The sequence below is a fragment of the Sagittula sp. SSi028 genome, assembly GCF_048553715.1.
GTDB lineage: Bacteria > Pseudomonadota > Alphaproteobacteria > Rhodobacterales > Rhodobacteraceae > Sagittula.
Genome location: NZ_JBLZNC010000004.1, coordinates 56135 through 167827 on the forward strand (window position 1 = coordinate 56135; position 111693 = coordinate 167827).

Annotated in this window: 110 protein-coding genes and 2 tRNA genes (2 of these 112 only partly in view); 56 read left to right on the top strand and 56 right to left on the bottom strand. The window is 62.3% G+C overall.

Features of this window, described 5'->3' with window-relative positions; genetic code table 11:
- The 4 genes in view from ACN5AZ_RS08880 to ACN5AZ_RS08895 are tightly spaced (at most 39 nt apart) and all read left to right on the top strand, a layout consistent with a single transcriptional unit that may run on beyond the window.
- Positions 1-590, top strand: partial view of a ComF family protein gene (locus tag ACN5AZ_RS08880; RefSeq protein WP_419428517.1) — the 3' portion only. The gene continues 154 nt to the left of window position 1, outside the view; the window shows 590 of its 744 coding nt (coding positions 155-744); its start codon lies off the left edge, out of view; the stop codon is at positions 588-590.
- A 39-nt stretch (positions 591-629) separates the two neighbouring features.
- Positions 630-887: a glutaredoxin 3 gene (grxC, locus tag ACN5AZ_RS08885; RefSeq protein WP_419428518.1), complete on the top strand. Its 258-nt coding sequence runs from the start codon at positions 630-632 to the stop codon at positions 885-887.
- 3 nt (positions 888-890) lie between these two features.
- Positions 891-1727 carry a carbon-nitrogen hydrolase family protein gene (locus tag ACN5AZ_RS08890; protein WP_419428519.1) on the top strand — a complete coding sequence of 279 codons (837 nt, stop codon included), beginning with the start codon at positions 891-893 and terminating at the stop codon, positions 1725-1727.
- Positions 1724-2158 carry a MarR family winged helix-turn-helix transcriptional regulator gene (locus tag ACN5AZ_RS08895; protein WP_419428520.1) on the top strand — a complete coding sequence of 145 codons (435 nt, stop codon included), beginning with the start codon at positions 1724-1726 and terminating at the stop codon, positions 2156-2158. Before ACN5AZ_RS08890 ends, ACN5AZ_RS08895 begins: the two co-directional genes overlap by 4 nt.
- A gap of 69 nt (positions 2159-2227) precedes the next feature.
- Here ACN5AZ_RS08895 and ACN5AZ_RS08900 read toward each other — a convergent pair whose 3' ends face one another.
- Both ACN5AZ_RS08900 and ubiG read right to left on the bottom strand, forming a co-directional pair.
- On the bottom strand, positions 2228-2548 hold the full coding sequence (locus ACN5AZ_RS08900; RefSeq protein ID WP_419428521.1) for a YciI family protein: 321 nt from the start codon (positions 2546-2548) through the stop codon (positions 2228-2230).
- Positions 2541-3290: a bifunctional 2-polyprenyl-6-hydroxyphenol methylase/3-demethylubiquinol 3-O-methyltransferase UbiG gene (gene ubiG, locus ACN5AZ_RS08905; RefSeq protein WP_419428522.1), complete on the bottom strand. Its 750-nt coding sequence runs from the start codon at positions 3288-3290 to the stop codon at positions 2541-2543. Before ubiG ends, ACN5AZ_RS08900 begins: the two co-directional genes overlap by 8 nt.
- A gap of 35 nt (positions 3291-3325) precedes the next feature.
- Between ubiG and pip the strand changes: the two genes are divergently transcribed.
- From pip to ACN5AZ_RS08930, 5 genes are all read left to right on the top strand, one after another.
- Positions 3326-4324, top strand: coding sequence for a prolyl aminopeptidase (gene pip / locus ACN5AZ_RS08910; RefSeq protein WP_419428523.1), 999 nt, complete (start codon positions 3326-3328; stop codon positions 4322-4324).
- 43 nt (positions 4325-4367) lie between these two features.
- Entirely contained in the window at positions 4368-5357 is a 990-nt protein-coding gene (locus ACN5AZ_RS08915; protein WP_419428524.1) for an ABC transporter permease, read from the top strand.
- The gene (locus ACN5AZ_RS08920; protein ID WP_419428525.1) at positions 5354-6550 is read left to right on the top strand and encodes an ABC transporter permease; all 1197 of its coding nucleotides are present in this window, start codon (positions 5354-5356) and stop codon (positions 6548-6550) included. The genes ACN5AZ_RS08915 and ACN5AZ_RS08920 overlap by 4 nt, the downstream gene beginning before the upstream one ends.
- On the top strand, positions 6547-8196 hold the full coding sequence (locus ACN5AZ_RS08925; protein WP_419428526.1) for an ABC transporter ATP-binding protein: 1650 nt from the start codon (positions 6547-6549) through the stop codon (positions 8194-8196). The genes ACN5AZ_RS08920 and ACN5AZ_RS08925 overlap by 4 nt, the downstream gene beginning before the upstream one ends.
- A gap of 65 nt (positions 8197-8261) precedes the next feature.
- Positions 8262-9815: an ABC transporter substrate-binding protein gene (locus ACN5AZ_RS08930; protein WP_419428527.1), complete on the top strand. Its 1554-nt coding sequence runs from the start codon at positions 8262-8264 to the stop codon at positions 9813-9815.
- A 160-nt stretch (positions 9816-9975) separates the two neighbouring features.
- On the opposite strand, the gene hslU is transcribed toward ACN5AZ_RS08930, so the two are convergent.
- Entirely contained in the window at positions 9976-11286 is a 1311-nt protein-coding gene (gene hslU, locus ACN5AZ_RS08935) for an ATP-dependent protease ATPase subunit HslU (protein WP_419428528.1), read from the bottom strand.
- Between the two features lie 125 nt (positions 11287-11411).
- Between hslU and ACN5AZ_RS08940 the strand changes: the two genes are divergently transcribed.
- Positions 11412-12377, top strand: a complete 966-nt coding sequence (locus tag ACN5AZ_RS08940) for a diacylglycerol/lipid kinase family protein (RefSeq protein ID WP_419428529.1) — start codon at positions 11412-11414, stop codon at positions 12375-12377.
- Positions 12374-13156, top strand: coding sequence for a metallophosphoesterase family protein (locus ACN5AZ_RS08945; RefSeq protein WP_419428530.1), 783 nt, complete (start codon positions 12374-12376; stop codon positions 13154-13156). Before ACN5AZ_RS08940 ends, ACN5AZ_RS08945 begins: the two co-directional genes overlap by 4 nt.
- 19 nt (positions 13157-13175) lie before the next feature.
- Here the strand turns inward: ACN5AZ_RS08945 and hslV are convergent, their stop codons facing one another.
- The 9 genes from hslV to regB all read right to left on the bottom strand — a co-directional run bounded on the left by hslV (position 13176) and on the right by regB (position 27298).
- Positions 13176-13724, bottom strand: coding sequence for an ATP-dependent protease subunit HslV (gene hslV, locus ACN5AZ_RS08950; protein WP_419428531.1), 549 nt, complete (start codon positions 13722-13724; stop codon positions 13176-13178).
- A gap of 57 nt (positions 13725-13781) precedes the next feature.
- The gene (locus ACN5AZ_RS08955; protein ID WP_419428532.1) at positions 13782-14924 is read right to left on the bottom strand and encodes a DUF2235 domain-containing protein; all 1143 of its coding nucleotides are present in this window, start codon (positions 14922-14924) and stop codon (positions 13782-13784) included.
- Between the two features lie 357 nt (positions 14925-15281).
- Positions 15282-15602, bottom strand: coding sequence for a thioredoxin (gene trxA / locus ACN5AZ_RS08960; protein WP_419428533.1), 321 nt, complete (start codon positions 15600-15602; stop codon positions 15282-15284).
- Between the two features lie 92 nt (positions 15603-15694).
- On the bottom strand, positions 15695-19054 hold the full coding sequence (addA, locus tag ACN5AZ_RS08965) for a double-strand break repair helicase AddA (RefSeq protein WP_419428534.1): 3360 nt from the start codon (positions 19052-19054) through the stop codon (positions 15695-15697).
- Positions 19051-21993 (bottom strand): double-strand break repair protein AddB, encoded by a 2943-nt coding sequence (gene addB, locus ACN5AZ_RS08970; RefSeq protein WP_419428535.1) that lies wholly within the window; start codon positions 21991-21993, stop codon positions 19051-19053. The genes addA and addB overlap by 4 nt, the downstream gene beginning before the upstream one ends.
- 113 nt (positions 21994-22106) lie before the next feature.
- A complete protein-coding gene (locus ACN5AZ_RS08975; RefSeq protein ID WP_419428536.1) occupies positions 22107-22793 on the bottom strand; it encodes a nucleotidyltransferase family protein in 687 nt (228 codons plus the stop codon).
- Positions 22778-24235 (bottom strand): tRNA (adenosine(37)-N6)-threonylcarbamoyltransferase complex ATPase subunit type 1 TsaE, encoded by a 1458-nt coding sequence (gene tsaE / locus ACN5AZ_RS08980; RefSeq protein ID WP_419428537.1) that lies wholly within the window; start codon positions 24233-24235, stop codon positions 22778-22780. The genes ACN5AZ_RS08975 and tsaE overlap by 16 nt, the downstream gene beginning before the upstream one ends.
- A 45-nt stretch (positions 24236-24280) precedes the next feature.
- Positions 24281-25786 carry a PAS-domain containing protein gene (locus tag ACN5AZ_RS08985; RefSeq protein WP_419428538.1) on the bottom strand — a complete coding sequence of 502 codons (1506 nt, stop codon included), beginning with the start codon at positions 25784-25786 and terminating at the stop codon, positions 24281-24283.
- Positions 25787-25894: 108 nt separating this feature from the next.
- On the bottom strand, positions 25895-27298 hold the full coding sequence (gene regB / locus ACN5AZ_RS08990; RefSeq protein ID WP_419428539.1) for a sensor histidine kinase RegB: 1404 nt from the start codon (positions 27296-27298) through the stop codon (positions 25895-25897).
- A gap of 101 nt (positions 27299-27399) precedes the next feature.
- On the opposite strand from regB, the gene ACN5AZ_RS08995 reads away from it, so the two are divergent.
- Both ACN5AZ_RS08995 and ACN5AZ_RS09000 read left to right on the top strand, forming a co-directional pair.
- Complete coding sequence (locus tag ACN5AZ_RS08995) at positions 27400-28032, top strand: SCO family protein (RefSeq protein ID WP_419428540.1); 633 nt, start codon at positions 27400-27402, stop codon at positions 28030-28032.
- 82 nt (positions 28033-28114) lie between these two features.
- Positions 28115-28669, top strand: a complete 555-nt coding sequence (locus ACN5AZ_RS09000) for an ActR/PrrA/RegA family redox response regulator transcription factor (RefSeq protein ID WP_419428541.1) — start codon at positions 28115-28117, stop codon at positions 28667-28669.
- On the opposite strand, the gene ACN5AZ_RS09005 is transcribed toward ACN5AZ_RS09000, so the two are convergent.
- From ACN5AZ_RS09005 to ACN5AZ_RS09015, 3 genes are all read right to left on the bottom strand, one after another.
- Positions 28670-29380, bottom strand: a complete 711-nt coding sequence (locus ACN5AZ_RS09005; protein WP_419428542.1) for a hypothetical protein — start codon at positions 29378-29380, stop codon at positions 28670-28672.
- Positions 29381-29512: 132 nt separating this feature from the next.
- The gene (locus ACN5AZ_RS09010) at positions 29513-30106 is read right to left on the bottom strand and encodes a hypothetical protein (protein WP_419428543.1); all 594 of its coding nucleotides are present in this window, start codon (positions 30104-30106) and stop codon (positions 29513-29515) included.
- Positions 30107-30116: 10 nt separating this feature from the next.
- On the bottom strand, positions 30117-30806 hold the full coding sequence (locus ACN5AZ_RS09015) for an FkbM family methyltransferase (RefSeq protein ID WP_419428544.1): 690 nt from the start codon (positions 30804-30806) through the stop codon (positions 30117-30119).
- 106 nt (positions 30807-30912) lie between these two features.
- On the opposite strand from ACN5AZ_RS09015, the gene ahcY reads away from it, so the two are divergent.
- Positions 30913-32301, top strand: a complete 1389-nt coding sequence (ahcY, locus tag ACN5AZ_RS09020) for an adenosylhomocysteinase (protein ID WP_419428545.1) — start codon at positions 30913-30915, stop codon at positions 32299-32301.
- Between the two features lie 54 nt (positions 32302-32355).
- Here the strand turns inward: ahcY and ACN5AZ_RS09025 are convergent, their stop codons facing one another.
- Complete coding sequence (locus ACN5AZ_RS09025; protein ID WP_419428546.1) at positions 32356-33063, bottom strand: response regulator; 708 nt, start codon at positions 33061-33063, stop codon at positions 32356-32358.
- A 289-nt stretch (positions 33064-33352) separates the two neighbouring features.
- Between ACN5AZ_RS09025 and ACN5AZ_RS09030 the strand changes: the two genes are divergently transcribed.
- Positions 33353-33694, top strand: a complete 342-nt coding sequence (locus ACN5AZ_RS09030; RefSeq protein ID WP_419428547.1) for a DUF2853 family protein — start codon at positions 33353-33355, stop codon at positions 33692-33694.
- A 237-nt stretch (positions 33695-33931) separates the two neighbouring features.
- Here ACN5AZ_RS09030 and ACN5AZ_RS09035 read toward each other — a convergent pair whose 3' ends face one another.
- From ACN5AZ_RS09035 to tsaD, 4 genes are read right to left on the bottom strand one after another with little or no spacing between them, the layout of a single operon-like run.
- A complete protein-coding gene (locus ACN5AZ_RS09035) occupies positions 33932-34345 on the bottom strand; it encodes an EVE domain-containing protein (RefSeq protein ID WP_419428548.1) in 414 nt (137 codons plus the stop codon).
- On the bottom strand, positions 34345-34614 hold the full coding sequence (locus ACN5AZ_RS09040; RefSeq protein WP_419428549.1) for a YciI family protein: 270 nt from the start codon (positions 34612-34614) through the stop codon (positions 34345-34347). The genes ACN5AZ_RS09035 and ACN5AZ_RS09040 overlap by 1 nt, the downstream gene beginning before the upstream one ends.
- Before the next feature lie 3 nt (positions 34615-34617).
- Complete coding sequence (locus ACN5AZ_RS09045) at positions 34618-35580, bottom strand: NAD(P)H-dependent glycerol-3-phosphate dehydrogenase (protein WP_419428550.1); 963 nt, start codon at positions 35578-35580, stop codon at positions 34618-34620.
- The gene (gene tsaD, locus ACN5AZ_RS09050) at positions 35577-36656 is read right to left on the bottom strand and encodes a tRNA (adenosine(37)-N6)-threonylcarbamoyltransferase complex transferase subunit TsaD (RefSeq protein WP_419428863.1); all 1080 of its coding nucleotides are present in this window, start codon (positions 36654-36656) and stop codon (positions 35577-35579) included. The genes ACN5AZ_RS09045 and tsaD overlap by 4 nt, the downstream gene beginning before the upstream one ends.
- Positions 36657-36751: 95 nt before the next feature.
- On the opposite strand from tsaD, the gene ACN5AZ_RS09055 reads away from it, so the two are divergent.
- From ACN5AZ_RS09055 to ACN5AZ_RS09070, 4 genes are all read left to right on the top strand, one after another.
- Positions 36752-37537: a uroporphyrinogen-III synthase gene (locus tag ACN5AZ_RS09055; RefSeq protein WP_419428551.1), complete on the top strand. Its 786-nt coding sequence runs from the start codon at positions 36752-36754 to the stop codon at positions 37535-37537.
- A gap of 6 nt (positions 37538-37543) precedes the next feature.
- The gene (locus ACN5AZ_RS09060) at positions 37544-38953 is read left to right on the top strand and encodes a mitofilin family membrane protein (RefSeq protein ID WP_419428552.1); all 1410 of its coding nucleotides are present in this window, start codon (positions 37544-37546) and stop codon (positions 38951-38953) included.
- 13 nt (positions 38954-38966) lie between these two features.
- A complete protein-coding gene (locus ACN5AZ_RS09065) occupies positions 38967-40520 on the top strand; it encodes a heme biosynthesis protein HemY (protein WP_419428553.1) in 1554 nt (517 codons plus the stop codon).
- Positions 40521-40566: 46 nt separating this feature from the next.
- Positions 40567-40642, top strand: a tRNA-Thr gene (locus ACN5AZ_RS09070).
- Positions 40643-40772: 130 nt separating this feature from the next.
- On the opposite strand, the gene ACN5AZ_RS09075 is transcribed toward ACN5AZ_RS09070, so the two are convergent.
- Positions 40773-42977 carry an NADP-dependent isocitrate dehydrogenase gene (locus tag ACN5AZ_RS09075; RefSeq protein WP_419428554.1) on the bottom strand — a complete coding sequence of 735 codons (2205 nt, stop codon included), beginning with the start codon at positions 42975-42977 and terminating at the stop codon, positions 40773-40775.
- A gap of 322 nt (positions 42978-43299) precedes the next feature.
- On the opposite strand from ACN5AZ_RS09075, the gene ACN5AZ_RS09080 reads away from it, so the two are divergent.
- The 6 genes from ACN5AZ_RS09080 (at position 43300) to yaaA (ending at position 50932) form a co-directional block, all read left to right on the top strand.
- On the top strand, positions 43300-44709 hold the full coding sequence (locus tag ACN5AZ_RS09080) for a polysaccharide biosynthesis/export family protein (RefSeq protein WP_419428555.1): 1410 nt from the start codon (positions 43300-43302) through the stop codon (positions 44707-44709).
- Between the two features lie 78 nt (positions 44710-44787).
- Positions 44788-45579: a metallophosphoesterase family protein gene (locus tag ACN5AZ_RS09085; protein ID WP_419428556.1), complete on the top strand. Its 792-nt coding sequence runs from the start codon at positions 44788-44790 to the stop codon at positions 45577-45579.
- Positions 45580-45700: 121 nt separating this feature from the next.
- On the top strand, positions 45701-46735 hold the full coding sequence (locus ACN5AZ_RS09090) for a lipid A-modifier LpxR family protein (protein WP_419428557.1): 1035 nt from the start codon (positions 45701-45703) through the stop codon (positions 46733-46735).
- Positions 46736-46892: 157 nt separating this feature from the next.
- Positions 46893-47957 (top strand): Hint domain-containing protein, encoded by a 1065-nt coding sequence (locus tag ACN5AZ_RS09095; protein ID WP_419428558.1) that lies wholly within the window; start codon positions 46893-46895, stop codon positions 47955-47957.
- A gap of 126 nt (positions 47958-48083) precedes the next feature.
- Positions 48084-50138: a DNA helicase RecQ gene (gene recQ, locus ACN5AZ_RS09100; RefSeq protein WP_419428559.1), complete on the top strand. Its 2055-nt coding sequence runs from the start codon at positions 48084-48086 to the stop codon at positions 50136-50138.
- 29 nt (positions 50139-50167) lie between these two features.
- Positions 50168-50932: a peroxide stress protein YaaA gene (yaaA, locus tag ACN5AZ_RS09105; protein ID WP_419428560.1), complete on the top strand. Its 765-nt coding sequence runs from the start codon at positions 50168-50170 to the stop codon at positions 50930-50932.
- 5 nt (positions 50933-50937) lie between these two features.
- Here yaaA and ACN5AZ_RS09110 read toward each other — a convergent pair whose 3' ends face one another.
- The 3 genes from ACN5AZ_RS09110 to ACN5AZ_RS09120 form a co-directional block, all read right to left on the bottom strand.
- A complete protein-coding gene (locus ACN5AZ_RS09110) occupies positions 50938-53457 on the bottom strand; it encodes a response regulator (RefSeq protein ID WP_419428561.1) in 2520 nt (839 codons plus the stop codon).
- 183 nt (positions 53458-53640) lie between these two features.
- Positions 53641-54114 carry a YqhA family protein gene (locus ACN5AZ_RS09115; protein ID WP_419428562.1) on the bottom strand — a complete coding sequence of 158 codons (474 nt, stop codon included), beginning with the start codon at positions 54112-54114 and terminating at the stop codon, positions 53641-53643.
- A gap of 54 nt (positions 54115-54168) precedes the next feature.
- Positions 54169-55347, bottom strand: coding sequence for an acetyl-CoA C-acyltransferase family protein (locus ACN5AZ_RS09120; protein WP_419428563.1), 1179 nt, complete (start codon positions 55345-55347; stop codon positions 54169-54171).
- A 440-nt stretch (positions 55348-55787) separates the two neighbouring features.
- On the opposite strand from ACN5AZ_RS09120, the gene ACN5AZ_RS09125 reads away from it, so the two are divergent.
- The 5 genes from ACN5AZ_RS09125 to ACN5AZ_RS09145 all read left to right on the top strand — a co-directional run bounded on the left by ACN5AZ_RS09125 (position 55788) and on the right by ACN5AZ_RS09145 (position 60113).
- On the top strand, positions 55788-55880 hold the full coding sequence (locus ACN5AZ_RS09125; RefSeq protein WP_419428564.1) for an isopropylmalate isomerase: 93 nt from the start codon (positions 55788-55790) through the stop codon (positions 55878-55880).
- A gap of 104 nt (positions 55881-55984) precedes the next feature.
- A complete protein-coding gene (leuC, locus tag ACN5AZ_RS09130; RefSeq protein WP_419428565.1) occupies positions 55985-57403 on the top strand; it encodes a 3-isopropylmalate dehydratase large subunit in 1419 nt (472 codons plus the stop codon).
- 13 nt (positions 57404-57416) lie between these two features.
- Positions 57417-58022 (top strand): 3-isopropylmalate dehydratase small subunit, encoded by a 606-nt coding sequence (leuD, locus tag ACN5AZ_RS09135; RefSeq protein ID WP_419428566.1) that lies wholly within the window; start codon positions 57417-57419, stop codon positions 58020-58022.
- A gap of 328 nt (positions 58023-58350) precedes the next feature.
- Positions 58351-59112, top strand: a complete 762-nt coding sequence (locus ACN5AZ_RS09140) for a hypothetical protein (protein WP_419428567.1) — start codon at positions 58351-58353, stop codon at positions 59110-59112.
- A gap of 17 nt (positions 59113-59129) precedes the next feature.
- Complete coding sequence (locus ACN5AZ_RS09145; protein ID WP_419428568.1) at positions 59130-60113, top strand: endonuclease/exonuclease/phosphatase family protein; 984 nt, start codon at positions 59130-59132, stop codon at positions 60111-60113.
- On the opposite strand, the gene ACN5AZ_RS09150 is transcribed toward ACN5AZ_RS09145, so the two are convergent.
- A complete protein-coding gene (locus ACN5AZ_RS09150) occupies positions 60107-60691 on the bottom strand; it encodes a peroxiredoxin-like family protein (RefSeq protein ID WP_419428569.1) in 585 nt (194 codons plus the stop codon). The two genes, ACN5AZ_RS09145 and ACN5AZ_RS09150, sit on opposite strands and share 7 nt — an antisense overlap.
- A gap of 86 nt (positions 60692-60777) precedes the next feature.
- Here ACN5AZ_RS09150 and leuB point away from each other — a divergent pair, with 86 nt between their 5' ends.
- The 3 genes from leuB to ACN5AZ_RS09165 all read left to right on the top strand — a co-directional run bounded on the left by leuB (position 60778) and on the right by ACN5AZ_RS09165 (position 63183).
- Positions 60778-61881, top strand: a complete 1104-nt coding sequence (gene leuB, locus ACN5AZ_RS09155) for a 3-isopropylmalate dehydrogenase (protein ID WP_419428570.1) — start codon at positions 60778-60780, stop codon at positions 61879-61881.
- Positions 61882-62055: 174 nt separating this feature from the next.
- Entirely contained in the window at positions 62056-63030 is a 975-nt protein-coding gene (locus ACN5AZ_RS09160) for a DMT family transporter (RefSeq protein ID WP_419428571.1), read from the top strand.
- 76 nt (positions 63031-63106) lie between these two features.
- Positions 63107-63183: transfer RNA gene (locus tag ACN5AZ_RS09165), tRNA-Pro, on the top strand.
- 265 nt (positions 63184-63448) lie between these two features.
- On the opposite strand, the gene ACN5AZ_RS09170 is transcribed toward ACN5AZ_RS09165, so the two are convergent.
- On the bottom strand, positions 63449-63667 hold the full coding sequence (locus tag ACN5AZ_RS09170) for a hypothetical protein (protein ID WP_419428572.1): 219 nt from the start codon (positions 63665-63667) through the stop codon (positions 63449-63451).
- Between the two features lie 523 nt (positions 63668-64190).
- Between ACN5AZ_RS09170 and ACN5AZ_RS09175 the strand changes: the two genes are divergently transcribed.
- The gene (locus tag ACN5AZ_RS09175; RefSeq protein ID WP_419428573.1) at positions 64191-65888 is read left to right on the top strand and encodes an ATP-binding protein; all 1698 of its coding nucleotides are present in this window, start codon (positions 64191-64193) and stop codon (positions 65886-65888) included.
- A 101-nt stretch (positions 65889-65989) separates the two neighbouring features.
- On the opposite strand, the gene ACN5AZ_RS09180 is transcribed toward ACN5AZ_RS09175, so the two are convergent.
- The 8 genes from ACN5AZ_RS09180 to ACN5AZ_RS09215 form a co-directional block, all read right to left on the bottom strand.
- Positions 65990-66187, bottom strand: coding sequence for a CsbD family protein (locus tag ACN5AZ_RS09180; RefSeq protein WP_419428574.1), 198 nt, complete (start codon positions 66185-66187; stop codon positions 65990-65992).
- Positions 66188-66225: 38 nt separating this feature from the next.
- Positions 66226-66471, bottom strand: a complete 246-nt coding sequence (locus ACN5AZ_RS09185) for a hypothetical protein (protein WP_419428575.1) — start codon at positions 66469-66471, stop codon at positions 66226-66228.
- A gap of 105 nt (positions 66472-66576) precedes the next feature.
- Positions 66577-66735 (bottom strand): YqaE/Pmp3 family membrane protein, encoded by a 159-nt coding sequence (locus ACN5AZ_RS09190; protein ID WP_419428576.1) that lies wholly within the window; start codon positions 66733-66735, stop codon positions 66577-66579.
- A gap of 43 nt (positions 66736-66778) precedes the next feature.
- Positions 66779-67729, bottom strand: coding sequence for a YihY/virulence factor BrkB family protein (locus ACN5AZ_RS09195; protein ID WP_419428577.1), 951 nt, complete (start codon positions 67727-67729; stop codon positions 66779-66781).
- Between the two features lie 13 nt (positions 67730-67742).
- Positions 67743-69218: a phospholipase D family protein gene (locus ACN5AZ_RS09200; protein ID WP_419428578.1), complete on the bottom strand. Its 1476-nt coding sequence runs from the start codon at positions 69216-69218 to the stop codon at positions 67743-67745.
- Positions 69208-70884, bottom strand: coding sequence for a sensor histidine kinase (locus ACN5AZ_RS09205; protein ID WP_419428579.1), 1677 nt, complete (start codon positions 70882-70884; stop codon positions 69208-69210). Before ACN5AZ_RS09205 ends, ACN5AZ_RS09200 begins: the two co-directional genes overlap by 11 nt.
- Positions 70885-70957: 73 nt before the next feature.
- A complete protein-coding gene (locus ACN5AZ_RS09210) occupies positions 70958-71512 on the bottom strand; it encodes an RNA polymerase sigma factor (RefSeq protein WP_419428580.1) in 555 nt (184 codons plus the stop codon).
- Positions 71499-71678, bottom strand: a complete 180-nt coding sequence (locus ACN5AZ_RS09215; protein ID WP_419428581.1) for a NepR family anti-sigma factor — start codon at positions 71676-71678, stop codon at positions 71499-71501. The genes ACN5AZ_RS09210 and ACN5AZ_RS09215 overlap by 14 nt, the downstream gene beginning before the upstream one ends.
- 219 nt (positions 71679-71897) lie before the next feature.
- Here ACN5AZ_RS09215 and ACN5AZ_RS09220 point away from each other — a divergent pair, with 219 nt between their 5' ends.
- Positions 71898-72707, top strand: coding sequence for a response regulator (locus ACN5AZ_RS09220; RefSeq protein ID WP_419428582.1), 810 nt, complete (start codon positions 71898-71900; stop codon positions 72705-72707).
- Between the two features lie 69 nt (positions 72708-72776).
- On the opposite strand, the gene ACN5AZ_RS09225 is transcribed toward ACN5AZ_RS09220, so the two are convergent.
- Positions 72777-73937, bottom strand: coding sequence for a GAF domain-containing protein (locus ACN5AZ_RS09225; protein WP_419428583.1), 1161 nt, complete (start codon positions 73935-73937; stop codon positions 72777-72779).
- Positions 73938-74079: 142 nt separating this feature from the next.
- A complete protein-coding gene (locus tag ACN5AZ_RS09230; protein ID WP_419428584.1) occupies positions 74080-74250 on the bottom strand; it encodes a DUF1328 domain-containing protein in 171 nt (56 codons plus the stop codon).
- Between the two features lie 138 nt (positions 74251-74388).
- On the opposite strand from ACN5AZ_RS09230, the gene ACN5AZ_RS09235 reads away from it, so the two are divergent.
- The 8 genes from ACN5AZ_RS09235 (at position 74389) to ACN5AZ_RS09270 (ending at position 82286) form a co-directional block, all read left to right on the top strand.
- Positions 74389-74703 carry a hypothetical protein gene (locus tag ACN5AZ_RS09235; protein ID WP_419428585.1) on the top strand — a complete coding sequence of 105 codons (315 nt, stop codon included), beginning with the start codon at positions 74389-74391 and terminating at the stop codon, positions 74701-74703.
- A gap of 47 nt (positions 74704-74750) precedes the next feature.
- The gene (locus ACN5AZ_RS09240; RefSeq protein ID WP_419428586.1) at positions 74751-75152 is read left to right on the top strand and encodes a phage holin family protein; all 402 of its coding nucleotides are present in this window, start codon (positions 74751-74753) and stop codon (positions 75150-75152) included.
- Complete coding sequence (locus ACN5AZ_RS09245; protein ID WP_419428587.1) at positions 75145-75783, top strand: hypothetical protein; 639 nt, start codon at positions 75145-75147, stop codon at positions 75781-75783. Before ACN5AZ_RS09240 ends, ACN5AZ_RS09245 begins: the two co-directional genes overlap by 8 nt.
- A 2-nt stretch (positions 75784-75785) precedes the next feature.
- The gene (locus ACN5AZ_RS09250) at positions 75786-76802 is read left to right on the top strand and encodes an AI-2E family transporter (RefSeq protein WP_419428588.1); all 1017 of its coding nucleotides are present in this window, start codon (positions 75786-75788) and stop codon (positions 76800-76802) included.
- A 55-nt stretch (positions 76803-76857) separates the two neighbouring features.
- Positions 76858-77820, top strand: coding sequence for an amidoligase family protein (locus tag ACN5AZ_RS09255; RefSeq protein ID WP_419428589.1), 963 nt, complete (start codon positions 76858-76860; stop codon positions 77818-77820).
- Positions 77817-78548, top strand: a complete 732-nt coding sequence (locus ACN5AZ_RS09260) for a gamma-glutamyl-gamma-aminobutyrate hydrolase family protein (RefSeq protein ID WP_419428590.1) — start codon at positions 77817-77819, stop codon at positions 78546-78548. The genes ACN5AZ_RS09255 and ACN5AZ_RS09260 overlap by 4 nt, the downstream gene beginning before the upstream one ends.
- 69 nt (positions 78549-78617) lie before the next feature.
- Positions 78618-79805 carry a 23S rRNA (adenine(2503)-C(2))-methyltransferase RlmN gene (gene rlmN, locus ACN5AZ_RS09265; RefSeq protein WP_419428591.1) on the top strand — a complete coding sequence of 396 codons (1188 nt, stop codon included), beginning with the start codon at positions 78618-78620 and terminating at the stop codon, positions 79803-79805.
- Between the two features lie 60 nt (positions 79806-79865).
- The gene (locus ACN5AZ_RS09270) at positions 79866-82286 is read left to right on the top strand and encodes a heavy metal translocating P-type ATPase (protein ID WP_419428592.1); all 2421 of its coding nucleotides are present in this window, start codon (positions 79866-79868) and stop codon (positions 82284-82286) included.
- Here the strand turns inward: ACN5AZ_RS09270 and ACN5AZ_RS09275 are convergent.
- The 4 genes from ACN5AZ_RS09275 to ACN5AZ_RS09290 all read right to left on the bottom strand — a co-directional run bounded on the left by ACN5AZ_RS09275 (position 82283) and on the right by ACN5AZ_RS09290 (position 85679).
- A complete protein-coding gene (locus ACN5AZ_RS09275; RefSeq protein ID WP_419428593.1) occupies positions 82283-82969 on the bottom strand; it encodes a GntR family transcriptional regulator in 687 nt (228 codons plus the stop codon). The two genes, ACN5AZ_RS09270 and ACN5AZ_RS09275, sit on opposite strands and share 4 nt — an antisense overlap.
- A 51-nt stretch (positions 82970-83020) precedes the next feature.
- Complete coding sequence (locus ACN5AZ_RS09280) at positions 83021-84289, bottom strand: ABC transporter permease (protein WP_419428594.1); 1269 nt, start codon at positions 84287-84289, stop codon at positions 83021-83023.
- On the bottom strand, positions 84286-84963 hold the full coding sequence (locus tag ACN5AZ_RS09285; RefSeq protein ID WP_419428595.1) for an ABC transporter ATP-binding protein: 678 nt from the start codon (positions 84961-84963) through the stop codon (positions 84286-84288). The genes ACN5AZ_RS09280 and ACN5AZ_RS09285 overlap by 4 nt, the downstream gene beginning before the upstream one ends.
- Positions 84964-85151: 188 nt before the next feature.
- Entirely contained in the window at positions 85152-85679 is a 528-nt protein-coding gene (locus tag ACN5AZ_RS09290; RefSeq protein ID WP_419428596.1) for an invasion associated locus B family protein, read from the bottom strand.
- 217 nt (positions 85680-85896) lie between these two features.
- Between ACN5AZ_RS09290 and ACN5AZ_RS09295 the strand changes: the two genes are divergently transcribed.
- On the top strand, positions 85897-86892 hold the full coding sequence (locus ACN5AZ_RS09295; protein WP_419428597.1) for an asparaginase: 996 nt from the start codon (positions 85897-85899) through the stop codon (positions 86890-86892).
- A gap of 66 nt (positions 86893-86958) precedes the next feature.
- Here the strand turns inward: ACN5AZ_RS09295 and serB are convergent, their stop codons facing one another.
- From serB to ACN5AZ_RS09320, 5 genes are all read right to left on the bottom strand, one after another.
- A complete protein-coding gene (gene serB / locus ACN5AZ_RS09300) occupies positions 86959-87813 on the bottom strand; it encodes a phosphoserine phosphatase SerB (protein WP_419428598.1) in 855 nt (284 codons plus the stop codon).
- Between the two features lie 57 nt (positions 87814-87870).
- Positions 87871-88572 (bottom strand): NYN domain-containing protein, encoded by a 702-nt coding sequence (locus ACN5AZ_RS09305; RefSeq protein ID WP_419428599.1) that lies wholly within the window; start codon positions 88570-88572, stop codon positions 87871-87873.
- A gap of 16 nt (positions 88573-88588) precedes the next feature.
- The gene (locus tag ACN5AZ_RS09310) at positions 88589-89068 is read right to left on the bottom strand and encodes an N-acetyltransferase family protein (RefSeq protein ID WP_419428600.1); all 480 of its coding nucleotides are present in this window, start codon (positions 89066-89068) and stop codon (positions 88589-88591) included.
- Complete coding sequence (locus ACN5AZ_RS09315) at positions 89065-89826, bottom strand: potassium channel family protein (protein WP_419428601.1); 762 nt, start codon at positions 89824-89826, stop codon at positions 89065-89067. The genes ACN5AZ_RS09310 and ACN5AZ_RS09315 overlap by 4 nt, the downstream gene beginning before the upstream one ends.
- Positions 89827-89947: 121 nt before the next feature.
- Positions 89948-91075: an S-(hydroxymethyl)glutathione dehydrogenase/class III alcohol dehydrogenase gene (locus ACN5AZ_RS09320; protein ID WP_419428602.1), complete on the bottom strand. Its 1128-nt coding sequence runs from the start codon at positions 91073-91075 to the stop codon at positions 89948-89950.
- Between the two features lie 176 nt (positions 91076-91251).
- Between ACN5AZ_RS09320 and ACN5AZ_RS09325 the strand changes: the two genes are divergently transcribed.
- Entirely contained in the window at positions 91252-91695 is a 444-nt protein-coding gene (locus ACN5AZ_RS09325; RefSeq protein ID WP_419428603.1) for a hypothetical protein, read from the top strand.
- A gap of 6 nt (positions 91696-91701) precedes the next feature.
- Here the strand turns inward: ACN5AZ_RS09325 and ACN5AZ_RS09330 are convergent, their stop codons facing one another.
- Entirely contained in the window at positions 91702-92010 is a 309-nt protein-coding gene (locus ACN5AZ_RS09330) for an I78 family peptidase inhibitor (RefSeq protein ID WP_419428604.1), read from the bottom strand.
- Between the two features lie 155 nt (positions 92011-92165).
- Here ACN5AZ_RS09330 and ACN5AZ_RS09335 point away from each other — a divergent pair, with 155 nt between their 5' ends.
- A complete protein-coding gene (locus ACN5AZ_RS09335) occupies positions 92166-93821 on the top strand; it encodes a DNA polymerase Y family protein (protein WP_419428605.1) in 1656 nt (551 codons plus the stop codon).
- Here ACN5AZ_RS09335 and ACN5AZ_RS09340 read toward each other — a convergent pair.
- A complete protein-coding gene (locus tag ACN5AZ_RS09340; RefSeq protein WP_419428606.1) occupies positions 93818-94753 on the bottom strand; it encodes an AEC family transporter in 936 nt (311 codons plus the stop codon). The genes ACN5AZ_RS09335 and ACN5AZ_RS09340 overlap by 4 nt on opposite strands.
- A gap of 146 nt (positions 94754-94899) precedes the next feature.
- Here ACN5AZ_RS09340 and ACN5AZ_RS09345 point away from each other — a divergent pair, with 146 nt between their 5' ends.
- The 5 genes from ACN5AZ_RS09345 to ACN5AZ_RS09365 all read left to right on the top strand — a co-directional run bounded on the left by ACN5AZ_RS09345 (position 94900) and on the right by ACN5AZ_RS09365 (position 99427).
- A complete protein-coding gene (locus tag ACN5AZ_RS09345; RefSeq protein WP_419428607.1) occupies positions 94900-95796 on the top strand; it encodes a CPBP family intramembrane glutamic endopeptidase in 897 nt (298 codons plus the stop codon).
- A gap of 92 nt (positions 95797-95888) precedes the next feature.
- Positions 95889-96818, top strand: a complete 930-nt coding sequence (accD, locus tag ACN5AZ_RS09350) for an acetyl-CoA carboxylase, carboxyltransferase subunit beta (protein ID WP_419428608.1) — start codon at positions 95889-95891, stop codon at positions 96816-96818.
- A 27-nt stretch (positions 96819-96845) separates the two neighbouring features.
- Positions 96846-98120: a bifunctional folylpolyglutamate synthase/dihydrofolate synthase gene (locus tag ACN5AZ_RS09355; protein ID WP_419428864.1), complete on the top strand. Its 1275-nt coding sequence runs from the start codon at positions 96846-96848 to the stop codon at positions 98118-98120.
- A gap of 132 nt (positions 98121-98252) precedes the next feature.
- Positions 98253-98825, top strand: a complete 573-nt coding sequence (locus tag ACN5AZ_RS09360; RefSeq protein ID WP_419428609.1) for a rhodanese-like domain-containing protein — start codon at positions 98253-98255, stop codon at positions 98823-98825.
- Between the two features lie 17 nt (positions 98826-98842).
- Positions 98843-99427, top strand: a complete 585-nt coding sequence (locus tag ACN5AZ_RS09365) for a LysM peptidoglycan-binding domain-containing protein (RefSeq protein WP_419428610.1) — start codon at positions 98843-98845, stop codon at positions 99425-99427.
- A 290-nt stretch (positions 99428-99717) separates the two neighbouring features.
- On the opposite strand, the gene zapE is transcribed toward ACN5AZ_RS09365, so the two are convergent.
- On the bottom strand, positions 99718-100773 hold the full coding sequence (gene zapE / locus ACN5AZ_RS09370; protein WP_419428611.1) for a cell division protein ZapE: 1056 nt from the start codon (positions 100771-100773) through the stop codon (positions 99718-99720).
- A gap of 145 nt (positions 100774-100918) precedes the next feature.
- On the opposite strand from zapE, the gene ACN5AZ_RS09375 reads away from it, so the two are divergent.
- Positions 100919-102175 carry an MFS transporter gene (locus tag ACN5AZ_RS09375; protein ID WP_419428612.1) on the top strand — a complete coding sequence of 419 codons (1257 nt, stop codon included), beginning with the start codon at positions 100919-100921 and terminating at the stop codon, positions 102173-102175.
- Positions 102176-102182: 7 nt separating this feature from the next.
- On the opposite strand, the gene ACN5AZ_RS09380 is transcribed toward ACN5AZ_RS09375, so the two are convergent.
- The 4 genes from ACN5AZ_RS09380 to ACN5AZ_RS09395 form a co-directional block, all read right to left on the bottom strand.
- Positions 102183-102638 (bottom strand): YaiI/YqxD family protein, encoded by a 456-nt coding sequence (locus ACN5AZ_RS09380; protein WP_419428613.1) that lies wholly within the window; start codon positions 102636-102638, stop codon positions 102183-102185.
- On the bottom strand, positions 102638-103468 hold the full coding sequence (gene fghA / locus ACN5AZ_RS09385; protein ID WP_419428614.1) for an S-formylglutathione hydrolase: 831 nt from the start codon (positions 103466-103468) through the stop codon (positions 102638-102640). Before fghA ends, ACN5AZ_RS09380 begins: the two co-directional genes overlap by 1 nt.
- 42 nt (positions 103469-103510) lie before the next feature.
- Positions 103511-104161: a TetR/AcrR family transcriptional regulator gene (locus ACN5AZ_RS09390; RefSeq protein WP_419428615.1), complete on the bottom strand. Its 651-nt coding sequence runs from the start codon at positions 104159-104161 to the stop codon at positions 103511-103513.
- 104 nt (positions 104162-104265) lie between these two features.
- Entirely contained in the window at positions 104266-104409 is a 144-nt protein-coding gene (locus tag ACN5AZ_RS09395; RefSeq protein WP_419428616.1) for a hypothetical protein, read from the bottom strand.
- A gap of 368 nt (positions 104410-104777) precedes the next feature.
- Between ACN5AZ_RS09395 and ACN5AZ_RS09400 the strand changes: the two genes are divergently transcribed.
- From ACN5AZ_RS09400 to ACN5AZ_RS09415, 4 genes are all read left to right on the top strand, one after another.
- Entirely contained in the window at positions 104778-105503 is a 726-nt protein-coding gene (locus tag ACN5AZ_RS09400; RefSeq protein ID WP_419428617.1) for a dihydroxy-acid dehydratase, read from the top strand.
- Between the two features lie 87 nt (positions 105504-105590).
- Positions 105591-106367: a DUF6478 family protein gene (locus ACN5AZ_RS09405; protein WP_419428618.1), complete on the top strand. Its 777-nt coding sequence runs from the start codon at positions 105591-105593 to the stop codon at positions 106365-106367.
- Between the two features lie 25 nt (positions 106368-106392).
- Positions 106393-106782: a hypothetical protein gene (locus ACN5AZ_RS09410; RefSeq protein WP_419428619.1), complete on the top strand. Its 390-nt coding sequence runs from the start codon at positions 106393-106395 to the stop codon at positions 106780-106782.
- 109 nt (positions 106783-106891) lie between these two features.
- Positions 106892-107806 carry a DMT family transporter gene (locus ACN5AZ_RS09415; protein ID WP_419428620.1) on the top strand — a complete coding sequence of 305 codons (915 nt, stop codon included), beginning with the start codon at positions 106892-106894 and terminating at the stop codon, positions 107804-107806.
- 2 nt (positions 107807-107808) lie between these two features.
- Here the strand turns inward: ACN5AZ_RS09415 and ACN5AZ_RS09420 are convergent, their stop codons facing one another.
- The 4 genes from ACN5AZ_RS09420 to ACN5AZ_RS09435 form a co-directional block, all read right to left on the bottom strand.
- On the bottom strand, positions 107809-109119 hold the full coding sequence (locus tag ACN5AZ_RS09420) for an NAD(P)/FAD-dependent oxidoreductase (RefSeq protein ID WP_419428621.1): 1311 nt from the start codon (positions 109117-109119) through the stop codon (positions 107809-107811).
- Positions 109116-109934 carry an ABC transporter permease gene (locus ACN5AZ_RS09425; protein WP_419428622.1) on the bottom strand — a complete coding sequence of 273 codons (819 nt, stop codon included), beginning with the start codon at positions 109932-109934 and terminating at the stop codon, positions 109116-109118. Before ACN5AZ_RS09425 ends, ACN5AZ_RS09420 begins: the two co-directional genes overlap by 4 nt.
- A 37-nt stretch (positions 109935-109971) precedes the next feature.
- Positions 109972-110859 carry an ABC transporter permease subunit gene (locus ACN5AZ_RS09430; RefSeq protein ID WP_419428865.1) on the bottom strand — a complete coding sequence of 296 codons (888 nt, stop codon included), beginning with the start codon at positions 110857-110859 and terminating at the stop codon, positions 109972-109974.
- Positions 110860-111095: 236 nt separating this feature from the next.
- Positions 111096-111693, bottom strand: partial view of an ATP-binding cassette domain-containing protein gene (locus ACN5AZ_RS09435; protein WP_419428623.1) — the 3' portion only. 803 nt of this gene lie beyond the right edge of the window; only the last 598 of its 1401 coding nucleotides appear in the window; its start codon lies beyond the right edge, outside the window; it ends in the stop codon at positions 111096-111098.

Genomic DNA, 111693 nt, shown 5'->3' on the forward strand with positions numbered 1-111693 from the left:
GCGATCTGTGCGGCACTCCGCTGCCCGGCCAATCGGGCGAGTCCGAGCTATGTGACGACTGTCTCGCAACCCCGCGACCATGGCAGCAGGGGCGGGCGGCTCTGGTCTATTCCGGTGTGGGGCGGCGGCTGGTGCTGTCGCTGAAGCATGGCGACCGCGAAGACATCGCCCAGCCAGCCGCGCAGTGGATGGCGCGGGTGACACGGTCCATCGTGACGCCCGACACGCTGGTCATTCCGGTGCCACTGCACCTGCACCGCCATCTGGCGCGCCGCTACAACCAATCCGCCCTTCTGGCCCGCTGTCTGGCAAAGCAGCTGGGCTGCGACTGGTGCCCTGATGCGCTGCACCGTCACCGCGCGACCCCGTCGCTGGATGGCAAAAGCCGGGCAGAGCGTTTTGAAACCCTCGCAGGCCGGATATCGGTGTCCAGCCTGCGCGCCGATCTGCTGCAGGACCGTCCGGTTTTGATCGTTGATGACGTCATGACCACCGGGGCCACCCTGACTGCCTGCGCCGAAGCCTGTCTTGCAGCGGGCGCAAGGTCGGTTTGCACTTCAGTGCTGGCACGCGTTGCACAGGATGCCTAACTACCCTTAACTGGCCACAAACGCCGAAAGGGACCAAACATGCCGCAGATCGACATCTACACCTCGCCGCTATGTGGCTTTTGCCATGCTGCCAAACGCTTGCTGAATTCAAAGGGCGTGGATTTTAACGAAATCGACGTGCTGCAACAGCCCGACCGCAAAGCAGAGATGATGGACCGCGCCGCAGGCCGCCATACGGTGCCGCAGATCTTCATCGGGGACACCCATGTGGGCGGCTGTGACGATCTGTACGACCTGGAGCGTGCAGGCAAACTCGACCCGATGCTGCAGGCCTGACCCATGCGCATTTCCCTGCTGCAAATGACGTCGTCCGACGTGCCAGAGGACAACCTCGACACGCTGCGGCAGATGTTGCAGCAGGCCAAATCCGAAGGCGCCGAACTGGCGCTCACCCCCGAGGTCACCAATTGCGTGTCCATGGACCGCGCGCATCAGCAGGCGGTCCTCCATCCCGAAGCCACCGATCCCACGCTGGCCGGGACAGCAGCACTTGCGCGTGATCTCGACATCTGGGTCTTGCTCGGCTCGCTTGCGCTGAAATCCGCGCCGCCGGAAACCCGCTTTGCCAACCGCTCGCTTCTGATCGCGCCCGACGGACAAATCACCGCCCGCTATGACAAGCTGCATATGTTTGACGTGCAGGTGACCCAGACCGAAACCTTCCGCGAATCCGAGGGGTTCGCATCGGGCGACCACGCGGTCATAGCGCGTGCAGCCGGGGCGGTTTTGGGGCTCACCATTTGCTACGACCTGCGTTTTGCCTATCTGCATCGCGCGCTCGCCCAGGCAGGTGCACAAATCCTGACCGTGCCTGCCGCCTTCTCTATCGGTACAGGCCCCGCACATTGGCAGCCGCTGCTCCAAGCCCGTGCCATCGAAACCGGCTGCTTTGTGCTGGCACCGGCGCAATGCGGCACCCACAGCGCCCGCTCTGGCCGTCCACGCCAAACCCACGGCCATTCGCTGGTCATTTCCCCATGGGGCGAGGTGCTTTTGGACGCAGGCACAGACCCCGGCGTCTACACGCTCGATATTGACCTGAATGAGGTCGCCAAAGCACGCCACAAGGTCCCCGCCCTGACCCACGACCGCCGCTTCACGGGACCCACGGCATGAGCGACAGCAGCGCCCTCGCCATCTCGCTGTTCTCGGAACTGCTGGTCGCCGATCAGCTTCTGCGCGCCCGCCTGACCAAGGAACTGCCCAACAAGATGGAGATCTCGCATTTCTCCGTCCTGAACCAACTGGCGCGTGGCGGCGAAAAAAGCCCCGCCCAACTGGCCCGAAGCTTCCACGTCACACGGGGGGCCATGACCAACACGCTATCGAAACTCGAAATCGCGGGCTACGTCCACATCCGGCCCGACTGGGACGATGCAAGACGCAAAATGGTGTCGATCTCTCCGGCAGGGCGCACCGCGCGCGACGCAGCCCTCGCCGCGATCACACCGATGATCGATGCGGTCATGGCAGATCTCGGAGAGGAGAAGCTCCGCGCCGCCATCCCTGTCCTGCGCGAATTGCGTGGCCGGCTGGAGACGCCCTGACCCCCGGCTTTTTCTTGGGCAAAATACCTCGGGGGAGTCCCCGTCAGGGGACGGGGGCAGCGCCCCCTCTTACTGTGACAGACCAGCCAGCACGGGATGCTGCGTACCGGGGGTGAACTCGGTCACCTCCAACGCGATAACTCCTTCGCGGACAAAGGGGTCTTGCGCCATACGCTCCGTGACGGCGGCGCGGTCCGGTGCGACCGCAATGATCATCCCGCCTGTGCGGGGCACTTTGGGACCGGACACCAGAATGAACCCCTCCGCCAGACATTCCGCAATGAATGCCATATGGGATTCGCGCAGCGGCTCGATCCTGTCGGGACCGGCGGTGTAGCGAATGTCGATCACAAACAGGTTGTGCCCTTCGGGGATCAGCTGTTCAGCCATCTTTCAGCGCCGCAGTCACATAGTTCACGGACAAATCCCGGTCAGAGATTGACCATTTCCATGACACCGGATTGAACACATACCCTTTGCGGTCCACGGGCCGCAGACCGGCGCGCGTCATCAGATCGTACAGCTCGTCGGGGGTGATGAATTTTGACCATTCATGCGTGCCCTTCGGCAGCCAGCGCATGACATATTCCGCCCCCAGAATGGCCACAGCAAAGCTTTTGGGGTTGCGGTTGATGGTCGAGCACAGGTGCAGCCCGCCGAGCTTAAGAAGCTGGCGGCAAGCGGTCAGATAGGCCAGCGGATCGGCCACATGTTCGACCACCTCCATGTTCAGCACCACGTCGAATTGCTCGCCTGCGGCGGCCATGGCTTCGGCGGTGGTGTGACGGTAGTCGATTTCCAGATCCGATTGCCGCGCATGCGCTTCGGCCACGGGGATGTTGCGCTCGGCGGCGTCGACGCCGACAATCTCGGCCCCCAGCCGCGCCATAGGTTCACACAAAAGCCCGCCACCGCAGCCGATGTCCAATATCCGCAGCCCGTCAAAGGGGCTCTGGGCGGACAGGTCGCGGTCAAACTCCCCTGCGATTTGTGTTGTGATGTAATCCAGCCGCACGGGATTCATCATGTGCAGCGGCTTGAATTTGCCGTGGGGGTCCCACCATTCTGCGGCCATGGCCTCGAACTTGGCGATTTCGTTTGCGTCGACGGTGGTTGTCATTGCCTTCCCCATGGTCTTAGGTCGCTGCAACGCAATATAGGTAGGACATGGATAAAATCCCCGGTCAAATGCGCGCAGTTCAGTACCTTTACCCTCCGATCGACCCCTTCGACCAGAGGATGTTGGACGTTGGCGACGGACATCAGGTCTATGTCGAACAATGCGGCAATCCCGATGGCTGGCCGGTGATCGTCCTGCATGGCGGGCCGGGGGGCGGCTGCAGCCCGGCGATGCGGCGCTATTTCGACCCGAAAGCCTTCCGTGTGATCCTGTTTGATCAGCGCGGTTGTGGCCGGTCGCGGCCCCATGCCAGCGTGGAACACAACACGACGTGGGATCTTGTCGCCGATATCGAGCTGATCCGCGAGACCTTGGGCATCGAAAAGGCCGTGGTCTTCGGGGGCAGCTGGGGGGCAACCCTGTCGCTGATCTATGCCATCTCGCACCCCGAACGGGTCAGCCATCTGGTGTTGCGGGGGGTGTTCCTGATGACGCAGACCGAACTGGACTGGTTTTACGGGGGCGGCGCGGGGCAATTCTGGCCCGAACCCTGGGCGCGATTCACCGCTTTGGTGCCCGAGGACGAACGAAACGACCTGATTGCGGCATATCACAAACGTTTGTTCGGACCCGATCTGCGGGTGCAGACCCGCTTTGCCCAAGCATGGTCGGCGTGGGAAAACGCCTTGGCGTCGGTCTATTCCAACGGCCACGGTGGCGAGGCCCCCGGCGAATACGCCCGTGCCTTTGCCAGATTGGAAAATCACTACTTTACCAATCGCGGTTTCCTGTCCGAGGACGGTTGGATCCTCAATAACGCTGATAAATTGAGCAAAATTCCCGGCGTCATTGTTCAGGGACGTTACGACATGATCTGCCCGCCTCAGCGCGCGTGGGAGCTGTCTCAGGCGTGGCCGAACAGTGATTTGCGTATGATACGCAATGCTGGCCACGCCTTGTCAGAGCCCGGGATCAGTGCCGAACTGGTGCGCGCCATGGATGACATCGCTCGGCGAGAGGGTTTACATCTGTCCTCAGCCCGTTAACCTGTTGCGCAAACAATGAACAACAGGGAAGACCCGAGCTATCGTGCATCCGGTCCTTAGAATTGTCTTGCAGCGTCTCTCACTGGGTGTGCTGACGCTCTTCATCGTCTCCTTTGTCATCTTCACAGCGGTTAACATGCTGCCGGGGGATTTCGCGGAGGCCATCCTTGGTCAGGGCGCCACGCCCGAGGCCATCGCATCCATCCGCCGCGATCTCGGGCTCGATCAGCCTTTTATCACCCGCTATTTCATTTGGCTGGGCGATATGCTGCGCGGCGATCTGGGCGTCAGCTATGCCCAGTTGAATTTCCAAAGCAACATGGGCGCGACGGAGCTGAAAACCGTTGTGCAGCAGATCGCGCCACGGTTTGACAACACCATGTTCCTTGCCGGTGTGGCCGCATTGATCGCGGTGCCCTTTGCCGTGGGGTTGGGCATTCTGGCGGCGCTTTATCGCAACTCGGTGTTCGACAAGGTGGTGAACGTCGGCACTCTGACGTCGATCTCCTCGCCCGAGTTCTTCCTCGCCTACATTCTTGTGCTGTTCCTTGCGGTGCTCAATCCGGTGCTGCCGTCGATTTCCAACATCTATCAGGGCATCGGCTTTGCCGACCGGCTGACGGCCACGCTGCTGCCGGCGCTGACCCTGACCTTGGTGGTCACCGCGCATATGATGCGGATGACACGGGCGGCGATCATCAACCTGCTCGCCTCGCCCTATATCGAAATGGCCCGTCTGAAAGGCACCAAGCCGCTGCGTATCATCGTCAAACATGCGCTGCCGAACGCTTGGGCGCCGATCATCAACGTGATCGCGCTGAACCTTGCCTATCTGATCACCGGTGTGGTCGTGGTCGAGGTGGTGTTCAACTATCCCGGCATCGGCCAGCTGTTCGTGGACGCGGTGAAAAACCGTGACATCCCCGTGGTGCAGGCCTGCTGCCTGATCTTTGCAGGGGCCTACATCCTGCTGAACCTTGCCGCCGACATCTTGTCGATCCTGAGCAACCCGCGTCTGAGGCATCCCAAATGAGCATCTGGCTGCAACTTGTGATCGCGTTGGCCGCAGTGGCCGCGCTGGGTTGGCTGTTCCGTTTCGCGGGGCAGAAAGTAACCGGCAACCGCCCGTGGTTTCGTGACATGTCCTTTGCCGTGGCCTTTGGCTTTGCGCTGGCGGCGGCTTTGGTTGTGGGCGGGATCTGGCTGTATTTCCAACCCGACGGGTCCGAGGCAGGCGCACCGCGCGCCTCTGTCATCTTCTGGCGCTGGGCGGTGCATTTCGTCGCTGTCTCGGCGGTCGCCGCTTTTGTGTTCCGCCTGATCGGGCGCTACGTCGGCACCGAAGGCACGCGCAAGGCGTTCCGCCAGATGCCCCTGACGGCGGCCTTCGGGCTGTTGGTGATCTTGCTCTATGCCATCGCCGCGATATTCGCGGGCATCATCGCCCCGCATGGTCAGGAAGAGGTCTTTGCCGCGGCCAACGTCGTTCCGGGTGGCAATCCGGCGATGGGGGGCAACCCCGACTTTCCGCTGGGCACCGACCAGATCGGCCGCGATATCCTGTCCCGCCTGATCTATGGCGCGCAAAACACCGTTGGCATCGCCTTTGCCACCACGGTTCTGGCCTTCTTGCTGGGGGGCACGCTGGGCTTTCTTGCGGCGACCTTGCAGGGCTGGACGGACCAGTTGCTCAGCCGTGCGGTCGATGTGCTGATGGCGATCCCTTCGCTGATCTTTTCGCTGCTGCTGATCACCGTGGCCTCGGCCTGGGTGTCGGGCGCGGGTCTGACGGCGGCCATGGTCGTGATCATCGCGGTGATCGATTCGACCCGCGTGTTCCGCCTAAGCCGCGCGGTCGGCATGAACATCGTGGTCATGGATTACATCGAGGCGGCAAAGCTGCGTGGTGAGGGGCTGGGCTATCTCATCTTCCGCGAGATCCTGCCCAATGCGACGGCACCGCTGCTGGCGGAATTCGGGCTGCGATTCTGCTTTGTCTTCCTGACAATCTCGGCGCTGTCTTTCCTTGGCCTTGGTATCCAGCCGCCGCTGGCCGACTGGGGCACCATGGTCAAAGACCTGTCCGGCTTTATCAACTACGCGGTCTTTGCGCCGCAGGTGGCCACCGCGCCGCTGCTGGCGGCGGGCGCAATCGCCCTGCTGACCGTCGCGGTGAACTTTGTCGTGGACTGGATGCTGCACAGAAGCTCGGGGCTCAAAGAATGACCGATTTCCTTGTAGAAATGCGCGACGTCAAGATCGAAGGCCGGTCTGACGAGACATGGATGCCGATCATCAAAGGCGTCGATCTGACCCTGAAAAAAGGCGAGGTTCTGGGCCTGATCGGGGAATCCGGTGCGGGCAAATCCACGCTGGGTCTGGCGGCGATGGGCTTTACCCGCGATGGTGTGCGGATCTCTGGCGGGTCTGTCCAGTTTGACGGAATCGATCTGCTCAGCGCCTCGGCTGAACAAAAACGCCAGCTTCTGGGCAAGCGCATCGCCTATGTGGCGCAATCTGCTGCGGCCTCGTTCAACCCGGCGCATAAGCTGATCGACCAGCACACGGAGGCCCCCGTTCAACATGGCGTGGCGTCGAAATCCGACAGCGCCGAGGACGGGATCGAACTGTACCGCAAGCTGCGTCTGCCCAACCCTGACGAAATCGGCTTTCGCTATCCGCATCAGGTGTCCGGCGGCCAGTTGCAGCGTGCCATGACCGCGATGGCCATGTCCTGCCGTCCCGATCTGATCATCTTTGACGAGCCAACTACCGCGCTGGATGTCACCACCCAGATCGAGGTGCTGGCCGCGATCCGCAACATCGTCGAGGAATTCGACACCGCTGCCATCTACATCACCCATGATCTGGCCGTTGTGGCGCAGATGGCCGACCGGATCAAAGTGCTGCTGAAGGGCGATGAGGTCGAAGAGGCCGAAACCCGCGAGATGCTCAGCCATCCCAAGCAGGACTACACCAAAAGCCTGTGGGCCGTGCGTGAATTCATGCGCCCCGCGAAACCCGCACCGGCGGTGGATGCCACGCCGGTTGTCAGCGTTCAGAATATCACCGCCGCCTACGGGCGTGTGCCGGTTCTGCATGATGTCAGCTTTGACATTCATGCGGGGCGCACCGTGGCTGTCGTTGGCGAATCCGGCTCGGGCAAATCCACCACCGCGCGTGTGATCACCGGTCTGTTGCCACAGTCCCAAGGCGTGGTGGAACTGGACGGCGTGGCCTTGCCCGCCAACTACCGCCAGCGGACCAAGGACCAGCTGCGTCAGGTGCAGATGATCTATCAAATGGCGGACACCGCCCTGAACCCGCGCAAAACCATTGGCGAACTCATTGGCCGCCCCGTGGAATTCTACGGCGGTCTGAAGGGCCGGGCCAAACGCGACCGCGTGGCCGAGCTGATGGAACAGATCGAACTGCCCGCCAAACAATACGCCGACCGCCTGCCATCCGAGCTGTCGGGCGGGCAAAAACAGCGGATCGGCATTGCCCGTGCATTGGCCGCCGAGCCGAAATTCATCATCTGTGACGAGGTCACCAGCGCGTTGGACCAACTGGTGGCCGAAGGAATCCTGCGCCTGTTGGCCCGCCTGCAGGACGATCTCAACCTCAGCTATATGTTCATCACGCATGATCTGGCCACCGTGCGGTCCATCGCCGACGAGGTGGTTGTGATGAAAAACGGTGCCGTGGTGGAACAGGGGCCAAAGCTCGATATGTTCCAGCCGCCGCATCACCCCTATACGGATCTTTTGCTGTCATCGGTGCCTGAAATGGACCCCGACTGGCTGACGAATCTGCTGCAGGAACGTGGCGTCGACAACATTGGCGATGCGGCAGTTGATAACATGCGCTGACAGCCGCTAGGCTGTGGCCACAAACAAAACCGCAGAAGCGGAAAAACCAATCAGGGAGACGACAAATGACACGGATTAGCAGACGCGGACTTTTGACAACCGGCGCCGCCGCCGGTGTTCTGGCCGCAAGCGGCCTGCCGCTGCGCGCGCAGGCCAAAAAGGGCGGTCGCCTGCGTGCGGGCCTTGGCGGGGCGAACACCTCGGACAGCTGGGACGCACGGACCCACTCCGACCTGTTCATGATCGCTGCGGCACAGGGCGCGGTCTTTGACAGCCTCACAGAGGTCAAGGCAGACGGCACGCTGACCGGCGAGCTGGCCGAAAGCTGGGAAGCCTCGGCAGACGCCAAGACATGGACCTTCAACCTGCGCTCGGGCGTGACCTTCCACAACGGCAAGGCGTTCGGTGCGGATGATGTGATCGAATCGCTGCAGATGCACGTGGCCGAAGGCGCGAAATCCGCCGCCAAGCCCATCGTCGAAGCGATCACCGAGATGAAAAAGCTCGGCGACCTGCAGGTGCAGTTCACGCTCAACAGTGGCAATGCGGACTTCCCCTACCTGCTGTCCGATTACCACATCCTGATCTACCCCGCAGGCCAGATCGAAGAAGCCATCGCCAACGGCATCGGCACGGGCCTCTATCAGGTCCAGTCGTTTGAGCCGGGCGTGCGCATGGTCGCCACCCGCTACGCCGACCACTACAAAGGTGACAGCGCGGGCCACTTCGACGAGATCGAATACATCGCGATCAACGACAACACCGCGCGAATGAACGCGCTGATGACCGGTCAGGTGGATGCGATCAACCGCATCGACTTCAAAACCGAAGCCCTGCTGAAAGCGAACCCGATGGTCCGCATTCAGGAAGTGACCGGCAACCAGCAGTACACTTTCCCGATGCTGACCAACAACGCACCGTTCAACGATGTGAACGTGCGCAAGGCGCTGAAATACGGCATCAATCGTCAGGAAATGGTCGACAAGATCCTGCTGGGCCATGGCCGCGTCGGCAACGACAGCCCCATCGGCCCCGCAAACCAGTACTTTGCCGATGATATGGAACAGCTCGCCTACGATCCCGACAAGGCGAAATTCTACCTCAAAGAGGCGGGTCTGGATTCCATCGATCTCGACCTCTCGGCCTCCAACGCAGCCTTCGAAGGTGCGGTGGACGCAGCCCAGCTGTTCCAGGCCTCTGCCAAGGCAGGCGGCGTGAACATCAACGTCGTTCAGGAACCCGCAGACGGCTACTGGTCCAACGTCTGGCTGAAAAAGGACTTCTGCGCCTGCTACTGGTCCGGCCGCGCGACCGAGGACTGGATGTTCTCCACCGCCTACGAGGCCGGCGTGCCGTGGAACGACAGCCAGTGGGACGAGGGCGACAGCGCCCGCTTCCAGGAGCTCCTGCTGACCGCGCGTGCGGAACTCGACAGCGCCAAGCGCCGCGAGCAATACGCCGAAATGCAGATGATCCTGCGCGACGAAGGCGGCGTTATTATCCCGATGTTCGCCAACTACGTGCAGGCCGTCAGCAACAAGGTCGCCAATCCCGAAACGGTCGGCAACCTCTGGCAGATGGACAACGCCCGTATGGCGGAACGCTGGTGGATGGCCTGATCGGCCCCAACCCCAGCCAAAACAAAAGGGCGGCCCACGGGTCGCCCTTTCTCGTTCCATCTATCTCCCGCCCCTGCTTTTCCTTGGCCAAATACCTGCAAGGGGGCCGGGGGACGGCACGTCCCCCGCGGATCGCCCGCCGCAAGGCGGGGGAAACCTGTTACAGCACGTAGCGCGACAGATCGGTGGACCGTGTCAGATCGCCAAGCTGCGCCTCGACGAACGCTTCATCCACGGTGATTTCCTCGCCGCCCTTGTCCGGCGCGTGAAAGCTCAGCTCCTCGAACACCCGCTCCATCACGGTGTACAGCCGCCGTGCGCCGATGTTCTCGACCGATCCGTTAACCTCTGCGGCGATGCGGGCCAGTGCGTGAATGCCCCCTTCGGTAAAGGTCACGGTGACCTCCTCGGTGGCCATCAGCGCCGTATACTGGCGGGTCAGCGCATTGTCGGTTTCCGTCAGGATGCGGACAAAATCATCCTCGGTCAGGGCGCGCAGGTTTACACGGATCGGCAGACGCCCCTGCAATTCCGGCAGCAGGTCCGACGGCTTGGCGATATGGAACGCGCCGCTGGCGATGAACAGGATGTGGTCGGTCTTGACCGTTCCGTGTTTGGTCGACACGGTTGTGCCCTCGATCAGGGGCAGCAGATCCCGCTGCACCCCCTCGCGTGAGACGTCACCGCCCCGGGCATCCTGACGGGCGCACACCTTGTCGATCTCGTCCAGAAACACGATCCCGTTCTGTTCAACCGCGTCCAACGCCGCCTGTTTGACGGTCTCGTCATCCAGCAGCTTGTCGGCCTCTTCGTTGATCAGCAGGTCATAGCTTTGCGCGACCGTCATCGATTTGCGCGTGGTGCGCCCGGCAAAGGCTTTGCCAAAGATATCGCCCAGATTCATCATCCCCATCTGGCCGCCGCCGGGCTGACCGGGAATGTCCATCATCGGAAAGGGATTGGCGGTCTCGGCCACATCCAGTTCGATGACCGTATCGTCCAGCTCGCCGGCCTTCAGCTTGCGGCGGAACATCTCGCGCGTCTGGTCACGTGCATCCGATCCGGCGATGGCCTCAATAACACGGTCCTCTGCTGCCTGATGGGCGCGGGCCTTCACGTCCTCGCGCATCCATTCGCGGGTGTCGACAATGGCCGTGTCCACCAGATCGCGGATGATCTGTTCCACGTCGCGCCCGACATAGCCCACCTCGGTGAACTTGGTGGCCTCGACCTTGATGAACGGCGCGCGGGCCAGTTTTGCCAGACGGCGGCTGATTTCGGTTTTGCCGACGCCGGTGGGGCCGATCATCAGGATGTTTTTGGGATAGACCTCGTCGCGCAGGTCATCGCCCAACTGTTTGCGGCGCCAGCGATTGCGCAGGGCGACGGCGGTGGCACGCTTGGCCTCGGCTTGGCCGATGATGAAACGGTCGAGTTCCGAGACGATTTCGCGGGGCGTGAGGTCAGTCATGGGTGTCCTTTTCAACGGTTGGCTTTGAGATAACCAATGCTGCGGAAATTCCAAGCCCTGCGGCGGATCTTGACGGAACCTGCCCGCGCCCCGACGTGTTCACCCACAGGATTGGAGATCTCTGAATGCCTGACACCGGCACCTTACCCGCTGCCGCAGCCTCTGTCACACAGACGGGGCCTGTGGTGATCATCACCAACCGCAAGTCCGGGCGCAATTCGCGCGACCGGGCCGCAGTCGAGGCCGCCGCCCGCGCCCTTGGCGGCGAGATCGTATCGTTCAGCGGTGGCAAGGGGCTGATGCGGGCGATTGCCCAGACCCGCGCGCGCCGCCCGTCGCTGGTGGTCGCCGCAGGCGGTGATGGCACCGCCATGGCCGTGGCCAATGCCTTTCTCGGCAGTGATGTGGGGTTTGCCGTTCTACCCTTGGGCACGTTCAACTATTTCGCGCGCGGGCTCGGCCTGTCCGAGGACCCGCAAGAGGCTGCAGAACAGCTATCGCGCGGGCGCATCATCGATCTGCGGGTTGCGCAGGTGAACGGTCAGGTGTTTCTGAACAACGCCTCGGTGGGCATCTACCCGTCGATCCTGAAAGTGCGCGAGACGATCTATCAGAAATGGGGCCGACGCCGCATCATGGCCCATTGGTCGGTGGTCAAAACCTTCCTGCGGTTTCGCAAACCCATGCGGGTGCGGATCACGATGGATGGCGACGGTGGGCGCTACCGCACAGCATTGGTGTTTGTGGCGCGCTCGGCCTTTCAACTGGACCGCTTCGGGCTGGAGGGGACGGATGTTGTCCGCGACGGTGGATTTGCCGTGCTGCTGGTGAATGCCCGCACCCGGCTGGAGCTGTTCCGGCGCGTGTTCAAGCTGGCGCTTGGCACTGTTGAGGAAGGCGTCGACTATGACCTGTTCGCAGCCAATACGCTCGACATAGATATCGAAGGGCGCAACCGCGTTCTGCTGGCCTATGACGGCGAGAAAAAGCGCACCAGCGCGCCCTTGCGCTTTGCCATGTCGGATCAGGTTCTGCGCGTTCTGGTGCCCGCAGGCGACGCCCCCGATGCCACTGAAAAGGAAGCGTCATGAAACGTGTTCTGCATCTGTCGGATCTGCACTACGGCAAGGATCGTGCTGATCTTGAAGAGCCGCTGCTGGACACGATCCACCAGTTGCAGCCCGATCTTGTGGCGATCTCAGGTGATTTCACACAACGCGCCCGCAGGCGGCAGTTCGCCCGTGCCCGCGCCTTTCTGGACCGGCTGCAGGTGCCGTGGCTGGCCGTTCCCGGCAATCACGATACGCCGCTGGATAACCTGTGGGTGCGGTTGACGAAGCCTTGGCAACGCTACCGTCAGGCCATCCACGAAGAGCTGGAGCCGGTCTATCAGGACGAGGGCATGGTTGTGGTCGGCATCAACACAGTCAACCGCTTTGCATGGCAGCGCGGGCGGCTGTCGGACCGGCGGGTGACGCGCGCCTGCCGCGCCTTTCTGGACGATGATCCCCGCGCGCGGCTTGTGATGCTGCACCATCCGCTGCAACACGGCCCCGAGGTCGAGAAACGCCTGATGCGCGGCGCGGACGAGGCCTTGCAGGCACTGGCAGGCTGTGGCGCGCAGATTGTGCTGTCAGGGCATCTGCACAACACCATCATCGCGCCGTTCCGGGCATGGCCAGAGCTGCTGTTTGTTCAGGCGGGCACCTGCCTGTCCAGCCGCGTGCGCGGCGAGACCAACATGTTCAACCTGCTGGATCTGTGGGGGGATCAGGTGCGGGTCCAAAGCTGGGGCGCAATCGACGGTGTCTTTGACGCACGCGAGACATGGAGCTACCGGCTGGACGGGGGCCATTGGCAGCGGGTGTGACGCCGCCACCGGCCAAAAATCAGATCGCTTCGACCGTCAGCCGACCGTTGGTGTAGACACAGATGTCTGCGGCGATGGCCATTGCCTCGCGCGCGACGGTCTCGGCGTCTTTGTCCGTGTCCATCATGCCGCGCGCTGCGGCCAGCGCAAAGTTGCCGCCCGAACCGATGGCGGCCACGTCATGTTCCGGTTCCAGAACATCGCCCGCGCCGGTGATGACCAGCAGTTCGGTGCCATCGGTCACGATCAGCATGGCCTCCAGCTTGGACAGGTATTTGTCGGTGCGCCAGTCCTTGGCCAGCTCGACACTGGCGCGCTGCAGTTGCCCCGGCGTGGCCTCCAGCTTGGTTTCCAGCCGCTCCAGAAGCGTGAAGGCATCGGCGGTCGATCCGGCAAAGCCCACGATCACGTCATGCCCGCCCGGTGACAGGCGGCGCACCTTGCGCGCGGTGCCCTTGATGACGGTCTGCCCCAAAGAGACCTGACCGTCTCCGGCGATCACGACTTTGCCGCCCTTGCGGACGCCGATGATGGTGGTGCCATGCCAGCCGGGAAATTCGTTGCTCATGTCGTCTCCTTTGCTTGGGGGAGATATGGCAACGCAGCCGCCGCAGGGCAAGGGTGGCTAGACCTGCGGGGCCTCCCACGGTTCGATCTGATGGTCGGCAGGGACATGGGCGGGCAGGGGGCCGGCCTGTTCGACAGAGCCATGGATCAATGCCCCCTCCGGCACGGCGCGGGGTTCGGACATAGGGATAACATAGCCGCCAAAGCCTGCGCGCCGTGAACCTGCGGGTTTGCGGCGCGGCAAATATTCCATCATGCGCCACCCCACGGTCATGGAGTTATGCTCCTTCGCCGTGGCATCCGGCGGGGTGTAGCGTTTCTCGTCAGGGATGATCTTGCCCAGTACGATGTGGTCGACGGTGTCATCATCATAGGCCAACCCCAACTGGCGGCTTTCGCGGATCATCCAGTACAGCGGGATCTTGGCGAGGGCGGATTCCGCCTCGGGGTAGCCGCCTCCCACATCGCCATGCGCCCCGCGAAACCAGACTTCACGCAGGTCCTGCGGATGGTCCTTATGCTGCTGTCCGGCGGGCCAAAGCTGTGGGCGGTACATTGTGCGCCGTTCTGACAGGGCCACCGCGTGGCGCACCGCCTGCACCGACGGGTTGAGCCGGACATGGGCGTGGCTGCGCAAGCGGGGCAGCACCCGCCCGCTTTCGATGACAGAGGCGACCGTGTCGAACAGGCCCAGAAAGCGGATCGACACCGGCATCGGGTCTATGATGCGGCAAAACAGGCGGATTTCCTCGACATCGGCGGCGTCTTCGGTGTCTGAAATCCGTTTGTAGGCGCGATAGGTATAGTCGAGCAGGTTCAGGTTGCGCGCCTGCATCAGGCCGAAACTGTGCAGAAATCCGGCCAGCACCCGCGCCGTGTAAGCCCCGCGCGAAAAGCCGAACAGCCAGATGCGGTCCTGTTCGCCGTGTTCATCCACCTGCACCGTATCGACGAGAAAGCGGTAGGCTTCTTTGACATTCCGGTCGAGCCCCCAGCCCGTGGCCATGCCCCAGACCTCTTGCGCCTTGCGCGGTATCTGGGACCACGAATCCTCGGACCCGAAGGTGCCGACACCGGGATCGTACCAGACGATCTGGTCAGGGGTTTTCTGAAGCGTGCCGTACAAACGTAAAATATTCGTCCGGTCGGCGGAAATTTCGTTCGACGTGCCGTCGAGCAGCAAAACAATGTCTCTGGCCATAATTATATCCTGAATCAATCAATTCAGGGTAGTTTAGCGCCGAGACATCCGCCGGTCACCCTGTCACAGGGCATTGGCGCTGGGATTGGGGGGCAGTGTGGTGTCAGGCACAACCGCGCAGGCGGTCAGAGCGAACAAAAGCAGCAAAGATGACGTGAGAAAACGGGGCATAGGAACAATCCGGCGATGGTGAAATACCCTCATAGGGTGTGCCGAAAAAATGGCAGGATTGTGCACGTAATGCGGGTATCACGGGGCTTTTGGTTAACGGCTGGTTAATCCACTCGGCCACACCGACCATACGCCCACGAAAAAGGGCCCCGCGATGGGGCCCTTGGTCCGGTAAAACACCGTGATTTAGATGGATTCGTCGATCCAGGATTTCAGCGCTGCCTTAGGGCGTGCACCGGCAAGGTTGGCAACCGGTGCGCCGTCCTTGAACACGAACAGCGCGGGGATGCCACGCACGCCCATAGCAGCGGCGGAGTTGGGGTTGCTGTCCACGTCGACCTTGGCGATCTTTACGGCGTCGCCGTATTCTGCGGACAGCTCTTCAAGCGCGGGGCCGATCTGCTTGCAGGGGCCGCACCATTCCGCCCAGAAGTCGACGACGACCGGAACGGAGGAGTTTTTGACTTCGGCGTCGAAGGTAGCGTCGGTTACGGCAACAGTGGCCATGATGTCTCTCCTGGCGATTGGGATCTGGGTATCGGGTCAGCGAGCAGCGGGCCCGTTCAGGTTCTGAAAACTATGTGCCGCCCGCTCAGCCGTCAAGGGATGGTGGCCCTTTGCAAGGCCTGCCTCACAATGTCGTGCGGCAAAGGCATATAACGCGACTGCGCCGTCCACAGCAGTCCGGTTTCAATCTCGCGATCCGGATACAGCTGTCCCAGCGCGGCGGCATAGGCCCCCATCTGGCGCAGCAGCCCCTCTGGCGTCTGGTCAGCGGTCTGCGGCACGACTCGGTTGGTCTTGAAGTCAACGGCGGTGACTTTGGTGTCGCTCACCAACAGGACGTCGATGATGCCGTGCATCCGACCAAGGCCCGGCAGATCAGCGGTGACGGGCACCTCGACCAAGGCATCCGGCCCGAACAGAAAGCCCAGTTCCGGCACGGACAGCACGGTCTGCACCTCTGACAGGATATGGGGCAGTTGATCGGCGATGAGGTCCGCGTTCTCTCCCTGTGTTAACTCGTCAAGCAAGCTAGGCGCCACCTGTTCGCGCAACGCGGGCGTCAGCGGGGCAAGGGTTTCCAGCATCAGATGCAGGGCGGTGCCGCGTGCCATGGCCACGTCTTCGCTGTCGCCATCGGCACCGGCCAGCGCCTTGGCCCCGCCCAGACCTGAGGGGCTGACGGTTTTCGCCACCGGGGCGGGCAGGGGCACAGGGGCGTCCAGCGTCGCGGGGTATTCCGGCGCGACCAGCGGTGCGGCGGGGGCGCTTTGGGCCACGGGCAAATCCCAATCGCCATGGGTGATGCGCTGCCCCTCGCCCGCGCCCAGATCGCCAAAGTCGAAACTGTGGTTCACTGCGCCGGATCGTTCCATCCCTGCAGCCACCTGATCGTACCACGCCTCGCCCTTGGTCCCCAGTTCACCGGCGGCGGTAACGATCAGCCATTTTTCCGCGCGGGTCATGGCGACGTAAAGCAGCCGGTCACGTTCCTGCGCCTCGCGGGTTTTGGCAGCCTCGATCGCGTCGGACTGGCGGGGCGGCTGCTGGCCTGCGGACTGTTTCCACATCACGCCGTCCGGGTCTGACAGGATATCGGCCTTGATATCGGTGCGCGGTTGGGCGCAATCGGGCAGGATCACGATGGGCGCCTCCAGCCCCTTGGAGCCATGCACCGTCATGACGCGCAGAGTGGCGCCTTTGCTGTCGGGTGCGCGTTTGATTTCCAGATTGTCGGCCTGCGCCCATTCCAGAAAGCCGGTCAGCGTGGGCACGGCGCTTTGCTCGTAGGACAGCGCCTGTTGCAGCAGCGCATTGATGCCGTCCTCTGCCTCGGACCCCAGACGGCCAATCAGCAGGCGGCGGCCTTTGTGGTGGGTCAGAATGCGGTCGATCAGATCGTAGGGGCGCAGGAAATCGGTGTTCCTCAGCAGATCCTTCAACACGGCGACATAGGGCGTATCGGTGTCACGGATCGCCTCCCACAGGTATTTGCGGGGCCGGTTGTGGGCCAGCGTGAACAGCTCTTGTTCCGACAAGCCAAACAGCGGCGACCGCAGGGCCGTCGCCAAAGACAGCGAATCCTCGGGGGTTTCAAGGAAGGACAGCACTGCGATAATGTCGCGCACCGCCAGTTCGGCCATGACCTTCAGCCGGTCGGCACCGGCGATGGGCAGACCTTCTTGTTTGCAGGCGCGGATGATCTCTTTGAACAGGACACCCCGCCGCCGCACGAGGATCAGGAAATCCCCCGCATGCACCGGCCGCGCGGTGTAAGTGTCGGTAAAACCCTCCTCCATCGGCATCGGGTGGCCCGCGTCGATGGTCTGTTTGATGAACCGGGCGATCCGCTGCGCAAGGATCACCGTGTGATGGGTCGATGCGGCGCGGTCCAACGGTTCGTGCCACGGACTGTCGCCGTCGTCCTTGACGCTTTCGACCACGGGCCACAGGTCAACACGGCCCGGCATGTTGGATTTGAACGCCCGGTGCAGCGCCCCGTCAAAGCCGCTGTCGCCCGCATGGACAAAGGTATTGTCCACAACCCGCAGGATCGGTTCCGCCGAGCGAAAGGAATAGGCCAGTTCAGAATCCACCAGCGGCGCATCGGTCATCCGCAACCGTTCGCGGAAATCCTCGCGCATGCGGTCGAATTCGCGCGGGTCGGCGCCCTGAAAACTGTAGATCGACTGCTTTTTGTCCCCCACGACAAAGATCGTGCGCCGCGTGTCCGTGCGCGCGCCTTCGCCGGATGTGAATTCATGCGCCAGCCGTTCGATCACCTGCCACTGCACGGGGCTGGTGTCCTGTGCCTCGTCCACGAGGATGTGGTCGATGCCCCCGTCCAGCTTGTAAAGCACCCAATCCGCAACCTTTTCGTTGGACAACAGATCGCGGGCGCGGGTGATGAGGTCGTCGAAATCCAGCCAGCCGCGCAGCAGTTTCGTCTGTTCATAGGCGGGTACAAAGCGCGCGCCAAAGGCGATCAGGGCAATGTCGCGGTTGGCGGCGTGAATCGCCTTTTCGATGTCCAGCGCGTCCTCGATCCGGGCGGCCAGTTGGTCGAGCTGGTCGAAACTGTCCCCATGGGCGTTGCGCACGCCTTTGGTCCCGAGGCGCTTTTTGATCGTGCCCTCTTTGGTCAGCAAAGCCGCCTTCCAGCCCGCCAGATCCCGTTCGCCGATGCGTGACAGCAGCGCGCCCAGATCCTTGTCGGTCTTGCCGCCCGTCATCAGTGCGGCGCTGAGCGACTGCGCCAGCACGGTTTCCGACCCCAGAAACACCCGGTCCAGCAAACCGTCCAGATCGTCACTGTCGCTCAGCCCATAGTGGGCGCGGATCGTGTCGGGCGTGGGCGGGTCAAGGAAGATGTCGCGTTGCGCGCACATGCTGCGCAAAAGGCCCTCCATATCGTCAATCGTCAGATAGGGGGCGATGGTTTCCAGCAGGCCACTGTCCGGCCCGTCGGCGATCTCTTCCAGCAGCTCTGCCCGCAGCAGTTCGGCGGCGCGGTCTTCCATCTCTTTGAACTGGGGCGAGACCTGCGCCTCCAGCGGGAAGCGCCGCAGCAAGGAGGCGCAGAACGAATGGATCGTCTGGATGCGCAGGCCGCCGGGGGTTTCGATGGCGCGGGCAAACAGGGTACGGGCCTCACGCAGGAAGTCCTGAGTGGGCTGTTGGTCGACGCCAAGCTGGTCCAGCTCGTCGCGCAGCGCAGGTTCCGCTAGCATCGCCCAGCCGCCGAGACGCTTGAACAGGCGGTTCTGCATCTCTGTTGCGGCGGCCTTTGTGTAGGTCAGGCACAGGATGTGGCTGGGATCGACCCCTTCGAGCAGCAACCGCGCCACGCGGTCGGTCAGCACGCGGGTCTTGCCCGAACCGGCATTGGCCGCAAGCCAGGTGGAATGGGTCGGCGCGGCGGCGCGCACCTGCGCTTCGGTTGCGTCATCTCTCATGTCAGCGGCTCCAGCTGCGCGTCGTCGGTCACGTCCCATTCGCCAAAGCGCGACAGGTGGTCATAATCGGCGCGGTCGGTGTCTTTCATCAGTGCGCGGCGGGCGGTGTAGCCCTTGTCCGGCTGCATATAGGCTGCGATCAGCGCGGTGAATTCGGACCATGTCTGGTCTGGCGGGCAGTCGTCCAGCGGGGCTTCGACCTCGCGCGGGTCACCGGGTTTAAGCTGGATATAGGTGGCCGAGGCGATATGGCGCGGTGCCATATCCGGGAAGGCCCCGCGCATCAGCATGGCCGCTTCCAGCAGCAGTTGTTTTTCGAAGGTCTTTTGTTGCGCAGGGCTTGGGGCGCTGCCGGTTTTGTAGTCGTAGACATGCGCGCCGGCAGTGTCGTCCATATCGATCCGGTCTGCCGTCCCCACAAGGGTAAAGCCCAGCTCGGCGATTTCGGCGCGGCCGGTGATCTCGAAGTTGGCGGCTTTGGGCAGGGCACGATCACGCCGCGCCGCCTCGGACGAGACAAACCACGGCGCAAAGCGATCCACCCGCGCCTGCCACAGCGTGCGCATGGTGGGAAAGGGGATCTCCGACAGTTCCTGCGCCGCAATCTCTTGCAGCCTGTCTGGGGTCAGATGGCTGGGGTCGTCGACGGTTTCGCGGATGAAATCCTCGATCACCTTATGGGTCAGGATGCCCCGCATCAGCGCGTCGGGGGCCTGCATCAACGGGTCCAGCGCGCGCAGGCCCAGCACCTTTTGCGCGTAGATCGCATAAGGATCACGGACGAGGCGCCGGATCGCGGTGACCGACAGCTCTGTGGGGCGGGCCGCGACCGGCGGCGCGGGCGAGGGGCGCGTGGCGGGCGGGGCGGTGATCGGCGCCTCTGACGCGCGTGCCATGTCCAGCCATTCGCGGCTGCGATCGCGCATCTGGTCCAGCGCCGCCTTGCCGTTGCGATCGGGCAGGCCGGTCATCAGGTTCACCAGACGGTTGACCCAGCGGCTCGGGACGGTTTCGGCCTCGTCGGATTTGAGCGAACGGGTCAGCCAGACCTCGGGCGCGCCGATGGCCTGTTGAAAGTCATGGGCCGACAGACCGATGCGCCGTTCCGGCAGCAAAAGCCCTGCATCCGCGCGCATCCGGCGGTTCAGCCACGGATCGGCCGAGGGGACCTCGGGCCATGACCCTTCGTTCAGGCCGGACAGGATCAGCAAACGCGGGCCACCGACGCGGGCCTCCAGCGTGCCCCAGATGCGGATCAGAGGGTGGGGCGTATCGGGGTTGCGGACCTCTTCGCGCGACAGCAGGGCGTTGAACAGATCGGCATAGTCGCGCGCGCCCATGTCGGTGCCGTTGCCCGCCTCGGCCAGCAGGTTTGTCGTGATCTGACGCAGGCGGCGGCCCGCCACCTCGTCCCACAGGGGCGCGGGCGTGCTGTCATCGCTGCTGCCGCACACAAGCGTCTCGGCCAGATCAAGATGGTCGGTGACCCAGTCCAGCAGCGGCGTGGTGCCGGTGCGATGCACCTGACACAGCCGCGCGACCCATGCAGCCCAGACGGGACGCTCTGCTTTTTCCGCCCATTGCGTCAGGGTGTCGGGCGTCGGGTAGGGCATGCCATTGCGGCGGATGTACAGTTCCAGATCGCGGGTGTTCAGCAAGTGCTGCCCCCGGTCCTTGCCCGCGTGGCACAGCGGATGTTTCAGGATCGACAGCAGCAGATCGGCGGCCAGCGGTTTGCTGAACAGTTCGGCCACCAGCCGCAGGAAACGGCCCGGCGGTGTGAGCTGCGCGGGAATGCCTGCGGAATCGTCCGGCGTGATCCCCCAGTGTTGCAGCGCCGAGGTCACCTGACGCGTCAGCATCCGGTCGGGTGTGATCAGGGCCGCTTCGGTGCCGTCAATCGCCGCTTGACGCAGGCGCAGCGCGATGGCGAGCGCCTCTTCGCGCAAGGACGGTGCCTCCAGCAGGGTCACGCCCTGCATGGCCTCTGGCAGGTCGGGCAAATGCGGCCCCTCGGACAGCCATTGGTGGGTGACAGGGGCGGGGCGCAGCGCCAGCGACACCACGCGGTTGCGCGCAGGCGCGGGGGCGGGCGCGTCCGTCCAACCGGAAACCGAACGGGGGCGCAGGTCCAGCTCGCGCAGCAGCTTGGCAAAGCGGTACTGCGGGTGATCCTCGCCGGTGAGCGGATCGTTGAGCATATCCCAGACCGTATCGGGCATGTCTGGATCGAAACCGGGCAGGATCACCGCACCCTGTGGCAGATGAGAGACCGCTTTCATAAAGGCGTGGGTGGTGCCCCGCGATCCGGTGGAGCCTGCGATGATGATGGGATGCTGCGGCGGTGTTTCCTGCCACGCGGCCAGACGCATCTCCATCGCGCGACGGGCAAAGCCTTGCGCATCGGGCAGGCTGTCGTCCTCGAAATACCTTTGCACAATCCCAAAGAAGGTCAGCGCCCGCTGCCAGTGGCCGGATTGGTCGCTGACATCCAGATTGGCCACATCATCGGGGGCGACACCTTCGCCGTGCATTTCCTCCATCAGCGTGGCGAGACTGTCAGACAGATCGAACAGCGCCGCACGGGGGGCCAGTTCGGGCGAGGTCCGCAGCAAGGCCGACACCAGTCCGGTCAGTTCCAGCCTGCGGCGCAGCGGTGGCACCGGCGCGGGAAGCTGGGCGCGGGTGACGGGGTCGGCCAGATCGGTGACCAGCCGGATGCGGGGCAGCAGAGATGCCGGCCCCTGATCGAACAGGCTGCGCAACCGGCGGCGCATGCGGTCGGTGTTCACATATAGTTCGACCTGGGCAATTGCCTCGGGCGGGTGGTTTTGCAGGCGGGCGCGCAATCCGTCGACCAAAGCGGCGGGAAAATCAACGCCGGAGGGCAGGCCGAACAGGCGCGGGCCGGACTCGGAAAACAGTTTTGGTGCAGGCATTTGGTCCTCGTGACCCTGAATATGGGCCGGAATGGTCAGGGCTAGAATGGACCGGCTGCGCGGTCAGGGCAACCATGGCCAGCGCAGGGGGTGACAGCTTTTGTCGCGCTGGTTCAGCGCTGGGCGGCCAGCATGTCCTCGGCCAGTGTGATGCCCTCGGGGTGGCCCACATCGCACCATGTTCCGCTGTAGGGGAGGCCGCAGAACCGCCCCGATTGCTCTGCCTGTTTCCACAGAACATGCAGGGAGAAGGCGTCGTCCGTGATGCCATCCAGCAGCTCGGTCTTGATGATCTGGGCACCGGTGTAGACCATATCACCGCCCCAGATCAGTTGGTCGTCTTGCAGCGTGAAATCGCCCCCGCCCTTGCGGCCCACGGCCCGATCAAGCGGGACGCACAGCAGCAGCGCATCCATGCGATCGGGCTGCCACGCGGCGCGCAGGGCCTCCAGCGGGTTTGGTCCGGCCCAGACCGCATCGGTGTTCAATGTGAAGACCGGACCCTCTCCAAGATAGGGCCGCGCCTGTTTCAACCCGCCACCGGTGTCGAGGATACGGTCCTGTTCGACGCTCACGTGAATGTCGGTGCCGCGCAGATGATCCACGATCTGGTCCGCATGATAATGCGCGTTCACCACACGGGTGGGGATTTGCGTGGTCAGCGCCAGCGCATGATCCAGCAGCGGCTTGCCCGCCACCGGCACCAAGGGTTTGGGCCGGTCCGCCGTCAGCGCGCCCATGCGCGTGCCAAAGCCCGCGGCAAACAGCATCACGGCATCCGGTGTCAGTCGGTCGGACATTGCGCGCGCAGCTCCTGTAGGAAGGTCGCATCGGGGGCGGGCAACTGGTCAAGGACCGGTCGCATCGGGGCCAGTGCCGGATGCTGCATCTGGGAGCGGATATGCGCCCAAGTGCGCGGCATAAAATCAAGGTAACGGGTCTTGCCCTGCGTCATGGCCAGACGCGCGAACACACCCAAGATGCGCAGATTGCGTTGCACCCCGAGACAGGCATAGGCCGCACGAAAGGCGTCATCCTCCACCCCGGTTGTGGCAATATAGGCGGCGATGCAGGCGTCCTCGGTCTCCGGCGTGATGTCGCGGCGCACATCACGGCACAAAGACACCAGATCATAGGCGCGATGCCCGATCAGCGCATCCTGAAAATCCAACAGGCCGATGGCTGCAGGCCCCTTGCGTTCGGGAAGCAGCAGCAGGTTCTCGGCGTGGAAATCCCGCAGCACCGTCACCCCGTCGGGGCGGGCGTGTTGATCCAGAATGCGTGTAAAGGTGTGTGTCGCCTCGGCGATCAGATCAGGCATCCGCGCGTAATGGGTAAAGGCCAGATCGGTGGCCTGCGCCAGATGATCGGGGGTGGCGGTGGCCAGCCCTTCGGGCGGGGCGTGGCGGTGCAACTCGGCCAGCGTTTCGGTCACTTGAAGATACAGGCGACGCTCGCTTTGTGGGTCGGTGGCGCATCGCGCCAACAGATCGTCGCCCAGATCCTCGATCAGCAGCATGCCTTGGGTCTCGGACAGGATCAGCGGTGCGGACAGGCCCAGACCTGTCAGGTAGCGCGACAAGCGTGCGAACAAGGCCGTGTCACCATCTGGGTCCTGCATCAAAATGGCAGTGTCATCACCACGCCACAGTCGGGAATACATCCGCGACGAGGCATCCCCCGCAAGCACCGTTGTCTCGGCATCCTGCCAGCCGGCGGATTTCAGAAACGCGGTGACATGGCTGTCCTGTGGGGGCACCGGCGCGGCCAAGAGGGCGATTTCCAGCAGCCCAGCCCAGCGCGCATCGCTCCATTCTATGGTGACACTGCGGTGGTCAGGCTCCTCCATCGTGGCAAAGCTCAGGCGCAGCGGGTTCGCGGGTGTCAGCTCTCCCAGACGGTCGGGCCATTCCACCAAGCAGATCGCCTCCTGAAAGGCATCGAGCAGGCCAAGTTCCTCGATCTCGTCCGGTCCGCCAAGGCGATACAGATCGCTGTGCCACAGGGGGCCGGATCGGGTGTCGTATTCCTGCACCAGCGTAAAGGTGGGCGAAGGGACATCTTCGGGTTCGATCAACAGGGTCTGGATCAGGGAACGGGCGAAATGGGTCTTGCCCGCGCCGATCCCGCCAGACATCAGCAGCACGTCCCCGGGCTGTAGATGTTCCGCCAGCGCACGGGCAAAATCCGCCGTCGCATCGGCAGAGGTCAGTGTCAGTGTCAGCGGAGTGCTCAGGGTCATGGGCGCATAGATACCAGTGCCGCACGGGGCTGCAAGAGCGCAGAGCTAGGGGGCGCCAGAGGCAGCGGCGCCTGTGTCACGGCAAGCATCGCTGGCATGGCGTCTGCGCGCGAACCGCACCATCGTTGCCCCCGCAGCGACAGGTTCCACAGTGCAGGTTATGTGCTGGCCCGTGTGTAACGTCAGCTCCGCGTCCCACGTGGCCCGTTCCCGCAGGGTCAGCACGAATTCGCGGATGTCGGCCCAGATCGGGCTCGGGGTGCAGGCGTCGGACCAATCCCGCGTTGCATCGACGATGTTCACCTCGGCAAAACTGTTGTCTGGCGCGGCGTTCCACAAGTCGCGGTAGGCCGCGTTGCAAAAGGTCAGAACCCCCAGCCGCGAAAACACCACCACCGCATCATCGAGACAGTCCAGCACCGACTGCGACAATTCTAGCTCGGACCGGAAGCGGCGGGTCAGGCTGATTTCTGCAGAGATGTCTTCGAGCAGAAAGGCCACGGCCCCGTCGGGGTGCGGGCGACCGGTGATCTTGTAGGTCAGGCCGGAGGACAGGTTCCACGTCTCCGCATAACGGTCCTCGCGCGCGGCCGACACCACGTCATAGAGCTTGTCGCGCCAGTTGGCGTAGTTCTTTGGCTCGGGCATCATGCGGTTTTCGCGCATGTGATCGAAGAAGGACAACAGGTTCGGCTTGGAGCTGAGGAAATCGACCGGCAGATGGGTCAGGTCCACCAAGGCGGGGTTGAACAGGACAAGCTGGCGGGATTTGTCAAAAACGGCCAGCCCGATAGGCAGATGGGCAAAGGTTTTGGTCAGGGTCTGGACAAAGTTGCGCTGCGCCATTTCCGCATTCACCAACCCGTCGATGGAGGACGCGAAATGCATCCAGCCACCGGGTGTGGGAAACGAGGTGACCTCGAACCACTTGGCGGGGCTGTTTGCGGTTTCAAGACTGACGCGGTTGATCTGGCGCGCCCGCATGACGGGCTCGGGCAGGTCAAAAACCGGCGGGCTGTCGACCTCTGCGCCCGGTGGCATCAACCGGCTGTAGGCGTGGTTGCACCACAGCAACGTATTGTCGTCGGAAGTCTGCCATGCGGGATCGGGCGCGAGTTCCGAGATCGTGTGGAATTGGTCCAGCGTCTGTTCGGCGGTGATCGCGCGGTAGATCTCTGCCGGCGTGGTCGACGGGGTTTCCAGCGAGATCCGCAGCGACGCGCCTTTTGCGTCGGCCCGCAGCACGGCATTCTCGACCACTGGGCTGGCCCATCGCGTGGACGTGGTGGGCATGGCTTCGGGCATGTCGGGAAAGCCGGTCAGCAGGCTGGCGCGCAGCTCTGCCCATGTCAGGTCGTGCACATCGCGGCGATTGAACAGATGGGCCACGTCGGGGGTGTGGTCGATGACATGACCGTCGCGCATCAAAAGAATGGTCTCAGAGGGGGCGCGTTGTCTTGGGTCGACGCGCAGGTCGCGCCGTTGGCGGGTCGTGACCAACAGGTAGAGGATGCCCAGAAGCGCAAGCCCCAACACGGCACCAATCGCCATCACCATCCCGTCGTGCAATACTTGTCCCCCGCCACCAAATCCCAGCGAAACGCACCCTGTTTTTGGTTAACGTCAATAAGGTTAACACGCTGTTAACTTAGTTGAGAATCATTCGATAAAGCGCTGATTGTCTCCCAATGGCTGCCCTTGAGGCGTGTTTGGCGTAATTTTAGACAGGGGCCAGACCACTTCGACGATGGCGCCACCGGGATTGCCCGGCGCGGTCATCGGGGCATACGGGTCGGACCCGTTGGCAAAGCTCAGCTCGGCACCGCTGCGTTCCAGCAGTGTCTTGGCGATGAACAGGCCCAGCCCCATGCCCTCGTATTCGGGGCGGGCGCGCCGGTCCGTTTCGCTGCGACGTCGGCGCACAAACGGGTCCCCGATGCGGCCCAGAAGCTGCGGCGGAAAACCCCGCCCGTCATCAAGAATGCGGATCGACACCACATCGGCGGTCCACATCGCTTCGATCCAGACAGTGCCGCGTGCGAAATCCACAGCGTTCTGCACCAGATTGCGCAGGCCGTGGATGATCTCGGGGCGGCGCAGCACATGAGGCTGTGCAGGACTGCCGCCAGGGCCGGGGCCGTCCTCGATCAGGATGTCCTTGCCGCGGTCCTGATGTGGCTCCGCGGCTTCGCGGATCACCTCGATCAGGGGGGCCTGCCGCATGTGCAGGTCATCTTTGCCCGCACGGCCCATGGACCGCATGATATCGCGGCATCGGTCCGCCTGTTCGCGGATCAACAGGGCGTCTTCCTTTAACTCCGCCAGCTCCGGATGGTCGTCCAGCTCGTCCGCAAGCTCGGACGAGGTCAGTTTGATCGTCGCCAAAGGCGTGCCCAGCTCATGCGCCGCCGCTGCGACCACACCGCCCAGATCATTGAGCTTTTGCGCGCGGGCCAAGGCCATCTGCGTGGCGGCCAGCGCGTCGGACATCGAATTCATCTCGCGTGCGATGCGCCGTGAATAGGCCGACAAAAAGCCCAGCGCGATCAGGATTGCGGTCCATTGGCCGTACACGAAAATGTCAGGAATCCTGAGAACGACCCCCTCGTCCGTGCGCAAGGGAAAGTGGTAAAAGACCATCGCGGTCACCAGCACCATCGCCGTCGCGCCCAGCGTCACGGTCGACCGCAGCGACAGCACAGAGGCCGAGATTGTCACCGGCCCGATCACCAACAGCGAAAACGGGTTGTTCAGACCGCCCGTGAGAAACAGCAGGAAACACAGTTGCAGCAGGTCGAACATCATCATCATGAAGTTCTCTGCCTCGGACAGGCGTTTGTTTTCGGGGAAAATAAAGGTCGCGACCAGATTGCCCACGACAGAGGTGCCCACCGCAAGGTAGCACAGCCCCAGTTCGATCTGCAGATCATACATGCGCTGGGCGGCGGTAATCGCCGCCACCTGTCCGATGATCGCGACCCAGCGCAGAAGGATCATCGTCCGCAGGCGGATCCAGTTGCTGCGCTGCTCTTCGCCAAGAAGGCCGAATTCCGTGGTGCTCATGCGACGTTTTTGTGCGGTTGCGCCGCACATGGCAAGTGGTACCAACGCGCCGAACAGGCATTATCTAGTCGCCGGGACGCTCTGGCATGAAGGAGAAACAGATGTTGAAGACCTACGCAAAGGCTGCGGGGGTGGCGGTTGTCGCTCTTTTGGGCGGGACCTATGCGGCGTCGGCGGGATGGCTGGACGGGTTGTTCGGCGGCGCGCAAGATGCCTTTGAACAGTGCCGCGAGGGGGCTGTGGCCGGTGACATCGGCGGCCCGTTCGAGCTGGTCAACGGCGCGGGCGAGACCGTGACCGATGCGGATGTGATCACCGAACCCACGCTGATCTACTTCGGCTACACCTTCTGCCCGGACATCTGTCCCTTTGATGTGGCCCGCAACGTCGAGGCGGTGGATCTGCTCGAAGAGCAGGGACAATCTGTCACGCCGGTGTTTATCACCATCGACCCCAAACGCGACACGCCCGAAGTGGTCGGAGATTTCGCCGAGAACTTCCACGAGCGCATGATTGGTCTGACAGGGTCTGACGAACAGGTCCGCGCCGCGTCTCGGGCCTATCGCACCTACTATCAGGCGCAGGATGCCGAGGATGACTATTACCTCGTGGACCATTCGACCTTTACCTATCTGGTGATGCCAGAGGTCGGGTTTGTCGACTATTTCCGCCGCGAGGTGACGCCCGAGAAGATGGCCGAACGGGTCGGCTGTTTTGTCGACGCGACATCCTGAGTGATCCGCCAAGGGCGTTTGACCGTATCCCCTGCGATGGTTAAGAGTTTTTCACATCTCATCGCAACGGGAGGCGGAGCCTTTGGCAGACCCTGACATTCATGAATTGGGCGAAGACCGGTCGCTGCTTCTGGTGGATGATGACGAACCGTTCCTGAAACGGTTGGCCAAGGCCATGGAAAAGCGTGGTTTTGCCGTCGAGACATCCGAATCCGTGGCCGGTGGCACCGCCATCGCCAAGGCGCGCCCGCCCGCCTACGCGGTTGTCGACCTCCGCCTTGAGGATGGCAACGGTCTGGACGTGGTCGAGGTGCTGCGCGAGAAACGCCCCGACAGCCGGATCGTTGTTCTGACCGGCTATGGCGCGATTGCGACGGCGGTCGCTGCGGTCAAGATCGGCGCCACCGACTATCTGTCGAAACCGGCGGATGCGACCGACATCACAAACGCGCTGCTGTCCAAGGGAGACGAGCTGCCCCCGCCGCCGGAAAACCCCATGAGCGCGGATCGCGTACGTTGGGAGCATATCCAGCGGGTCTACGAGCTGTGTGATCGTAACGTGTCTGAAACGGCGCGGCGTTTGAACATGCACCGCCGCACGCTGCAACGGATTTTGGCCAAACGCTCGCCGCGCTGATTACAGAAGCGAGATCCGCGAGCGGGCCGAGACGGCCTCATCCTCGAGGGTTTCCGCCGACATGATGTGCCAGTCCAGCCCGGTCTGGCCCTGTGCCCCGGCTTGCTGAAGCGCTGTTTTTGCGATGCGCGCCTGTTCGGCCGACAGCGACAGCGACTGCGCCAGATCGGCGCGCAGCAGGCGGACGTGATCCACGCGGGCATCGTAATCCTCGGACGCGACCATGCCACTGTCGCGCAATTCACGCATGGTGGCGAGCTCTTGGTCCTGCTGGTCCAGATAGTCGGACAGCCCGTCGTTCATCTGCGCCATTTCCTTTTGCGCATCCGCGATGGCGGGGGTGACCTGTGACAGTTTTACGATCTCGACCCGATTGGCGACTTGGTCGCGCCCCATGGCATTGCCGACCATGGCACCCAGCCCACCGCCCAGAACGGCGCCCGCGATGCATTGTCCACCATCGGCCACAAGCGCAAGCCCGCATCCGGCAGCGGCCCCTGTCACCGCGCCTTTGACGGTCGCGCGGCGCACCAGTTCCGCTGTCATATCATTCAGCGCATGCGCCTGCGACAGAATGGTCTGGTCAGGGTTTGCGACATCACCGGCGGCAAACGCCATACCGGTGTCGTTGCGGCTGACGGCATTCAAACCGCCGCAGCCTGCCGTGGTTAAAAAGCACAGCGACATAAGAATAATTTTTGCACGTAACATAATCCGCTCCAATATCCCCAGATTCGACGGTCTGCGCCGTCCGTGGTGGCGGTGTGCCGAGGAAATGGGGGCAATTTGGGGCGAATGTTTCCAAATATCGGGTAATTTCGCGTCGCGTTGCGGGATTAACTCTTAAATCTGCGACAAAAGCGCATTGTGCCGGTCGGTATAATCTTTCCGGCACGCCACGGGCGGGCGCAGATGGATCTGTAATCCGTCAATCACCGATTTGTCCGGTCGGCCAAAGAACTTGTTCGCTTCTGTCTCGGTAAAGCCCGCGATTTGCACCGCTTCCATCCATGCACTGATGTTGTCGGCTTTCTTGATCTTCTGTTTCAAACGCAGCGGTGTGACCGCTGGCAGGCCAAAGCGGATGTGAATGGCGGCGGTCAGCCGTTTGTCCAGCTCGCCATAGCCCGGACCAACGGCGGCCTTCACCGGGCTGATCATATCGCCGATGACATATTCCGGCGCGTCATGCAGCAAGGCTGTCAGGCGATCCGCAGCCGAGGCCCGCGGGTTCATCCGCGTGAACAGATCCTCGACCAGCAGGGAATGTTCCGCGACAGAATAGGCATAATCCCCCTGCGTTTGGCCGTTCCACCGCGCCACAAAGGCAAGCCCGTGCGCGATGTCTTCGATTTCGATGTCCACGGGGGTCGGGTCCAACAGGTCAAGCCTGCGACCGGACAGCATGCGCTGCCACGCACGGGGAGGTTTTGCCATGTTTGATGTCTCAGATAGTTATGCCCGCGCCCTGTACGGCGAAAACGGTGTTGCCGTGCAGTTTTCCGATCCGTTCATAGCCAAGACCCCGGAACTGGCGGGTGAGCCACGACATTTTTTCAAAATATTCCAAGATCAGGATCGGTTTACAGCGGTGGATTGTGTGAAAGGATCCAAGCAGAGCCTGAACCTCATGCCCCTCTACATCAAACTGTATGATGGAAACATGACGCTCGCGCGGGACGGCGTAATCGATCATTGCAGATTGGACCGCTTCGACCCCGGGTCCGTGTTCGGTCACAAAGTGGCTAAGCCCCCCAAGCGAGCGCCCTTGGTCATTTTTGGTTTTGAACAGGATTTCGCCGGGCTGATTTGAGACGCCGGCATTTGTCAGTTCAACATTCGATAGGTTGTTGAGCTGGATGGTTTGGCAAGCGGCCGCGAAATTGTCAGGGTTCGGCTCGAATGCCCAGACTTTTGCGTCGCGGGCCATCCCTTTTGACAGCCCTGGGAGGAAGTCACCAAAGAACGTTCCGGCGTGGACGATATCGCCCTGCCCGCAGTTTTGCCGCATAAACCGAATGGTATCGGGCTCATAGGGTCGGCCGGACAACACGGCCTTTGCCGCAGGACGCTGTTCCAGCCCTTCTGGAATGCAATAGCGGCCGTATTCGTTCTCCGGGTAGGTTTTGGTTGTCATCTGCGCCCCCTGTTTATGCTTTTTATACCGTAATTCTGATGCGCATTGTCGCGATGGGCAAGGAATGATATTTGCCCGCACAACACAAATGAATGGAGGCAGCCTCATGGCCGCAGATTACGTCGTCAAGGACATCGCGCTTGCGGACTTTGGCCGCAAGGAACTCGATATCGCCGAAACCGAAATGCCGGGCCTGATGGCGCTGCGCGAGGAATACGGTGAATCCAAGCCGCTGAAAGGCGCGCGCATCGTCGGCTCGCTGCACATGACGATCCAGACCGCCGTTCTGATCGAAACGCTGGTGGCTTTGGGCGCGGATGTGCGTTGGGCGTCGTGCAACATCTTCTCGACGCAGGATCACGCGGCGGCGGCGATCGCGGCGGGCGGCACTCCGGTTTTCGCGATCAAGGGCCAGTCTCTGGAAGAGCATTGGGATTACCTCGACCGCTCGTTCCAGTTCCCTGACGGCGCGAACATGATCCTCGACGATGGTGGCGACGCGACGCTGTACGTCCTGCTGGGCGCACGCGCCGAGGCGGGCGAAGACATCATTCCCGTCCCGCAGTCCGAAGAAGAGGCGGTGATCAAGGCGCAGATCAAGAAGCGCATGGAAGCCTCGCCGGGTTGGTTCACCAAGACCCGCGATGCCATTCAGGGCGTGTCCGAGGAAACCACCACCGGCGTTCACCGCCTGTACGATCTGCACAAGAACGGCCAGCTGCCCTTCCCCGCGATCAACGTCAACGATTCCGTCACCAAGTCGAAGTTCGACAACAAATACGGCTGTAAGGAATCGCTGGTCGACGGTATCCGTCGCGCCACCGATGTGATGCTGGCAGGCAAGGTCGCCGTGGTCTGCGGTTATGGCGATGTGGGCAAAGGCTCGGCAGCGTCGCTGGCCGGTGCGGGCGCGCGCGTCAAAGTTACCGAAGCAGACCCGATCTGCGCCCTTCAGGCCGCCATGGACGGCTTCGAGGTGGTTCTGCTGGAGGACGTGGTCGACAGCGCGGATGTGTTCATCACCACCACCGGCAACAAGGACGTGATCCGCATCGAGCATATGCGCGAGATGAAGGATATGGCCATCGTCGGCAACATCGGCCACTTCGACAATGAGATTCAGGTGGCCAGCCTGAAGAACCACAAGTGGACCAACATCAAGGAACAGGTCGACATGATCGAGATGCCTTCGGGCTCGCGCATCATCTTGCTGTCCGAGGGCCGTCTGCTGAACCTTGGCAACGCCACGGGCCACCCGTCCTTTGTGATGTCTGCCTCCTTTACCAATCAGGTGCTGGCCCAGATCGAGCTGTGGAAGAACGGCGACGCCTACCAGCCCGGCGTCTTCATCCTGCCCAAGCATCTGGATGAAAAGGTCGCGCGCCTGCATCTGGGACGTATCGGCGTGAAGCTGACCCAGCTTTCGCCCGAGCAGGCCGCCTATATCGGTGTCACGCCCGAAGGGCCGTTCAAGCCGGAACACTACCGCTACTAAGCGGGGATTGGTTGACCAACGGGGCGGTGGCGCAGGCCGCCGCCCTTTTTTGTTCTACGCTGATTGTTGGTGCGTGCGGTGGCCGGTCCAGCGGGTCAGGGCGTCAATCAATTGTGCGCGGTTCACCGGTTTGGAGAGGACGTCGGACATGCCCGCCTGTAGGCAGGCGGCGCGATCTTCTGTCGCGGCATTTCCGGTGAGGGCGATAATCGGCACGTGGGGCCGCGCGCCGCGCGCCTCGATCTGACGGATGGCGCGCGCGGCTTGTAGCCCGCTCATGACCGGCATAGCCACGTCCATCAGCACTAAATCAAACGTTTGGCGTTCATATCGGTCGATCGCCTGCTGCCCATCGAGGGCCTGAACCAGTGTGACGCCGGTGGGCCCCAGCAGCTTTGCCACCACCATCTGGATGGTGGCGTTATCCTCGGCCACGAGAACGAGCAAACCACTGAAACGGTCGGGGCAGGGCAGGCACTGGCTGTGCCAGATGTCCAACTGCCCGCGCGTGACGTGAAGCGTTACACCCGCCTCTCCGCGCAAAAGCGTGATCACGGTCGGTGCAGGCTCCGTCAACTGGATGGCATGTTCCAGAACAGCGAACAGTTCGTCCTGAAGCCGCGCCTCTGTTCCAAGAACCCGCAGCGGTCCATCCCCGACCTGATCCCGTCGAAGCTGCACCGTGGTTTGCAGATGCGCCGGGGCCAATACGCCGAGAATATCGTCGATCAACGCATTCAGATCGAATTCAGTCTCCGGCATCAGGTCGGGCGTCCTTGCTGAGGGGTGGTGGGCGAAGCTGCGTTGCCTTCACGGCGCACAGTCAATTCATACCGCGGGACCATTAACCCACCTTAAACAGTCCGAAGGTCCGCATGGTATGTCGCAATTTGGTGCCAGTCGGCCCCGGTCGGGGGCACCGGGGGAAATTGCCGGTGCTATTTTCCTTGCGTGATTCGGGTGTCTCGTTAACTTTGGTGCGCAAGGTCGCAAAGGCCGCAACACAAAGGGGCCGCTATGTTCTGCGGCTCGGTACGAGGGAGTGACTGTCATGGGAAAACGTGACGAATTGATTGAAAAATACGCCGACGATCTGCGCAACAAATGCGGTATGGAGCCGGATATGGACCTGCTGCGCAAGGTGACCATCGGCTGCGGCCCGTCGATCTACAATGCGGACGCGTCCACCGTGGCGTCCAGCCAGCCTGCCGAACTGGAAACGGTGAAGGCGAACTTTCTGATGAAGAAACTGGGCCTGTCCGACAGCCCGGATCTGATGGAAGCGATCAATCAGGTCATCGAAACCTACGGCAAATCCGAGCGGAACAAATATCGCGCGGTCATCTATTACATGCTGACAAAGCATTTCGGCAAAGACGCCGTCTACGGCTGATCCGGTCCAAGATTGCGCCGCGGGGTCACACCGGCGGCGCTTTCTTTTGATCCAGTCGTTTCAAATTGTCCCGAAAGGAGCGTTGCCGGAACGGCTACCTGCGGGTATCACTGGTGCATATCTGGCTAGAACGGTCGGACCCGAAATTCAGTTTCACGTGTGGTGCGTAGGGAGCACGTGGGTGAGAGGGGGGTCTTGATCACTGTCAGGGCCCCCCGCTTTTGTCTGATGTTACGCTTACAGGCCGCCGAGGGTGCAGATGATCTGCCACTCGTCTTCGGTGACGGGCTGCACAGACAAACGCGAGCTGCGGACCAAGGCCATATCTGACAGGCGTGGATCGGATTTCACCATGTCCAGCGTCACAGGTTTTTTCAGCGGCTTCACTGCCCGAATGTCCACACATTCCCAGCGGGGATCGTCGGATTTGGAATCCGGGTGGCATTCGGCGCAGATCTCGACGATGCCGACGACCGCCTTTTCTTTCTGGGAATGATAGAAAAAGCCGAGGTCGCCCAGTTTCATCTCGCGCATGAAGTTGCGCGCCTGATAATTCCGGACGCCGTCCCATTCCTCACCCTCGGCCCCCTTGGCGACTTGATCCTCCCATGACCAGGCCGAGGGTTCCGATTTGAACAGCCAGTGAGCCATTAAATGACCTTGTTCCACGGCCGCAGCGTGACCGAGGAAAACAGGCCCGCCTTGGCATAGGGGTCATTGTCGGCCCAATCCTGCGCGGCCGACATGTCTGGCACATCCAGCACGATGAGCGAGCCGCACATATCGCCAGCATCGTCCAGAAACGGGCCCGCCTGGCTGACAACGCCGGTCGCCTTGAGATAGGCGAGGTGGGCGTCACGGTTGTCTTTGCGGATCTGCAGGGCGCCGGGTTTGTCCAGAGCGATGAGGGCGATGAGCATGTCTTATTCTTCCTTCAGAGGTCTGGACAGCAATTGATCCAATGCGTCCGCCACCGTCAAGTCGCCCGTCGTCAAAGAGGCGACAGCCTGTGTGATCGGAAGTGATAGCCCGTGCCGGTCCGCCAGCTGTGCCGCTGCGCGGGCCGTCGCGGCCCCTTCGACGGTTACGCTGGGTTCGAAATCCTCGCCATGGCCCAGCGACAGGCCGAACCTGAAATTGCGCGATTGGTCAGACGTGCAGGTCAGCGTTAGATCGCCCAGCCCGGAAAGACCCGACATCGTGTCCGCCTGTGCGCCGAGCTGTGTTGCCAGCCGCGTCATTTCTGCAAAGCCGCGCGTCATCAACGCGGCGCGGGCGCTGTTGCCCAGTCCGGCCCCGATACAGGCACCGCAGGCGATGGCCATGACGTTTTTCAACGCGCCGCCCAGTTCAGCCCCGATTGTATCGGTTGTGGTGTACAGGCGCAGAACCGGCGTCGACAGCGCCTCTTGTAGGGTGCGCCCTGTCTCGGGATCCTGACAGGCAAGAGTCAGCGCCGTCGGCAGGCCAGAGGCGATATCGCTGGCAAAGCTTGGACCTGTCAGCACCGCAATCTTGGCGGCGGGCGCGGCCTGTCGGGTCAGCTCTGCCACGCCAAGGCCGGTTTCCAGATCAATCCCCTTGCAACACAGGACAATCTTCTTGTCGTCGAGCGGCACCTCGATCTTGCGCAGCAGTTTGCGCAGGCTTTGCGCCGGAACGGCCACCAGAATGATGTCGGCGGATGCGGCGTCCTGCAGATTGGTCACGGCGCAAAGTTTGTCGGGAATACGCACCCCCGGCAGGCGCGGCGAGGACCGGTGATCGCGGATGCGGGAAACGGCGTAGGGGTCGCGCGCCCAGATCGTCACGCCGTGCCCCGCCTGCGTCAAGGAAATGCCAAGAGCCGTCCCAAAGGCCCCCGCCCCGAGGATCGCAATGCTCATGCCTTGGCTCCTTTCTTGCCGTGGCCGACCAAAGGCGCAGCCGTTTTGTCCAACGGCCAACGGGGTCGCGCCGACAGGGTCATGTCGTGCGCAACACCGGCTGCAAGCAATTCCGACCCAGCATAGGCGATCATCGCTGCGTTGTCCGTGCACAGTTTTAGGGGCGGAGCGGTAAACCGAACCTTAGCGTCGAAGCAAATCTGCTGCAAAGTGTCACGAATGGCCATGTTGGCAGCAACCCCTCCTGCCACGGCCAGTGCGGGCTCGGAAGGCGCCTCTTGCATATAGATGGCGATGGCCCGACGGGTTTTCTCGGCCAGAACATCGCGCACGGCGGCCTGAAACCCGGCGCACAGATCGGCGCGGTCCTGACGGGTCAGGCCGCCTTTGTCCGCGATGATCGCATCGCGCTGGCGCATCAATGCGGTCTTCAGGCCGGAGAAAGACAGATCGCACCCCGGACGGTCCAGCAGCGGGCGGGGGAACCGGTAGGTCTTGGGGTTGCCGTCTTTGGCCTCCGCCTCGACCGAGGGACCACCAGGCTGGGGCAGGCCCAACAGGCGCGCGGTCTTGTCAAAGGCCTCTCCCGGCGCGTCGTCGATGGTGCCACCAAGGCGGGTGAACGCCTGCGGGCCGCGCACAATCAGGAACTGGCAATGCCCGCCAGAGACGAGCAGCATCAGATAGGGATAGCTCAGCCCATCGGTCAGACGCGGCGTCAAAGCATGCCCCGCAAGGTGGTTCACCCCGACCAACGGCTTGCCCAGTCCCGTGGCCAGCCCCTTGCCCATCATCACACCGGACAAAACGCCGCCAATCAGCCCCGGCCCGGCGGTGACCGCAATCGCATCGATGTCCTGCAGGCGGACCTGCGCTGCGTCCAAGGCGCGTTCCACGCAGTGATCGAGCCGCTCGGCATGGGCGCGGGCGGCGATTTCCGGCACCACGCCGCCAAAATCCGCGTGCAAAGCGCTTTGCCCTTCGACGACAGAGGACAACAACGCGCGCCCGCGCAACACTGCCGCTGCCGTGTCATCACAGCTGCTTTCAAGGCCAAGGATCAATGGGTCGGTCACGGTGCGGTCCTCGCGTCTGGCCATGGGGCGACATTGCCATAAGTGGTGCTAGCGAGTACCACCTGTATGCCTGCCTCACAATGTCAGAGACCTTGATGCCCACAGACACGGCCCAGCCTTGCCGCGATCCGGTGCCCACCGTGTTGATGACGCGGCCACGGGCAGCCTCGGAGCAGTTTGTTGCGGCGTTGCGTGCGCAGGGTCACCGCTTCGACGTTTGTCTGTCCCCGCTGTTTGATATCGTCCCCCTGTCGCCGGATGTGACATTGGACGGGGTGCGCGGGGTGATCTTTAGCTCTGCCAATGGTGTGGCGGCGTGGGTGTCGATGCAAATGGCGTGCGATCTGCCCGCCTATACGGTGGGCAGGGCCACGGCGGCAGCGGCCTGTGATGCGGGGTTCGAGGTGCGAATCATCGCGCAGGACGCGGCGGATCTGGTGGCACAAATGCTGGCGCAGCCCGTTTGCGGTCCGCTTTTGCATCTGGCGGGCCTGCACCGGCGGGGGAATATATCGGAAAAATTGTCAGCATCGGGGATCCCGACCACAGCCGTGGTCGTTTACGATCAGCCGCAAATTCCGCTCTCTGACGCTGCGCAAGCCTTGCTGACGGGGCAAAACCCCATCATCGTTCCGGTGTTTTCGCCTCGGACGGCGAATTTGCTGGCACAATCAGGGGGGAATGCGCCCTTACATGTTGCGGCAATGAGCGAAGCTGTGGCCTTCAACCTCGCGCCGTTACATATAGTATCACAGAAGGTCGCGGCGCGGCCCGATTCAAGCGCGATGCTGGAGGCGGTCAGCGCATTACTGACCGAGGCACAGGCGCATTATAACGAAAACCGGAGAGCCTGCTCTCCGGCCGACAGGTTGAAAGGGTGACAGGACGTGGCAAACACGACTGAGGACAAATCGTCCAAGCAGACCAAAACCGACGCCGAAGAGGCGCTGCGCGAGGAAACATCGCAAGGTGCCGCCGCCGTCGAGGCCGAACCGGACGCAAATGAAACCACAGATGACGATGCCGCGCTTGCGCCAGACGTAGATCCAGATCCCGATGCCGAAGGCACCGCCGCGGTTGATGCTGTGCCTGACGCCAACGAGACAACCGACGACGCCGAAGTGGTCGAGGCTTCCGCCGCGTCCGGGGACGAAACCGCTGCGGACGATACCGTTGAGGAAGAGCCCGTTGAAACCGCCGCGCCCAGCGATCCCGTTGCCGTTGCGCCGGTGCCTGCGGTGCAGCCCGAACAGAAACGTGGCGGCTTTGTCCCGCTGGTTCTGGGAGGAGCCGTGGCAGCCGGACTTGGCTATGCGGCGGCGTTCTTTGGTGTCGTGGGCGGGGACAGCCCGTTCGAGACGGAAACCCGTGACGCCCTGACCACCCAGCAGGCGCAGATCTCCGATCTGGGGGCCTTGCCTGATGCGGTCACCAATCTGCAGGCGCAGGTGGACGGCATTGATCTGGGCGCGCTGGATGCCGGTCTGGCCGGTGTGCAGGATGCCTTGTCCGATATGGATGGCCGTCTGACGGGGCTTGGCGACCAGATCGCCGCCATCGACAGCCGCATGACCGCGCTGGAAAAACAGCCCTTTGCGGAGGCGGTCTCGCCTGAGGCGATTGCCGCCTACGAGCGCGAGCTGGAACAGCTGCGCACCGCCGTGGCCGATCAGAAGGCCGCGCTTGAAATCGAGAAAGCCGCCCTGACCGAGACGCTGAACCAGCGTACCGCAGAGATGCAGCAGATCGTCGAAGAAGCCCGCGCGCTGGAAAACAACGCCGAGGAACAGGCGCGACTGGCCGCTGCACGCGCCGCGCTGTCCGATGTGATCGCGCAGGTGCAGGCGGGCGCCCCCTTTGCAGAGCCTCTGGCCATGCTGGGGGACAACGGTGTCGACGTCCCCGAGGCGCTTTCGGCCACAGCGGCAGATGGCGTGCCCACGGTTGCCGCGCTGGCTGCAAGCTTCCCCGATGCGGCGCGCGCAGCCCTGTCGGCCTCGCGCACCGCCGCCACCCCCGAGGGCGAAGAGCCCGCATCCGGCGGGTTCGGCGCGTTCTTCCAAAGCCAGCTTGGCGCACGGTCGGTCACCCCGAAAGAGGGCACCTCCACCGACGCCATCCTGTCCCGTGCCGAAGCGGCCGTCGGACAGGGGGATCTGGACACCGCTCTGGGCGAGCTTGACGCCTTGCCGCAGCCGGCAAAAGACGCGATGTCGGATTGGCTTGCACGGGCTGATCTGCGACGCGATGCTCTGGCGGCGGCGTCCGGCCTCGCCCAAGACCTGAACCAGCAATAAGGGTAACGAAAACATGTTGTGGTCACTTATCAAGATCGTGGTTTTCGTCGCGCTGGTCGCGGCGCTGACCCTTGGGCTGGGCTATCTGATCGAAGCGGACGGAACCGGACTGGCACAGGCCCGCATCACGCTGGCCGGTGTGGAATACACACTGACGCCGTTGATGATGTTCCTTGGTGCGCTGGTTCTGATCGCCGCCGTTTGGCTGTTCATCCAGCTTTTCGTTCTGGTCATTGCGACGCTGAAATTCATCAACGGTGATGAAACCGCGCTGTCGCGTCATTTCCACCGCAATCGCGAGCGCAAGGGCTATCAGGCGCTGAGCGAGGGGATGATGGCGCTGGCCTCGGGCGAGGGGCGTGTCGCCATCGCCAAGGCGCAGCGGGCCGAGAAATATCTGCACAAGCCGGAGCTGACCGATCTGGTCACCGCGCAGGCCGCCGAGATGATGGGCGACAGCGCGAAGGCCGAGCAGGTCTACAAGCGCTTGCTGACCCGCGAAAACACTCGCTTTGTCGGTATCCGTGGCATCATGAAGCAAAAGCTGGCCACCGGAGACACCGACACGGCGTTGCAACTGGCCGAACGCGCCTTTGCGATCAAGCCCAAGCATGAGGAGGTGCAGGATACGCTGCTGCAGCTTCAGGCCGAGAAAGAGGATTGGACCGGCGCGCGTCAGACCCTGTCGGCAAAGCTCAAGCACGGCAGCCTGCCGCGCGATGTCTTCAAACGGCGCGATGCGGTGCTGGCGCTGAGCCAGGCGGCAGAGATCGCCGATAACGAAGACAGCGCCAAAGCGGCGGAAAAGGCGGTCGAGGCGAACCGCAATTCGCCCGATCTGGTGCCCGCAGCCGCCATGGTCGCGCGTCATTTCATCGAACAGAAGCGCCCCCGCAATGCGGTGCGCGTTCTGAAAAAGGCGTGGGAAGCCCATCCGCACCCCGACCTTGCCGCAGCCTACGCCGAGATCGAGCCGAACGAGACACCAGAGGCCCGCATCAAACGCTTTGTTCCGCTGACCCGTCTCAAGCCGGATCACCGCGAGACCAAGCTGCTGCTGGCGGAACTGAACCTTGCCGCAGAGAACTTTCCCGAAGCGCGCCGCGCCTTGGGCGATCTGGTGGAAAAAGAACCCGATGCCCGCGTCCTGACCATCATGGCCGCGATCGAAAAGGGTGAAGGGGCCAAGGATCAGGTGGTGCGCGGCTGGCTGGCCAAGGCGGTCACAGCGCCGCGTGGTCCGCAGTGGGTCTGCGACAACTGCAACACGATCCACGCAGACTGGCGTCCCACCTGCACCAATTGCGGCGCGTTTGACACCCTGTCGTGGAAGACCCCGCCACAGTCCGAGGTTGTGCTGCCCGCCGGTGCGAACATGCTGCCGCTGCTGATCGGCTCCATGGAAGAGCCTGCAACCGATGTCACCACCACCGAGGAAGAGGCCGCGCCTGCCAAGGTGATCGACATCAGCCCGGAGGCCGCTGCAGAGCCTACGGAGACCGCCGCAGCCAAGCCTGAGGCGGAAGACGCGGAGATCGTCGAAGACGACAAAAAAGCCGCCAGTTAGGGCTTTTCAAGCGGTGGACGGTTTGCTAATTGGCCGTCCACCAGAGGCCGCTGTAGCTCAGCTGGTAGAGCACGTCATTCGTAATGATGGGGTCGGGGGTTCGAGTCCCTTCAGCGGCACCACTTCCTGAAAATCCGCATCTATTCCAAGCTCTCCGCTTTGCGAGGGCTTTTGTTTTGCGCGATTGGCCCGAGCCCACGAAAAAACCCGCCGGAGCGACCGGCGGGTTTGTATTTTTGCCTGTCGGGCGGATCAGCCGATGATGGCGTTCAGCGTGGCCGAGGGGCGCATCACCGATGCGGTTTTGGCCGGGTCGGTGTGGTAGTAGCCGCCCAGATCCGCAGCGGAGCCTTGGGCCGCGGCCAGTTCGGAGACGATTGCCGCTTCGCCTTCGGCCAGTGCTTTTGCGATGGGGGCGAAATGCGCCGCCAGATCGGCGTCGTCGGACTGTGCCGCCAGCGCTTCGGCCCAGTAGCGGGCGAACCAGTAGTGGCTGTCGCGGTTGTCCGGCTCACCCACCTTGCGCGAGGGCGAACGGTCGTTGTCCAGAATGCCCTGCGTCGCGGTTTCCACCGCATCGCCCAGAACACGCGCCTTGGCGTTGTCCTTTTGATCCGCGAGGAATTTGAACGATTCGCCCAATGCGCAGAACTCGCCAAGGCTGTCCCAGCGCAGGTGGTTTTCCTGCTGCAGCTGCTGCACGTGCTTGGGGGCCGAACCGCCCGCGCCGGTCTCGAACAGGCCGCCACCGTTCATCAGCTTCACGATGGACAGCATCTTGGCCGAAGTTGCCAGTTCGAGGATCGGGAACAGGTCGGTGAGGTAGTCGCGCAGCACGTTGCCGGTGATCGCGATGGTGTTCTCACCCTTGGTGATGGTCTCTAGCGAGGCGATGGTTGCCTCACGCGGGGCCATGATCTCGAACTTGTCGGCAACGCCTGCCGCTTCGAGGATCGGCTTGACCATTTTGATCAGCTCGGCGTCGTGGGCGCGGGTTTCGTCCAGCCAGAAGATCGAGCGGTAGCCGGTCGCCTTTTGACGCGCGATGGCCAGTTGCACCCAGTCTTCGATCGGGGCCTTGCGGGCCGAGGCAGAGCGCCAGATGTCGCCCGCTTCGACGCTGTGCGAATGGAGCACGGTGCCGTCGTCGAGGATCATCTTGACGGTGCCCGCCTCGGGGATCTCGAACGTGGTCGGGTGGCTGCCGTATTCCTCGGCTTTCTGCGCCATCAGGCCAAGGTTCTGAACGGTGCCTGCGGTGGCGGGGTTCAGCTTGCCGTTCTTTTTGAAGAACTCGATGGAGGCGTCATAGACCGGTGCATAGGAGTTGTCGGGGATCACGCAGTTGGTGTCCGCTTCGCGGCCATCCGGGCCCCAGCCCTTGCCGCCTGCGCGGATCAGCGCGGGCATAGATGCGTCGATGATCACGTCCGACGGCACGTGCAGGTTGGTGATGCCGCGGTCGCTGTCGACCATATACATCGGCGGACGTTCGGCGGTGACCTTCTCGATGGCCGCCATGATCTCGGCGTCGTCTTTGACCTTTTCCAGCAGGCCGCCCAGACCGCCGTTCGGGTTCACACCCAGCGCGTCGAGCTTTTCACCGTACTGTTCGAACACCGGGGCCAGCCATGCTTTGACAGCGTGGCCAAAGATGATCGGGTCCGACACCTTCATCATCGTGGCCTTCATGTGCAGCGAGAACAGCGTGCCTTCTTCCTTGGTCTTTTCGATTTCCTCGGCGAGGAAAGCGTCGAGCGCCTTGGCCGACATAAAGGTCGCGTCAACCACGGTGCCCGCAGGATAGGACACGCCGTCCTTCAACACGGTTTCGCCAGACGCGGTTTCCAGCACGATCTTGGCGGTGGCAGCAGCGTCGAGCGTTGCGGACACTTCGTTGGACCGGAAGTCGTTGCCCGACATGGAGGCCACGCGCGTTTTGCTGTCGGACACCCACTCACCCATGCGGTGCGGGTTGTCTTGCGCGAATTTCTTGACCGCAGCGGCGGCACGACGGTCCGAGTTGCCCTCGCGCAGCACGGGGTTCACGGCAGAACCCTTGATCGTGTCGTATTTCGCGCGGATCGCTTTTTCCTCGTCGGTGGCGGGCGTCTCGGGGTAGTCGGGCAGGGCAAAGCCTTGGGCCTGAAGCTCTTTGACGGCGGCCACAAGCTGCGGCACGGAGGCAGAGATGTTCGGCAGTTTGATGACGTTGGCCTGCGGGGTTTTCACCAGCTCGCCCAGCGCTGCCAGATCGTCGGACTGCTGCTGCTCTGGGGTCAGCGCCTCGGGGAAGGTGGCGATGATGCGCCCGGCAAGGGAGATGTCCTTGGTGCCCACGGACACGCCAGCGGCGGCGGCGAACTTCTGGATGATCGGCAGGAAAGAGGCCGAGGCGAGCTCGGGCGCTTCGTCGACCTTGGTGTAAATGATGTCGGGTGTGTTCGTGTCAGACATGGGATTCCCCCCGTTGCTTGAGTTGCGCCCTGCATAGGCCATCCGCAACCAAAGGTCTACAGTATGCGGCGGTATACATTCCTTGATGGGCTGACTTTTTGTAAGGCCGGGCTGCCGCCCTGCGCGGCGGCATGCAATCCGTCGGCAAAGATCTGCTGCTGTTGCAGATATGCACGGAATATGGTTCATGATCCGGCAAAGCAGGGCGGAACAGTCGCACCGATGTGGGTTTCAGCGTATCCCTAGACCCGACATTACGGTCAATCGGCGTTATATTCTTCTCGCGCCATAGATAACTCTGGAATGAAAGAACGGAACCGGCATGAGTGTTAATCTCTCGACCAATTCTGCGGATCTGGCGAGTGGCGTGCTTGGCGCGTTCGGTCGCAAAATTCTGGTAGGGGCATTGGCCCTGTCTTTGTCTGCTTGCGGCGTGACCTACAAAAGCCCGTCGATCCGCGACACCGCTGCCGGTCAACCGGTAACCGTGGTTGAGATGACGCGTCTGGCCGTGCAAAGCGCCAACGCGTCGCCCTATACGCCGCGCGCCTTGCCCGCTGTTTTCTATGCCGGCGCGGGGACCGGCAGCATTCAGGGGGCGGGAGCCCTGCCTGCAGCGCCATATTTGCCGAACGAAAACCGTCGCACACTGGAATACCGGCCGCTTCCCGACACTCCGGCCACGCCCTATCGTATCGGGGTGGGCGACCAGCTGTTGTTGGCGACCAAATCGCAAGGATCGACCGTCGAACAGCTAACGGGCCTTTTGGCCGCTGCGAACCAGCGCCAAGGGTATACCGTCCGCGGGGATGGCACCATCGCCATTCCGGAAATCGGCGCAATCGAAGTGTCCGGTCTGACACAGGAAGAGGCCGAGAATCGCCTGTTCCAGGCCTTGGTGAACGCGCAGATTGACCCGACCTTCAGCCTTGAAATCAGCCAGTTCAATTCGCAGCGTGTCGCTGTCGGCGGCGCGGTGCGGCAAGCGACGGTGGTACCGATCACGCCCAGCGACCTGACGCTGGGGGAGGCGCTGATCGCCGCAGGCGGACCGGTAATTGAAGATCGCGAGTTCGCGTCCATCCGCGTGTACCGTGACGGGACGTTGTACCAGATTCCATACGAAACCTATGTCCAGAACCCAGGTCTAAAAGATCGTCTGCTGCGCAATGGCGATGCGGTTTTTGTCGATACGACATACGATCTGGATCGGGCGCTGACGTTCTACCGCGCGCGGGTTGATGTGATTTCGCTGCGCACACAAGCCAAGTCGGCTGCAATCGCGGCACTGAACGCAGAGATCGGCCTGCGGCGGGCTGCCTTGAACGAAGAGCGTAGTAACTTCGAGCGTCGCGCTCAGCTTGGCGAAGATACGCGCGACTATGTATACCTTGCGGGTGAAGTCGCCTCGCAATCCCGTGTGGCACTGCCTTATGGGCGCCGTGCCACGCTGGCGGATGTGCTGTTCGAACAAGGCGGTGTTGCGAAGACAACGGGGGATCCAAGCCAGATCTATGTTGTGCGCGACGGAGATATGTCCGGCGTTCCCGGTGAGCTGGCGGCGTTTCACCTGAACGCGGTGAATGCGGCGAATCTTGTCCGCGCGACAGAATTCGAAATGCGCCCCAACGATGTCATCTTTGTTGAAGAGCAGCCCATCACGAAATGGAGCCGCGCGTTGAACCAGCTGTTCCCGACGGTGATCAATCGCACGGCTGCCGCGCTTCAGTAACGGCTGAAAAGGGCGGAAGTTCTCTTCGGTTCGCTTGTCCGTCTTGCGAACCGGAGCGGAGCATTTCTATATAGCGCCATGAGTGTTCTTAAACGTCTTTTCGGTCGTCGTCCCGAACCCGCCCCGCGCAAGGCCCCGTCCAGTCCGGCAGCCGCGCCCCAGATTCCCTTTGACGCGCCGATTGCGCCTGACGGCCCTGTGTTTGTCGTGGGCGACGTTCACGGCCGTCACGATCTGATGATGCGGCTGTTCGAGCGCATCGAACAGATCGAGGACACGCCGCGTGTGGTCTTTGTCGGCGACTACGTGGATCGGGGCGAGCAATCCGCCGATGTTCTGCGCACGCTACAGGGGTTGAGCGCCCAGTTTGGCGATCTGCTGACCTGTCTCAAGGGCAACCACGAGGCGATGATGCTGGAGTTTCTGGCAAATCCCGAACGGGCAGGCCAGCGGTGGTTGCGCCACGGCGGGTTGCAGACGCTCGCCAGTTTCCGGATCTCACGTGCCTCTGACACATCCATGACAGAGCTGCGCGACCAGTTGCGCGACGCCATGGGGCAGGATCTGATCGATTGGGTCACGGGCCTGCCTTTGCGCTGGCAAAGCGGGAACCTTGCAGTGGTTCATGCAGGGGCCGATCCCTTGGTGCCCATGGACCGTCAATCCGACGACGTTTTGATGTGGGGCACCAGCCAGTTCATGCTGACCAACCGTATGGACGGTGTCTGGGTCGCGCATGGCCATACCATCGTGCGCACACCGCAGGCGCAATCGGGACGGATTGCCACCGATACAGGCGCTTACGCCACGGGGCGGCTGACTGCGGCCCATATCGTGCCGGGGGATGTGCGCTTTATCGAGGCGACCTGAACCGCCACGCGGGGCAAACGGGCAACAGGAGTGACCAATTGGCAGCACCGCGCTTTCGGCGCGAATCGTTCCTGTGTTACGGTGATCCTGCCCGGGGGGGCACCGATGACCGAGGACCGTGATGATCCGTCGTTTTGCCGTGGCTGCAACAGCAGCGACGATGCTTGCCCCCATTGCGCAAGCCCAGACCTTTGATGCCGACGCTTATGCGGGTGGCGCATATGATGACGCGATGCCCGCCTATCAGGCAGACGCGGCAGCGCAGGCCTATGGCGGTGTCGATTACGGGCGTCGCGGGTTTCTGGGGCGCGAGGTTCTGGGCCACGGGCGTCTGACCACCAACGACCTGTTCGGCGACGGCAACGACCGCTGGCAGACGGGATCGGTGGCCACGTCTCGGGTGGTGGGCCGTGGCGGCTGGACGGGGTCCTTGCCGCAGCAGCCGTTTGACATTCTGGAATACCGGCTCTCCGCGCAGGTGATCGCGCCCGAAGATATCCGCACCCCCGATGCCGAGGATCGCCCCTTTGCCGGGGCGCTGTCGCTGGGCGTTCACACACATTTCGCACGCGGCCCGCTGGAGATGTCGGCGGGGGCCAATCTGGTGGTCACGGGCTCGCAGACCGGTCTGGGCGCGTTCCAGACAGCGGTGCATGATGCGCTGGGGGTCGAACCTGCGTCCATAGATGTTCTGGATGACCAGATCGACAATGACGTCCACCCGACTTTGGTCCTTGAGGCCGGTAACCCCATGGGGCTGGGCGGCACGGCTGTTCTGCGCCCCTTTGCCGAGGCACGCGCCGGTGTCGAAAGCATGGTGCGCGTCGGGGCCGATCTGACGCTGGGCACCGTGGGTCAGGGCGAGCTGATGGTCCGCGACAGTGTCACAGGCCAGCGGTACCGCGCCGTGACCGCACCTCTGACCGGCTTTTCCTATGTGGTGGGCGGTGACATCGCCTATGTCGACAGCTCGGCCTTTCTGCCCGAGGACGACGGCTATGAGGTCAGCGAGACGCGCAACCGCCTGCGTGCGGGCATCCATTGGCAGGGGGAGCGCAACGCCGCCTTCTACGGCATCACCTATCTGTCGAAAGAGTTCGAGGATCAGGACAGCGGCCAAACCGTGGGGTCTGTGCGGCTGGATTTCAAATTCTAAGGCCCGGCGCAGCGGTGTCGCTTTTTTGCACCGCTGCCCATCAGGGGGCAATACAATTTAATCTCTAAAGTATAGTGAGTATTTTCAGCCAAAAGTTGTTCCGTTAACCTTCCGTTAATAACTAAAAAAGTTACGTATCGAGGCAGGAAAGACAGGCATGGGAACGGGCTATCGAGGCACGTTCGTCATCTCTTGGTCGCAGACGGAAATAGACGGTCTTAAGGCCGCACCACCGTCCGCATTGATCGTCGGGGCCGCATGGTCCTGGCAAGGGGAACCGGTCCGCGTGGATGGGCCGAGCTCTGTATTGCGGCTGGACCAGGCCGATGGCGAAGCAGATATGCGCAAGCGCGCTGCACGGATGGTGCGGCGCCTTGTGGGGGCGGCTGTGACACATCAGCCGCGCATAGAGACCGTCGAGGTGGAACACCCGCTGACGGATTCGAACTTTGTGGTGACAGACGGGTCGACCAGTTACACGGTCACGCTGATACACGTGGGCGCGGATCAGCGACCGCTTTTGATGTTCCTTGACGATATTCCGCCAGCGGGGCGGGATCTGTGGATCGTGCATCATACGCTGGACCCCGAGGGGACAAATGCCGATGGCGAACAGTCCTCTGGCGTGATCTGTTTCACACCCGGCACGCGTATCCTGACACCAAACGGCATGAAATTTGTCGAGGATCTGCGCGAAGGCGATCAGGTCCAGACAAAGGACAGCGGGGCGCAGGAGATCCAGTGGATCGGCTCACGGCGCATGTCCGGGGCGCGTCTGTTTGCGATGCCACGCTTGCGGCCCATTCGCATCCGGCCCGGTGCCTTTGGCATCGGTGAGCCGGACGAAGAGCTGCTGGTCTCGCCCGAGCACCGGATGGTGGTCAAGGGCGTCACGGCCCGCGCCCTGTTCAACACGCCAGAGGTTCTGGTCGCCGCGCGCGATCTGGTCAACGGCACCTCTGTGCGGCTGGACACCACCGTGAAGGAGGTGACCTATGTGCATCTTCTGTTGCCCCGGCACGAGGTTCTGTTCGCCAATGGCGTGGAAACCGAAAGCTTCCACCCCGCAAACACCGCCATGTCGACGATTTCGGATCAGGACCGCGCGCGGCTGCTGCAACGTCTGCCCGGTGTCGCGGACAACCCGCATTCCTACGGGTCCTATGCGCGGCGCAACCTGTCCTCCTCCGAGGCGGCCATCCTGATGCATGAGGTCGCCTGAGCCTCGCATATTTTGATGAATAACGCCCCGGCACGCGCCTATATAGCGTGTCGGGGGGTTGATTCACCGAATCTTAGTATGAGAATGTCGGGATAAAGCAGTCCGCACATCCTGACAGGCCCTCCCATGCCCCGTGATACCGCCGCGCCTCAGGCGTTGCTAAAGAATATCTTTGGCTATGATGCCTTTCGTCCCGGACAAGAAGAGATCGTCCAATCCGTGGCCGATGGGCAAAATGTGCTGGCCATCATGCCCACGGGTGGCGGTAAATCCCTGTGTTTCCAACTGCCTGCCTTGATGCGCGGTGGGGTGACGGTGGTGATTTCGCCGCTGATTGCCCTGATGCGCGATCAGGTGCGCGGCCTGCGCGAGGCGGGCGTGGCAGCAGGGGCGCTGACCTCTGGCAACACGCCGGAGGAAACCGATGCGGTCTGGGATATGCTGCACGCGGGCGAGCTGAAGCTTTTATATCTCGCGCCGGAACGGCTGGCCAACACCGGCACCCAGCGGATGCTGGCACAGGCGGGCGTGTCCCTGATCGCTGTGGACGAGGCGCATTGCGTCAGCCAGTGGGGGCATGATTTCCGTCCCGACTACCTGCGGATCGGGGAGTTGCGGCGCGCGCTGGACGTGCCGCTGGCGGCCTTTACCGCCACCGCGGATGAGGAAACTCGCGAAGAGATGGTTGCGCGCCTGTTCGATGGCGTTATGCCGACCACCTTTCTGCGGGGGTTCGACCGTCCCAACATTCATCTGGCCTTTCAGCCCAAGGACGGGCCGCGCGCACAAATCCTGACATTTGCCGGCGCGCGTCGCGGGCAGTCGGGCATCGTCTACTGCGGCACGCGCAACAAGACAGAGGCCATCGCGCGTGCGCTGCGCGAGGACGGCCACGCCGCCTGCCACTACCACGGCGGGATGGAGGCGGACGACCGCCGCGCGGTGGAGGAACGCTTTGCCACCGAAGACGGGCTGATCGTCTGTGCGACCGTGGCCTTTGGCATGGGTGTGGACAAACCCGACATCCGCTGGGTGGCCCATGCGGATCTGCCGAAATCGATCGAGGGCTATTATCAGGAAATCGGTCGGGCGGGGCGTGACGGGGCACCGGCAGAAACCATGACGCTGTATGGGTCCGAAGACGTGCGGTTGCGCCGCGCCCAGATTGACGAGGGGCTGGCGCCGCCCGAACGCAGACAGGCGGATCATGGTCGTTTGAATGCGCTTCTCGGTCTGGCCGAGGCGCTGGGCTGCCGTCGTCAGGCGCTGCTGGGGTATTTCGGCGAACAGGCGGAGCCCTGTGGCAATTGTGATCTGTGCGACCGGCCGCCCGAACTGTTTGACGGCACCGAAGCCGTGCGCAAGGCGCTGTCGGCTGCCCTGCGCACCGAGGAAAGCTTTGGCGCGGGGCATCTGATCGATGTTTTGTTGGGCCGCGATACGGACAAGATCAAATCCCGCAGCCACGATCTGCTGCCGACCTACGGCGTGGGCAAGGATCTGACAAAAGGACAATGGCAGGCGGTGTTCCGGCAGATGATGGGCCATGATCTGCTGCGCCCCGATGCGGACCGGCACGGCGCTTTGGTCATGACGGATCGGGCGCTGCCCATCCTGCGCGGCGAGGAGACGATCCAGCTGCGCCGTGATGTGGTGACCAAGGCCGCGGATCGCAGGCCCGCGGTCAAGGCACTGGTGAGCGAGGAGCACGCGCCCATGTTCTCGGCGCTGAAGGCAAAGCGCACCGCGCTGGCCAAGGATGCGCGCGTCCCGCCCTACATGATCTTCAATGACCGCACCCTGATCGAGATGGCCGAAACACGGCCCCGCACGCTGGATGATATGGCACGGGTCGGCGGTGTCGGCGCGAAAAAGCTAGAAAGCTACGGCATGGCGTTTCTGGAGGTCATCAATGGCGCCGCGCAAGAGGTCCATCCGGTGCGTCGCAAACTGGCCGCGCGCGGATCGGGCAGCCTGTATGATGCGCTGCTCGAAGCGCAGGCAGAGCTGTTGCGCGGTCCCGATGGCACGGACAAGCCGCTGTCTTGTACCGCCTCTGCGCTGGCAAAGCTGGCAGAGATGCGCCCCGATACGCTGGACCGGATCGAACGTATCATCGGAGACAAACGCGCGGAACGTTTTGGGAACGCTTTTCTGGACGTTCTGACCCAATCGGACTAAATCACGCCTCGATAGACAGAGGTGACAGAATGCTTGTGGTGATTTCCCCGGCGAAAAAGCTGGATTGGACAGAGAAAAACGTCGAGATGACGCAGCCGGTGTTTCAGGCCGAGGCCCATGAACTGGCCGAGGTTGCGCGCGGTCTGAGCCATGATGAGCTGAAATCCCTGATGCATTTGTCCGATGACCTGACCACCTTGAACGCCGACCGGTTCAAGGCGTTCACCGACACGCCCGAGCCAGAGGATCTGCGCCCCGCCGCGCTGGCTTTTGCCGGTGATACCTATCAGGGCTTGGAAGCGGGCACATTGGACGCGGACGAGATGCGCTTTGCCGATGATCACCTGCGGATTTTGTCGGGCCTGTATGGTGTATTGAAACCGCGCGACGGGTTTCAGGCCTACCGGCTGGAAATGGGGTCGCGCTTGAAGACCGCGCAGGGCAAGAACCTGTACGACTACTGGGGCGACAAGATCGCAGCGCAGCTCAAGGCCGAGGCCGATATTTTGGGCACGGACACTTTGGTCAACTGCGCCTCGCAGGAATATTTCGGGGCGGTCCCGCCAAAGGCGCTGGGCCTGCGGATCATCACGCCGCAGTTTCTCGAAGATAAGCCCGGCGGTCCCAAGATCGTGTCGTTCTATGCCAAGCGCGCCCGTGGCAGCATGGCCCGTTTCATCATTCAGCACCGTCTGAACGACGCCGACGCGCTAAAAGATTTCGACTTTGGCGGCTACAGCTACCAGCCAGAGCTTTCGACACCGGACAAACCGGCGTTTCTGCGCGCGGGCTGATGGCGTTACGCAGCAGGCTGCGGGGCATGTGTGTATTGCGCAATCTTTGCAGCCAACTCGACCTTGCGCAGGGGTTTTGACAGATAATCTGTCAGCCCCGCCTCAAGGATCAGATCGCGGTCTCCGGCCATGGCATGCGCGGTTACCGCGATAATTGGCACTGGGGGGGTGTCTGCGCCTTCGAGTTTGCGGATTTCGCGGGTGGCTTCCTTGCCGTCCATCTGCGGCATGGAAATGTCCATCAGGATCAGATCGGGGCGCTGATCGCTAAAGGCCTTAACCGCCTCGATGCCATTGTTGGCAAACCGCAATTTGACCGGCATGGTCTTCATCATCTTGGAAATGACCAGCTGGTTGGTCTTGTTGTCCTCGGCCACCAGAACATCAAGCAGCGCGCCTGAATGTTGCGGCGTGTCCGGCTGCGGCGGGGCGGGCTCGGTGGCGGTCGCAGAGGATGGTAGGGCATTCAGCCCCTCAAGCGCGGAGAACAACATCCGCCGCGGTACGGGCTTTTGCAAGACTGCGATGACCGCATCACAGTCGGCCTGCGGCACCTGCATTGGCGTGTCGGAGAATACGATCACGGGCAGCCCATATCCGCCGATCTGCAATTGCCGTGCCAGTTCCACGCCGGTCATATCCGGCAATTCCTGTTCCACCATCAGTAAGTCGGTGCCCAGTTGCACATGATCGATTGCGTCGGAGGCGGTTGAGCAGAACGATATTTCCAGCCCCAAAAGAGACAGCTGTTTCGTCAGGATGCTGCGGTGCGGGCCGTGGTCATCGACGACCAGAACGCGCTTGATACGTGGCGGCAGACTGACCGCTTCGGGTTCGGATGTGTCACGGTCCAGCGGAATGCGCAGGCCAAAACAGCTTCCGCGCCCGGGCTCGGAGTCGACCCAAACCTCGCCCCCCATCATCTCGACCAGTTTGCGCGTGATGGCGAGACCAAGACCGGTCCCCTCGAACTTGCGGTTCCGCTCATCCTCGACCTGATTGAATTCGCCAAAGACGTGATCAACCTTGTCCTTGGCAATGCCGATGCCGGTGTCCTCGACCGTGATGTGGACAGACGCACGGTCATCGTGATCTGGCGCGCCCACAACGCGCACCAACACATGACCCGTGACGGTGAATTTCACCGCATTGCCCACAAGGTTCGTCAGAATCTGCCGGATGCGCCCGGCATCCCCCACAAAGCGGGTGGGCAGGAACATGTCGTAGTCGACCAGCAGAGCGATGTCCTTGTCCCGTGCGGTGGGCTGCAACAGCATGATGACCTCGTGGATCGCGCGTTCAAGGTCAAGCACCTCCGGGTGCAGTTCCAGCTTGTCCGCCTCGATCTTCGAGTAGTCGAGAATGTCGTTGATGATCACCAGCAGGGATTCGCCCGACGAGCGGATGGTATCCGCATAAAGCCGCTGTTCCTCGTTCAGCGGGGTGTCCAGCAACAGATCCGCCATGCCGACCACGCCATTCATCGGCGTCCGGATCTCGTGGCTCATATTGGCGAGGAAGGTGGATTTGGCACGGTTGGCGGATTCCGCGCGCACCGTCGTGTCACGCAGCCGTTGCTGGTCATGTTTGATCTGGGTGATGTCCACGCGCAGGCCGACCCGCCCGCCATCGGTGGTTTCCGCCTCGTAGATCCGCAGCCAGCGCCCGTCGTCCAACTGTTCTTCGCGTTCCTTATCGTTGGATCTGTGCTTGATCAGCCGCTCTTCAAGCCATTCTTCCTCGCGACCGATGGCGCTTTCATATTGCTGGCGTTCCAGCCCGTAGCGCAGAATTTCCTCGTATGTGGCACCGGGGATCATCGCCGGGGCGCTGGCCTTGTAGTAGTCCTTGTAGGGCTGGTTGCACATCAGCAACCGGTCTTCGGCATCATAGATGACAAAGCCGTCCGGCAGCTCCTCGACGGCGGACCACATCCGCATCAGTTCGGTGATGTCGATTGACAAGGACACCACGCCGCCATCGGGCAGATGCCGGTCGCGCACCTTGATGAAGCGGCCATTCCACAGCCGCAGGGTCTCGTTCGGGATCGGGTTCTGTTCCCAACGGGACAGCATGCGCAACTGCCATCCCTTCGGGTCCTCCCCCTGCAGATCGACGATCCCCTCATCGGCCATCGCAGCCAGCACTGTGGCATAAGAGGCGCCCGGCGCGATACATTCCAGCCCGTCAAAGGCGGACAGATAAGCGGGGTTCGCCAGCTCCATATTGCCATGCGCGTCGAACATGGCAAAGCCGTCGCGGATGGTTTCCAAGGCAGACCAAAGCTGTTCTGTCACCACTTCGATCTTGGCCGTGGCCTGTCCCAATTGTTGGACAACCCGCTGGTGCTGGGTGCGCACCTGCGCCACCTCTACCCGTGTTTCCCGGATCTCATGCGACAGTTTCAGCGCATGATCGCCCAGACGTTTGTTCGCCTCGAACAGCTCTTTTTGCTTGAGCTCCAGCAGCCGTTCAGCGGCCAGACGCGCGCGCCGTTCCTCCGCCAGACGTTCCGCCAGATCCATGCAAGGTGCCTCCAAAGTTCGGCGCAGTTTTCTACCAGTGGTATGAAAATCGCCTTAAATCGGATGCAAAATAGAAAATGGGGCAACGGGTGAGGTGGCCAGCGTGAGGATGCAAGGTTGCTGGCAGCTGTGTTATAGCGCAGTGTCTGCCCCCATCAGGAGGCCGTGCGGCGCGCGCCAATCTCACTTTTCGGCGGCTTTTCCGGATTTCACGCTCAGGAAATAGGTCAGCGCCGCGATCACCGCTGCAATACCCGCGCCAGCCCCCATCAGATCTGCGTCGCCGGTGACGGCCTTGCCGAGAAACACCACGGCCAGGACAACGATCACAACCGCGACCAGTTTGTTTTTCAAATCGTCCAGCGTTCGGATCTTCAGCCAGTCCGGCAGTGGCAGCGTGCTGTCGATGAACAGCGAATACAGCCCGACCGAGACGATGTAGAAGACGGTGCCCATCAGGAACAGATCGATGATCTCGATAAATTCCAGTGCAAGCGCCTTGGCCCCTTTGCTGGACACAGCACCGTAATCAACCACCCCCGCGATCAACTGGATGCCCTGCAGGAAGCCGTAGACCAGCAAACAGGTGGCCGCAGCCAGCGCGCCGATCACCGCGATCAACACAAGATACCGGGCATTGGCAAGCAGGGGCCGCATCAACGTCATCCTTCGCAAGGTAGGTCGGGGATTTTCCCCGACCTGACAAGCCTATCACATACGTTCGATGGCGAGCGCAATGCCCTGACCGCCCCCGATGCACATGGTGATCAGCGCGCGCTTGCCGCCGGTGCGCTCCAGCTCGTACAGGGCTTTCACCGTGACGATGGACCCCGTCGCGCCAACGGGATGGCCCAGCGCGATGGCCCCGCCGTTGGGATTGACCTTGGCCGCGTCAAGGCCAAGCGCCTTGTTCACCGCCAACGCCTGCGCGGCAAAGGCTTCGTTGCTTTCGATCACGTCAAAGTCGCTGACGGACAGGCCCGTGCGATTGCACAGCGCCTCGACCGCCGGAACGGGGCCGATGCCCATCACCTCGGGGCGCACGCCTGCAACGGCATAGCCCAGAACACGCGCCTTGGGCGTCAGCCCCGCCTGCTGCGCCGCCGCGCCACGGGCAAGCACCAAAGCAGCCGCGCCGTCGTTGATGCCCGATGCGTTGCCTGCAGTGACAGAGCCGTCTTTCTTGAACGCGGGACGCAAACCGGCCAGCGCCTCGGCCGTGGTGGCTTTGGGGTGTTCATCGGTCTTGAACGCGACCATCTCGCGGCGTTTCTTGACCTCGATCGGGACGATCTGGCTGTCGAAATAGCCCGCTTCAATGGCCGCCGCCGCGCGCCGCTGGCTTTCGAGCGCAAAGGCATCCTGATCTTCGCGGCTGATCTCGTGTTCGGCAGAGACGTTTTCCGCCGTCACGCCCATATGGCCGGTTCCGAAGGGGCAATTCAGCGCGCCCAGCATCATGTCCAGCGTGCGGATGTCGCCCATTTTGGACCCCCAGCGCTGATCCGGCACGATGTAGGGCGACCGCGACATGCTTTCGGCACCGCCGACCAGCGCGAAATCCGCATCGCCCAAGGCCAGCGATTGCACGCCGGAGACGATGGCCTGCGCGCCAGACCCGCACAGGCGGTTCACGTTCATCGCCGGGGTGGTGTCGGGGATGCCCGCCTGCATCGCCGCGACCCGCGACAGATACATGTCGCGCGGTTCTGTGTTGATGACGTGGCCGAACACCACATTGCCGATCTGCGCGCCCTCGACGCCTGCGCGCTCTAGCGCGGCTTTGGAAACGGCTGTCGCGGTGTCAATCGGGGCCACGCCCGCAAGGCTGCCGCCAAAGCCGCCAATGGCCGTGCGTGCGCCGCTCAGGATTACGATATCATCGGTCATGTCTCTCTCCCCTAATGGTTGCGGCGACTATGCGGCGCAACGCTGGGAATGTCAGCCGCAACGTCCCGTCAGACGCAGCGCTGTCACGGGGTCATGTCCAACCGCGATAATTGAAAGGAGGGCTGGCGGGTTTGGTAGTGCGTTTGAGAGAGACCAAACGCGCCAGCCCTTTCCACAGAGAGTTCTTTCCTCGCGATGGCAACCCGCGCTGAGGAACCTGTGGTCCGTTATCGCTAAGGACCGAATATCGGGGTGCCGAAGGGCCGGAGGAAGAGAACTGAGACATGCGGTATCTATGGCGCAAAGGGTCTTACCGCCGCGCTAAGGGAGTAAGGTCATACGGTGGCAGGCCCGTGGAATCTTTGTCGCGGGGATGGGAAGGCGCACGGATACGCGTCTGGCCCCTTGCGAGACTCACTTTTCACAGGTATCTGAGCGCCATGGCCAGAACGCTCAACCTCGGAGATCGCGCCCGCCTGCGCGAACGTTTCTTCGGTGCCACCCATACGGTGCGCGCCCGCCTATCTGCGTGACGATCTCGCACCCCCGGCGGTGCGGCCAGACGCCATTATGACGTCTCCAGCGCAGATTGCGCACCATTCAGAGCCATCCAGCACATCAAAACGGGAGAGGACCCATGTCCCCCAAGACGCTTTACGACAAGATCTGGGATGCGCATGTCGTATCCGAAGACGCAGACGGCACCTGCCTTCTTTATATTGACCGCCACCTCGTCCACGAGGTTACTTCGCCGCAGGCCTTTGAAGGGCTGCGTCTGGCGGGCCGTTCGGTGCGCGCACCGGACAAGACCATCGCCGTACCGGACCACAACGTGCCGACCACGCTGGGCCGTGAAAACCCCGACCAGATGCCCGAAGACAGCCGCATTCAGGTGTCCGCACTGGACAAGAACGCCAAGGATTTCGGCATCCACTACTACCCCGTGACGGACATCCGTCAGGGCATCGTGCACATCGTCGGGCCCGAAAACGGCTGGACCCTGCCCGGCATGACCGTGGTGTGTGGTGACAGCCACACGGCGACCCACGGTGCGTTCGGCTCGCTCGCGCACGGGATCGGCACGTCCGAGGTGGAGCACGTTCTGGCCACGCAGACGCTGATCCAGAAGAAGTCCAAGAACATGAAGGTCGAGATCACCGGCAAGCTGCGTCCCGGTGTGACCGCAAAGGACATCGTCCTGCGCATTATCGGCGAGACCGGTACTGCGGGCGGCACCGGCTACGTCATCGAATACTGCGGCGAAGCGATCCGTGATCTGTCGATGGAAGGTCGCATGACCATCTGTAACATGGCCATCGAGGGTGGCGCGCGCGCCGGTTTGATCGCCCCTGACGAGACCACCTTCAACTACGTCAAAGGCCGCGCCCACGCGCCCAAAGGCGCCCAGTGGGAAGCCGCGCTGAACTGGTGGAAGACCCTGTATTCCGACGATGACGCAGCATGGGACAAGGTTGTCACCATCGCGGGCGAATCGATTGAACCGACCGTGACCTGGGGCACCTCGCCCGAGGATGCGTTGCCGGTCTCTGCCGTTGTGCCTGCGCCGGAATCCTTCAAGGGCGGCAAGGTCGAGGCGGCCCGCCGCTCCATCGAATACATGGGGCTGCAAGCTGGCCAGAAGCTGACCGACATCGAGATCGACACGGTCTTTATCGGTTCCTGCACCAACGGTCGAATCGAGGACCTGCGCGCTGCGGCCCAGATCGTCGAAGGCAAGAAGATCAAGGTTGGCCGCGCCATGGTGGTGCCGGGCTCCGGTCTTGTGCGGGCACAGGCCGAGGAAGAAGGTCTGGACAAGATCTTCATCGATGCCGGGTTCGAATGGCGTATGGCGGGCTGTTCCATGTGCTTGGCCATGAACCCTGACCAGCTGTCCGAGGGCGAGCGCTGCGCCTCTACCTCGAACCGCAACTTCGAGGGGCGTCAGGGCTACAAGGGCCGGACCCACCTGATGTCGCCCGCGATGGCCGCTGCTGCGGCGCTGACCGGCAAGATCACCGACGTGCGTATGCTCGACGTCGAAACCGCAGCCTGAGGAGCCACGGACAATGGACAAGTTTGAGAAACTGACCGGCATCGCGGCCCCCATGCCGCTGGTGAACATCGACACCGACATGATCATCCCGAAGCGGTTCCTGAAATCGATCAAGCGCACCGGCTTTGGTGTCAGCCTGTTCGACGAGATGCGCTATAACCGTGACGGCAGCGAGATCCCCGAGTTCGTGCTGAACCAGCCGCAGTACCGCGACGCAGAGATCCTGATCGCCGGTGACAACTTCGGCTGTGGATCGTCGCGCGAACACGCGCCGTGGGCGATCAAGGATTTCGGGATCAAGGCGATCGTCTCGACCAGTTTTGCCGACATCTTTTACAACAACTGCTTCAAGAACGGCATCCTGCCCATCGTGCTGCCGCAAGAGCAGGTCGATGCGCTGATGAAAGACGCTGAAAAAGGGTCGAACGCGCGTATGATCGTCGATCTGGTAGAGCAGACGGTGTCGAGCTCCGAGGGGGAAGTGTTCTCCTTCGAGGTGGACCCGTTCAAGAAGCACTGCCTGCTCAACGGTCTGGATGACATCGCCCTGTCGCTGGAGAAGGCCCCGGCCATCGACACCTACGAGGCGAAGTCCTCGCAGGAGCGCCCCTGGGTCTGATCCCGCGATAACCTATTGATACCAAAGGCCCGCCACCGCGCGGGCCTTTGTTTTTGGTGCCCCGCCCTTGATGCAAACCCGCACCACCCGACGGGCTTTGTCCGGTAAAATTGCGATCAATGTCGGCTTACTGTTGCCGTGCCGTGCAAAAAGAGGCAGAAATTAGGCAATAATGAGGCAGTCCGTCGCAAAGACGGGATCGGGATGGAACAAGGTTGCGGCATCGTATCGCGACCGTCCGGAACGGAAGGGCAGATTTGTGATCTCACGCATGGTGGCGGCTGCGGCGCGCGCTTTACTTGTGGCATTTCTCATTGCGTTGCCCGCAATGATTCTGGCTGATGTGCAGTCGGATGCGTCACAGTTGGTGGGGCTGTTTGCCTGCGTTGCGGCCTTGCTGATCTTTGCGGAATACACGGCGGAATACCCGTCGGTGATCGAATTCCGCAATGCGCCGCCCTTTAACCGGATACGGTTTATGGCGCTGTTTGCGACTGTGATCTTGCTGACCTTGATGGCGCGGGCAACCATGCACCCTACGGCGGCACTGATGTCGCTTGCCCAAACCGGCAGCATGATCGGCGAGGCGATGGATTTCCCGTTTTCTCCGGTGCGGCTGATGGTTCTTGTGGCCCCTGCGGATGTGTCCGCACAGCATCTGGACCTGATACGCGGCATGGCGGGGGTGGCGTATCTGATCTCGCTTGTGACGCTTGTTCTGTTTGTGATCGTCGTGCGGCTGCTGGACTGGCCGATCCGGCGTGGCGCGTTCAATTTCTGGGTCAACCTGCCACTGTTTGACCCCACGACAGGCGGCGATGTGCTGTACCGGCTGAAACGGGACAGCCACATTAACGTGGCCTTAGGATTCCTGATGCCATTCTTCCTGCCGGCGGCGCTGAAAATCTCGGGGAACTGGGGGGCGGTGCCGAACCTGTCGGATTACCAACCCCTGATCTGGACGATGATCGCATGGTCCTTTTTGCCAGCAAGCCTGATCATGCGCGGCGTCGCACTGATGCGGATCGCCGACCTGATCGAGGAAAAGAGACGCCGCGCCTACGCGCAGGCCGAATTGCAACTGGCGTAATCCTGTTTCTCAGCTACGTGCTGGTGGCGGCTGCGGCCTCTGCCCAAGTCCGCGTGGCCACCTGGCATGGGGATTTCAGCGAAAAGGGCCCGGGCCTTTTGTTGCGAGAGCTTTTGCGGGGCAAAGTCGATATCGCACCGATCCTCACCGCCGCCCCCGATGTTTTGCTGCTGACCCGATTTGATTTTGACGCAAGCCATGCGGCTTTGGCTGCGTTGCAAATCATTCTGGCCGAGGGCGGGCTGGACCTGCCGCATGCGTTTTCCAAACGGCCCAATACAGGGTGGCAGACGGGGGCTGATCTGGACGGTGATGGCCGTTTGGGTGGACCGCGCGACGCGCAGGGGTATGGCTGGTTTTCGGGACAGGGCGGCATGGCGGTTCTGTCGCGTTATCCCATCACGTTGGAACGTGATCTGAGCGGGCTGTTATGGCGCGATGCGCCGCACAGCCTGATGACGGCACAGGACACGGCCCCCGAGATACAGCGCCTGTCCAGTGTGGCGCACTGGCTGTTGCGGCTGGACACCCCGGATGGGCCGATCCGATTGATGACGCTCGCGGCAACTCCGCCGGTGTTCGACGGGCCAGAGGACCGCAATGGCCGCCGCAATCATGACGAAGTCATGCTGTGGGCGCATGTTTTGAACGGCAAACTGGGGGAGACCCCCGCCGGTCCGGTGATTGTCGCCGGGTTAATGAATATCGATCCCACTGCGGGGGAGGGGCTGCGACAGGCCATCAAAACTGTGCTGGGTCATCCCGGATTGCAGGACCCGCTTCCTGACCGTGCGACTGTGACATGGGACAGCACCGGGCCAATGCGCGTGTCCTATGTGCTGCCGGATCGTCAGTTGCGCATAACAGACGCGGGTGTCGTGCCGCCGTTACCTGAGACAGAGCATGGCCAGCACGCGCTGGTTTGGGTGGATGTCACACCGCCGGATCGCAAAACGCCCCGTCGCGGGGACGGGGCGTTGCAGGTGTCGGTCAATCAGTAGGCTTCGGCCTTGGGGCCATCGACGGCCTCGACCTTGGTGGTGCCGTCATGTTCCACCAGCGGACCGGTGTAGCTGCCACGGGGCGGGTAGCCCTTATCATTGCGGAACTTCACGGCGGCCAGCACGTCCTCGAACGGCGGGCGGGCAAACGGGAAGCTTTGGACCCATGCGGCATAAACCGTGCCATCGGGCAGCAGGTAGAAAATCCCCGGTTCCGAAAACAGCTCGGGCTCCTCGGATCCTTCGCGCGCTGTGCTGACATACAGGCCCCATTCGCGCGCTTCGGTCATGGACAAGTCATGCGCAATGTTCAGGCGGGTGGTTTCCGTCTCGGATACGGTGTCTTCCGCGCGGGATTTGGTGTCGCCGCTGACGGCCAGAACGGTCACGCCAAGGTCTTTGGCCTGATCCAATTGACCTTCGATCTCTTGCAACTGCTTTTTGCAGATCGGGCAGTGCAGACCGCGGTAGAAGACAACGATCGCACCGTTTTCGCCCATGTTCTGGCGGACGTCGACGTCCTCACCGGACAGGGTGGGCAGCTTCAGGTCGGGAAAAGGTTGGGTCGGGGTCAGCATTGGCGTCTTCCTTTGTGCAGATTGCATTGACCCCCCAACGCCTGCGGTCTACCCCCGTTCCATCACGAAAACCGGAGTTTACCCCCATGTCCAACCCCTCGCTTCTTATCCTGCCCGGTGACGGGATCGGCCCCGAAGTCATGGCCGAAGTGCGCAAGATCATCGACTGGTACGGTGCCAAGCGCGATCTGGCCTTTGACGTGTCCGAGGATCTGGTGGGCGGCGCGGCCTATGACGCACATGGCACCCCGCTGCACGATGACACCATGGCAAAGGCCCAAGAGGTCGACGCGGTTCTGCTGGGCGCCGTGGGCGGTCCGAAATACGACGTTCTGGATTTCAGCGTAAAGCCCGAGCGTGGCCTGCTGCGCCTGCGCAAGGAAATGGATCTCTATGCCAACCTGCGCCCCGCACAGTGCTTTGACGCGCTGGCGGATTTCTCGTCGCTGAAAAAGGACGTTGTGGCCGGTCTGGACATCATGATCGTGCGCGAGCTGACGTCGGGCATCTACTTTGGCGAACCGCGCGGCATCATCGAAGAGGGCAACGAGCGTGTGGGCATCAACACCCAGCGCTACACCGAATCCGAGATCGACCGCGTGGCACGCTCTGCCTTCGAGCTGGCCATGAAGCGCGACAAGAAACTGTGCTCGATGGAGAAAGCCAACGTCATGGAATCCGGCATTCTGTGGCGCGAGGTCGTCACCGAAGTCGCCAAGGATTACCCCGAGGTCGAGCTGTCGCACATGTACGCCGACGCAGGTGCGATGCAGCTGTGCCGCTGGCCCAAGCAGTTCGACGTCATCGTGACGGACAACCTGTTCGGTGACCTGCTGTCCGACGCGGCCGCCATGCTGACCGGCTCGCTTGGTATGCTGCCGTCCGCATCGCTGGGCCAGCCCATGGCCAACGGTCGCCCCAAAGCGCTGTACGAGCCGGTGCACGGCTCCGCGCCCGACATCGCAGGTCAGGGCAAGGCAAACCCGATCGCCTGCGTGCTGAGCTTTGCCATGGCGCTGCGCTATTCCTTTGATCAGGGTGCCGAAGCAACCCGTCTGGAAAAGGCCGTCGAGAAGGTGCTGGCCGATGGCGTCCGCACCGCCGATCTGCTGGGTGAAGAAGGCGTGACCCCGGTCACCACCTCGGAAATGGGCGACGCGATTGTCGCAGCGCTCGACGCATCGCTGTAATCCCGACGATTGATGACGAAAGGGGCGGTGCCGCAATGCGCCGCCCTTTTTTCATGACCCACGCGCCGAGATTGCAAAATGCATGCAGTCTTCAGCTTTTCGCCAGGGTCCCCCCCTTGCAATGCGCCCCGCGCTCCGCATAGCTTCGCGCAAGAAGCGACGACAGGCCCTGACATGACCCCCAACGCAAAAGGCGCGCTGTTCGCCCTGACGGCTTTCGGCATTTTCGCGACGCATGACGTGGTGATCAAATACCTTGGTGCCACCTATTCACCGTTTCAGGTGATCTTTTTCTCGACGTTGATGTCCTTCCCGCTGGTCAGTTTCATGATGATGCGGGACCCGCTGCCCGGCACCTTGCGCCCCGTACACCCGTGGTGGACAGCGATCCGGACGACTGCGGCCATGCTGAATGGCATGTGCGCGTTCTATGCCTTTACCGTACTGCCCTTGGCGCAGACCTATGCGATCCTGTTTGCCTCCCCGCTGTTGATTACGCTGATCTCGATCCCCTTGCTGGGGGAGCAGGTGGGCTGGCGGCGTGGCGCGGCGGTGATGGTGGGGCTTGTGGGGGTTCTGGTGGTGCTGCGCCCGGGCTCGCACCCGCTGTCGATGGGGCATCTGGCGGCGATGGGCTCCGCGGTGTTTGGCGCCCTGTCCGCGATTATCGTGCGCAAAGTCGGTAATGACGAGCGGAGCGTGGTGCTGTTGCTCTATCCGATGGTGGCGAATTTCATCGTGGTCGGGGTTTTGATGACCTTTGTGTACCGCCCGATGCCCTTGCTGGATCTGGGGGCGGGGGCCACGATTTCCCTGCTGGGGTTCTTTGCGGGGCTGTGTCTGATCATGGCTTACAAGACCGGACAGGCCGCGATTGTGGCGCCGATGCAGTATTCGCAGATCATCTGGGCCACAGCCTATGGCTATCTGCTGTTCGACGAGACAATCGATACGTTCACCGTCATCGGGGCGGGGATTATCATCGCGTCCGGCGTCTACATCGTGGCCCGCGAAAGCAGCAACGACGATTCGCAGACACCTGTTCTGCGCACGCGGTCGCGCGGCTACGGGGCATCCTTCCGGATTGCGCCGTTCCTCAACAGGGCGCGGCGCGGGCCGCAGGGGCCAAGCGATACGCCTGCCGAATAGCCGTGCGGAAACTGCGTGGCGCTGCAAAACGTCTCTTGCCAAAGCGCTGCGGGCGATATATCCCGCGCCTCACGGTCGGAGCGTAGCTCAGCCTGGTAGAGCACTGTCTTCGGGAGGCAGGGGCCGGAGGTTCGAATCCTCTCGCTCCGACCAATTTATCAAAGAAATATCTGCGCTGTTAGGCAGTGATCTTGGGTTCTTTGAACCTTTGTCGCTGTCAAGATAGGGCCCGGTTTCTATGTGATTCAGGTGTTCAACCGGATCAGGGCATGGCGGTCTCAATCCGTGGCGCATCCTGACTGTAGGGCCCCTTTCGTTGGTCTTTGCTCGCAACCTTGTGCAAAACCGCTGTATCCATTCCTAAAGCTGGCCTAGAGTATCGAGGGCGCGCTCTAAGTTGGTAGACAAACAGTGGGATTTACCAATCCCATTTCTTAAGATTGATCTCTACGCGGCGATTTTGGGCGCGACCCGCGCGTGTTCCTCCGATTGGTTTGGGTTCGGCAGAGAAATCCATGTCTTTCGCGGTTTCAGTCGCGCCAATGTGGCAACCGGGTGAGCTGTCTGCGTGCACACCGGGGGTGCCGACTTGGTCGCGACAGTTCTTCTTGTATTCTTCCCATTCGCTGACAGACATCGAAAAGGCCGGGGCGGCGATCAGGCCCGCTCCCAAAAGCGCGATAGCAAATTTGTTCTTGGTATTTTCCTTCTCAGTTCTAAAAAATTCTTTCTCACATCACGTTGGGTCGCCTATGTCGTGCGGGCCAAGCTGGAGCTGTTGATCCTGCCCGCATAAGACGCGCGCGGTATCTGGACGTGGCCGGACGGACACCATGCACATGCGGGCTGATCTCGGAAAAATCGGTCAGACAAGCGCACTTTGGTATACTCTGGATATGTTGAATCGTTGTGGGGGCGTCCGCGTGGATTTTCTATAACGAGGCTGACCACCAAAGGACATTTGCGCCATGCAACCGGCTGCCCAAATTGCGATTGATGAGATTTCCTCTGCCACAGAATCGTTCAGACGCCGGTCTCAATTTCAAAGGTATGCTGTCGTGCGCATCAGGCAATTTGCGCTTAGGCAAATTGCAACGTGTATCGGCGTTATCTGCACGTGGTATTTCGTATCAGCGCCGGTGGCGCTCGTCTGTGGTGTGATGGCCATCGTTGGTGAGCTGGTTGATATCCTCTGCCTCAAATACCTGATGCGCAAATTGAAGGAAGACATGCCGATCGAGCAGGTGTTGACCCTTTCGACAATCAGCGCGGGGTTTCAATCCTTGGGCATATCCGGCTGTGTCCTGTCCGCGCTATTGTTTTCCTTCTCCGGCGAGGGCGTTCTGATCGGATTTTGTTTCCTGACGGCCGGGGCGGTCAATGCCGGTTTTATCCTGACGCATCATCCCCGTGCCGCGCGGGTGAAGCTGGCCGTTCTGGCCATGTGTGTACCCATCTATTTCGCGCATCAGGTGATTTTTATGCCAGAGGGGCGCAGCCCGATCTGGATCCAACTGTGCGAAATCGCCCTTCTGTCTTATATGGTTGCGGCGTTTGTCGGGGCACGTCTGCACGGCCAAAGGCGTTCCTGGGAGAAAGAGAAAAAGCTCGTTCAGGTTGCGCAGGATTTGTACGATGCGAATGAGGAGCTTGAGAAAACGCGCCATCGTGCTGAAGCTGCCGCCAACGCCAAGTCCGCGTTTTTGGCCGTAATGAGCCATGAAATCCGCACTCCGCTGAATGCCATTTGCGGGATGAGCGATATTGTCCGCAGGCGCCCGCTGGATATCGAAAGCCGCAACAATATCGAAGTGATCCGCGAAGCATCAACGTCCCTACTGCATATCGTGAATGATATTCTGGATTTTTCCAGTCTCGGTGAAGGCAAGCTGGCCATAGAAAAGACCGTCTTTTCTCCGGCATTGGCCTTGTCCGGGGCCCGTCGCATGTTTCGGCCCGCGGTCGCCGAAAAAGGGCTGACCTTTGTGACCGACTGCGATGACACCTTGCCATTGCATGCGATGGGGGACGAAAAACGCATAAAGCAGATTTTTATGAATCTGATGTCCAATGCGATAAAGTTCACCGAAGCCGGGGAGATCCGCGTCACCTCTACCGTTGAGGAAAGCGAAGACGGAAAAATCTGGGTCATCACCATGGCGGACTCGGGGATTGGCGTGCCGGAGGATCAGGCGAACGCCATCTTTGATGCCTTCCACCAATGCGAAAACGCTTCGGTGCGTCGCCATGATGGCACCGGCCTTGGCTTGCCGATCAGCCGTGAATTGGCGCGGCAAATGGGAGGGGATTTGGTGTTGCTGAATAGCTCGGCGGATCATGGGTCGACCTTCGAGCTGCGTTTGCCGTTGGAAGAGGTGCCAGAGAGCGCCGCATATAATCTGCCGGTGCAAGATGAACCCGCCACTATGCCAGAGCTGCGCGGGATGCGCCTTCTCGTGGCCGAGGATAACGTGGTTAACCGGATCATCATCGAGAAGTTCCTCGAAGGGACGGGGGCCGAGGTCCACATGGCGCATGACGGGCGCGCCGCCGTTGAAATGACACGCGCTGTGGCACCGGCTGTGATCCTGATGGATGTCTCTATGCCAAAGCTGAATGGACTGGACGCCACGCGAGAGATCCGAGGCGCGACCGGCAACCAGCCGTATATCATCGCCGTCACGGCAAATGCCTTTGCGTCCGATCACGCGGCCTGTCTTGCGGCGGGCATGGACGATTTTGTCAGCAAGCCGGTAGATCGCAACGATCTGCTGCGCGCGCTCAGTCGTGCAAAAGATGTCACCGATGCCCCCGTGTCACAGACCGATCAGGCGCAGGTCACCCGCATTCGGCAATAGGTGTCGCATCAAAGAAAACGCCGATCGCGCGGGGCGCAATCGGCGTTTGATAAAGAATGCTGGCCCGAGGTAAAAAAGCGCAGCGTCCCTTGGGCTTAGACTTAGATCTCTGCCAGCATGTCGTCCACAATTTTGCGGACATCATCCTTTGTTTTTCCAAGCTTTTGTTGCAGTTGGCCTTCCAGCTGCTCACGGTTGCCCTGCGTCTGTTCCAACTCGTCGTCTGTCAGATCCCCGTAGGATTCACGCAGCTTGCCTTTCAGTTCGGTCCAGCGGCCGTCGATACGATCTTGGTCCATAATGATCTCCTTTCGGTAGAGCGAGTGCCTGCGCCAGATCAGTTCTGGTTTTCGGCTGTGTCTTCTTCGGGCGGGGTGACGTTGATCTCGGGAACGGTCACGGTGACCTCTTCCTCGTCGACCTCAATTTCGCCCACGTCGGCGTCAAATTCCGGCATCTGACCGCCTTCGACGCTGACTTCGGGCAGTGCGGCCTCTTCGGTCTGGTCGATGTCGATCATGTAAATGCCAAAGCCGATGGCGATCACGGCGATGATGGCGGCGATTACAGCTCCAATACGCATGTCAGTTTCCTTGTTTGTTTCCAGTGTCTTATATCTGGATGGGAAACGTGCGGGGCGATGATTGGTTCCATTGTGCCCTGCGCGCCGTGGGCCATGTTGCGCCGATCAACGGCGCGCGATGATCCAGACAGCGTGCACAATGCCGGGGATGTAGCCCAGCAGGGTCAGCAGCAGGTTCAGCCAGAAATGTTTGCCAAGGCCCACTTGCAAAAATACGCCCAAGGGCGGCAGCAGGATGGCGATCAGAATGCGAAGCAGGTCCATGATGTCCTCAAACTTTGTTCGGGAACACAACGGATGGATGTGCTTAGGGTTCCCCAAAGCCTTCGCCCAGTGTGTCAGCCTTGACCGCGCCACGTTCCCCCATGGGGCGCGTTGGGCCGACGGTGCTGTCATGTCGCGTTTGCGCCTCCAACTCGGCGTCCAGCGTGGCGCCCAGCAGGACGATAAAGGCCGACAGCCAAAGCCACGTCAGCAGAACAATCACCCCGCCCAAGGTGCCAAAGGTCTCGTTGTAGCTGCCGAAGGACTGCACATAGTGGCTGAAGCCGAGGCTTCCGATCACCCAAAGCCCGCAGGCGGTCGCAGCCCCCGGCGTCAGCCAACGCCAGCGTGCTTTGCGCCGCGAGGGGCCGAACCGGTACAGCATGGCGATGCCGAACACGCCAACCACAAACAACAACGGCCAGCGGGCCAGCAGCACGACCTGAGTGAATTGCGCGTTCTTCGACACCAGTGCCGCGGCCGTGGGCAGGGCGGCCACAATCCCCACGGACAGCAAAATGCCGGAGATCAGGCAAAGCGTCATGACGACGTTGATTGCCTTCAACACAAAGAAATTGCGCGACTCCCGTTCGCCGTTGATGACGTTCAGACCTATGATAAGGTTGGTCATGGCCCGGGACGCGGAATACAACGACAGGCCAATTGCCAGAAGGGCAGCCCAGCCAAGACTGTTGTTCGAGGCGGTGACCACCGATGTGAGCTGGCCCATCAGGATCTCTGCGGCGGCGGGCGGCAGCACATTGGAAATCGGCTCGGATATGTCGATCAGGAACTGGGGGTCGGTGACCATTCCGGCCAAAGCCACCCCGGCGGTGATCGCGGGAAACAGGGAGAGCAGACCGTAAAACGCAATCCCGGCGGCGAGCAGGCTCAGGTTGTCCTCGATCATTGTCTTATAGATGCGCAACCCGACATCCAGCATCCCACGAAACGGGATCTTCAGGGGGGATGTGGCATTGCGGCCTCTGGGCATGGTGGCCTCCGGTTCAGACGATGTTTTCGGTCACACCCGGTAGGGATTGCGCCAGTTCGGCCCCTTTGTCGAGGTCATGGGGCACCAAAAAGCCGCTGCGCCGATCCGGAAGCCGCACCGCATTGCGCCTGATTTCCGCATCCCACCACCGTTGCAGCGTGCGGGGATCGCGCGCCTCGGCGGGGAGGGGATCAAACCACCAGTGGTCAAACAGCTTGTCGCGCAGCAGGTTCACGCGGTCACGCTGGGTGATTTCGATGGCGACTTCGGTGTCCCAGCGCAACGACCGACCATTCAGATTGGCTGACCCGACCATGCCGTAATCATCGTCACGAACCAGAACCTTGTTATGGACGTAGATGATGGGCGATCCCGCCAGAACAGAGCGCGCATCACGCGCGGCCATCACCGGGCGCACCGGCGCGGCAAAGGTCACGCGGTCGCCAAAGGCCTCTGTCAGGGTTTCAATCGCGTCCCGTTCCAGCCCCAGACCATATTTGGCATCAATGTTTTCATTCCCTTCAAAGGCCACATCTTCGGGCAGGGCAGGCAGGATGAAAAAGGCGGTCAGGTCGGGATTGACCAGCGCGGCCTTGGCCAAGGTATCGGACACAACGCCAGAGCGCAGAAACTGCGTCTCTGCGTAGATCAGGTGACGGGCTTCACGGAAGGCGGCCAAATGCGCCTCTTCAATCTCGTGCAAGACATTGCGCGGGGACAGAAACGGCATCTGAAAGCGGCGGGGCGCAGACAGGGTGCGTTTGATATGTGGCAGATCCTCGGGATCGGCGCGCCCCCCGCAGAGGTTCTCGAAGCACAAAAGATGGGTGCGGGCATCTTTCGCCTCGGGGCCGCGCATGATCAATTGCACGTCCGACCACGTCTGGTCAGAGGGCAGATCGTGGTCCTTGGTGTCAAAGCGGCGTTCGTTCAGATCCAGCCCGCCCACATACAGCACCTCGCCATCAATCACGGCGAGCTTTTGATGGTGGGTGACCGTGTGGATTTCAGGGAATGACCCCTTATCCAGACCCACCGCTTCGCGCGATAGCTGCACATCGCGCAGCCTGCGCAGGCGGCGCGACCGTTTGGCCATGACCGCAGGCATAAACGCCAGCCAAGGCAGCATGCCCGGCGTTGCGGGATGCATGGTGGCGCGCACCTGCAGTTGGTCGGCTGTGACATCGGCGATTTCCCCAAGCGCCGCGCCCTGACGCACCGTGCGCCATGACAGTTCGTGCAGGGGGGTGCCCATGACCGGATCAAAATCGCTGACCACAAGGGTGATACGCACCCCGCGCCGCAGCGCATGCGCCAGCAGGTCGAACCAGTCCTCGCCGATGGCACGCGCCTCTTGGCTGCGCAGGGCGGTGGTCATGTCGAATATGCGAAACCCTGCGAGGATTTCGCTCTTCGCCTCCAACACGGCGCGTTCAAATGCGGGCCATGCCTCTTCGGCGGTGATCAGGACATCGAAATCACGCGGCATCTTCCACCTTTTCGGGCGGCTTGAAGTCGCGTCGGGGGAATTCGATGGCCAGCGCGTATTGGTCCGGCTCTGCGGAATGGGTGACTTCGCCGTCAAGCTGGCGGACAAAGGCGGTCATCAGCCGGTTGCCCAGCCCGTCGCCCTGCTCCCCATCGGTGCCATCGCGTTCCGCATTGGAGCCTACAGTGTTTTCCACGCGCAGCACCACCAGACCATTGCCGTCTTCGAGCAACGAGATCGAGATATCACGGCTGCCATCGGGGGCTGTGCCCACGTATTTGTAGGCGTTTGTCAGCGCCTCGGTCACCAGCATGGACAAAGGCACCGCCTGATCGGGGAACAGCGGAACGCTTGCGATGTCAGAGGTCAGGCCGACCTTACCGTCGCGCGACATGGTGGACACATCGTCCACCACGGTCTGGATCAGGTCGCGGGAATCCACGGTGGTCAGATCGGTTGTCGTGTACAGCGTGCGGTGCAGCATGGCCAACCCGCGCACCCGCCGTTGAAGGCCGGCCAGCATATGCTTCGCTTCGGTGGAGCGGGCAGAGCGTGACTGCATGTTCATGATCGACGCGATCAGTTGAAGGTTGTTTTTGACGCGGTGGTGCACTTCTTTCAGCAGCACTTCCTTGTCGTGCAGATCTTTTTCCTGACGGGCCTCGGCCTCTGTCAGGATCAGCACCATCCGGTTAAAGGCGCGCTGCGCCTCTTCCAGTTCTTCGGGCGGGTTCGCCAGCATCAAGGGGGCTTGCCTGCGCTCGCCCAAGGCGAACTGCCGCATGGCAGAGCGCAGTTGGCGAACATGGCGGACCACCAGCCGTTGCAGTCCCAGAAAGGCCACGCCGATCCCGGCCAGCCACATCAGGGCGGGGAAGACCACGGCCAAATGCGCGCGTGTTCCCTCGTTCGCGGAGGTCGCGACCGACACCGGCCAACTGCCCACCAGAACCAGAACGTCGTCAATCATGGGGGCTACGGCAAAGAACCGTTCCTGCCCGTCACCGGCTACACCGCTGAACGTGGTGCCGACGCGGCCAACCAGATCTGTCAGCTCCATATTCTGCGGCAGAAATCCGGCGGCCGCGCGTATCCCACTGGTCGACGAGATCACCTCGCCCGCTGTGTTCACCGACGCCAGCTTCAGCTCCTCGGTGGGGACGGGGTTCTGCATCAAGGCATTGACCAGCGAATGCGGAATGGAAATCGACACGATGCCAATGGGTTGGCCGTCAACACGCACGGGATGCGACGCGGTAATGACCGCCTGTTTGGTCACCGGACCGGATTGCAGCATCTCGACCGCGGGGCCATTGCGTTCCATCGCGGACTGCAGGGTCGGGGTCGGTCCGAAATCACGGGTTTCCCCGCTGGACGAACAATCCATCCGGCCATCTGCCTGCACGTAGCTGGCGAAGATATACAACTGCTGGCTGTCGATGAAGTTGCTCAGGATACGGGTACAGGCAGCGCTGTCCACACGGTCAACAGCCGCCGACAGTCCACGCGCCGCCCCCAGCGCCTGCTGGATCAGCTCACGTTCGCCGCTGGCGGCGGCCACGGTCTCTGCCAGCAAGGCCGCACGCGAGAGGGCCTGAGCTTCGTCTACCACGACCTGTGTCTGGTAAACGGAGATCAGGCCCAATGGCAGCATGGCCAAAGACATGAGAAACGCGATCCGCGCCCCGAGACTTTTGGACAGGACCTTCAACACGGTCAGGGCTCGTTCATAGTTAAAATCACATCGCGTGTTTTTGGGCCGCAACGATGCCCGAGGTTACCCGATCGGTCAGTTCAAGGTGTTCGTCCTCATCGAGGCCCATCAGTTCGGCAAGCCGTGCACGTGCGCGGTTAACTCGGCTTTTCACAGTCCCGACAGCAACACCACAGGTTTCTGCGGCCTCTTCGTAGGAAAACCCTTCGGCACCCACCAGAACCAAGGCTTCGCGCTGTTCATCGGACAGTGTGGCGAAGGCGGTGTTGAAGTCGCGCATTTGCAGGCGACCGTCATGGTCAGGCTTCTGCGCGAGGCTGGCGGAAAAGGTGCCGTCGGGATCGCCTACTTCGCGGCGCGCCTTACGGTGGTGCGAATAATAGGTGTTGCGCAGAATGGTGAACAACCATGCCCGCAGGTTGGTGCCGACCTCAAAGGTGTCAATCTTGGTCCAAGCCTTCACAAGGCTGTCCTGCACCATGTCGTCGGCCAGCGCAGAGTTGCCCGTCAAAGACATCGCAAAGGCGCGCATGGCACCCAGATGTTCGACCAATTGGTCGCGGGGGTCAGGATTCGACATTATTGTCCCCGCCGTTCGAGGTGTTGCCGCTGTCGGCTGCGCGAAGCTGCGCAAGCAGGTCGGTAAACCTGTCGGGGACTTCCTGTTTCGTCACGTCCCCATAGGCGCGTTTCAGGTTTTCATCGATTTCCTGTTGCACCTTGGATGTCTTTCGATCTGAGTTCATTCTGCCGCACGCTTTTATCGAAGTTTCGGAACCAAACACCGACTGGCGCGTATGGTTCCCAAGAATGTACAAAAAAATGCATGCACCCAAAATCTGCAAAGCGGGTGCGCAATAAGGTTTCTGAGTGCCTGCAATTTTTTTTTACGATGTCGGGAACACAACGCGGCTTGCGGCGTTAGGTTCCCAGGAAATGAAAAAAATTTATATGGAAAGCGGACAATGAGCACTTCCCAGTCTACGGATCTTACCAGCGTAATCGGCAGCAATCTGCCGTTTTTGCGCCGTTACGCGCGTGCTTTGACCGGCTCTCAGGAAAAAGGGGACAACTACGCTGCCGCCACGCTGGAGGCGATCCTCAGCGATATCGGCAGTTTCGACCGCAACATCGCGCCGAAAGTAGCGCTGTTCCGCGTTTTCCAGATGATCTGGAATTCGACCGGTGGCGCGTTGTCTGACAGCGCGGACGGTTTGGCGGCAAAGGCGCAAAAACACCTCGCGCGGCTGACCCGCGACACCCGCGAGGCGCTGCTGCTGCACACGATTGAAGAGATGTCATTCGAGGAAGTCGGGCTGGTGCTGGACGTGTCCGAGGACGAGGCGCGCTCGCTGGTCGATATCGCCTACTCCGAGATGGCCAAATCCGTGTCCGGCAAGGTCATGATCATCGAGGACGAGGCCATCATCGCGATGGATCTGGAAAGCATCGTCGGCGAGATGGGCCATCAGGTCACCGGCATCGCCAAGACCGAAACCGAGGCGCTCGCGCTGTACGAGACAGAGACCCCCGATCTGATCCTGTCCGACATTCAACTGGCGGATCTGTCCTCTGGCATTGATGCGGTGAACAAGATCCTCGGCGAGAAGTCCGACATTCCTGTGATCTTCATCACTGCCTTCCCCGAACGTCTGCTGACCGGCGAAAGCCCCGAGCCCGCGTTCCTGATCGCAAAACCCTACACCGAGGAACAGGTTCGCTCCGCCGTCAGTCAGGCGATGTTCTTCTCCTCGACAGAGACGCTGCAGGCCTAAGTCGGCACTGCACCGCAAGACAAAACCGGGCCGCTGTCCAGCGCCCGGTTTTTTTCATGTCTAGGCGGTTTACAGGGCCAGATGTTCCAATGGCAAGCTGAGCCGGTGACTGAACTGCATGGGCGTCACGTCGGTGATGATTGCGCCGCGAAGCTGACCTTCGACGGCGATTGTCAGCAGCTTCGATCCGAAACCTGTACCCTTGGTTTCGGTAAAGTCACCCCAGCTTTGGCCGGTTTCCACCCAGTTCAGGTTCAGCTTTTCGTCCGCGATCTCCCACGTCACAGACAGGGTGCCGCCCTCGACGGACAAGGCCCCGTATTTCGCGGCATTTGTGGCCAGTTCGTGCAGCGTCAGCGTCAGGTAAATGGCCGCTTTCGCCCCGATATCGACCGATGGGCCTGCGATCTCCAGAATGGCCCCGCCGGAGTAGGGTGCCAGAAGTTTCTCCACCAGCGGTTGCAGGTGGGTCCCTTCGCCGGTGACGCGGCCTTGGGCTTGCACAACGGGGACGATCATCGAATGGGCGGTGTTCAGTGCGCTCAGCCGTGTTGCAATGCCGTCTGCAAGTTCGTCCACCGTTTTGGCGGTCCGTCGGTCAAGTCGCACCATGCCGTTGATCAGCGAGAACAGGTTGCGCACGCGGTGGTTCATCTCCTGCATCACTACGTCACGTTCGCTGACGGTGTGCCGCAGGGCAAGCTCGGCCTCCAGCATGGCGACCAGATCCTTGAGCGCGTCCAGATCATCGGCCGTCCAATCGCGCGGCTCGCTGTCGATGACACAGAAGGACCCGAGCACTGTGCCCATAGGGTCGCGCACCGGCACGCCAAGGTAGGCAATTACGTTCAGATCATCCACGGCCCCATTGTCGGCCAGCACAGGGTCCTTGCGCGAATCCGACACCATCAAGGGGCGGCCCGAACTGGCGACATACTGACAAAAAGAATGGGTCAGCGGGGTGCCGCAATCTTCGGCGGCGGGCCCGCACATGCCGATCTGGCCACGGAAATGCTGTCGCTTGTCGTCGACGTAGGACACAAGGCTGACAGGTGCGCGCAAGATCCGGCTGGCCAAGCGGACACTGCGCGCATGCGCGCTGTCCTCGCCCCCGTCCAACAGCCCACTGTTGCGCAGGGCATCCAGACGGCCGGGATCTGTCAGCTTGATCATGTGATCCGACGTATCGGCCTGCAAATGAACACTGCTATCCAAACGAATATTGGTCATGTCGGCCCCCCCCAAATACGCGGCACATGGGCGCCGCGTTCAAATACTGTAAATTGATTTATTCAGACTCGAAAGGCCCGACACGCATACAGTGCCGGGCCTAGCGAAGTTTTGCGGAATTGTTGCAGTGGAACGGAGCCAATTAGACGGACCGCCCGCGTACTGCGCGCAAGATCAGTGCGCCGACGAACAAGATGATGAACAGCACAAACAGCACCTGTGCGACGCCAGCCGATGCAGAGGCGATCCCGCCAAAGCCGAACACGCCCGCGATCAAGGCAACAACAAAGAAGATGACAGCCCAATACAGCATGGAAACTCTCCTGAATTTTCTGGGTTTTACTCTGCTTGTTTAACCGTTGAACGGCCCAATCGGTTCCCGCCACGCGCTGCAAACCCTGTGGGAACCAAAACGCGGGAAGCGCGTTTCATCTCGCAAAGGAGATCCCAGATGAGTGCTTCGAAAACGTCGCTGCGCAATGGCGCGGGCAAAGGCTTTGAAAAGGCGGCTGCGCATGCGCGTGACGCCATGGACACCGCCCGTGAAACGCTGGAAACCGGCTATGACGAGGCCCGCGAACACGCGTCTCAGGCGCTTGATGCCGCGCAAGAGGGCGGTCGTCAGGCGCTCGACGAAGGGGTGGTTGCAGTGCGTGACGCCCATGGCAAGCTCGAAGGGATGGTCCGCCGCAATCCGACGACAGCCCTGCTGGGCGCGGCAGGCCTCGGGCTGTTGTTCGGTCTCGCGCTCAAGGGGCGCAAATAAGCCTGCGTAGTGATGTGGGGCCGATTGGCCCAACCAAGGGGACCCAGATGTTATTCAAAGCCGCCACAGATGGCCTGTCGACGCAGCTTATCGTTTTGATCGAAGAGCTGCGCGGCCTGCTGCGGACAGAGATTGCCTTGGCCAAAGCCGAGGTGTCCCAAGGGGCGTCCCGTATGGTTGTGGGTGCGGCACTGCTGGTTGTGGCCGTGATCTTTGTCTTCGTTGGTGTCTTTGCATTGGCCGCATCGGGCGTGATCGCATTGCACGAGGCGACTGGCTGGTCGTGGGCGCTTTCAAGCCTGTGCGTCGCCGGCGGATCGGTGGCCGTAGGTGTCGTCGTTGCGTTGATCGGGCTGCGGCGATTGAAGGCGGCCAACCTGATGCCGCAACGCACTGTCGACAACCTGCGCGCCGACCTTGCCGCCGCTGCGGAGAGCCGTGATGTCTAAGAAAATCAAAGATCTGGAAGCGCAGGCAGCGCTGCATCGTGCGGGCGTGTTCGCGGCCCTAAACGGATTGTCGAAGGCATCGCCAAAGACCGCCGTGGCGAATACTGACCTCGTCCAGACGCTTGCGCAATCTGCCGTGGATACCGCCAAGCGCAATCCCTTGGGGGCTGCGCTGATCGGGGTAGGGGCCGTTATGCTGCTGGCAAACGCGGGCTCCGACACGTCTGCGAAAAAGCCAGCCGAGGACGTCGAAGATACCGAAGATGACTACACGGCCGAGGCGATGCGCCTTAGCCTGCATGCCGGATTGGATCACCTGCCGCCTGCGTCCCGCAAACGCATCATGCGCAAACGACTGGCGGCCTTGGACGCGCAGATCGCGTTGGAGGAACAGCCCTCCGGCGCGGGCAAGCTGGCGGCGCACCCGTTTGCCGCGATGCTCGCTGTGGTTGGTTTGGGCGCGATTGCAGCACTGCTGTGGCCCCGCAAAGAGGCCAAGTTGAAGGCAGAACGGGATGCCTCGCTTGCCGAGGCCGAGGCGCAGCTTGATCTCGAAGAGACGCGGACCTCGCCCTTTCCGGGCACCCCTCCCTATAGCAACGGCGCCGACAGGGCGCAGGACAGGATTTAAGCATGGCCACCCTTGCCGAACGGCAGCGCCGCATTTCCATGAACGCGCTGATCGTGCTTGCTGTGATCGCTGTGATCGCAGCGCTGCGCTTGTCCGGTGATCTGACGGCCCCCGTGGTGCTGGGTCTGGTGGTGGGTGTTGTTGTTGCCCCCATTGCCGCGCGGCTGAGCCGTGTCGGGGTGCCGCGATCGCTGAGCGCTTCTGTTACCTTGCTGCTGACCTTCGCCCTGTTGGTTCTGTTCATTTCGGCCCTTGGTCCGGTGGCCTCTGGCCTGATGGAAGAGATCCCCAAGATTCAGGCCGAGATCCGTGGTTGGCTGCAACAGATCATTCAGGCGGTGCGCGGCACCGAAGCCATTGGCCGCGAGATCGAGGAAACCATTGCCGAAGGCGGTGACGAGGCCGTCAAAGCCGCGGTGCCCACCATCATGGATGCGCTGTGGATGGCGCCGAACTTTGCCGCACAGGCGCTGATCTTTGCAGGGACGCTGTTTTTCTTCGTGCTGACCAGCGATGAAATCTACGGCATGTTGCCGCAGCGGGCCGCTGCCCTGCGGGATGCGGATCGCGCGGTGTCGCATTACTTTACCACGGTCACAGCCATCAACGCGGGCCTTGGTCTTGCGACCTTTGGTGCGCTGACGCTGATCGGCGTGCCCAACGCCATGCTGTGGGGGGGCGCGGCCTTTGTGCTGAACTTTGTCCTGTATCTGGGGCCGATCATCATGATGGCCTCCCTGTTTATCGCCGGTGTGATGAACTTTAACGGGTTAATGATCCTTGCCCCGACGGCCGCGTTTTTATGTCTCAACATGATGGAAGCGCAGTTTGTCACCCCGTCGCTGGTCGGGCAGCGTCTGCATCTGAACCCGTTGGTGGTGTTTCTGGCGATCCTGTTTGGCCTGTGGTTGTGGGGGCCTGTGGGCGGCATTGTATCCCTGCCGGTTCTGGTCTGGTTCATGGTGTTCAGCGGTCACCGCACCGAGCTGGTCGAAGACCCCGAGTCCGATCCCGCCTGAAAGGGGAACTATTCCGCGCGCGAAGGCGTTTCCCTGAGAAAGACAGGGACGTTCCATGCCTTCACAGTATCCGCCGTTTGCGCGGCCTCATACGGCCAGCGGTGACACGCGCCGCACCGGGATCGAGATCGAATTCGCCGGTCTGGACGAAGCTGCGGCAGGCCGTGTTGTGGCGCGGTCGCTTGGTGGAAAGGTCGTGACCGGTGACAGTCACGAACTGACGGTCCAAGACAGTGCCGTGGGCGACATCCGCGTGGAGCTGGACACAGTTTTGCGCAAGAAAAAGGGCATTCCCTTGCTGGACACGGGCCTGTCCTTGGCGACCGGTTTGGTGCCGGTGGAGATTATCACCGGCCCGCTGACCCCTGTCGAGGCCGCCCGACTGGACGATCTGACAGATGCGCTGCGCCAAGCGGGGGCCACAGGCACGCGCGACGGCATTCTGTTGGGCTTTGGCGTCCATCTGAACCCCGAGGTGGTGGCTCCCGAAGACCCGCATACCCTGCACACCATTCTGGCTTATGGCCTGCTGGAGCCATGGCTGCGCAAGCGCGAGGGGCTGGACGTCACGCGGCGCATGATGCCTTTCGTCAAACCATGGCCCTCGGCCTTTGTGACGGAGCTGGCGCGTGCCAAACCGGCCTCTTTGAACGATCTGATGGCGGTGATGTCGCGCCATGTGCAATCGCGCAATCATGGTCTGGATCTGTTCCCCCTGTTCGCCCATGCAAACGCCAGCCTGTACAACAGCCTGTTCCCCGAACCGGACAAGACATCGGCGCGCCCGACCTTTCACTTTCGCCTGCCCGATTGCCGCATAGACGAGGCGGACTGGTCGCTCGCGCAGGCTTGGGCGTTGTGGTGCGTGGTGGAACAGGTGGCCGCACAGCCGCGCCTGTTGGATGGCTTGCGTCAGGCGTGGATTGACCACATGCACAGCGCGCCGGGCGCAGAGACGCGCTGGATCGGCAAGGTTGACGCCGTCATGCGGACCCATGATTTCGAGGTGGATGTATGAGCCGCCCGCTGATTGGCGTCACGGTGTCCGAACGGTCGGGGTGGCGCATCTTTCCCTTGGTGAACCTGAACCTGTGGCTGGCCGGTGCCCGTGGTGTGCGCTGGGGGGTGGACCATCCGCATGATCTGACACAGGTCGATGGCATCGTTATCGGCGGCGGCGACGACATCGGGCCGGAGCTTTATGGCGGAACGCTTGGCGTCTCCGCGCGGCTTGATCCCGAACGCGACGCGCTGGAACGCGGGCTTGCTGCGCAGGCGGCAGATATGAACATGCCGGTCTTGGGGATTTGCCGTGGCGCGCAAATGCTGAACGTGGCGCTGGGCGGGACGCTGGACCAGAACGCGTGGCAAACTTTTGGGATGGAACGCAAGATCCGCACGATCCTGCCCAAACGAGAGGTCTGCGTTGATGCCGGCACCCTGCTGGCCGAACACACAGGGCCAGAGCCGATGAAGGTCAACGCACTGCACACGCAAGCGGTGCAGGATCTTGGCGATGGGTTGCAGGTTTGTGCCCGTGATACGGCTGGGATGATCCAGGCGGTGGAACGCACGCGCGATCCCTTTGCGCTGGGCGTGCAGTGGCATCCGGAACATCTGTTTTACGCGCGCAGACAGCGGGCGATCTTTCGGGCGCTGGTGGCGGCAGCGCGCGCACGGCGCGAGGCACGTGGCCAGAATGCGGCGGCCCATGCGGATGCGCAGGGCAAAGCGTTCACGATCTGAAACACCCCATTTAAATCTGCGCCGAATCCTGTATATAGACGTCTTGCTTCTTTCCAAAGGACGCCCATCATGACCGACGCTCCGATCACTCAGGACGTGTTGACGATCCCGCGCAAGCTGCCGGAGACCGGCAAGCTCAATATCATCGGCCTGACCCGTTCAGCGCTGCGCGATGCCCTGATCGAAATGGGCACGCCGGAAAAGCAGGCGAAGATGCGGGTCAACCAGATCTGGCAGTGGGTCTATTTCTGGGGTGTGCGCAATTTCGAGGACATGACCAATCTGGCCAAGGGGTACCGCGCCCAGCTGGAGCAGCATTTTGAGATCGCCCTGCCGGAAATGGTGTCCAAGCAGGTAAGCGCCGATGGCACGCGCAAGTATCTGGCACGGATCGCGGGCGGCCATGAGGTCGAAGTGGTCTATATCCCCGAAACCGATCGCGGGACGCTGTGCATCTCGTCCCAAGTGGGCTGTACCCTGACCTGTTCCTTCTGCCACACGGGTACGCAAAAGCTGGTGCGCAATCTGACGGCGGGTGAAATCGTCGGTCAGATCATGATGGCGCGCGATGACTTGGGCGAATGGCCCGAACCCGGCACCGGCACAGGTGAACAGGGACCGCGCCTGCTGTCCAACATCGTGCTGATGGGCATGGGCGAGCCGCTGTATAACTTTGACAACGTGCGCGACGCGATGAAAATCGCCATGGACAACGAAGGCATCGCCCTGTCGCGCCGCCGGATCACCCTGTCGACCTCGGGCGTTGTGCCGGAGATCGCAAAATGCGCCGAGGAAATCGGGTGTTTGATGGCGGTGTCCTTCCACGCCACCACGGACGAGGTGCGCGACAAGCTGGTGCCGATCAACAAACGCTGGAACATCGAGGCGTTGCTGGATGCGTTGCGGGAATACCCGCGCCTGTCCAATTCGGAACGCATCACCTTTGAATATGTGATGCTGAAAGACGTGAATGACACGGATGCCGATGCGCGTCGTCTGGTCAAACTCATTCAGGGCATTCCGGCCAAGATCAACCTGATCCCGTTCAACGAATGGCCCGGCTCGCCCTACGAGCGGTCCGATTGGGAACGCATCGAACGCTTTGCGGATATCATCTACAAGGCGGGCTATGCCTCTCCGATCCGCACCCCGCGTGGCGAGGATATCATGGCTGCCTGTGGCCAGTTGAAATCCGCCACCGAACGGGCGCGCAAATCGCGCAAAGCCATCGCTGAAGAGGCAGGCTTGCAAGGGTAAATGGCTTGGGGGCCGCGCGCCCCCTTGCACCCTGACGGGGGAACGCCCCATATCGGTTGCATGACCGATGACACGACACTTCGCTTTCAGATCACGGGTTTGACCTGCGCAGGATGCGCCGGTCGGGCCGAGCGTGCCTTGGCCGCTGTGGCGGATGCCAAAGACGCGTCGGTCAATCTGGCTAGCTCCACCGCGCAAATCACAGGAGGCACGGCGTCCGATATACGCGCGGCGCTGTCCATTGCTGGCTATCCCGCTGCCGAGGAACGCACCCGCTTGTCGATCATCGGCATGTCCTGTGCGTCTTGTGCGGGACGCGTCGAACAGGCGCTGATGGCGCAGCCGGGGGTGTTGAGCGCCTTGGTCAATCTGGCGTCAAACAGTGCCGAGATCACCAGCCTTGCGGGCGCGGTTGATGCCCCGACATTGGCCGAAATTGTGACCGCCACCGGCTATACCGCGACCCCCATCACACAGGGCGACAGGCCGGACGCCGATCCGATGGCGGAAGAACAGACCACCCTACAACGGGATCTGGCGATCGCGGTTGCGCTGACCTTGCCCGTGTTTCTGGGCGAGATGGGCGGCCATCTGTTTGCGCCGCTGCACCACTGGATCATGGCGACCCTTGGACAGACGCTGTGGTGGTCTGTGCAGTTTGTGCTGACGACGCTGGTGCTGGTTGGGCCAGGGCGGCGGTTCTACCGGATTGGCCTGCCGCTTCTGGTGCGGGGCACGCCGGACATGAACAGTCTGGTGGCGCTGGGCACATTGGCGGCTTGGGGCTATTCCACCGTGGCGTTGTTCCTGCCCGCGCTCCTGCCGGACAATGCCCGCACCGTGTATTTCGAGGCCGCCGCCGTCATTGTCGCGCTGATCCTGCTGGGCAGATATCTGGAGGCGCGGGCCAAGGGGCGCACCGGTGCCGCGATCCGGAATCTGGTCGGGCTGCGCCCCGACAGCGCCCCCGTGCAACGCGACGGACAGTTTGTCGAGCTTCCACTGGCCGAGGTCCAGCGCGGGGATCTGTTGCAACTGCGCCCCGGTGGGCGGGTTGCGGTGGATGGCGTCGTTGTCAGCGGCCACAGCTACGTGGACGAATCCATGCTGACCGGCGAACCCGCCCCCGTGGCCAAGACCGAAGGCGCGCCGCTGACCGCCGGGACGATCAACGGCAACGGCCCCTTGACCTATCAGGCCGAAGCGGTGGGCAAGGACACAACCCTGTCGCGCATCATTGCCATGGTGGAACAGGCGCAAGGGGCCAAGCTGCCCATTCAGGCGCTGGCCGATCAGGTGGTGCGCTATTTCGTGCCGGTGGTTTTGGTGATTGCCCTTTTGACGGTGCTGGTCTGGTTGGCCTTTGGTCCCGGCCTGACCTTTGCCTTGGTGGCGGGGGTGTCGGTGCTGATCATCGCTTGTCCCTGCGCAATGGGTTTGGCCACACCGGTGTCGATTATGGTGGGCACCGGGCGCGCCGCCGAGCTGGGCGTGCTGTTTCGCAAGGGCGAGGCGCTCCAGCGGCTTGACGGGGTGTCTGTGGTGGCCTTCGACAAAACAGGCACCCTGACCGAAGGACGGCCAGAGCTGTCCGACCAGCATGTGTTGGACGGCTTCGACGCCGCGACTGTGCTGCGCCTGCTGGCAAGCGCGGAACAAGGCTCCGAACATCCCATCGCACAGGTCATCCTGCGGGCATCCCCTGACGCGCCCGCACCGCAATCGGTCACTGCCATTCCGGGGTTCGGTCTGCAAGCGGTGGTCGAGGGGCAAACCGTTCTGGCGGGCACGGCGCGACTGATGACGCGCGAAGGGGTCGACACCGCGCCGTTGAACGATGCCTTGGCCCGCATCAGCGAACAGGCCCAGACCCCTGTTCTGGTCGCCATCGACGGCCAGATCGCCGGTGTCTTTGCCGTGTCCGACCGCCTGAAACCGGAAGCTGCCGAGGCGGTTACAGCCTTGCATGCCAAGGGGATCAAGGTTGCGATGATCTCTGGCGATGCCCGCCCCGTGGCCGAGGCCATCGCGCGCCAACTTGGCATTGATCACGTCACCGCCGAGGTTCTGCCCGACGGCAAACGCGACGCCATCGCAGAGCTGCGCGCGCAGCATGGTCCGGTGGCCTTTGTGGGCGACGGAATCAACGATGCCCCCGCCTTGGCCGAAGCGGACGTTGGCCTAGCCATCGGCACCGGCACAGATGTCGCGATCGAGGCGGCAGATGTGGTGATGAGCGCGGGCCGCGTCACGGGGGTTGTGACGGCGCTGACGGTCAGCCGGTCGGTCATGCGCAATATTCGCCAGAACCTGTTCTGGGCCTTTGGCTATAACGTGATCCTGATCCCGGTCGCTGCCGGAGTGCTGTATCCGATCAGCGGGACGTTGTTGTCCCCGATGCTGGCGGCGGGGGCCATGGCGCTGTCGTCGGTCTTTGTGCTGACAAATGCGCTGCGCCTGAAACGGTTGCGGGCGGGCTAGGCCGGAACAGGGTCTGTTGGCAGCGCCTCTGCCAGCAGCATGCGTTCCAACCTGTCCCGCGACAGCGCCCATCGGGCGAGAGCCGCCGCGCTCGCCGCCTCTGGATCAGCAGCGGAAATGGCGGCAATCAGCGCGTCATGGGACTGAACGGTCTTTTTGACCAGTTTCTTTTCTTTCTTCTTGCCCGAGGGGGTAAAGAACTCGACCCCCAGCCGCGTGTGATCCACCAACAACCTGTGCACCGCTGGACGGAAATACGGGTCAGAGGCGCGCTCGGTGATCTGTTCGAACAGGTGGTGGTCGGCCAGCGCTGCCGCCGCCGCGTCCTCGGCATCAATGGCGTCTAACAACGCTGCGTGGCAATCGCGCAGTCGGTCCAGCCCATCTGTATCGGTGGACATTGCCGCCAAGCGCGCGACAGAGCACAGCAGCACCGGGGCGCTTTGCATCATGGCGCGCAGGGTTCGCAGGTCGAGCGTGGTCACACGTGCGCTGCGGTTGCGTTCTTGGCTCAGGTAACCGGCCGCTGCCAGACCTTGCAGCACTTCGCGCAAGGGCGTGCGGGATAAGCCGTAGAGCGCGGCAAGCTGCGCCTCGTCGAGATCGGTGCCGGGGGGCAGGTCCAGCGTCAGGATACGCGCGCGCAGATCATCGCGGCAGGCGGTCTTGCGGTCGATGCTCATGGGCGGCCCTCGCTTGTATACCACCTGAGTACGAGGTGGTGCGCCGTCGCGTCAACCTCCGCGCAGACCGGCGATCACGGACCGTCGCGCAATTGCCCAAGCGGGCAGCAAGGCCGCAACCGTGCTGAGCATGACAAACCCCACCGCCCATTGCAGTTCGGCAAGGCCAAGGCTGGGCGTTACCAGAACGCCGGTCCGCGCGGTGATCACAGTGCTGAGGATCATGGCGCAGCCATAGCCCAGCACCAGCCCCAGAGCGGCCCCGCCCAGCAGCAGCACCGCCATATGCCCCCAGACCACCGACAAAACAAAGCGCAACGGCGCACCAAGCGCCTTGAGCATGGCCAGTTGCCGTTGTACCAGACCGGACAGGATCAACAGCCCCAACAGAACCGAAGCTGCTACAATGGCCTGTGTCACGGTGGTCAGAATGGAAATCACCTGCCGCGCATCCCCCATCATACGGTACAGATCCGCCTGAAGCGCGCCGGGAAAGACTGCCATCATATCATCGGCACGGTTCCATTGGGTGCGCAGCTGATAGGACGCGCCCATCCCGCGCGGCACGACGACAACAGCAGGGGTGCCGGGAAAGTAGTCCGCATCAAAGGGAGCACCGATGCGCGCCCCATGTTCGGGTTTGTGGCCATTGGCCAGACCGTGCACCTCCCACACGGTTTCGACCGGAACGATGATGGCACGGTCCCATGGCGTGCCTGTAGGGGGCATTTGGCCCACGACCTTTATGTCAAACCCGTCGTGGCGGGCGTCAGAGTCACCGGCGTGTCCGTGGCTTGGCGTGAATGTATCGCCCACATGCAGCGCGGACAGTGCGCCCACGACCGCCTCGGACGAGGTGGCAAAAAGCCGTCCCGTGATCTGCTCACCGGCCAGATGTGTCACGAACTCGGACAGGGTGCCGATGATGGGCGCACCGTCAAAGCTGTCGCCAAAGGCCAGCGGCGCGGCCAGCGCGACCCTCGGGTCTTGTGCGATTTCGATAAAACGGGCGCCATCCAGCAGGTTAACGCGCGACGGCTGCAGGTAGACCGCCGCCAGCATCAAGGTCATCTCTGACCCGGGGGCCCCCACCACCAGATCGAACCCATCAGCGGCACGGGCACCCGCCTCGCGCAGTCCACGTTCCTGCGCGATCAAACCGATTCCCATGGCCACCGAAATGCCGATCAGCGCGACGAACATCAGGTTGGCGAACCGGAACTGCGTCAGCAGGGCGCGGATCAGCACCCATGGGGCATAGCCGCGCATGACACCGACCCAGACCAGCCCGAGGACAACAATGGAAAGAACAACCATCATGCTGTGGTCTCCTGCGCAACGATCTGCCCGCCGTCGACCCGGATCACCCGATCCATTTCATCCAGAAGCGCGGTGTCGTGGCTGACCACAACCAGCGTGCGCCCTGCACTCCGACACGAGCTTACAAGATCCCCGATCAGCCGGTCCGCTGCTGCGCGGTCGAGGGCAGCCGTGGGCTCATCTGCAAGAACGACCGCGGGATTGGCGGCCAGCGCGCGGGCGACGGCCACCCGCTGCCGCTCGCCACCTGAAAGGCTCGCCACAGAGCGGCCCGTGTCCTGCAGCCCGAAACGGGCGAGCAAGGTTTCCGCCTCTTTCGCAATACCGGATCGGGTGTCCTTTGACACAAACAGCGAAGAAAGCCGCGCATTGTCAAAGGCCGACAGCGCGTCGAACAGTAAAAAGTCCTGAAACACCATGCCCATATGCTGCGCACGAAAGGTCGCGCGGTGGCTCTCGGACATCTGCGCCAGATCCTGCCCCGCCCATGACACCTGTCCCGTGGATCGCATCAGCCCTGCCAGAACATGGAGCAATGTCGTCTTTCCAGCCCCCGACGGGCCGGTGATCCCCACAAGCGCCCCCGCCGTGATATCCAGCTGCGGCGCATCCAGCAGCACGCGACCACGGGCGCTGCGCACCACCACATCCCTTAAACCCAAGCCCATGGTCATTGATGATTCCCCCTCAGGCATCGCCATCATGCAGCACCGCCGCCCGGATGCCGCTGCGCGTCTGACGCGTGGTCCGAAACCGCAGGCTTTCCCACCGTGGGGCGGCGAACAGGCAAAAGAAAAACGGCCACCGCCAAAGGCCATGACCGTTCCTTGATGATACGGTGTGGCAACAAGGCCACCGCCCCTTAGCTGCAGCGCTTCTCGGCCTCGCCCACTGCGGCCGTGAACCCCAGCAAAGAGAACGTGTCCTGCGTCGTGGTGCCACGGGCGGACACGGCGGTCAGCACAGCAGAGGAGCCGCGCTTCATCGCGGTGATCAGCTTGGCGTCGTCCTGCGGCGTCGCGGGCCAGGCCCATTCACCTTCGGAATACATTTCGAATTCGGTGCTATCGACCTTGACGTTCACGGTCGATCCCGGCGCAAACGGGTATCCGCCGGTAAAGGCCACCTGACCGGCCACATCCGCGCCCGGACGGTAGAACACCATCAACAGGATCTCGCCACGGGTCACTGCGACCTCGCGCCCGTCCTTGGTGTTGACCATTTCCTTGTAGGTGGTCACCGCCCAACATTCGCGCGGGTCATTGCCCTCGAAGACAGACCAGTCGGTCATGGCGTCCACGCGGTTGGTGCTGCTTTCCTGCGCCTGTGCCACAGTGGCGCCCAGCATCATGGCCGCTCCGGCAACCATCCGACCAAAGTGAGATTTCATTCGTGCAGCCTCCAGCTGTCATAGCCCCAAGCCGCCCACGTGTGTGGCCCTGTCCCGACCTTGTCAAACACGGCGGCGGCGTTTTCTCTCGACGGCGGGACTTTAGCCTGAAAAAACGGAAATGAGAAAGCCCTGTTGGCAGAAACCCGCTTAGGTCGGCAGGGACATACCGCCAGCCCCAGAATATGGGGGTGGCCCGGTCTTGAAGGGGCATATCATGGGTGCAATCGAGATGGTCGAGGTCCTGCGCGGCCCACTTGCTGAAAGCTGCCACAGCGGTCATGCGGTGGTTTGCGACGCCACTGGCGAAATCGTGAAGGCCTGGGGCGATCCGCACCTCCAGATCCTGCCGCGCAGTTCGGCCAAGATGCTGCAGGCGCTGCCGCTCGTGGCCTCTGGTGCGGCAGATGCCCATCACCTGACCCCGCAGCGGCTGGCGCTGTCCTGCGCCTCGCATCAGGGCGCACCGCTGCACAACACCGAAGTCTCCGCTTGGCTCAGCGATATCGGCCGTGGCGAAGACGACCTGATCTGCGGGCCGGAACCCTCGCGCGACACATCCCTGCGCCATCAGATGATTCGCGATGGGGTCGCGCCGCGGCGCCTGATGAACAACTGCTCAGGCAAACACACAGGGTTTCTGACGCTGACCAAACACCTCGGGGCAGGGCCGGACTACTGCTGCCCAGACCACGCGGTCCAGCGCGCGATCAAGGATGCTTTCGAGACGGTCACAAACGAGACCACGCCGGGATACGGCATCGACGGCTGCTCGGCGCCGAACTACATCTCCACCATGCATGGCATGGCGCGGGCCATGGCCTTCTTTGCCTCTGCGGAAACCCGCGGCGATACGCTGTCGCGCGCCGCAGCGCGACTAACCCGCGCCATGATCGCCCATCCCGACTATGTCGCGGGCGAGGGCCGCGCCTGCACCCACCTGATGCGCGCCGCCAAAGAACCGCTCGCGCTAAAAACCGGCGCCGAAGGCTATTTTATCGCGATTTTGCCAGACCGTGGGCTGGGGATCTCGCTCAAGATCACCGATGGTGCCACCCGCGCCTCCAATGCAGCCATCGCCGCGCTGCTGGTCAGCCTCGATGTGCTTGATGCGGATAATCCCGAAGTCGCCCGCTTCCTGAACCCCGACGTCCACAACTTCGCAGGGCTGCGCATCGGAGAGATCCGTCCCAAGCCGGGGGTCTTCACATAACGCAAAAGGGCGCGGTGATGCGCCGCGCCCCCTGCTTTTCCTTGGTTCAAATACCTAAATCCGCGCTCAGATCTTGGCGTAGCCTTGCAGATACAAGAGCGCCGTCAGATCGCCGTGGTTCACCCGCAGATCACATTCCGCCTGAACGCTGGGTTTGGCATGCAGCGCCACTCCCAGACCCGCGCGGTTCAGCATGCCCAGATCGTTCGCACCGTCGCCAACGGCGATTACGTCCGCTTCGCTCAACCCCAGCCGCGCGGTGATCTCCTCCAGCGCGTCGACCTTGGCCTGTTTGCCAAGGATCGGGCGGCCGACCTCTCCGGTCAGGGCGCCATCTGCCACGATCAGCGTGTTGGCGCGGTTTTCGTCAAAGCCCAGCAAGGCCGACACCCGCTGGGTAAAGGCGGTGAACCCGCCCGACACAAGCGCCGCATGGCCGCCCGCATCGTGCATTCGCGCGATCAGCTCTTTGCCGCCGGGCATCAGGGTGATCCGCTCGGCCACCACCTTGTCGATCACGCTTTCGGGCAGCCCTCTCAACAGGGCGACGCGTTCGATCAGCGCGCCCTCGAAATCCAACTCGCCGTTCATGGCGCGGGCGGTGATGTCTTTGACATGGGCGCCGACGCCTGCCTCCTCGGCGAGCTCGTCAATGCATTCCTGCTGGATCATCGTGCTGTCCATATCCGCCAGCAGCATCCGTTTGGCGCGGCCTTCGGCGGGCAGAATGTTCAGGTCGATCTGGTCGGCCACGCTGGCGCGCACCTCGTCAAAATTGGACGGGCGGGCGGGCAGTGCGAATTCCGCCGCCTCGTCGGGGGCAAGCCAGATCACCTCTGCGCCGCCAAAGGCGTTGCGCAGGCTGTCCACCAAGGCGGGGTCCAGCGATCCGGGTTTGGTGATCAGCGATGCGATGAACATGGGGCGGCTCCGTGTCTGTGTCTGCCCGCTAAAGCATGAAACGCGCCGCTTTGAAAGTCAGTCGACGCGGCGCACCAACAACTGGCTTGAGGCGGTCTTGGTCTCGAACACCTTGAGCGCCTTCACCAGATCGGACAGCTTGCGTTTGCCATAGGTGCGCGTGTCGAAATCGGGGTTCGCGGCGGTGATCACCTGCCCGATGTCGCCCAGCCGATACCATTCGTCGTCGCCATCAATGGAATCCATGGCGCGAAAGATCAGATCGCGCGCCTCTGTCAGGGGCCGCTTGCCGGATTTCTCCTGCTCCGGTTTCTCGGGCGAGTTGTCGAGGTTTTCGAGATAGATGAACCGCTTGCAGGCCTTGCGGAAGGCGTCCGGCGTCTTTTGCATGCCCATGCCGAACACATCCAGCCCCTGTTCCCGGATGCGGCTGGCCAGCCGGGTGAAATCACTGTCCGAGGACACCAGAACAAACCCGTCGAACCGGCCTGTGTGCATCAGGTCCATCGCGTCGATCACCAGCGAGATGTCGGAGGCGTTCTTGCCTGTTGTGTTCGCGGGCGAATGCAGCGGCACCAGCCCGTATTCTGCGGTGACCTTGCTCCAGCCATTCATATGCGGGCTGGCAAAATCGCCATACACCCGCCGGACCGAGGCTTCGCCCAATGTGGCGATTTCCTCGAACAGGGCCTTGGCGTATTTGGGCGATGCATTGTCGCCGTCGATCAGGATGGCCAAAAGGCGGGTGTCATTGGGCATGGGGGCCTTTCGGGGCTTAGAGCGTTTTGTACATCACAAGCGCGTCGACCGCGCCTTGTGTCGGATGGTCAAAGGCCTGCGGCAGTCGTCCCACAACCTCGAAACCGGCGCGCTGCCATGTGGCCACAGCACGCGTGTTGGTGGAAACGACAAAGTTATACTGCATCGCACGAAAGCCCAGCCCGGGCGCGATGTCCAGCGAATGGGCCAGCATGGCGCGGGCGACACCGCGGCCACGGGCGGCCTCTGCGGTGATATAGCCGCAGTTGCACACATGGCTGCCGCCGCCCTTTTGGTTGCGCACGATGTAATAGGTGCCCAGCACCGCGCCGTCCTGTTCAAAGACATAGACGCGCCGTTCCGGGCCGAACCAATAGGCCAGCGCATCCTCGCGCGGAATGTCGGGGTCGATGGCATAGGTATCGCCCGCGCGAAACACAGGTTCAAGCATGGCCCATACGGCTGGGTGATCGGCAGCGGCGGCTTCGCGGATCATGTGACCCCTTCGGTTCTGATGTTGATGGTTTCACCGCAGTGTTTGCAGTGCACCGCATCTGCATCATGCAGCACCAGACCGCAATTGTTGCATTCGCAGCGCACCTTGTTCGGGCGGAACAGCACTTGCACCAGACGCAGAAACAGGGTGATGCCGCACAACATGACCACAACGGCGATCAGCCGCCCGACCGTGCCATACAGGACGATGTCGCCAAAGCCTGTCGTCGTCAGCGCGGTAACGGTGAAATACAGCGCATCGGCGTAGTTCTGGATATCGTCGTTGCTGCGGTGCTGGGTGGCATAGACCAGCCCCGTCATCACAAAGACAAAGACCCCCAGATTGGTCAGGGCCAGCGCAATGTCGTCATGCTTGCGGATATAGGGAAAGTCCCGCCGCAACTGCGCGCCCAGATGATAGGTGTGCAACAGGCGCAGGGTCCGCAGCGCCCGCAAAAAGCCCAACCCCTCGCCGGCCAGCGGGGCCAGAAAGGAAATGATCGCCACGATGTCGGTCAGCGTTGTCAGCCGCGTGAAGAACCGCACCCTGTTGGTCGACACCCAGGCGCGCAGGCCGAATTCGATCAGGATGATCACCCCAAAGACGACATCGATGCCTTCGACGATGGCGCCATGATCGGTAAAGGACGTCGCGATGACAAAGATGATGGTGACGATGTCAAAGGCCAGAACGGCATAGCGAAAACGGTGCGCCGCATCACTGTCGCCGGTGTAAAGGTCACGTATTTTCTGGCGCATGTGGCAGCCTCCTGACCGGTTTAGGTGGGGCTGGGCGTGGGGCTGTCAAATGGGATCGCGGTCCCTGAACGCAAACCGGCGACCCGATGGGCCGCCGGAGCGTGTGTGCACGATGGCGGGATCAGAATTCCACGACCGCGCGAATGGATTTCCCCTGATGCATCAGGTCAAAGCCGTGGTTGATCTCGTCCAGCGTCAGCTTGTGGGTGATCATCGGGTCGATCTCGATCTTGCCGTCCATGTACCAGTCGACAAACTTGGGCACGTCCGTGCGCCCCTTCGCCCCGCCAAAAGCTGTGCCTTTCCAGACGCGGCCGGTGACCAGCTGGAACGGACGGGTGCTGATCTCGGCTCCGGCAGGGGCCACGCCGATGATCACGGACACGCCCCAGCCCCGGTGCGAACATTCCAGCGCGTCGCGCATCACCTTGACGTTGCCGGTCGCATCGAACGAATAGTCCACGCCGCCGATCTGGTCGTTGCCGCGTTTGGTCATCTCGACGATTTCCTGCACGGTGTTGTCGACCTTGGACGGGTTGACGAAATGGGTCATGCCGAACTTGCGGGCCATCTCGGCCTTGTCGTCGTTCAGATCGACGCCGATGATCATGTCACAGCCCGCCATGCGCAGGCCCTGAATGACATTCAGGCCAATGCCGCCCAGACCAAAGACCGCCGCCGTCGATCCGATTTCCACGCCAGCGGTGTTGATCACGGCACCGATGCCGGTGGTGACGCCGCAGCCGATGTAGCAGATTTTGTCAAAGGGCGCGTCCTCGCGCACCTTAGCCAGTGCGATTTCCGGCATGACCGTGTGATTGGCAAAGGTCGAGCAGCCCATGTAGTGATGGATCGGCGTCCCATCGAGCATTTTGAACCGCGTGGTGCCATCAGGCATAAGCCCCTGACCTTGGGTGTTGCGGATCGCGGTGCACAGGTTGGTCTTGCCCGACAGGCAGGACGCACATTCACGGCATTCCGGCGTGTAGAGCGGGATCACGTGATCGCCGGGTTTCAGGGTGGTCACGCCTTCGCCGACCTCCAGCACCACACCGGCCCCTTCATGACCCAGAATGGCGGGAAAGATGCCTTCGGGGTCGTCGCCCGAGCGGGTGAATTCGTCAGTGTGGCATAGGCCGGTGGCCTTGATTTCCACCAGAACCTCGCCCGCTTTGGGGCCTTCCAGTTCGACTTCCATGATTTCGAGAGGTTTGCCAGCCTCAAGGGCGACGGCGGCACGGGTACGCATGTGGGATCCTCCTTGCGGAAATTTGCGCCGACACTGCGTCAAACCCGAACCCGCCGCAACCGGCGCGACCGGCGATTTGCGCAAATCGGGTGTTTCTGACTGCGGTGCCAGCGCCGTTAACCGTATCTTGGCGAAATAGCACGCACAGTCGCCCGGTCCATTGCACCGGAGCCGTCATGTCCATCACATCCCGTTTCCCGATCGACGCCGTTCACCCCTCGTCCGAGGAGGAGGCGGTGCACCTTGCGCAACGTCTGGCCGCCGCGCCGCGCCCCGATGCGCTGCGCGAGATCATCGCGGATCATTGCGACGATGCGGTGCGTCTGGGGGTGCTGCATGCTTTGGTGACCTCGACCGCGGGGCCGGATGAACGCATGCGTCGCCGTATTGCGCGCAGGCGCGAGGCGCTTTTGGCGCTCGACCATGCAGAGCTGCATTTCACGATTGCAGGACGGCAGGCGGACAGCCAGCGGGACCGGCAGCTCTGTGATGCCATGTGCCATTGTACCAAGTCGGCCCGCGTGCAAATCACGCGCGAAATCGTCGATCTCAAACAGCGTCACGAGGAGGACAGCGCCCTGCGGGCGGAGCTGTCTCGGCTGACGCGCAAACCCGCCTGATCCGGTTCAGCCGCAGGTCATGCGTTCGATGATACCCGCGTCATCGAGAAAGACATTGGTGCGTTCTGGCCGGTAATCCCGCGTCATCAGGGCACCGGGGGGCAGGATACGTTTGGGGTCCGCGACCACCTCGGCAGCCTCCGACGGTTCTCCGATCAGATCCAGATGTGCTTTGGCGCCGCAGGTGTCCTTTGGCAGCGTGGCATCAGGCGTCGCGGCTTTCTTCTCTCCCATAACGAGAACGGGGGAGGCGTCCTTGTTTATCGGGGCCATCAGGGGGATCGTTACCAAAGCTGCGGCAAGCATCTGAAACATCGAAATATCTCCTTTTCTGGTACAGGGCATATTTTCGCAAGGATGTACAAGGCAAGCGTGTATGTTCGGCAAAATTTTTCTGATTTTCGGACACTCGACTCGAGGATGCATAACAATTAGAACAAATGGTGAACAGCAATCGATTCCCGAAGGTCATGGCCCATCGACGTATCTTATCCCTATGGTTTCCCCGTCTCGGGGCGGAACGCTGGCAGCGGGCAGAACCGCATCTGCGGGATGTCCCGATGGCGACGGTGATCACACAGGGCAATGCACAGACCTTGGGCGCGTTGAACGCTCTGGCCTCTGCGGCGGGGCTGTATGCGGGGCAACCTGTGCGCGATGCCCACGCGCAATGTGCCGATCTGGTGACGCGCGCGGCATATGAACACCGCGAACAGGCGTTTTTGAATGCCTTGCACCGCTGGGCGGGAAAGTTCTCGCCTTGGGTGGCCGCGCAACCGCCGGATGCGCTGGTCATTGACCTGACCGGCTGCGCCCATCTGTTCGGTGGAGAGACCGCGCTTTGTGCGCAGATGGTCGAGGAATGTAGCGATCTGGGGCTGACGGTGCGCACGGGGCTGGCCGATACCTTGGGGGCGGCCTGGGCGCTTGCGCGTTACACCACGGGGGACCGCCAGCAAACGCGCAACGGCGATGCCATTGACCAAGAGGCCCCCGCCACCCGCGCCAAGGCCGGAAAGCGGCGGCATTGGGAACGTGGCGGTGCCGCGCCATCGGTCACCGCAGGTCCGGCCGGTGACAGCCGTGTGGCCGCGCCGGGTGCCGCATGGGCGGCCTTGGCCCCGTTGCCCGTGGCGGCGCTGCGCCTGCCTGCGCACACGCAGGATGCGCTGGTGCGTGTGGGGCTGCGTCGCGTGGGCGATCTGATGGATCAACCCCGTGCAAGCTTGGCGCGGCGCTTTGGGCGGGGGGTGCTGGACCGTCTGGATCAGGCCATTGGCAGCGCGCCGGAACCGATCAGCCCGGCCCGCGCGCCGGACCGCTTTGCCCTGCGTCTGTCCTTTCCCGATCCCATCGGGCTGGAGGAGGACGTCGCCGAAGGGTTCAGTCGCATGACCGACCGGATGTGCGACAGCCTGACCAAACAGGGGCGCGGGGCGCGGGTGATCCGGCTGGAAGCCCATCGGTGCGATCAAATCATGCACTGGCAGACGGTCACGCTGGCCAATGCGATGCAGGATCCGGCGCGAATCATGCCGCTGATCCGGCTCAAGATCCCCGAGCTGGAGGCGGGGCCGGGCATCGACATGCTGCGCATGGAAGCGGTCCATACAGAGCCGGTGCATGCCCGCACCATGGCCGGCCACGCCGAGGCCACCGCCGAAGCGATGCGCCGCAGGGACGGGGGCCGCGGGGTGGAGGATCTGATTGGACGGCTTGGGGCACGTCTGGGGATGGAGGCGATCACGCGCTACCATCCGGCAGAGAGCCATATCCCTGAAAAGGCGTGGAAAACCGTACCGGCGGCATGGTCGGAGGCGGCCACAGACTGGCCGGTCATGGACCGCCCGCGCCCGGCATTGATGTGGCCGCCGGAGCCCGTGATGGCCCCCGACGTGCCGCGCCTGTCGCCGGAATTCCGCTGGCGGGGGCGTGATTGGGTCACGGCTGCGGTGCGCGGGCCGGAACGGATTGCCCCCGAATGGTGGTTGGAAGATCCCGCGTGGCGGTCAGGGCCGCGCGATTACTGGGATGTGCATACGACCCGTGGGGACCGGCTTTGGTTGTTCTATGCCCACGGGGGAGAGCTGTCCTCGGGGTGGTTTTGTCACGGGGCCTTTGCCTAGGGGGCGCTGACGCTCACGGCGGCGATGATCGCGCTGACGGTCACAATGCTGGCGGCGGTCGAGATCAGGATGGATGCCGACACCCGTTGCGGGGCCACGCCGTAATGTTGGGCCAGAATGAACACGTTGCCCGCCACGGGCAGCGCCGCCGCCGAGATCACCACCGACGCGCGGTAGGCGTCGACCGGAAACAGGTAATAGGCGCCAAGGGCGACAAACAGCGGATGCAGAATAAGCTTGGCCACCGACAGCCATGCCGCGACCTCCAGCCGTTCTGCCGATTTCGACGCAAGCGAGGCCCCGATGGCAAACAGCGCGCCGGGCGTGGCCGCAGCCCCCAATGTGACAAAGAAGCTGTTGAGCACCTCATGCAGCCCCACCCCCGAGGCCGAAACCAAAAGCCCCAGCGCAATCGACACGATCATGGGGTTTTTCAGCAGACCGATCGCAAGGACGCGGAAGATACGCAGCGACATCGTCCCCTCGCGCGCGGCGGTGATGATCAGCGTCAGCGCCGACGAAAAGATGACCGTATCGATGACAAGCACCAGAATGATCGGGCCGACGGCCTCTTGGCCCAGCAGCAGCGCCAGCATGGGCACGCCAAGAAAGCCTGTGTTGCCGATGGCGGCGCATTGCGCCTCGACCGCGGCGGTGGGGGCATCCATTCGGCGCCAAAAGGCCACCGCCATGCCCACACCATAGACCAGCGCCGTGCCGAACAGATAGGCGCTGGCAAGGCGCGGCTCAAAGATCTCGTCCAGCGTCAGATTGGCAGAGAACTGGAACAGCATGGCCGACAGGGCAAAGTAGAAGACGAACTTTGTCAGATGCGCCGTGGCTTCGGCACTGAAAAACCGCGTGCGCGCCGCGCCGTAGCCCAGTCCGATCAAGCCGAAAAATGGTAAGGTCTTGAGAAAAATTGCCAACATACACCGTTCGATAGCATGGTGGCGGGCCGCGTCAATCATTGGCTGAGCGTTGGGGTGACGCGGCTGTGATCCCGTTTGGTGCATGCGCGGATGTCAAAACGCATCGGACTGGTGTAGCCAGGGGGCAGATGATCCCGAGGGCTGACATGACCGGACGCTATCTGCGCCATACCCTGCTGACTGTTCCCGCCCGTCCGACGCGGGCTCTGTGGCGTCTGGCGTTGGGGCTGACGGTGGCGGGTTGCGTGATGTTCGGGCTGGCGCAGGGGGTAATGGGGCTGCTTCGTGCGCTGTTGCCTGCGGATCTGTTTGACCAATTCGCCAGTGGGCTGGCCTACGCCGACACGCCTGTGGGTCTTTTGTCGCTTCTGGTGCTGATGGGGGCGATGGGGCTGGGGGCCATGGTGGCCGCCGAGGTTGTGCACCGTCGCCCCGCCCGCAGCCTGTTCGGACCGGCCCGCGTGTTCTGGCCGCAGTTTCTGCGCGTGGTCTTGGCGCTGTTGCTGTTGAACGCGGTCGTCGCGCTCCTGCCGCCGTGGACGTTGTGGCAGGACGTGCAGCCCGGTCTGCCGATAGATCGCTGGGTGATGTTGCTGCCGCTGACGCTGGGTGCGCTGCTGATCCAGACCGGCGCCGAGGAGGTCATGTTTCGCGGCTACCTGCAAAGCCAGCTTGCCGCGCGCTTCGCCCATCCGGTGGTCTGGCTGACGGTGCCCTCGGCGCTGTTCGCCTTCGGGCATTACGCGCCCGAAACCTATGGCGGCAATGCGTGGCTGATTGCGGGCTGGTCCTTTGCCTTTGGAGTGGCTGCAGCGGATCTGACGGCGCGGGCGGGCAGTCTGGGACCGGCGATTGCCTTTCACCTCGTGAACAATTTCGCGGCCATCGCGGTGGTGTCGATGCAGGGGGACATGTCGGGGCTGGCGCTGGTCACGCTGCCCTTTGGCCCTGCGGATGAGGCTGCGGTCGCCGCCTATCTGCCTGTGGATTTGCTGATGATGGCGGCAAGCTGGCTTGCGGCGCGGCTGGCGTTGCGCCTGTAGCGGCGTCTTGGCGCTTGCGTTAGGTAAACTGAGATTTGCAATTTCTTGCGCGCAGGAATACATGCGGGCCAAGCAGAACCATCGGGGCTTCCATGAACTGGATCACCAACTACGTCCGTCCGCGCATCAATTCGATCTTTTCCCGCCGCGAGGTGCCGGAAAACCTTTGGTCGAAATGCGACAATTGCGGCACCATGCTGTTCCACCGCGAGATCAGCGAAAACCTGAACGTCTGCACCAATTGCGACCACCACATGAACATCACCCCGCGCGACCGGTTTTTGTCGCTGTTTGACGGTGGTGTGTTCAACGAGGTCGCGGTGCCCGAACCCGTGGCAGACCCGCTGCAGTTCCGCGATTCCAAGAAATATCCCGACCGGATGCGGGCGGCCCAGAAATCCACTGGCGAAAAAGAGGCCATGCTGGTCGCCGCAGGTGAGATCGGGCGCACGCCGGTTGTCTGTGCGGCGCAGGACTTCAGCTTTATGGCGGGGTCGATGGGAATGTATGTGGGCAACGCCATCGTGGCCGCTGCAGAAGAGGCGGTGAAACTGGGCCGCCCGCTGATCCTGTTTTCCGCCGCTGGCGGCGCGCGCATGCAGGAGGGCATCCTGTCCCTGATGCAGATGCCGCGCACCACGGTTGCTGTGCAGATGCTGAAAGAAGCGGGCCTGCCCTATATCGTCGTGCTGACCCACCCCACCACCGGTGGTGTGACCGCGTCCTATGCGATGCTGGGCGATGTGCATATCGCCGAACCCAATGCGCTGATCTGTTTTGCCGGTCCCCGCGTTATCGAGCAGACGATCCGCGAAAAGCTGCCCGAAGGATTCCAGCGCGCGGAATACCTGCTGGAACACGGGATGCTGGATCGCGTGACCGACCGTCGCGAGATGCGCAAGGAACTGATCATCCTCTGCCGCCAGTTGATGAAGATGCCGCCGCCGACGTGGGGCGACCTGCCCAAACCCGGCTCGGAAGAGCTGTCGCCCGACGCCAATACCGGACCGGCAGGGGCCTAACGCCCCCCTTTTCACAGGATGACTGACATGGGCGGGCAGGGGTCTGATCGCATTCTTGAACGGTTGATGACCCTGCACCCCAAGGTCATCGATCTGGTTCTGGATCGGGTGTGGCAGCTGTTGGCCGCGCTGGATCATCCCGAGCGGCAGTTGCCGCCGGTGATCCACCTTGCGGGCACCAACGGCAAGGGTTCGACGCAGGCGATGATCCGTGCCGGGCTGGAGGCCGCGGGCAAGCGCGTGCACGCCTATACCTCGCCGCATCTGGTGCGGTTTCACGAACGCATCCGTCTGGCGGGAGAGCTGATTTCCGAAGAGCAACTGATGGCGGTTCTGGACGAATGCGACGCGGCCAATGATGGTGCCCCCATCACCTATTTCGAGATCACAACCGTCGCGGGGCTGTTGGCCATGTCGCGGGTGGCGGCGGATTACACGCTTCTGGAAACGGGATTGGGCGGGCGGCTGGACGCCACGAATGTGATCGAACAGCCTGCGATGACGGTGATCACCCCGATCTCGATGGATCATGAGCAGTTCCTTGGTGATACGCTGGCCAAGATTGCGGGCGAAAAGGCGGGGATCCTGAAGCGCGGTGTGCCTTGCGTGGTCGGACCGCAACCGGACGAAGCGCTGGACGTGATCGAGGCGCGCGCGGCCCAGCTTGATGCGCCGCTGCTGGCGCATGGGCAGCACTGGCATGTTTTCGAGGAACGTGGTCGGCTGATCTATCAGGACGACACAGGGCTGTTGGATCTGCCGCTGCCCGCCTTGCCCGGCGCGCATCAGTTCGAGAACGCAGGCGCAGCACTGGCCGTTCTGCGGCATCTGCAGGCGGGCGAGACGGCCTATGAGGGCGCAATGACAAACGCGTCGTGGCCCGCACGTATGCAACGGCTGCGCCAAGGCCCGCTGAGCGCGCAGGCCCCCGGCATCGAGCTGTGGCTTGACGGTGGGCACAACCCGGCTGCGGGGCAGGCGATGGCCCAACATCTGGCAAGCCTGCCTGCGCGCAACACCTATCTGATCTGCGGCATGCTGAACACAAAGGACGCGCGCGGCTTTCTGCGGCCTTTGGTGGCGCAGGCCTCAGGGCTGACCGCCGTTGGCATTCCGGGAGAGGCCAATACCCTGTCCGCCTCGCAGACAGCACAGATGGCGCAGGAGGTGGGGCATCGCGCCCGCACGGCGGAAACCGTTGATGCCGCCCTGTCTAAGATCGCGCAATCCGACCCGAATGCACGCGTGGTGATCTGCGGATCGCTGTATCTGGCAGGGCAGGTTCTGCGCGAAAACGGCTGATCGCACGCCTTTGGCTTGTTTGCGCGATCAACTTTGCCCCCGTGATGTTGACTGATTCCGGCCATCCGGCCTATATCTGTGGACAAGTACAAGGGTTAGTGGCCTGCCAAGGGCCCCAGAGGACGAGCAGTTATGGGTAAAGGTCTTTGTTCGACCGTGTGTGCCGTCATGGCTCTGGCGCTGCCTGCGCAGGCGCAATCCAGCCGCATCACGCAGGACATGCCCCAGTTCGAGGCAACGGTAAACGGTCAGACGCTGAACATTCAGCGCAACGGCGCGGCCTGCCCGCCGTCCTGTGTGCAACCGATGCAGGCCGCCACAGGTGTGGCCACGATCGCCGAGCTAGAGGTTCTGGATTTCATCGACGCCATGGTGGCAAAGCAGCGCGGGCTGTTGGTGGATGTGCGCCTGCCCGAGGTGTTCGGGGCCGGAACGCTGCCGGGATCCGTGAACGTGCCCGCATCGACCCTGAGCGGCGACAACCCCTATCGCGATGACCTTCTGAACGCGCTGGGCGTGCGCAACGGCGATTTCGGGCAGGCTTTTGATCTGGTTCTGCTGGGCGGTGGGGCGGATGACCCTTCGGCAGCAGAGGCCGTGCGCGACCTGCTGGACGCAGGGTATCCGGCGAGCAAGTTGAAATACTATCGTGGCGGTGTGGCGTCATGGCGGGGGCTGGGTCTGGACCTGGCCACCGGACCGTAATCGAGGGGTGAGCAGAGATGATCCGTATGGTCCTATTCGCACTCGGGTTTTTGGCAATTACCGTCGCTTTGCTGGTGATCCAGCCCGGCGCACCGCGTGAGCGCGCCGAACGTCCTGCAGGCGAGGCGGTGGTCACCCGCGCACAGCCCGCGCTGACCGACATTGCCACAGAGCCCAAGCCAGAGATCATCGCACCGCTGGTCGAACCCGAAGACACGAAAGTGGCATTGCCGCCGCGCAGCACGCCCGCACCCATTGCCAGCGCCGTGGATCTGGATGATCAGGAACTGCGCCGCATGACATGGAATACTTTGTCGAGCCTCAATCAGGCCACCGGTCGCGCCCACGCTCCGGGAGAGCCGGGCAGCCTATTGCACACCATCGTGCAGCGGTCCTTGGGCGATGGTGACGGCGCGACGGTTGCGGCGCGCGCGATCCCCGACAGCTACACCGTGCGCGCGGGGGACAGTCTGGTTTCCATCGCCGAGGCGGTTTACGGCGACGTGAACATGACCGGCCCGCTGTTTGCGGCCAACCAGTCGGTTCTGGCGCAGCCCAATGATCTGCGCGCCGGTCAGGTGCTGTCACTTCCGCGCCCCTAAACCTAGCTGATTCGTTTAATTGCACCCGTACGGCTTGCGTCGGCATCTAAATGTTGACGCGCGCAAAGTGATTCGCCTATGCTTCTGGCAACCGCGTTACGGGGCAAAGTGGCGTGGATTTCGGGAAGATACGGGTTTTTTCGCCAACTGCGGCGAGGTGCTTTTGCGCCCTCTGCCGTGGTGTCTTTGTGCAATCCACCGCGCCGTGACGGCTGTTCAGAGTTCAAGGCAGAAGACCAAGAAACGAGCAGGCAATCGGCAGGGCCCTTCGGGGCCCTGTTCCGTTTCGGTCACTGGCCCCAATCGGCGGCCTGCATTTCCCGCAGGCGCGAGGCGGTGCGTTCGAACTCGAAGCTGCCCGACCCCTCGATGTACAGCGATTCCGGCAGGTCCGCGGCGGAGGCGATCAGGCGGACCTTTGCCTCGTACAGCGCGTCGATCAGGGTGACAAAGCGCTTGGCCTCGTTGAAGTTGTGCCGCGAAAGGCAGGGGATGTCCTCGACCACCAGAACCCGCAGCGCATCCGCAAGGGCGAGGTAATCCGCAGGTCCCAACATCTTGCCACACAAGTCATAAAACCCCGCGCGCGCCATACCGTTGCGATAGCGGGGCAGTTCCAGCTTGCGCCCCTTTATCGTCAGCACCAGCGTCTCTTCGACGCCATGGGTCAGCTCTTGCCACAGGCTGTCGATCTGGGCGCGGGTGTCGGCGTTGACCGGGGTGAAATAGACCTGCGCGCCAGACAAGCGGTCCTGCCGGTGATCGGTGTCAGAGGCCAGTTCGCGCACCTCCAGCCGATCCTTTATCAGCGCGATGAAGGGCAGGAACAGCTGGCGGTTCAACCCGTCCTTATACAGATCATCCGGCACACGGTTCGACGTGGTCACAACCACGGTGCCTGCGGCGAAAAGCTGTTCGAACAGACGCCCAACGATCATCGCATCGGTGATGTCCGTGATCTGCATCTCGTCAAAGGCCAAAACGCGATAGTTGTCCGACACCTCCTTGGCGACGGGCTTGATCGGGTCCTCGACCCCTGCGCTGCGCAGCCGGTGCATTTCCGAATGGATGTCCTGCATGAAGGCGTGGAAATGCGCCCGCTTGGCAGGCACGTTCAACGTATCGACAAACAGGTCCATCAGCATGGATTTGCCACGACCGACCCCGCCCCACAGGTACAGCCCCTTTGGCGGTTCGGGCGCTTTGCGGAAAAACCCGCGCTTGGGCGGTTCTGCCAGCGTGGCGCGAATGCGTTCAAAGGCCGGTAACGCCGCGCGCTGCGCCGGGTCCGGTGTGATCTGGCCTGCGGTGACGCGGGCCTCGTAATGGTCCTGAACGGTCTTCATGCTGCTGGGATAGCCCGCGCCGCGCCTGATGTGTAGGGGGCTTCTGCGCGGTTATGAAGGATGCTGATGACATATATCATCACCGCATGGCTTGACCTGTTGTGCAAAGAGGTCAATCCATATCCGTCACGCAAAGGAGCCCGCCATGCAACGATCTGCCCCCCTCATGACGCCGGTTTTGATTGTCGGATGCCTGATCATCATGGTGTCCTTTGCAGTACGGGCCAGCTTTGGCGTGTTCCAGATCCCGATTGCCGAGGAGTTCGGCTGGGCGCGGGCCGAGTTCTCGCTTGCCATTGCGATACAGAACCTGGCCTGGGGCATCGGGCAGCCGATCTTTGGCGCGCTGGCCGAGAAGATGGGCGACCGCAAGGCCATCATCGCCGGTGCGCTGATCTATGCGGCAGGGCTGGTGATGTCGTCGGTGTCAGAGACGCCGTTCGCCATGCAAGCGTGGGAAGTGCTGGTGGGGTTCGGCATCGCTGGCACGGGCTTTGGCGTCATCCTAGCCGTGGTGGGCCGCGCCTCAAGCGACGAAAACAGATCCATGTCGCTGGCCATCGCCACCGCAGCCGGATCTGCGGGACAGGTGTTCGGCGCCCCCGTGGCCGAGGCATTGTTGGCGGTCATGCCGTGGCAGTCCGTCTTTGTCGTCTTTGCGCTGGTGATCGTGGCCATGCTGGCAGCGCTGCCGTTGATGCGCGCGCCTGTCGCCGCCTCCAAGGCGGAGCTGGAGGAAAGCATGGGCCGCATCATGGGCCGTGCCTTTCGTGACCCGTCGTTCACGCTGATCTTTTTGGGGTTCTTTTCCTGCGGCTATCAGCTGGCCTTTATCACCGCGCATTTCCCCGCTTTCGTCACTGAGCTGTGTTCACCCATCATGGCGGGCAGCCTGCTGGCCAATATCGGGATCACGACGACCTCTGCGCTGGGGGCGGTGGCGATTGCGCTGATTGGCTTGTTCAACATCATCGGCACGCTGACCGCAGGCTATTTTGGCAAACGCCTGCCCAAGAAATACCTGCTGGCCGGAATTTACACCGCACGCACGATCGCAGCGGCGGCCTTTATCCTGCTGCCGATCACGCCGACGTCGGTTCTGGTGTTCTCTGCGGTGATGGGTGGGCTGTGGCTGGCCACGGTGCCGCTGACCTCTGGGCTGATCGCGCATCTGTACGGGCTGCGCTACATGGGCACGCTGTATGGCATCGTGTTTCTCAGCCACCAGATCGGCGGGTTCCTTGGTGTGTGGCTTGGCGGGCGGATGTATGACGTCTACGGCGACTACACCTTTGTCTGGTGGATCGGCGTCGGAGTCGGGGCGTTCAGCGCACTGGTGCATCTGCCCATCCGCGAGGACCGCGACACAGGTGCGGCAGGGGCGCGACCGGCCTCTGCCTGAAGCCGGGTTACACTTGCTTGCGGGCCGCGTGTAGCGCGCGGTCCAGCGCGTCCAGAAACCGACTGCGGTCCGCCTTGCCAAATGCCTTGCCGCCGCCTTGGCGGAACGGGTCCGCCGCGCGCAGGTCCGCCATCAGATCCCGCATGGCAAGCTGCTGACCGATATTGGCCTGCGTCAGGGCCGAGCCATCATGGCGCAGCACCTGTGCGCCGGCCTCGACGCATTTTGCGGCCAATGGCATGTCGCTTGTCACCACCACATCGCCCCGTTTGGCGCGATCCGCGATCCACATATCGGCCACATCCGGTCCGGCATCCACCACGATGATGTCCACCAAAGGGTTTCGCGACGGGCGCAGCCCCCCATTGCTGACCAGCTTCATGGGGATGCGGTGGCGGGTGGCAACGCGCTCTGCCTCGTCTTTGACGGGGCAGGCGTCGGCGTCGATATACAGCGTTGTCATCAGGCGAACAGATATTCCGCGTGGAAATTCATGTGATCCTCCATAAAGGAAGACACAAAAAAGTAGCTGTGGTCATAACCCTTTTGCATGCGGAACACGCCATCCTGGCGTTTGGCGGCCATCGCTTCGGACAGGGCTTCGGGTTTGAGAAGCTCAAGGAATTGGTCTGATGCGCCCTGATCAATCAGGACTGGCCCGTCAAAGCCCACCTCCCGCATCAACAGGGTTGCGTCATGTTTGGCCCATGTCGTCTCGTCCGAGCCAAGGTAGGCCCCCAATTGCTTGCGGCCCCAATCGGACGCTGTGGGGTGGGCAATGGGCGCAAATGCGGAGACAGATGTAAACCGTTCGGGCAAGGACATCGCAAGGGTCAGCGCCCCATGTCCCCCCATCGAATGTCCGGTGATGGCCTGACGGTCCATATCCAGCGCGAAGTGTTCCCCTAGAAGGGCGGGCAGATCGTCTGCGATGTAATCCCACATGCGAAAGTGTGACGCCCACGGGGTCTGTGTGGCATTGACGTAAAAGCCCGCACCCTTGCCCAGATCATAGGCGTCATCATCGGCCACCCCATCGCCGCGCGGCGAAGTGTCGGGAAAGACAACCGCAATCCCGTGTTCCGCGGCCCATGCCTGAGCGCCCGCTTTGGTCATGGCGTTTTCGTGGGTGCAGGTCAGGCCCGACAGATACCAAAGCACTGGCACTGTGAAATGCTGTGCCTCTTCGGGCAGAAACAGGCCAAAGGTCATCTCGCAGTTAGTCGCCGCGCTGCTGTGGCTGTAGACGCCTTGCGTGCCACCAAAACAACGGTTCTCGGATACGGTTTTCATGGGGTCTCCATCAGGCCGGTGGCGCGATGAGGCCGCGCCGTGTCACTTTGCGCCGTACCGTGCCATGAAGGTGTCCAAGGCGCCATCCACAATCCGGTTGCGTTCAGCCGCAGAGAATTCAGTTTGCTGGCGGAACAGAAGTTTCGGCCAGAGATCGCATTTGCACAGTTCGGCAAACTGGTCGGCGGCCAGATCCAGATCGTCCCCCACGATTTCACCGCGCTGCTGCGCGATCTTGAGATAGGACATCAGGGCGTCATGCACCACGACGGGGCCGCTTTGATAGAATTCCTGACCAAGCTCGGGGAAGCGATAGGCCTCGGCCACGCAAATGCGGAAAATCTGCTGGCCTTGGTCGGACAGCATGAATTCGATCATCTTGTGGGCGGCGATGGCCAGAACCTCGCGCGGGGGGCGCGAGAAATCCAACGATCCCAGCGCATCCTGCGCCAGTTCATTGCATTGCAGACAAGCGCATTCCATGAACAGAAGGCGCTTGTCTGGGAAGTAGCTGTACAGCGTTGCCTTAGAGACGCCGGCACTGCGCGCGATGTCATCCACCGACGCGCCTTCGAACCCGTCGCGCAGGAAAACGTCCTGCGCCCCTGATATCACCTGATCGTATTTGCGCCCTTTGCGCACATCACGCGGTGATGCAGGGTTTTTCGAGTCTATCGTCTTGGCGTCTGTCATGCGTCCTCTCTACCCCCGAACCCTGTCCATTTCTGGACCGTGTGGTTCAGGTTCAACACGCAATAGGTGTGGTAGATCAAGGAATTTTGCAAGCTGCCGTAACGTTAGCGGTTCTGGGCCGGCTGCGTTTGATCGGGCTGCTGGACCGGTGTCGGAAAGGTGAAGTCCGGCAGAAAGTTGGGCGCAACATTGGCAAAGGCCGGTGCGGCCAGCAGGGTCAGGGCGAGCGCGGTAGCGATACGTTTCATCATAGATCTCCTTTCATATCGAACTGAACCGTTCTGTTCGTTTATATGAACTCGACGGTTCATTTCGTCAAGTGCTGCAGCGCAGCATTTCTTGCACGGCAGGTATACGCACAGCGCAGGTGAGTCGTTCCATCACGGTTTGGCTCAAACTGTCTCGACCTACGACGCCCATGATCCGCACAGACAAAGGGCAACCGGCGAGGCAGGCGGCTGTGACTGGTATCCAAGCCTTGTCCCAAAGGGGCGTCGGAGGTATTCAGGCGGGAACAAAAACGGGAGGGACAACACGTGACCATCGCTCGGCCGATGCCGGTTAAATTTGTGGATTTTTATGTATTGGCGCGATGCCCAGGGGTGAGGGGCTAAGGGTGCGCGTTCTGTTCGGGCTGGCCGCTGTGGCCCTGCTGACCGTTGCAGGCTGTGGCAAGCCGATGGTGCCATCCTTCGCGGCAAAACTTCGCGATAGCGCACCGCAAACGGAAAAGCGCAAGGCTCCGTTATCGCGCATATCCTTGGCAGGGGGCGATGTGGTTGTCGCCGGTCCCGAGGGGTACTGCCTTGATCCCGCGACCTCCCGTTCGGGACAGGGGCAGGGTTTTGCGCTGGTGGCGTCCTGCATGATCCTGTCGGGCGGACAGACGGGTACAAATGTCCCGCCTGTTCTGGTTGCCGTAACCGTCGGACCCCGTGCGGCCACTGCGGATGTGCCCACAGCGCAAGTGCTGGCAGATGCGGCCGAGGCGCCGCTGCAGGCATCGTCGCGTGACGATGGCATGGTCCTCGCCCATCTGGGGCGCGGCGGCGCGGCGGTTCTGCCAAACGGCGATCGTCGATACTGGCGCGGTGCTTTTATCGAAGGGGACCGTATGGTCGGTCTGGCGCTTTATGCACCAAAGGGGCATCCCTTGGCCGGCGCTGCGGGGGCGGGCTTTTTGACGCAAATGCGCGACAGTATTCATAAGGCCAGCTCGGGCGGGACGCGTCCCGCGCTGGCGGCGGTTGCTACACCGGATCAGGCCGCACCGACAAAACCGCGCAGCACACGATCAAAACCCGCGCTTTCACGTTTATTCGCGCGCGTGGGTTTGCCATAATGCTCCCGAAAGCGAAAGCATTGGTCGAAATCGAGAGCGTCACACCCTAGGGTGGAGACGCATCATCGAAGACAGCATGGGGGCAGCATGGCGTCGGGTCAGAAAAAGAAATGGGTCGACAAGATGGTCTTTCGGGCCGCATTGCGGCGCTGGGCGCAGGCGGCGCGCGCGTCGCACCGGATGGAGCTGTCCGAGCTGCGCGAGCATCGCACCCGCGCCCGTCGCCTGCGCGCCCATCTTGATAAGCTGATCCATGTGGCCGAGGAACGTTTGGCGCTGCCGATGATCGGCAATCAGGCCTTTCCACGCCCTGTCGATACCGATTGGGCATGGCGCCCTGAACTGTGGTGCGGTCCGCTGCCGGTGCCGGGCATGTCCTCTGTCGCAAGCCAGTCGATGCTGGGAGACGAGGCGACGATGTTCCATGATTGCGCCCAGTCCGAGCTGACCCTGCGACAGGTGCGCAACACGCGCGAGGCCGATCTTGCGGCTTATGGCTTGCGCATGGACGTGTTCCGGTTCGACGGGTCGTATCTGTCGTTGGCCATCGATCTGCCTGAAGAGGCATCACGCGGCCTGAAACGCAGCCATCTGATCCGCATCGACACGATTGTCGAGATGGAAAAGCCGCTGGAGATCTTTGCCCGCCTCAACATCAAACACGGGCCGAACACAGAACAGATCGTCCGCGAATTGCCCCTCCACGAGGCGGACATCAATGTGGAGTTCGATCTCGCCTATACCAAGCTCAACGAGAAGCGGGTCGAAAAGCTGTGGCTGGACCTGATCTTCGAGGGGCCGGAAATGAATCAGGTCGTTCTGCGTGATCTGACCTTCAGTCGCCGCAAGCGCGCCGCGCTGTGACCGTATCGCGCACAAGGGGAACCGTATGACTGCTTTGAAACTGACGAAAACCCGCTTTGTCGAAGGCCATTGGGAAGGCATCCTGACCTCCTCGGTCGAGGGGACGGTCCCCGATGTTCAGGTGACCCTGCGCGACACGCCTCTGGAAGGGGTGACGGTGACCGAAATCGCCGAGGACACAGCCCGTCCCGGCCCCCGCTGGGTTGTGCGCATCCCCGTCCCGGCGGAGGCCGTGGGCGACGGGGTGCAAACCATCCTGATTTTCGACGCGGCAACCGATACCGTTCTGAACAGTGTCACGCTGGTCGCGGGCGAGGCCTTGGGCGACGACATCCGCGCCGAGGTTGAACTGCTGCGTGCGGAGCTGGACATGCTCAAACGTGCCTTCCGCCGGCATTGTCTGGAAACCGCCTGACCTGCAGGCGACGGCGGGTTTGCATTTCTGCACTGGCCTCAAACGCTTGGGCTGATTGACCTTTCGTAACGCGGCGTCCACGGTGGGCCCATTGCGAAAGGTCCATTCCATGTCCCCGATGCGCGGCATTGCGCTGAAACTGGCGTCCGTCTTTCTGTTCACCATTATGGCGTCTTTGATCAAGGCCGCGTCGGATCATGTTCCGGCGGGCGAAGCGGTGTTCTTCCGCTCGGCCCTTGCCATGCCGGTGATTGTGGCGTGGCTGGCGATGCGTGGTGATCTTCGCACCGGTTTGCGGGCCAAACGTCCGTTGATGCACATCTGGCGCGGCATGGTGGGTGTCACGGCCATGGGATGTAACTTTGCGGCGCTCGGGCTTTTGCCACTGCCCGAGGTGACGGTCCTCGGCTATGCCGCGCCCATGCTGACGGTTCTATTGGCGGCCGTGATGCTGGGGGAGCGGCTGAAGCTGTTTCGCATGACGGCGGTCGTGCTGGGACTGGCGGGCGTCACGGTTGTGATGTGGCCAAGGTTGAGCATTGGCGACGTCAGCGATGTGGCCCTGTGGGGGGTCGGTTTCATCATGGTGTCGGCGGTGATGCGGGCGCTGGCGCAGATCCAGATCCGGCGCATGGTCGCGACCGAGGAAACCTCGGCCATCGTGTTCTACTTCTCGCTGACAGCGACGTGCTTTTCGCTGCTGACGCTACCCTTTGGATGGACGTGGCCCTCGGCCCCCGTGCTATGGATGCTGGTCGGGTCCGGCGTGATTGGCGGGGTGGCGCAGATTTTCCTGACATCGTCCTACAGGTTTGCGGGGGCGGCGGTTCTGGCACCGTTCGAATATGCGTCGATCCTGTTTGCTGTGGTCTTCGGGTATGTGCTGTTCGACGAGGTCCCGACCCCGAATGTGCTGGTCGGGGCGGGGATTGTGATCCTTGCCGGGATCGGGATCATCCTGCGCGAACGTCAATTGGGTCTGCGCCGCGGCAAGGCACGTCCCGGCATGACGCCCCAAGGGTAATTCTACAGATCGAAGCGATCCGCCAACCAATACGCGGGGCGCAATAGGTGGCGGCGGTGGCGGCCCAGCGGAAACCGTTTTGGCGGCGCGGCCAGAAAGGCAGGCAAGCCCGTGACGGGCGTGCCCAGCATGTGCTGCGCTATGCAATGCCCCAGATAGCTGCCCATGGCGACGCCATTGCCATGAAACCCCAGCGCACCGAACAGACCGTCATGACCGGGCATCGGCCCGCAGAACGGATGGCCTGAGCGCATAAGGCAAACCAGACCGGACCATTCATGGGTGATCTCGACATCGCGCCAATCGGGAAACAGGCTGTGAAAATCGTGGCGGATGCGGGCGGCAATGCTGGCTTGTTCTTGCGGTGATGCGCTCAGCCCGCCCCGCATCCCGAATAAAAACCGCCCGTCGGGCAGCTTGCGGAAATAATGCAGCAAGCGCCGGGTGTCATAAGCCATCTGGGCCGAGGTCCAGCCCGCGGCCTGTTGCTCAGCCGCGCTCAGCGGGCGGGTGACGATGACCGTGCTTTGCACAGGCAGGGTCCGCGCGCGCAGCCAGTCGGGCAGGTTCTCCGCGCTATAGCCATTGGTGGCCAGAACGACCTGCCGCGCGGTGATGGTTCCGGTGGGGGTGGTCAATTGCCATTGCGTGCCGCGCGACAGCTGTGTGACCGGGCTGTTGGCATGCAGATCGACCCCTGCGGCCCGCGCGTCGGATGCCAGATGACTGTGGTATTTGCGCGGGTTCAGCGCCCGCCCCAAGGGAATGGTGACCCCGCCATGCCACGGGCCGGACATGCCTGCGCTGGCTAGATCATTGGGCGCATGTACCTTGGGGCTGACGCCGTAGGTCGCCGCGATCTGGTCCACGTCGGCCTGCAAGCCGCGCCAGGCCCGCGCTGAATGGGCAAGGATGGTTTCCCCGTCAGAATGCACATCCGCGTCACGACCGCCAAGAGTGTGCAGCACGTGATCGATGGCCGCGCGTTCCGTGCCGTGCCATTTCTGTGCGGCGCTTTCGCCGTGCTGGCGGGCCAGCATCTCTCCCGACACCAACGCCCCGCCGAGGCAGCAAAACCCGCCGTTGCGACCAGAGGCGCCCCAACCGGGGTGCTCTGCCTCCAGCAGGCGGACGTGTCGCCCGGCGCGGGCCAAGGTGAGCGCCGCGTTCAACCCGGTAAAGCCGCCACCAATAACGGCCACATCACAGTGCTGGTCGCATTGGACCGCAGGCCAGTCCAGTGGGGCCACGGTATCCGCCCAGAACGCCCCGGTTTGGGGCGCATAGGCGGCATCCTCGTAAAGGCGTCTCACGCCGAGGCTTCGGCGGCGCGTTCCTCACGGGCTCGGCGCATGGCGTCACGTTTGGTCAGCAGCGATGCGGTGATGACCCCGATGGTGACAATGACGATCAGCACGGTGGACAGCGCATTGATCTGCGGGCTGACGCCCAGACGCACTGCCGAAAAGATCTTGATCGGCAGGGTCGTCGCCCCCGGCCCCGTGGTAAAGGAGGCGATCACCAGATCGTCCAGCGATAGGGTAAAGGCCAGCAGCCAGCCCGAAATCACCGCAGGGGCGATGATCGGCAGGGTTACAAGGCGGAAGGCCTCGAACGGGGTAGCGCCCAGATCGCGCGCAGCCTCCTCCAAGGCGGCATCAAAGCTGACCAGCCGTGACGACACCACCACCGAGACATAGCACATCGCAAATGTGGTATGCGCCAGAACCACCGTCAGAATGCCGCGATCTATGTTCAACCCGATGAACAGCAGCAACAGCGACAGGCCGGTGATAACCTCTGGCATGACAAGCGGGGCGTAGATCATGCCGGAGAACAGCGTGCGGCCCGGAAAGCGCCCGACGCGCACCAGAACATGCGCCGCCATCGTGCCCAGCACCGTGGCCAGCGTCGAGGAAAAGAACGCCACCCGCAATGTCACCCACGCCGCATCAAGAAATTCCTGATCCTCCATCAGCGCGCTGTACCATTTGGTCGAGAATCCGGCCCAGACGGTGACCAGACGGCTTTCGTTGAACGAATAGATCACCAGAATGACCATCGGCAGATACAGGAACACGAAACCGAAGGTCAGCGCCGTGACATTGAACCAGGACAGCCGTTTCATGCGGGGCCTTTCAGGGTCTTTGTAGGGGCCGAGGCGATCATTTCTCCGCCTCGCGCGATTTTTCCTCGGACCGTTGGAACAGGACGATGGGAATGATCAGGATCAGCAGCAAGATCACCGCAACAGTCGCCGCGACAGGCCAGTCCCCGTTGTTAAAGAACTCTTCCCATAGGACCTTGCCAATCATCAGCGTGCCAGAGCCGCCCAGCAGCGAGGGGATGACAAATTCACCAATGGTCGGGATGAACACCAGAAAACAGCCTGCGATGATGCCGCCGCGCGATAGCGGAAAGGTCACCAGCCAAAAGGCCTGAAGCCGCGAACAGCCCAGATCCTCGGCCGCTTCCAGCAGGCTTTCGTCCAGCTTTTCCAAGGCTGCATAGATCGGCAGCACCATGAAGGGCAGGTAGGTGTAGACAATGCCGATATAGACGGCGAGCTTGGTGTTCAGGATCTGGAGGGGCGTCGAGATCACGCCAAGCCAGAGCAGGAACTGGTTCAGCACCCCCTCGTTCCCGAGAATGCCCATCAGCGAATAGACACGGATAAGGAAGGACGTCCAGAACGGCAAGATCACCAGCATCAGCAGCGTCGCATGCCATTCGCGCGGGGCGCGCGCCATGCCGTAGGCCATGGGATAGCCCACCAGCAGCGTGGCAAACGTCGCGATCACCGCAATCTGCAGCGAGCTGAGATAGGCTTTCCAATACAGATCATCGGTGGTCAGAAAGCTGTAATTCTCGAAATCCAGTTCTGACAGGAACGCCTGTAGGCCGGCCCAACCGTCCGACAGGGTCAGGAGCGGCGTGTAAGGCGGGCGCGACAGGGCGTAATCGGACAGCGAAATCTTGAACACGATGGCAAAGGGCACAAGGAACAGCGCCACAAGCCACAGATAGGGCAGGCCGATCACGGCTGCGCCCATGAAATTTCCGCGGTCGTCCGGGTCCATCCGGCTGAGCGAGACCAGAGCAACCGCCCCAAGCCCCAGCGCACCGGCCAGCGTCAGGGCAAAGCCGTCCGCATCCGCAGCCGCCAACCCGTTGGCCCACAGCCCGGCAATCACCTGCGCCGCAAGCATCGCGCATCCGATCAGCGTAAGACCCAAGGCCAGATTGCGCGCACGTGTGGGGGCGGGTCTGTCCAAAGCGGGGACGTCGGTCACGAATCGTCCTCCAGCACCACTCCGGCGGTTGCGGTGAATGACAGCCAGACTTCGTCCTCCCACGTGATGTCGCGGTTGGCGATGCGGCGGGTGTTGGCGACCTTGGCCTTGACCATCGCGCCATTGGCCAGCTCGACATGATAGGTCGACATATTGCCCAGATAGGCGATGTCGATGACCTTGCCGCGCAGCACATTGGCGGCCTCGGGGCGGTCCTTCCAGATCGAAATCTTTTCGGGGCGCAGGGAGAACGCCACCTGTTGACCACCGCGCGCGGGATCGCCGTTGGCAATGATCAGCGGCGGCTGGTTGTCCGCCCAGTGCAGTTCCAGACCGCCGTCGGGGATCTTGGTGTCGCCCCGCCTGCGGGTCTGTGGCGCCGCAGGGGCCGGGCTGTCGGTGATCGGGTCGGGCATGGGCAGGGCCTTGGGCTCGTCGATCCAGCGACCAAAGACGGGGGCAAAGACCTTGTCATGCAGTTTCATGCCAAGCGCGTTGGGCTGCGGTGTGCGCGCGGCTTCGGCGGCCATGTCGTTCAATGCGGCCTCTGCCTCGGGGCTGGTGGGTTCGGGCAGCGGCTGGGCCACGGGATCC

Bases quoted from the DNA above. Each gene is read 5' to 3' on its own strand.
- ACN5AZ_RS09245 (WP_419428587.1), top strand. From the start codon at position 75,145: ATGTCTAAGAAAATCAAAGATCTGGAAGCGCAGGCAGCGCTGCATCGT.
- ACN5AZ_RS08890 (WP_419428519.1), top strand. From the start codon at position 891: ATGCGCATTTCCCTGCTGCAAATGACGTCGTCCGACGTGCCAGAGGAC.
- ACN5AZ_RS09305 (WP_419428599.1), bottom strand. From the start codon at position 88,572: ATGCCCAATGACACCCGCCTTTTGGCCATCCTGATCGACGGCGACAAT.
- ACN5AZ_RS09125 (WP_419428564.1), top strand. From the start codon at position 55,788: ATGGCCAGAACGCTCAACCTCGGAGATCGCGCCCGCCTGCGCGAACGT.
- ubiG (WP_419428522.1), bottom strand. From the start codon at position 3,290: ATGGGGAAGGCAATGACAACCACCGTCGACGCAAACGAAATCGCCAAG.
- ACN5AZ_RS09200 (WP_419428578.1), bottom strand. From the start codon at position 69,218: ATGCCGCGTGATTTCGATGTCCTGATCACCGCCGAAGAGGCATGGCCC.
- ACN5AZ_RS09390 (WP_419428615.1), bottom strand. From the start codon at position 104,161: ATGACAGACGCCAAGACGATAGACTCGAAAAACCCTGCATCACCGCGT.
- ACN5AZ_RS09180 (WP_419428574.1), bottom strand. From the start codon at position 66,187: ATGGACCAAGATCGTATCGACGGCCGCTGGACCGAACTGAAAGGCAAG.
- ACN5AZ_RS09185 (WP_419428575.1), bottom strand. From the start codon at position 66,471: ATGCGTATTGGAGCTGTAATCGCCGCCATCATCGCCGTGATCGCCATC.
- regB (WP_419428539.1), bottom strand. From the start codon at position 27,298: ATGAGCACCACGGAATTCGGCCTTCTTGGCGAAGAGCAGCGCAGCAAC.
- ACN5AZ_RS09030 (WP_419428547.1), top strand. From the start codon at position 33,353: ATGGGAAAACGTGACGAATTGATTGAAAAATACGCCGACGATCTGCGC.
- ACN5AZ_RS09410 (WP_419428619.1), top strand. From the start codon at position 106,393: ATGACTGCTTTGAAACTGACGAAAACCCGCTTTGTCGAAGGCCATTGG.
- zapE (WP_419428611.1), bottom strand. From the start codon at position 100,773: ATGAAGACCGTTCAGGACCATTACGAGGCCCGCGTCACCGCAGGCCAG.
- ACN5AZ_RS09415 (WP_419428620.1), top strand. From the start codon at position 106,892: ATGTCCCCGATGCGCGGCATTGCGCTGAAACTGGCGTCCGTCTTTCTG.
- ACN5AZ_RS08920 (WP_419428525.1), top strand. From the start codon at position 5,354: ATGAGCATCTGGCTGCAACTTGTGATCGCGTTGGCCGCAGTGGCCGCG.
- ACN5AZ_RS09085 (WP_419428556.1), top strand. From the start codon at position 44,788: ATGAGTGTTCTTAAACGTCTTTTCGGTCGTCGTCCCGAACCCGCCCCG.
- hslU (WP_419428528.1), bottom strand. From the start codon at position 11,286: ATGACTGACCTCACGCCCCGCGAAATCGTCTCGGAACTCGACCGTTTC.
- ACN5AZ_RS09160 (WP_419428571.1), top strand. From the start codon at position 62,056: ATGACCCCCAACGCAAAAGGCGCGCTGTTCGCCCTGACGGCTTTCGGC.
- ACN5AZ_RS09285 (WP_419428595.1), bottom strand. From the start codon at position 84,963: ATGACCATGGGCTTGGGTTTAAGGGATGTGGTGGTGCGCAGCGCCCGT.
- ACN5AZ_RS08955 (WP_419428532.1), bottom strand. From the start codon at position 14,924: ATGGCCAGAGACATTGTTTTGCTGCTCGACGGCACGTCGAACGAAATT.
- ACN5AZ_RS09120 (WP_419428563.1), bottom strand. From the start codon at position 55,347: ATGACCGATGATATCGTAATCCTGAGCGGCGCACGCACGGCCATTGGC.
- addB (WP_419428535.1), bottom strand. From the start codon at position 21,993: ATGCCTGCACCAAAACTGTTTTCCGAGTCCGGCCCGCGCCTGTTCGGC.
- grxC (WP_419428518.1), top strand. From the start codon at position 630: ATGCCGCAGATCGACATCTACACCTCGCCGCTATGTGGCTTTTGCCAT.
- ACN5AZ_RS09195 (WP_419428577.1), bottom strand. From the start codon at position 67,729: ATGCCCAGAGGCCGCAATGCCACATCCCCCCTGAAGATCCCGTTTCGT.
- ACN5AZ_RS09270 (WP_419428592.1), top strand. From the start codon at position 79,866: ATGACCGATGACACGACACTTCGCTTTCAGATCACGGGTTTGACCTGC.
- pip (WP_419428523.1), top strand. From the start codon at position 3,326: ATGGATAAAATCCCCGGTCAAATGCGCGCAGTTCAGTACCTTTACCCT.
- ACN5AZ_RS09225 (WP_419428583.1), bottom strand. From the start codon at position 73,937: ATGACCAATATTCGTTTGGATAGCAGTGTTCATTTGCAGGCCGATACG.
- ACN5AZ_RS09380 (WP_419428613.1), bottom strand. From the start codon at position 102,638: ATGACAACGCTGTATATCGACGCCGACGCCTGCCCCGTCAAAGACGAG.
- ACN5AZ_RS09205 (WP_419428579.1), bottom strand. From the start codon at position 70,884: ATGTCTTTGGCCATGCTGCCATTGGGCCTGATCTCCGTTTACCAGACA.
- ACN5AZ_RS09340 (WP_419428606.1), bottom strand. From the start codon at position 94,753: ATGTTGGCAATTTTTCTCAAGACCTTACCATTTTTCGGCTTGATCGGA.
- ACN5AZ_RS09320 (WP_419428602.1), bottom strand. From the start codon at position 91,075: ATGCGTACCCGTGCCGCCGTCGCCCTTGAGGCTGGCAAACCTCTCGAA.
- ACN5AZ_RS09335 (WP_419428605.1), top strand. From the start codon at position 92,166: ATGGCCCATCGACGTATCTTATCCCTATGGTTTCCCCGTCTCGGGGCG.
- ACN5AZ_RS09355 (WP_419428864.1), top strand. From the start codon at position 96,846: ATGGGCGGGCAGGGGTCTGATCGCATTCTTGAACGGTTGATGACCCTG.
- ACN5AZ_RS09295 (WP_419428597.1), top strand. From the start codon at position 85,897: ATGGGTGCAATCGAGATGGTCGAGGTCCTGCGCGGCCCACTTGCTGAA.
- ACN5AZ_RS09235 (WP_419428585.1), top strand. From the start codon at position 74,389: ATGAGTGCTTCGAAAACGTCGCTGCGCAATGGCGCGGGCAAAGGCTTT.
- ACN5AZ_RS09260 (WP_419428590.1), top strand. From the start codon at position 77,817: ATGAGCCGCCCGCTGATTGGCGTCACGGTGTCCGAACGGTCGGGGTGG.
- ACN5AZ_RS09240 (WP_419428586.1), top strand. From the start codon at position 74,751: ATGTTATTCAAAGCCGCCACAGATGGCCTGTCGACGCAGCTTATCGTT.
- ACN5AZ_RS09250 (WP_419428588.1), top strand. From the start codon at position 75,786: ATGGCCACCCTTGCCGAACGGCAGCGCCGCATTTCCATGAACGCGCTG.
- ACN5AZ_RS09190 (WP_419428576.1), bottom strand. From the start codon at position 66,735: ATGGACCTGCTTCGCATTCTGATCGCCATCCTGCTGCCGCCCTTGGGC.
- ACN5AZ_RS09210 (WP_419428580.1), bottom strand. From the start codon at position 71,512: ATGTCGAATCCTGACCCCCGCGACCAATTGGTCGAACATCTGGGTGCC.
- ACN5AZ_RS08930 (WP_419428527.1), top strand. From the start codon at position 8,262: ATGACACGGATTAGCAGACGCGGACTTTTGACAACCGGCGCCGCCGCC.
- ACN5AZ_RS09405 (WP_419428618.1), top strand. From the start codon at position 105,591: ATGGCGTCGGGTCAGAAAAAGAAATGGGTCGACAAGATGGTCTTTCGG.
- ACN5AZ_RS09090 (WP_419428557.1), top strand. From the start codon at position 45,701: ATGATCCGTCGTTTTGCCGTGGCTGCAACAGCAGCGACGATGCTTGCC.
- ACN5AZ_RS09040 (WP_419428549.1), bottom strand. From the start codon at position 34,614: ATGCTCATCGCCCTCATCGCTCTGGACAAACCCGGCGCCCTGCAGATC.
- ACN5AZ_RS08985 (WP_419428538.1), bottom strand. From the start codon at position 25,786: ATGGCGATTGGTGCCGTGTTGGGGCTTGCGCTTCTGGGCATCCTCTAC.
- ACN5AZ_RS09140 (WP_419428567.1), top strand. From the start codon at position 58,351: ATGATTCTGGCTGATGTGCAGTCGGATGCGTCACAGTTGGTGGGGCTG.
- ACN5AZ_RS09055 (WP_419428551.1), top strand. From the start codon at position 36,752: ATGCCCACAGACACGGCCCAGCCTTGCCGCGATCCGGTGCCCACCGTG.
- tsaE (WP_419428537.1), bottom strand. From the start codon at position 24,235: ATGACCCTGAGCACTCCGCTGACACTGACACTGACCTCTGCCGATGCG.
- ACN5AZ_RS09275 (WP_419428593.1), bottom strand. From the start codon at position 82,969: ATGAGCATCGACCGCAAGACCGCCTGCCGCGATGATCTGCGCGCGCGT.
- ACN5AZ_RS09230 (WP_419428584.1), bottom strand. From the start codon at position 74,250: ATGCTGTATTGGGCTGTCATCTTCTTTGTTGTTGCCTTGATCGCGGGC.
- ACN5AZ_RS09035 (WP_419428548.1), bottom strand. From the start codon at position 34,345: ATGGCTCACTGGCTGTTCAAATCGGAACCCTCGGCCTGGTCATGGGAG.
- ACN5AZ_RS08895 (WP_419428520.1), top strand. From the start codon at position 1,724: ATGAGCGACAGCAGCGCCCTCGCCATCTCGCTGTTCTCGGAACTGCTG.
- trxA (WP_419428533.1), bottom strand. From the start codon at position 15,602: ATGGCCACTGTTGCCGTAACCGACGCTACCTTCGACGCCGAAGTCAAA.
- ACN5AZ_RS09375 (WP_419428612.1), top strand. From the start codon at position 100,919: ATGCAACGATCTGCCCCCCTCATGACGCCGGTTTTGATTGTCGGATGC.
- recQ (WP_419428559.1), top strand. From the start codon at position 48,084: ATGCCCCGTGATACCGCCGCGCCTCAGGCGTTGCTAAAGAATATCTTT.
- ACN5AZ_RS09360 (WP_419428609.1), top strand. From the start codon at position 98,253: ATGGGTAAAGGTCTTTGTTCGACCGTGTGTGCCGTCATGGCTCTGGCG.
- leuC (WP_419428565.1), top strand. From the start codon at position 55,985: ATGTCCCCCAAGACGCTTTACGACAAGATCTGGGATGCGCATGTCGTA.
- ACN5AZ_RS09080 (WP_419428555.1), top strand. From the start codon at position 43,300: ATGAGTGTTAATCTCTCGACCAATTCTGCGGATCTGGCGAGTGGCGTG.
- ACN5AZ_RS09395 (WP_419428616.1), bottom strand. From the start codon at position 104,409: ATGAAACGTATCGCTACCGCGCTCGCCCTGACCCTGCTGGCCGCACCG.
- ACN5AZ_RS09345 (WP_419428607.1), top strand. From the start codon at position 94,900: ATGACCGGACGCTATCTGCGCCATACCCTGCTGACTGTTCCCGCCCGT.
- ACN5AZ_RS09290 (WP_419428596.1), bottom strand. From the start codon at position 85,679: ATGAAATCTCACTTTGGTCGGATGGTTGCCGGAGCGGCCATGATGCTG.
- ACN5AZ_RS09110 (WP_419428561.1), bottom strand. From the start codon at position 53,457: ATGGATCTGGCGGAACGTCTGGCGGAGGAACGGCGCGCGCGTCTGGCC.
- ACN5AZ_RS09280 (WP_419428594.1), bottom strand. From the start codon at position 84,289: ATGATGGTTGTTCTTTCCATTGTTGTCCTCGGGCTGGTCTGGGTCGGT.
- ACN5AZ_RS08995 (WP_419428540.1), top strand. From the start codon at position 27,400: ATGTTGAAGACCTACGCAAAGGCTGCGGGGGTGGCGGTTGTCGCTCTT.
- ACN5AZ_RS09430 (WP_419428865.1), bottom strand. From the start codon at position 110,859: ATGGGCGCAGCCGTGATCGGCCTGCCCTATCTGTGGCTTGTGGCGCTG.
- ACN5AZ_RS08945 (WP_419428530.1), top strand. From the start codon at position 12,374: ATGAAACGTGTTCTGCATCTGTCGGATCTGCACTACGGCAAGGATCGT.
- serB (WP_419428598.1), bottom strand. From the start codon at position 87,813: ATGTTCATCGCATCGCTGATCACCAAACCCGGATCGCTGGACCCCGCC.
- ACN5AZ_RS08900 (WP_419428521.1), bottom strand. From the start codon at position 2,548: ATGGCTGAACAGCTGATCCCCGAAGGGCACAACCTGTTTGTGATCGAC.
- ACN5AZ_RS08925 (WP_419428526.1), top strand. From the start codon at position 6,547: ATGACCGATTTCCTTGTAGAAATGCGCGACGTCAAGATCGAAGGCCGG.
- ACN5AZ_RS09425 (WP_419428622.1), bottom strand. From the start codon at position 109,934: ATGAAACGGCTGTCCTGGTTCAATGTCACGGCGCTGACCTTCGGTTTC.
- ACN5AZ_RS09065 (WP_419428553.1), top strand. From the start codon at position 38,967: ATGTTGTGGTCACTTATCAAGATCGTGGTTTTCGTCGCGCTGGTCGCG.
- ACN5AZ_RS09025 (WP_419428546.1), bottom strand. From the start codon at position 33,063: ATGCCGGAGACTGAATTCGATCTGAATGCGTTGATCGACGATATTCTC.
- ACN5AZ_RS09255 (WP_419428589.1), top strand. From the start codon at position 76,858: ATGCCTTCACAGTATCCGCCGTTTGCGCGGCCTCATACGGCCAGCGGT.
- ACN5AZ_RS09220 (WP_419428582.1), top strand. From the start codon at position 71,898: ATGAGCACTTCCCAGTCTACGGATCTTACCAGCGTAATCGGCAGCAAT.
- ACN5AZ_RS09325 (WP_419428603.1), top strand. From the start codon at position 91,252: ATGTCCATCACATCCCGTTTCCCGATCGACGCCGTTCACCCCTCGTCC.
- yaaA (WP_419428560.1), top strand. From the start codon at position 50,168: ATGCTTGTGGTGATTTCCCCGGCGAAAAAGCTGGATTGGACAGAGAAA.
- fghA (WP_419428614.1), bottom strand. From the start codon at position 103,468: ATGAAAACCGTATCCGAGAACCGTTGTTTTGGTGGCACGCAAGGCGTC.
- hslV (WP_419428531.1), bottom strand. From the start codon at position 13,724: ATGAGCAACGAATTTCCCGGCTGGCATGGCACCACCATCATCGGCGTC.
- ACN5AZ_RS09075 (WP_419428554.1), bottom strand. From the start codon at position 42,977: ATGTCTGACACGAACACACCCGACATCATTTACACCAAGGTCGACGAA.
- ACN5AZ_RS09010 (WP_419428543.1), bottom strand. From the start codon at position 30,106: ATGGCAAAACCTCCCCGTGCGTGGCAGCGCATGCTGTCCGGTCGCAGG.
- ACN5AZ_RS09015 (WP_419428544.1), bottom strand. From the start codon at position 30,806: ATGACAACCAAAACCTACCCGGAGAACGAATACGGCCGCTATTGCATT.
- leuD (WP_419428566.1), top strand. From the start codon at position 57,417: ATGGACAAGTTTGAGAAACTGACCGGCATCGCGGCCCCCATGCCGCTG.
- ACN5AZ_RS09005 (WP_419428542.1), bottom strand. From the start codon at position 29,380: ATGTTACGTGCAAAAATTATTCTTATGTCGCTGTGCTTTTTAACCACG.
- ahcY (WP_419428545.1), top strand. From the start codon at position 30,913: ATGGCCGCAGATTACGTCGTCAAGGACATCGCGCTTGCGGACTTTGGC.
- ACN5AZ_RS09215 (WP_419428581.1), bottom strand. From the start codon at position 71,678: ATGAACTCAGATCGAAAGACATCCAAGGTGCAACAGGAAATCGATGAA.
- addA (WP_419428534.1), bottom strand. From the start codon at position 19,054: ATGAGAGATGACGCAACCGAAGCGCAGGTGCGCGCCGCCGCGCCGACC.
- ACN5AZ_RS09330 (WP_419428604.1), bottom strand. From the start codon at position 92,010: ATGTTTCAGATGCTTGCCGCAGCTTTGGTAACGATCCCCCTGATGGCC.
- ACN5AZ_RS09170 (WP_419428572.1), bottom strand. From the start codon at position 63,667: ATGTCTGTCAGCGAATGGGAAGAATACAAGAAGAACTGTCGCGACCAA.
- leuB (WP_419428570.1), top strand. From the start codon at position 60,778: ATGTCCAACCCCTCGCTTCTTATCCTGCCCGGTGACGGGATCGGCCCC.
- ACN5AZ_RS08940 (WP_419428529.1), top strand. From the start codon at position 11,412: ATGCCTGACACCGGCACCTTACCCGCTGCCGCAGCCTCTGTCACACAG.
- ACN5AZ_RS09045 (WP_419428550.1), bottom strand. From the start codon at position 35,580: ATGAGCATTGCGATCCTCGGGGCGGGGGCCTTTGGGACGGCTCTTGGC.
- accD (WP_419428608.1), top strand. From the start codon at position 95,889: ATGAACTGGATCACCAACTACGTCCGTCCGCGCATCAATTCGATCTTT.
- ACN5AZ_RS08975 (WP_419428536.1), bottom strand. From the start codon at position 22,793: ATGTCCGACCGACTGACACCGGATGCCGTGATGCTGTTTGCCGCGGGC.
- ACN5AZ_RS09150 (WP_419428569.1), bottom strand. From the start codon at position 60,691: ATGCTGACCCCGACCCAACCTTTTCCCGACCTGAAGCTGCCCACCCTG.
- rlmN (WP_419428591.1), top strand. From the start codon at position 78,618: ATGACCGACGCTCCGATCACTCAGGACGTGTTGACGATCCCGCGCAAG.
- ACN5AZ_RS09310 (WP_419428600.1), bottom strand. From the start codon at position 89,068: ATGATCCGCGAAGCCGCCGCTGCCGATCACCCAGCCGTATGGGCCATG.
- ACN5AZ_RS09115 (WP_419428562.1), bottom strand. From the start codon at position 54,114: ATGCGGCCCCTGCTTGCCAATGCCCGGTATCTTGTGTTGATCGCGGTG.
- ACN5AZ_RS09315 (WP_419428601.1), bottom strand. From the start codon at position 89,826: ATGCGCCAGAAAATACGTGACCTTTACACCGGCGACAGTGATGCGGCG.
- ACN5AZ_RS09365 (WP_419428610.1), top strand. From the start codon at position 98,843: ATGATCCGTATGGTCCTATTCGCACTCGGGTTTTTGGCAATTACCGTC.
- ACN5AZ_RS09175 (WP_419428573.1), top strand. From the start codon at position 64,191: ATGGCCATCGTTGGTGAGCTGGTTGATATCCTCTGCCTCAAATACCTG.
- ACN5AZ_RS09095 (WP_419428558.1), top strand. From the start codon at position 46,893: ATGGGAACGGGCTATCGAGGCACGTTCGTCATCTCTTGGTCGCAGACG.